General features: G+C 63.4%; 107 protein-coding genes and 1 pseudogene (1 of these 108 cut by a window edge). 44 read left to right on the top strand and 64 right to left on the bottom strand.

Features of this window, described 5'->3' with window-relative positions; all coding sequences use genetic code 11:
- Positions 1-345, bottom strand: partial view of a lactoylglutathione lyase gene (gene gloA, locus HDG39_RS00540; protein WP_018419422.1) — the 5' portion only. The gene continues 51 nt to the left of window position 1, outside the view; the window shows 345 of its 396 coding nt (coding positions 1-345); the start codon lies at positions 343-345; its stop codon lies off the left edge, out of view.
- A gap of 351 nt (positions 346-696) precedes the next feature.
- Between gloA and HDG39_RS00535 the strand changes: the two genes are divergently transcribed.
- The 5 genes from HDG39_RS00535 (at position 697) to HDG39_RS00515 (ending at position 4,566) form a co-directional block, all read left to right on the top strand.
- Positions 697-1,533, top strand: a complete 837-nt coding sequence (locus tag HDG39_RS00535) for an ABC transporter substrate-binding protein (RefSeq protein ID WP_184002395.1) — start codon at positions 697-699, stop codon at positions 1,531-1,533.
- A 51-nt stretch (positions 1,534-1,584) separates the two neighbouring features.
- Positions 1,585-2,301, top strand: coding sequence for an amino acid ABC transporter permease (locus HDG39_RS00530; protein WP_018419424.1), 717 nt, complete (start codon positions 1,585-1,587; stop codon positions 2,299-2,301).
- A 21-nt stretch (positions 2,302-2,322) separates the two neighbouring features.
- A complete protein-coding gene (locus HDG39_RS00525; protein WP_184002393.1) occupies positions 2,323-2,967 on the top strand; it encodes an amino acid ABC transporter permease in 645 nt (214 codons plus the stop codon).
- Positions 2,964-3,716, top strand: a complete 753-nt coding sequence (locus HDG39_RS00520; protein WP_311664543.1) for an amino acid ABC transporter ATP-binding protein — start codon at positions 2,964-2,966, stop codon at positions 3,714-3,716. Before HDG39_RS00525 ends, HDG39_RS00520 begins: the two co-directional genes overlap by 4 nt.
- 100 nt (positions 3,717-3,816) lie before the next feature.
- A complete protein-coding gene (locus HDG39_RS00515) occupies positions 3,817-4,566 on the top strand; it encodes an IclR family transcriptional regulator (RefSeq protein WP_184002391.1) in 750 nt (249 codons plus the stop codon).
- A gap of 9 nt (positions 4,567-4,575) precedes the next feature.
- Here the strand turns inward: HDG39_RS00515 and HDG39_RS00510 are convergent, their stop codons facing one another.
- From HDG39_RS00510 to HDG39_RS00475, 8 genes are all read right to left on the bottom strand, one after another.
- Positions 4,576-5,469, bottom strand: a complete 894-nt coding sequence (locus tag HDG39_RS00510; protein WP_184002389.1) for a M48 family metallopeptidase — start codon at positions 5,467-5,469, stop codon at positions 4,576-4,578.
- A gap of 48 nt (positions 5,470-5,517) precedes the next feature.
- Positions 5,518-6,276, bottom strand: coding sequence for a lysophospholipid acyltransferase family protein (locus HDG39_RS00505; protein ID WP_184002387.1), 759 nt, complete (start codon positions 6,274-6,276; stop codon positions 5,518-5,520).
- Between the two features lie 39 nt (positions 6,277-6,315).
- A complete protein-coding gene (gene gmhB, locus HDG39_RS00500; protein WP_018419430.1) occupies positions 6,316-6,870 on the bottom strand; it encodes a D-glycero-beta-D-manno-heptose 1,7-bisphosphate 7-phosphatase in 555 nt (184 codons plus the stop codon).
- 10 nt (positions 6,871-6,880) lie between these two features.
- The gene (gene glyS, locus HDG39_RS00495) at positions 6,881-8,980 is read right to left on the bottom strand and encodes a glycine--tRNA ligase subunit beta (RefSeq protein ID WP_184002385.1); all 2,100 of its coding nucleotides are present in this window, start codon (positions 8,978-8,980) and stop codon (positions 6,881-6,883) included.
- Positions 8,981-8,995: 15 nt separating this feature from the next.
- Entirely contained in the window at positions 8,996-10,003 is a 1,008-nt protein-coding gene (glyQ, locus tag HDG39_RS00490; RefSeq protein WP_184003179.1) for a glycine--tRNA ligase subunit alpha, read from the bottom strand.
- 181 nt (positions 10,004-10,184) lie between these two features.
- The gene (locus HDG39_RS00485) at positions 10,185-11,795 is read right to left on the bottom strand and encodes an FMN-binding glutamate synthase family protein (protein WP_184002383.1); all 1,611 of its coding nucleotides are present in this window, start codon (positions 11,793-11,795) and stop codon (positions 10,185-10,187) included.
- Between the two features lie 262 nt (positions 11,796-12,057).
- A complete protein-coding gene (gene mnmA, locus HDG39_RS00480; protein WP_184002382.1) occupies positions 12,058-13,311 on the bottom strand; it encodes a tRNA 2-thiouridine(34) synthase MnmA in 1,254 nt (417 codons plus the stop codon).
- Between the two features lie 58 nt (positions 13,312-13,369).
- The gene (locus HDG39_RS00475; protein ID WP_184002380.1) at positions 13,370-13,849 is read right to left on the bottom strand and encodes an NUDIX hydrolase; all 480 of its coding nucleotides are present in this window, start codon (positions 13,847-13,849) and stop codon (positions 13,370-13,372) included.
- Between the two features lie 285 nt (positions 13,850-14,134).
- On the opposite strand from HDG39_RS00475, the gene HDG39_RS00470 reads away from it, so the two are divergent.
- The 5 genes from HDG39_RS00470 to HDG39_RS00450 all read left to right on the top strand — a co-directional run bounded on the left by HDG39_RS00470 (position 14,135) and on the right by HDG39_RS00450 (position 17,955).
- Complete coding sequence (locus tag HDG39_RS00470; protein ID WP_184002378.1) at positions 14,135-15,277, top strand: Re/Si-specific NAD(P)(+) transhydrogenase subunit alpha; 1,143 nt, start codon at positions 14,135-14,137, stop codon at positions 15,275-15,277.
- A 13-nt stretch (positions 15,278-15,290) separates the two neighbouring features.
- A complete protein-coding gene (locus HDG39_RS00465; RefSeq protein ID WP_184002376.1) occupies positions 15,291-15,620 on the top strand; it encodes an NAD(P) transhydrogenase subunit alpha part 2 in 330 nt (109 codons plus the stop codon).
- Entirely contained in the window at positions 15,621-17,072 is a 1,452-nt protein-coding gene (locus tag HDG39_RS00460) for an NAD(P)(+) transhydrogenase (Re/Si-specific) subunit beta (RefSeq protein ID WP_018419438.1), read from the top strand.
- Between the two features lie 215 nt (positions 17,073-17,287).
- Complete coding sequence (locus HDG39_RS00455) at positions 17,288-17,539, top strand: type II toxin-antitoxin system prevent-host-death family antitoxin (protein WP_184002374.1); 252 nt, start codon at positions 17,288-17,290, stop codon at positions 17,537-17,539.
- Complete coding sequence (locus tag HDG39_RS00450; RefSeq protein ID WP_184003177.1) at positions 17,536-17,955, top strand: type II toxin-antitoxin system VapC family toxin; 420 nt, start codon at positions 17,536-17,538, stop codon at positions 17,953-17,955. Before HDG39_RS00455 ends, HDG39_RS00450 begins: the two co-directional genes overlap by 4 nt.
- Positions 17,956-18,248: 293 nt before the next feature.
- On the opposite strand, the gene HDG39_RS00445 is transcribed toward HDG39_RS00450, so the two are convergent.
- The 7 genes from HDG39_RS00445 to HDG39_RS00415 all read right to left on the bottom strand — a co-directional run bounded on the left by HDG39_RS00445 (position 18,249) and on the right by HDG39_RS00415 (position 24,988).
- The gene (locus HDG39_RS00445) at positions 18,249-18,992 is read right to left on the bottom strand and encodes a helix-turn-helix transcriptional regulator (RefSeq protein ID WP_184002372.1); all 744 of its coding nucleotides are present in this window, start codon (positions 18,990-18,992) and stop codon (positions 18,249-18,251) included.
- A gap of 40 nt (positions 18,993-19,032) precedes the next feature.
- On the bottom strand, positions 19,033-19,416 hold the full coding sequence (locus HDG39_RS00440) for a VOC family protein (RefSeq protein WP_184002370.1): 384 nt from the start codon (positions 19,414-19,416) through the stop codon (positions 19,033-19,035).
- 228 nt (positions 19,417-19,644) lie between these two features.
- Positions 19,645-20,931 carry a THUMP domain-containing class I SAM-dependent RNA methyltransferase gene (locus HDG39_RS00435; RefSeq protein ID WP_184002368.1) on the bottom strand — a complete coding sequence of 429 codons (1,287 nt, stop codon included), beginning with the start codon at positions 20,929-20,931 and terminating at the stop codon, positions 19,645-19,647.
- A 183-nt stretch (positions 20,932-21,114) separates the two neighbouring features.
- A complete protein-coding gene (locus HDG39_RS00430; RefSeq protein ID WP_184002366.1) occupies positions 21,115-21,888 on the bottom strand; it encodes a PqiC family protein in 774 nt (257 codons plus the stop codon).
- Complete coding sequence (locus HDG39_RS00425; RefSeq protein WP_184002364.1) at positions 21,885-23,546, bottom strand: PqiB family protein; 1,662 nt, start codon at positions 23,544-23,546, stop codon at positions 21,885-21,887. The genes HDG39_RS00430 and HDG39_RS00425 overlap by 4 nt, the downstream gene beginning before the upstream one ends.
- Positions 23,539-24,189: a paraquat-inducible protein A gene (locus tag HDG39_RS00420; RefSeq protein ID WP_184002362.1), complete on the bottom strand. Its 651-nt coding sequence runs from the start codon at positions 24,187-24,189 to the stop codon at positions 23,539-23,541. The genes HDG39_RS00425 and HDG39_RS00420 overlap by 8 nt, the downstream gene beginning before the upstream one ends.
- A 7-nt stretch (positions 24,190-24,196) precedes the next feature.
- Entirely contained in the window at positions 24,197-24,988 is a 792-nt protein-coding gene (locus HDG39_RS00415; protein WP_184002360.1) for a paraquat-inducible protein A, read from the bottom strand.
- A gap of 417 nt (positions 24,989-25,405) precedes the next feature.
- Here HDG39_RS00415 and HDG39_RS00410 point away from each other — a divergent pair, with 417 nt between their 5' ends.
- From HDG39_RS00410 to HDG39_RS00395, 4 genes are all read left to right on the top strand, one after another.
- Positions 25,406-25,966: a cytochrome b gene (locus HDG39_RS00410; RefSeq protein WP_184002358.1), complete on the top strand. Its 561-nt coding sequence runs from the start codon at positions 25,406-25,408 to the stop codon at positions 25,964-25,966.
- Between the two features lie 8 nt (positions 25,967-25,974).
- Complete coding sequence (locus HDG39_RS00405) at positions 25,975-26,538, top strand: YceI family protein (protein WP_018419447.1); 564 nt, start codon at positions 25,975-25,977, stop codon at positions 26,536-26,538.
- 111 nt (positions 26,539-26,649) lie between these two features.
- The gene (locus tag HDG39_RS00400) at positions 26,650-27,219 is read left to right on the top strand and encodes a YceI family protein (protein ID WP_184002356.1); all 570 of its coding nucleotides are present in this window, start codon (positions 26,650-26,652) and stop codon (positions 27,217-27,219) included.
- Positions 27,220-27,516: 297 nt separating this feature from the next.
- Positions 27,517-28,794: an MFS transporter gene (locus HDG39_RS00395; protein WP_184002354.1), complete on the top strand. Its 1,278-nt coding sequence runs from the start codon at positions 27,517-27,519 to the stop codon at positions 28,792-28,794.
- A gap of 97 nt (positions 28,795-28,891) precedes the next feature.
- Here the strand turns inward: HDG39_RS00395 and secF are convergent, their stop codons facing one another.
- From secF to queA, 5 genes are all read right to left on the bottom strand, one after another.
- Positions 28,892-29,842, bottom strand: a complete 951-nt coding sequence (gene secF / locus HDG39_RS00390) for a protein translocase subunit SecF (RefSeq protein ID WP_018419450.1) — start codon at positions 29,840-29,842, stop codon at positions 28,892-28,894.
- Between the two features lie 18 nt (positions 29,843-29,860).
- A complete protein-coding gene (gene secD, locus HDG39_RS00385) occupies positions 29,861-31,957 on the bottom strand; it encodes a protein translocase subunit SecD (RefSeq protein ID WP_184002352.1) in 2,097 nt (698 codons plus the stop codon).
- Positions 31,958-32,073: 116 nt separating this feature from the next.
- On the bottom strand, positions 32,074-32,403 hold the full coding sequence (yajC, locus tag HDG39_RS00380; protein ID WP_018419452.1) for a preprotein translocase subunit YajC: 330 nt from the start codon (positions 32,401-32,403) through the stop codon (positions 32,074-32,076).
- Positions 32,404-32,571: 168 nt separating this feature from the next.
- Positions 32,572-33,762 (bottom strand): tRNA guanosine(34) transglycosylase Tgt, encoded by a 1,191-nt coding sequence (gene tgt / locus HDG39_RS00375; RefSeq protein WP_184002350.1) that lies wholly within the window; start codon positions 33,760-33,762, stop codon positions 32,572-32,574.
- Between the two features lie 115 nt (positions 33,763-33,877).
- Entirely contained in the window at positions 33,878-34,936 is a 1,059-nt protein-coding gene (queA, locus tag HDG39_RS00370; RefSeq protein ID WP_184002348.1) for a tRNA preQ1(34) S-adenosylmethionine ribosyltransferase-isomerase QueA, read from the bottom strand.
- Positions 34,937-35,125: 189 nt separating this feature from the next.
- On the opposite strand from queA, the gene recG reads away from it, so the two are divergent.
- The 6 genes from recG to ubiA all read left to right on the top strand — a co-directional run bounded on the left by recG (position 35,126) and on the right by ubiA (position 42,370).
- Positions 35,126-37,474 carry an ATP-dependent DNA helicase RecG gene (gene recG, locus HDG39_RS00365; RefSeq protein WP_184002345.1) on the top strand — a complete coding sequence of 783 codons (2,349 nt, stop codon included), beginning with the start codon at positions 35,126-35,128 and terminating at the stop codon, positions 37,472-37,474.
- A gap of 102 nt (positions 37,475-37,576) precedes the next feature.
- Positions 37,577-38,536 carry a LysR substrate-binding domain-containing protein gene (locus HDG39_RS00360; RefSeq protein ID WP_018419456.1) on the top strand — a complete coding sequence of 320 codons (960 nt, stop codon included), beginning with the start codon at positions 37,577-37,579 and terminating at the stop codon, positions 38,534-38,536.
- 412 nt (positions 38,537-38,948) lie between these two features.
- Positions 38,949-40,403, top strand: a complete 1,455-nt coding sequence (locus tag HDG39_RS00355) for a catalase (protein WP_184002343.1) — start codon at positions 38,949-38,951, stop codon at positions 40,401-40,403.
- Positions 40,404-40,499: 96 nt separating this feature from the next.
- A complete protein-coding gene (locus HDG39_RS00350) occupies positions 40,500-40,664 on the top strand; it encodes a hypothetical protein (RefSeq protein ID WP_018419459.1) in 165 nt (54 codons plus the stop codon).
- Positions 40,665-40,817: 153 nt separating this feature from the next.
- On the top strand, positions 40,818-41,315 hold the full coding sequence (locus HDG39_RS00345) for a Dps family protein (RefSeq protein WP_018419460.1): 498 nt from the start codon (positions 40,818-40,820) through the stop codon (positions 41,313-41,315).
- Between the two features lie 191 nt (positions 41,316-41,506).
- Entirely contained in the window at positions 41,507-42,370 is an 864-nt protein-coding gene (ubiA, locus tag HDG39_RS00340) for a 4-hydroxybenzoate octaprenyltransferase (RefSeq protein WP_184002341.1), read from the top strand.
- A 131-nt stretch (positions 42,371-42,501) separates the two neighbouring features.
- Here ubiA and proC read toward each other — a convergent pair whose 3' ends face one another.
- From proC to HDG39_RS00310, 6 genes are all read right to left on the bottom strand, one after another.
- Complete coding sequence (gene proC, locus HDG39_RS00335; protein WP_184002339.1) at positions 42,502-43,317, bottom strand: pyrroline-5-carboxylate reductase; 816 nt, start codon at positions 43,315-43,317, stop codon at positions 42,502-42,504.
- Positions 43,318-43,393: 76 nt separating this feature from the next.
- Entirely contained in the window at positions 43,394-44,092 is a 699-nt protein-coding gene (locus tag HDG39_RS00330; RefSeq protein ID WP_184002338.1) for a YggS family pyridoxal phosphate-dependent enzyme, read from the bottom strand.
- A 36-nt stretch (positions 44,093-44,128) separates the two neighbouring features.
- Complete coding sequence (gene glcF, locus HDG39_RS00325; RefSeq protein WP_184002336.1) at positions 44,129-45,355, bottom strand: glycolate oxidase subunit GlcF; 1,227 nt, start codon at positions 45,353-45,355, stop codon at positions 44,129-44,131.
- Between the two features lie 8 nt (positions 45,356-45,363).
- Positions 45,364-46,452 (bottom strand): glycolate oxidase subunit GlcE, encoded by a 1,089-nt coding sequence (glcE, locus tag HDG39_RS00320; RefSeq protein WP_184002334.1) that lies wholly within the window; start codon positions 46,450-46,452, stop codon positions 45,364-45,366.
- Positions 46,453-46,631: 179 nt separating this feature from the next.
- A complete protein-coding gene (locus HDG39_RS00315) occupies positions 46,632-48,125 on the bottom strand; it encodes an FAD-linked oxidase C-terminal domain-containing protein (protein WP_184002331.1) in 1,494 nt (497 codons plus the stop codon).
- A gap of 153 nt (positions 48,126-48,278) precedes the next feature.
- Positions 48,279-49,697 carry an FAD-linked oxidase C-terminal domain-containing protein gene (locus tag HDG39_RS00310; RefSeq protein ID WP_184002329.1) on the bottom strand — a complete coding sequence of 473 codons (1,419 nt, stop codon included), beginning with the start codon at positions 49,695-49,697 and terminating at the stop codon, positions 48,279-48,281.
- A gap of 223 nt (positions 49,698-49,920) precedes the next feature.
- Here HDG39_RS00310 and HDG39_RS00305 point away from each other — a divergent pair, with 223 nt between their 5' ends.
- Positions 49,921-50,475 (top strand): cob(I)yrinic acid a,c-diamide adenosyltransferase, encoded by a 555-nt coding sequence (locus tag HDG39_RS00305; protein WP_184002327.1) that lies wholly within the window; start codon positions 49,921-49,923, stop codon positions 50,473-50,475.
- Positions 50,476-50,529: 54 nt separating this feature from the next.
- Here HDG39_RS00305 and HDG39_RS00300 read toward each other — a convergent pair whose 3' ends face one another.
- From HDG39_RS00300 to HDG39_RS00275, 6 genes are all read right to left on the bottom strand, one after another.
- Positions 50,530-50,862 carry a helix-turn-helix domain-containing protein gene (locus HDG39_RS00300; RefSeq protein WP_018419469.1) on the bottom strand — a complete coding sequence of 111 codons (333 nt, stop codon included), beginning with the start codon at positions 50,860-50,862 and terminating at the stop codon, positions 50,530-50,532.
- Complete coding sequence (locus HDG39_RS00295) at positions 50,859-51,203, bottom strand: type II toxin-antitoxin system RelE/ParE family toxin (protein WP_184002325.1); 345 nt, start codon at positions 51,201-51,203, stop codon at positions 50,859-50,861. Before HDG39_RS00295 ends, HDG39_RS00300 begins: the two co-directional genes overlap by 4 nt.
- A 202-nt stretch (positions 51,204-51,405) precedes the next feature.
- Positions 51,406-52,479: a 3-deoxy-7-phosphoheptulonate synthase AroG gene (gene aroG / locus HDG39_RS00290; RefSeq protein ID WP_184002323.1), complete on the bottom strand. Its 1,074-nt coding sequence runs from the start codon at positions 52,477-52,479 to the stop codon at positions 51,406-51,408.
- Positions 52,480-52,895: 416 nt separating this feature from the next.
- Complete coding sequence (tldD, locus tag HDG39_RS00285) at positions 52,896-54,362, bottom strand: metalloprotease TldD (protein ID WP_184002321.1); 1,467 nt, start codon at positions 54,360-54,362, stop codon at positions 52,896-52,898.
- An 87-nt stretch (positions 54,363-54,449) separates the two neighbouring features.
- Entirely contained in the window at positions 54,450-55,313 is an 864-nt protein-coding gene (locus tag HDG39_RS00280) for a carbon-nitrogen hydrolase family protein (protein WP_184002319.1), read from the bottom strand.
- 153 nt (positions 55,314-55,466) lie between these two features.
- Positions 55,467-59,729, bottom strand: a complete 4,263-nt coding sequence (locus HDG39_RS00275) for a YhdP family protein (RefSeq protein ID WP_184002317.1) — start codon at positions 59,727-59,729, stop codon at positions 55,467-55,469.
- Between the two features lie 264 nt (positions 59,730-59,993).
- Between HDG39_RS00275 and glnE the strand changes: the two genes are divergently transcribed.
- Positions 59,994-62,789, top strand: coding sequence for a bifunctional [glutamate--ammonia ligase]-adenylyl-L-tyrosine phosphorylase/[glutamate--ammonia-ligase] adenylyltransferase (gene glnE / locus HDG39_RS00270; protein WP_184002315.1), 2,796 nt, complete (start codon positions 59,994-59,996; stop codon positions 62,787-62,789).
- A gap of 105 nt (positions 62,790-62,894) precedes the next feature.
- Here the strand turns inward: glnE and recN are convergent, their stop codons facing one another.
- Together recN and HDG39_RS00260 are read right to left on the bottom strand one after the other, a co-directional pair.
- On the bottom strand, positions 62,895-64,562 hold the full coding sequence (gene recN, locus HDG39_RS00265) for a DNA repair protein RecN (RefSeq protein WP_184002313.1): 1,668 nt from the start codon (positions 64,560-64,562) through the stop codon (positions 62,895-62,897).
- Positions 64,563-64,628: 66 nt separating this feature from the next.
- Entirely contained in the window at positions 64,629-65,531 is a 903-nt protein-coding gene (locus HDG39_RS00260) for an NAD kinase (RefSeq protein WP_018419477.1), read from the bottom strand.
- A 210-nt stretch (positions 65,532-65,741) separates the two neighbouring features.
- On the opposite strand from HDG39_RS00260, the gene hrcA reads away from it, so the two are divergent.
- From hrcA to HDG39_RS00245, 3 genes are all read left to right on the top strand, one after another.
- Positions 65,742-66,761 carry a heat-inducible transcriptional repressor HrcA gene (gene hrcA / locus HDG39_RS00255; protein WP_090803113.1) on the top strand — a complete coding sequence of 340 codons (1,020 nt, stop codon included), beginning with the start codon at positions 65,742-65,744 and terminating at the stop codon, positions 66,759-66,761.
- 181 nt (positions 66,762-66,942) lie between these two features.
- Positions 66,943-68,013 (top strand): ferrochelatase, encoded by a 1,071-nt coding sequence (hemH, locus tag HDG39_RS00250; protein WP_184002311.1) that lies wholly within the window; start codon positions 66,943-66,945, stop codon positions 68,011-68,013.
- An 8-nt stretch (positions 68,014-68,021) separates the two neighbouring features.
- Positions 68,022-68,429, top strand: coding sequence for an RNA-binding S4 domain-containing protein (locus HDG39_RS00245; protein WP_018419480.1), 408 nt, complete (start codon positions 68,022-68,024; stop codon positions 68,427-68,429).
- Here HDG39_RS00245 and HDG39_RS00240 read toward each other — a convergent pair.
- Positions 68,401-68,562: a hypothetical protein gene (locus tag HDG39_RS00240; RefSeq protein WP_184002309.1), complete on the bottom strand. Its 162-nt coding sequence runs from the start codon at positions 68,560-68,562 to the stop codon at positions 68,401-68,403. The two genes, HDG39_RS00245 and HDG39_RS00240, sit on opposite strands and share 29 nt — an antisense overlap.
- A 364-nt stretch (positions 68,563-68,926) precedes the next feature.
- Here HDG39_RS00240 and grpE point away from each other — a divergent pair, with 364 nt between their 5' ends.
- The 4 genes from grpE (at position 68,927) to pabB (ending at position 75,113) form a co-directional block, all read left to right on the top strand.
- Positions 68,927-69,517, top strand: coding sequence for a nucleotide exchange factor GrpE (gene grpE, locus HDG39_RS00235; protein ID WP_184002307.1), 591 nt, complete (start codon positions 68,927-68,929; stop codon positions 69,515-69,517).
- Positions 69,518-69,849: 332 nt separating this feature from the next.
- Positions 69,850-71,799, top strand: a complete 1,950-nt coding sequence (gene dnaK, locus HDG39_RS00230) for a molecular chaperone DnaK (RefSeq protein WP_018419483.1) — start codon at positions 69,850-69,852, stop codon at positions 71,797-71,799.
- Positions 71,800-72,068: 269 nt separating this feature from the next.
- Complete coding sequence (gene dnaJ / locus HDG39_RS00225) at positions 72,069-73,208, top strand: molecular chaperone DnaJ (RefSeq protein WP_018419484.1); 1,140 nt, start codon at positions 72,069-72,071, stop codon at positions 73,206-73,208.
- Positions 73,209-73,226: 18 nt separating this feature from the next.
- A complete protein-coding gene (gene pabB / locus HDG39_RS00220; RefSeq protein WP_184002305.1) occupies positions 73,227-75,113 on the top strand; it encodes an aminodeoxychorismate synthase component I in 1,887 nt (628 codons plus the stop codon).
- Positions 75,114-75,161: 48 nt separating this feature from the next.
- On the opposite strand, the gene panB is transcribed toward pabB, so the two are convergent.
- From panB to hda, 6 genes are read right to left on the bottom strand one after another with little or no spacing between them, the layout of a single operon-like run.
- The gene (panB, locus tag HDG39_RS00215) at positions 75,162-75,977 is read right to left on the bottom strand and encodes a 3-methyl-2-oxobutanoate hydroxymethyltransferase (protein ID WP_090803121.1); all 816 of its coding nucleotides are present in this window, start codon (positions 75,975-75,977) and stop codon (positions 75,162-75,164) included.
- Between the two features lie 37 nt (positions 75,978-76,014).
- Positions 76,015-76,695 (bottom strand): deoxynucleoside kinase, encoded by a 681-nt coding sequence (locus tag HDG39_RS00210; RefSeq protein ID WP_090803123.1) that lies wholly within the window; start codon positions 76,693-76,695, stop codon positions 76,015-76,017.
- The gene (folK, locus tag HDG39_RS00205; RefSeq protein ID WP_184002303.1) at positions 76,692-77,234 is read right to left on the bottom strand and encodes a 2-amino-4-hydroxy-6-hydroxymethyldihydropteridine diphosphokinase; all 543 of its coding nucleotides are present in this window, start codon (positions 77,232-77,234) and stop codon (positions 76,692-76,694) included. Before folK ends, HDG39_RS00210 begins: the two co-directional genes overlap by 4 nt.
- Positions 77,235-77,285: 51 nt before the next feature.
- Positions 77,286-78,917 carry a polynucleotide adenylyltransferase PcnB gene (pcnB, locus tag HDG39_RS00200; protein ID WP_184002301.1) on the bottom strand — a complete coding sequence of 544 codons (1,632 nt, stop codon included), beginning with the start codon at positions 78,915-78,917 and terminating at the stop codon, positions 77,286-77,288.
- Entirely contained in the window at positions 78,914-79,600 is a 687-nt protein-coding gene (locus HDG39_RS00195) for a histidinol-phosphatase (RefSeq protein ID WP_184002293.1), read from the bottom strand. Before HDG39_RS00195 ends, pcnB begins: the two co-directional genes overlap by 4 nt.
- The gene (hda, locus tag HDG39_RS00190; RefSeq protein ID WP_184002291.1) at positions 79,593-80,345 is read right to left on the bottom strand and encodes a DnaA regulatory inactivator Hda; all 753 of its coding nucleotides are present in this window, start codon (positions 80,343-80,345) and stop codon (positions 79,593-79,595) included. Before hda ends, HDG39_RS00195 begins: the two co-directional genes overlap by 8 nt.
- Before the next feature lie 187 nt (positions 80,346-80,532).
- On the opposite strand from hda, the gene purM reads away from it, so the two are divergent.
- Positions 80,533-81,600, top strand: coding sequence for a phosphoribosylformylglycinamidine cyclo-ligase (gene purM / locus HDG39_RS00185; protein ID WP_090803131.1), 1,068 nt, complete (start codon positions 80,533-80,535; stop codon positions 81,598-81,600).
- 127 nt (positions 81,601-81,727) lie between these two features.
- Here the strand turns inward: purM and miaA are convergent, their stop codons facing one another.
- Complete coding sequence (gene miaA, locus HDG39_RS00180) at positions 81,728-82,669, bottom strand: tRNA (adenosine(37)-N6)-dimethylallyltransferase MiaA (RefSeq protein ID WP_184002289.1); 942 nt, start codon at positions 82,667-82,669, stop codon at positions 81,728-81,730.
- 47 nt (positions 82,670-82,716) lie between these two features.
- Complete coding sequence (gene mutL, locus HDG39_RS00175) at positions 82,717-84,822, bottom strand: DNA mismatch repair endonuclease MutL (protein WP_184002287.1); 2,106 nt, start codon at positions 84,820-84,822, stop codon at positions 82,717-82,719.
- A 194-nt stretch (positions 84,823-85,016) separates the two neighbouring features.
- On the opposite strand from mutL, the gene HDG39_RS00170 reads away from it, so the two are divergent.
- Positions 85,017-85,691, top strand: coding sequence for a VTT domain-containing protein (locus tag HDG39_RS00170; RefSeq protein WP_184002285.1), 675 nt, complete (start codon positions 85,017-85,019; stop codon positions 85,689-85,691).
- A gap of 120 nt (positions 85,692-85,811) precedes the next feature.
- Here the strand turns inward: HDG39_RS00170 and HDG39_RS00165 are convergent, their stop codons facing one another.
- Positions 85,812-86,630, bottom strand: a complete 819-nt coding sequence (locus tag HDG39_RS00165) for a mechanosensitive ion channel family protein (protein ID WP_184002283.1) — start codon at positions 86,628-86,630, stop codon at positions 85,812-85,814.
- Between the two features lie 290 nt (positions 86,631-86,920).
- On the opposite strand from HDG39_RS00165, the gene HDG39_RS35550 reads away from it, so the two are divergent.
- Together HDG39_RS35550 and HDG39_RS00155 are read left to right on the top strand one after the other, a co-directional pair.
- Positions 86,921-87,277, top strand: a complete 357-nt coding sequence (locus tag HDG39_RS35550; RefSeq protein WP_184002281.1) for a hypothetical protein — start codon at positions 86,921-86,923, stop codon at positions 87,275-87,277.
- An 806-nt stretch (positions 87,278-88,083) separates the two neighbouring features.
- A complete protein-coding gene (locus tag HDG39_RS00155; RefSeq protein ID WP_184002279.1) occupies positions 88,084-88,407 on the top strand; it encodes a hypothetical protein in 324 nt (107 codons plus the stop codon).
- 60 nt (positions 88,408-88,467) lie between these two features.
- Here HDG39_RS00155 and HDG39_RS00150 read toward each other — a convergent pair whose 3' ends face one another.
- From HDG39_RS00150 to HDG39_RS00140, 3 genes are all read right to left on the bottom strand, one after another.
- Entirely contained in the window at positions 88,468-89,031 is a 564-nt protein-coding gene (locus HDG39_RS00150; RefSeq protein ID WP_184002277.1) for a YncE family protein, read from the bottom strand.
- Positions 89,028-89,252, bottom strand: a complete 225-nt coding sequence (locus HDG39_RS00145; RefSeq protein ID WP_184002275.1) for a YncE family protein — start codon at positions 89,250-89,252, stop codon at positions 89,028-89,030. The genes HDG39_RS00150 and HDG39_RS00145 overlap by 4 nt, the downstream gene beginning before the upstream one ends.
- Before the next feature lie 381 nt (positions 89,253-89,633).
- A complete protein-coding gene (locus HDG39_RS00140; RefSeq protein WP_184002273.1) occupies positions 89,634-89,957 on the bottom strand; it encodes a hypothetical protein in 324 nt (107 codons plus the stop codon).
- A 1,043-nt stretch (positions 89,958-91,000) separates the two neighbouring features.
- Here HDG39_RS00140 and HDG39_RS00135 point away from each other — a divergent pair.
- Together HDG39_RS00135 and HDG39_RS00130 are read left to right on the top strand one after the other, a co-directional pair.
- On the top strand, positions 91,001-91,693 hold the full coding sequence (locus tag HDG39_RS00135) for a replication initiation protein (RefSeq protein WP_409259139.1): 693 nt from the start codon (positions 91,001-91,003) through the stop codon (positions 91,691-91,693).
- Between the two features lie 377 nt (positions 91,694-92,070).
- Complete coding sequence (locus HDG39_RS00130; protein WP_184002268.1) at positions 92,071-94,449, top strand: GAP1-N1 domain-containing protein; 2,379 nt, start codon at positions 92,071-92,073, stop codon at positions 94,447-94,449.
- Positions 94,450-95,721: 1,272 nt separating this feature from the next.
- Here the strand turns inward: HDG39_RS00130 and HDG39_RS00125 are convergent.
- The 8 genes from HDG39_RS00125 to HDG39_RS00090 all read right to left on the bottom strand — a co-directional run bounded on the left by HDG39_RS00125 (position 95,722) and on the right by HDG39_RS00090 (position 101,913).
- Positions 95,722-95,979: a hypothetical protein gene (locus HDG39_RS00125; protein WP_184002266.1), complete on the bottom strand. Its 258-nt coding sequence runs from the start codon at positions 95,977-95,979 to the stop codon at positions 95,722-95,724.
- 21 nt (positions 95,980-96,000) lie between these two features.
- Positions 96,001-96,165, bottom strand: a complete 165-nt coding sequence (locus HDG39_RS00120) for a hypothetical protein (RefSeq protein WP_184002264.1) — start codon at positions 96,163-96,165, stop codon at positions 96,001-96,003.
- 389 nt (positions 96,166-96,554) lie between these two features.
- A complete protein-coding gene (locus tag HDG39_RS00115) occupies positions 96,555-96,935 on the bottom strand; it encodes a hypothetical protein (protein WP_184002262.1) in 381 nt (126 codons plus the stop codon).
- Between the two features lie 1,203 nt (positions 96,936-98,138).
- Positions 98,139-98,450 (bottom strand): helix-turn-helix domain-containing protein, encoded by a 312-nt coding sequence (locus HDG39_RS00110; protein ID WP_184002260.1) that lies wholly within the window; start codon positions 98,448-98,450, stop codon positions 98,139-98,141.
- Positions 98,451-98,548: 98 nt separating this feature from the next.
- Complete coding sequence (gene istB, locus HDG39_RS00105) at positions 98,549-99,337, bottom strand: IS21-like element helper ATPase IstB (RefSeq protein ID WP_184002258.1); 789 nt, start codon at positions 99,335-99,337, stop codon at positions 98,549-98,551.
- A 7-nt stretch (positions 99,338-99,344) separates the two neighbouring features.
- Complete coding sequence (istA, locus tag HDG39_RS00100; RefSeq protein ID WP_221305580.1) at positions 99,345-100,862, bottom strand: IS21 family transposase; 1,518 nt, start codon at positions 100,860-100,862, stop codon at positions 99,345-99,347.
- Between the two features lie 349 nt (positions 100,863-101,211).
- Entirely contained in the window at positions 101,212-101,391 is a 180-nt protein-coding gene (locus HDG39_RS00095; RefSeq protein ID WP_184002256.1) for a hypothetical protein, read from the bottom strand.
- Positions 101,392-101,433: 42 nt separating this feature from the next.
- Positions 101,434-101,913, bottom strand: a complete 480-nt coding sequence (locus HDG39_RS00090; RefSeq protein WP_184002254.1) for a hypothetical protein — start codon at positions 101,911-101,913, stop codon at positions 101,434-101,436.
- A 379-nt stretch (positions 101,914-102,292) separates the two neighbouring features.
- Here HDG39_RS00090 and HDG39_RS00085 point away from each other — a divergent pair, with 379 nt between their 5' ends.
- Entirely contained in the window at positions 102,293-102,685 is a 393-nt protein-coding gene (locus tag HDG39_RS00085; protein ID WP_184002252.1) for an SEN1984 family lipoprotein, read from the top strand.
- A gap of 60 nt (positions 102,686-102,745) precedes the next feature.
- Positions 102,746-103,519, top strand: coding sequence for a hypothetical protein (locus HDG39_RS00080; protein ID WP_184002250.1), 774 nt, complete (start codon positions 102,746-102,748; stop codon positions 103,517-103,519).
- Positions 103,520-103,677: 158 nt separating this feature from the next.
- Here HDG39_RS00080 and HDG39_RS00075 read toward each other — a convergent pair whose 3' ends face one another.
- A complete protein-coding gene (locus HDG39_RS00075) occupies positions 103,678-104,031 on the bottom strand; it encodes a DUF7673 family protein (RefSeq protein WP_184002249.1) in 354 nt (117 codons plus the stop codon).
- Between the two features lie 181 nt (positions 104,032-104,212).
- On the opposite strand from HDG39_RS00075, the gene HDG39_RS00070 reads away from it, so the two are divergent.
- On the top strand, positions 104,213-104,350 hold the full coding sequence (locus HDG39_RS00070) for a hypothetical protein (protein WP_184002248.1): 138 nt from the start codon (positions 104,213-104,215) through the stop codon (positions 104,348-104,350).
- A gap of 15 nt (positions 104,351-104,365) precedes the next feature.
- Here the strand turns inward: HDG39_RS00070 and HDG39_RS00065 are convergent, their stop codons facing one another.
- The gene (locus tag HDG39_RS00065; protein WP_184002247.1) at positions 104,366-104,887 is read right to left on the bottom strand and encodes a hypothetical protein; all 522 of its coding nucleotides are present in this window, start codon (positions 104,885-104,887) and stop codon (positions 104,366-104,368) included.
- A 50-nt stretch (positions 104,888-104,937) separates the two neighbouring features.
- Here HDG39_RS00065 and HDG39_RS00060 point away from each other — a divergent pair, with 50 nt between their 5' ends.
- On the top strand, positions 104,938-105,189 hold the full coding sequence (locus HDG39_RS00060; RefSeq protein WP_184002246.1) for a hypothetical protein: 252 nt from the start codon (positions 104,938-104,940) through the stop codon (positions 105,187-105,189).
- A 760-nt stretch (positions 105,190-105,949) separates the two neighbouring features.
- On the opposite strand, the gene HDG39_RS00055 is transcribed toward HDG39_RS00060, so the two are convergent.
- On the bottom strand, positions 105,950-107,374 hold the full coding sequence (locus tag HDG39_RS00055; protein ID WP_184002245.1) for a DUF4062 domain-containing protein: 1,425 nt from the start codon (positions 107,372-107,374) through the stop codon (positions 105,950-105,952).
- A gap of 159 nt (positions 107,375-107,533) precedes the next feature.
- Here HDG39_RS00055 and HDG39_RS00050 point away from each other — a divergent pair, with 159 nt between their 5' ends.
- Complete coding sequence (locus HDG39_RS00050) at positions 107,534-107,881, top strand: immunity protein Imm33 domain-containing protein (protein WP_184002244.1); 348 nt, start codon at positions 107,534-107,536, stop codon at positions 107,879-107,881.
- Positions 107,882-108,104: 223 nt separating this feature from the next.
- Here HDG39_RS00050 and HDG39_RS00045 read toward each other — a convergent pair whose 3' ends face one another.
- Positions 108,105-108,659 (bottom strand): hypothetical protein, encoded by a 555-nt coding sequence (locus HDG39_RS00045; protein WP_221305563.1) that lies wholly within the window; start codon positions 108,657-108,659, stop codon positions 108,105-108,107.
- A 761-nt stretch (positions 108,660-109,420) separates the two neighbouring features.
- Between HDG39_RS00045 and HDG39_RS00040 the strand changes: the two genes are divergently transcribed.
- From HDG39_RS00040 to HDG39_RS00030, 3 genes are all read left to right on the top strand, one after another.
- Entirely contained in the window at positions 109,421-109,693 is a 273-nt protein-coding gene (locus tag HDG39_RS00040) for a hypothetical protein (protein WP_184002243.1), read from the top strand.
- Positions 109,694-109,734: 41 nt separating this feature from the next.
- The gene (locus HDG39_RS00035) at positions 109,735-110,184 is read left to right on the top strand and encodes a type II toxin-antitoxin system HicB family antitoxin (protein ID WP_184002242.1); all 450 of its coding nucleotides are present in this window, start codon (positions 109,735-109,737) and stop codon (positions 110,182-110,184) included.
- Positions 110,185-110,312: 128 nt separating this feature from the next.
- Positions 110,313-110,519, top strand: coding sequence for a hypothetical protein (locus HDG39_RS00030; protein ID WP_184002241.1), 207 nt, complete (start codon positions 110,313-110,315; stop codon positions 110,517-110,519).
- An 818-nt stretch (positions 110,520-111,337) separates the two neighbouring features.
- Here the strand turns inward: HDG39_RS00030 and HDG39_RS00025 are convergent.
- The 4 genes from HDG39_RS00025 to HDG39_RS00010 all read right to left on the bottom strand — a co-directional run bounded on the left by HDG39_RS00025 (position 111,338) and on the right by HDG39_RS00010 (position 113,187).
- Positions 111,338-111,544: a hypothetical protein gene (locus HDG39_RS00025; RefSeq protein ID WP_114163770.1), complete on the bottom strand. Its 207-nt coding sequence runs from the start codon at positions 111,542-111,544 to the stop codon at positions 111,338-111,340.
- Positions 111,545-111,600: 56 nt separating this feature from the next.
- Positions 111,601-111,756 (bottom strand): hypothetical protein, encoded by a 156-nt coding sequence (locus HDG39_RS00020; protein WP_184003237.1) that lies wholly within the window; start codon positions 111,754-111,756, stop codon positions 111,601-111,603.
- A 404-nt stretch (positions 111,757-112,160) separates the two neighbouring features.
- On the bottom strand, positions 112,161-112,397 hold the full coding sequence (locus HDG39_RS00015; protein ID WP_184002240.1) for a hypothetical protein: 237 nt from the start codon (positions 112,395-112,397) through the stop codon (positions 112,161-112,163).
- A 502-nt stretch (positions 112,398-112,899) separates the two neighbouring features.
- Positions 112,900-113,187 (bottom strand): DUF1488 family protein, encoded by a 288-nt coding sequence (locus HDG39_RS00010; protein WP_184002239.1) that lies wholly within the window; start codon positions 113,185-113,187, stop codon positions 112,900-112,902.
- 325 nt (positions 113,188-113,512) lie between these two features.
- Between HDG39_RS00010 and HDG39_RS00005 the strand changes: the two are divergent.
- Positions 113,513-113,783, top strand: a pseudogene (locus HDG39_RS00005) (cyclic nucleotide-binding domain-containing protein); the annotation flags it as partial.
- Positions 113,784-113,893 lie beyond the last annotated feature (110 nt).

Raw genomic sequence — 113,893 nt, 5'->3', positions numbered from 1 at the left:
ATCGGCGACGAAGGCGATGACGGTCGTGCCGTGTTTCATGGGCCCCGCTTCGCGTGTAACGACACCGCCGCGTTTCTTCACTTCCTCGCATGCCGCATAGGCGTCGTCGACTTCGAGGGCGATGTGACCGTAGCCGGTTCCGAGGTCGTACTTGCTCGTGTCCCAGTTGTACGTCAGTTCGATCGCCGCGCCTTCGGATTCGTCCTCGTAACCGACGAATGCGAGGGTGAACTTCCCGTCCGGGTAGTCGTTCTTTCGAAGCAGGCGCATTCCTAGAACTTCGGTGTAGAACCGGATCGATGCGTCCAGATCACCGACCCGAAGCATGGTATGCAAAATTCGCATGAGGACTCCTTTGATAGTTTGTCGATAAATGCGTCGACCTGCGGCAATTGTAAATGATTGCCGTATAGCTTGAGCCCGACGCCGCGCCGGCCGCCCGGCCCACCGCGGACTCGATGCGCCTCGTGGAATTCGATCGGACCTATTTGAACAAAAAAGTATAGGCAATAAGGGTTTGTGTGCGGTTGCCGGTTTGATATTAGCGTCCAACACTCAGCATCAATCCGGTTTGTCAGATAGTAGTCTGATATATCGGACAATCGATGCGTGACCCGGCGATTCGTTGAGCGCGCAGACAGGCGCTAAAGCCGATTCGTCCGCTCCGGACCACTCTTCTCCGCTTAGGACCCTGCCATGAAGCTTGCCAAACGAGGCGCCCAAGCCGCCTTCCTGTTCGCTGTTGCTGGATTGCTCGCAATTTCTGCCTGCACCAAGGTTGCCACGCCAGGGCAGAGCGCAGCGGCATCTCCCTCGACGCTTCAGGCCGTGCTGCAGCGAGGCACGCTGCGCGTCGGCGACTGCCTGACGTTCGCGCCGTTCGGGTTCTATAACAAGGACGGCCAACCAGACGGCTATGACGTGGACCTCGCGAAGGAACTCGCGAAGCAGATGGGCGTGAAGCTCGAGGTCGTGAATACGACGAGCGCGAACCGGATTCCGAATCTGCAGACCAGCAAAGTGGATGTCGTGTTCTGCAACTTCACGCGTAATCTGGAGCGCGCGAAAGTAATCGAATTCACGACCCCCTACGTGGTTGCCAGCGAAGCACTGCTGGTCAGAAAAAATAGTGGCGTTCAGTCGATCAAGGACATGGGCGGTCGCACGATTGCGACGGTCAAGGGCTCGACCAATGGCGACGAAGTGCGCTCGCTGAATATCCCGATCAAGATCCAGGAATACGACAGCTCGCAGGCCGCGATTCTTGCCGTCAAGCAGGGGCAGGCCGACGCGATGATCGAGGACAACAACTTTCTCGCGTATCAGGCCAAGCTCGATCCTGAACTTGCCGTCACGAACGAAGCGCTGGTCCCGCTCGAATATAACGCGTTCGGTGTCAAGGCCGGCGATCAGGAATGGCTCAACTACCTGAATCTGTTCCTCTTCAACGTCAATGCGTCGAAGCTCAACGCGCAGCTCTACAACAAGTGGTTCGGCACCGATCCGCGCTACCCGCTCAATCCGCAGTTTTGAGGAGCGGGAGATGCCGATATCCAATGAAACCCGAACGATGCGGAGGGTGAGATGAGTTACGAGTGGCTCACTCTGTGGGGCTACGTGCCCGAGTTTTTGAGCGCGAGCTGGCTAACGTTGCAAGTCACCGTGCTGGCATTCGTACTGGCGCTAGTCCTCGGCTTGTTGACCGCGCTTGCCAGCGTTTCTCCGCTCGCGCCATTTCGGTTGATTGCTCGCGGCTACGTTGAAATCATCCGCAACACGCCTGTTCTCCTGCAGATTTTCATCGTTTTCTTCGGTCTGCCGTCGGCGGGTATTTCGCTCGACGCATACTGGGCGGGCGTCATTGCGCTCGGCGTCAACGTCGGTGCTTACCTATCGGAAGTGTTCCGCGCCGGCATACAGTCGGTGCCGCGCGGACAACTCGAGGCCGCCGGCATTCTCGGTCTCGAACGCGCGCAGATCTTCGTCGAGGTCGTGCTACCGCAGGCGACGCGCGCGGTCTATCCGGCCATCGTCAACTACCTGATCCAGTTGCTGCTCGGTACGTCGCTGCTGTCCGCCATTGCGTTGCCGGAGTTGACCGGCACTGCGACCGTGATCAACTCGCGGACGCTTCTCTACCTTCAGACGTTCAGCGTGACGCTCGTCGCGTATCTCGTGCTCAGTAACGTACTGTCCTGGCTTGCGGGCCAGCTCGGAGCGCGGATCTTTCATCCTCCCCTCGTCATGCCGGCGCGCACCGGTTTCGGAACCGGCTTCATGCGCCGGACGAAACGGGCCTGATTCCCGGATTGGAGTTGGATCATGTCAGTCGAATTGCTGAAAACCAGTTTCTCCATCCTGCTGCAGGGTCTGGTGACGACGCTGTTGCTTTCCATTGCGTCCATCGCGGGCAGCACGCTGATCGGTCTTTTCGCCGCGGTCTTGCGGTCGTTCGGACCGTGGGGCACAGCCCGCCTTGCCAGACTCTATACGGAGCTGTTTCGCGGCACGCCGGTACTCATCACGCTGATGTTCATCTATTTCGGCGTGTCGTACTTCGGTTACGCGATCGACGTCTTCGCAGCCGGCGTCATCGGCTTGAGCATCTATCAGGGCGCCTACATCGCCGAAATCTTCCGCGCAGGGATCGAGGCGGTACCCAAAGGTCAATGGGAGGTATCTCAGATCCTCGGCCTCACGCGGGCTCAGTCGTTCTCGTTCGTCGTGCTGCCTCAGACGGGAAAGATCGTGTTGCCGCCTCTCGTCGGTCAGTATCTGTCGCTCATCAAGGATACGTCGATCGTCAGCATGATCGGAATGTCCGAGTTGATGCATGGTGGCCAGGCCATCGTCGACCGGGTCGGAAAGCCCGTGGAAATCTACGGACTCGTCGCACTCATTTACTTCGCCGTGTGCTTCCCGCTCTCGCAATGGGTGCGCCACCATGACCGCAGGAGATTGTCGTGAGTAACCAAAGCCAAATCAGACCCATCATTTCACTGACGGGCGTCAGCAAAGCATTCGGTTCGACTCGGGTGTTGAACGAAATCAATCTCGAGGTTCGCTCTGGCGAGGTGCTGGTGCTCATCGGCGCGTCCGGCTCGGGTAAGAGCACCGTCTTGCGAATCATGGCGGGATTGGAGACCACCGATTCCGGCGAGGTCTGGGTCAACGATGTGCCCATGCATGATCCGCGCCGAGCGCGAGAGATTCGTGGCCATGTCGGCATGGTCTTCCAGCAGTTCAATCTGTTTCCTCACAAGACCGCGCTCGGCAATGTCACGCTCGCGCTTATCAAGGCACGCCGCATGAGTCCGGACGACGCGCGCAAGCGCGCCATGGAGACACTCGACCGTGTCGGGCTCGCGGACCGCGCGGAACACTATCCAAGCCAGTTGTCGGGCGGTCAGCAGCAACGCGTGGCGATTGCGCGAGCGCTCGCGGTCGAGCCCGGCATCATGTTCTTCGACGAGGCGACGTCCGCGCTGGATCCGGAGCTGGTCGGCGAGGTCACCGAGGTGATGCGTGGGCTCGCGCGCGACGGCATGACGATGGTCGTCGTCACGCATGAAATGGGCTTTGCCCGCAAGACCGCCGACCGCGTCGTCTTCATGGACAAGGGCGTCATCGCGGAGCAGGGCGATCCGGAACAGATCTTCGTCAATCCCGCGAACGAACGTACGCGGCAATTTCTGCACAGAGTCCTCGACCATTGACCTGTCGCGGCCTGAAAGTCGCTTTCGCGGGTCAGCCGCACGATAAACTCACGTCGCTTGAAAGACAACCGGTCGGATGAACGCTTTACGGAGTGAACGCATGGCTGTAACAGAATCGTCTCGGGCGAGAGGCGTGGATCGCGTCATCGCGATGTTCCGGCAATTGCACGTCGCCCAACGCCCGCTGACCATGCGCGAATTAATCGAGGCGACCGGTGCGCCGCGTTCGAGCATTTACGAGCTGGTCGCGATTCTCGCGGAAGTGGGCTGGCTCGAGACGGCCGCGGATGGGAGCGTGTTCTTCGGGCGCGAGATGCACTACTACGGGTCCGACTATGCAACGCACAACGATCTGATTAGCCGCGCGCATCAATCCATTCTGGCATTGGTACGGAAGTACGACGAGACCACGCAGCTGTGCATGCTGGAAGGCAACAAGTACACGGTCGTGTTATCCGAGAACAGTGCCCGGCCATTCAACATCAGTTCGGACATCGGCGTGAGAGTGCCGATTCCGTGGACCGCCACGGGACGTCTGCTGCTAGGTCACCTGAATGCCGACGAGATTCGCGCGCTCATTCCAGCCGAAGATTTCATCCTCGACAATGGGGTGAATATCGAATTCGACGAATTCCTGAACGACGTGCGGGCCGCAAAAGAACGAGGCTACTGCTGCACCGAAGGACTCTCGAATGCGTTCAGGCTTTGTATGGCAGCGCCGATTCGCGACCGTGCGGGACTGCCTATTGCGGCGCTGTGTTTCATGACCGGCCGCGACACGAGCCCGGACAGGCGCGGCGTGATGCTGGCCGATCTGTTGCAGTCCGCGAAAGCGCTCTCGCATAGATAGCGCTCGGCCTCAAAGCGTCGGCAACAGCTCCGGCGGATGCGACTTCAGTGTCTGTCGCGCCTCGCGGAATTCCGGAAAAATCGATTCGACCGTCTGCCAGAAGCGCGGACTGTGATTCATCTCGCGCAGATGCGACAGCTCGTGCGCGACGACGTAGTCGATGATCGACAGCGGAAAGTGGATGAGCCGCCAGTTCAGGCGGATTTTGCCGTCGCTCGAACAACTGCCCCAGCGCGTCGCCGCCGAAGACAACGCATACGCGCGATAGTTGACGCCGAGCTTCTGCTCGTAGATCGCCAGACGCTCGCCGAACAGCCGCTTCGCCTCTCCTTGCAGCCAGCCCTGCACGCGATCCTTGATCTGCTGCGGGTCGGCTTGCAACGGCAGCGGCAATCGCAGCGACCCATATTCGGCGCTGAACGCGAGCACGCCTTGCGGCGCGCCGAGCGTCACGCGCACCGGCTGACCGAGGTAGGGCACTTCGGTGCCGTCTTTCCAGTCGATCTTCGGCAATGCACGCTGCTCGACGCGCGTTTGCCATTCGATCAGCTTCGTAAAAATCCAGCGTTGTTTTTCGGTGATCGCGGTTTCGATATCGGCGAGCGTGACCCAGCGCGGCGCGGTGATCGTGAGGCCGGTGCTGTCGATCGCAAAGCCGATCGAGCGGCGCGCGGAACGCTTGAGCGCGTAATGCAGCGTGCGTGAGCCGATGGTGAGACGACGTAGCTTGCTGCCGTCCGGCGCGAGCGGTGCGGCGGGCGGCAGGGCCGGCGCTGAGCCCAATGAACCCGGCGCGGAAGGTGAAGGAGACGACGACGTCGACCCCGGCTCGGCGAAGAGCGGGAGATCGAGCTGCCGGTTTTCGAGCGCCGCGGCGGGCTGCGGCGTGGGAGACTTCTGCATCGGCTTCGCTTCGCGCAATACGCCTTCGGACTTCGAGGGCGTGGCGCGTCAGATGGGAGCGGCGGCGGAATCGTTAGCCGCCGCGCTGTAGGCAGTCGGATCGATGCGGCGCATCTCGGCTTCGATCCACTGCTCGACGCGCGTGTTCACTTCGTCGGGCGTGAGCCCCGTCGTGTCGATCGGCTTGCCAATCGACACCGTGACTATACCCGGATATTTGAGAAACGAGTTGCGCGGCCACACGCGGCCCGCGTTGTGCGCGATCGGCACGACGGGGGCACCGGTCGCGATCGCGAAGCGCGCGCCGCCGGTCTTGTACTTGCCCTTCTTGCCGGTCGGCGTGCGCGTGCCTTCCGGAAACATGATGACCCATGCGCCTTCGGCCATGCGGGCCTTGCCCTGGTTCGTGACCGAAACGAACGCGTATTTGCCTTCCTTGCGGTTGATGTGAACCATCTTCAGCATGCCGAGCGCCCAGCCGAAGAACGGCACATACAAGAGCTCGCGCTTGAACACGTAGCAAAGCGGGCGCGGCATGATCGCCGGAAACGCGAGCGTTTCCCACGCCGACTGATGCTTCGACAGCAGCACGGCCGGCCCCTTGGGCAGGTTCTCGAAACCTTCGATACGGTAGCGGATGCCGTTCAGGTAGCGCACCGTCCACAGCGTCAGACGACACCAGCCGGCCGCCATCCAGTAGCGGTTTTCCGCGGGCAGGAACGGAAACGCGATGAAGCATGCGGTCGCGTACGGCACCGTGACCACAATGAAATAAATCAGCAGCAGCAGGGAACGGATAAAGCGCATCGGCGTGGTCGGTGAGGGTTGGGAGCGCGCGGTGCGCGTTTACTCCTGAGCGTCGGCGAGAAAGTCGAGCGCGAACGCGCGCAGGTCGTCGTGCACGATCGTGCCTTCGGGCAAGCCGCCCGCGGCGAGGGTCTTGCGGCCCTTGCCGGTGAGCACCAGATGCACCGGGTGACCGAGCGCCGCGCCCGCCTGCAGATCGCGCAGAGAATCGCCGACTGTCGGCGTATGCGCCGGATCGATTTCGAATCGCTCGGTGATCATCTTCAGCATGCCGGGCTTCGGCTTGCGGCAATCGCAGTGATCTTCCGCCGTGTGCGGGCAGAAGAACACCGCTTCGATGCGCGCGCCGACCGCTGCCGCCATCCGGTGCATCTTCAGATGCATCGCGTTCAACGCATCCATGTCGAACAGACCGCGGCCGATGCCCGACTGGTTCGTCGCGATCACGACGCGATAGCCCGCCTGGTTCAGGCGTGCGATCGCTTCCAGCGAGCCGGGCAGCGCGACCCATTCGTCCGGCGACTTGATGAACGCGTCGGAGTCGACGTTGATCACACCGTCGCGGTCGAGGATCACCACTTTCTTGATCGGCATGGCGCGGTGCTCAGGCGGCGAGTCGGGAAATATCGGCGACGCAGTTCATCTGCTGATGCAGCGCGCCGAGCAGAGCCAGACGGTTCGCGCGCAACGCGGGGTCTTCGGCGTTGACCATCACGTCGTTGAAGAACGTGTCCACCGGTTCGCGCAGCGCGGCCAGCGCCGTCAGCGCGCCGGTGTAGTCGCGCACGGCCAGTTGCGATTGCACGCGCGGCGTGACCTGTTCGAGCTGCGCGTTGAGCGCCTTCTCCGCTGCCTCGGTGAGCAAGCCGGGCTGCACGCCGCCATTCGTCACGCCTTCCGACTTCTTCAGGATATTCGAGATACGCTTGTTGGCCGCCGCGAGCGACGCCGCTTCGGCGAGCGACGCGAATTCGCGCACCGCGTCGAGGCGCGCGACGAGGTCGTCGAGCCGCGTCGGGTTCAGCGCGAGCACCGCGTCGATTTCGCCGGCCGCGTAGCCGCGTTCGCGCAGCAGGCCGCGCAGGCGGTCCATGCTGAATTCGTAGATCGCGTCGGTCGAATCGGCAACGTTCGGCACGCCGGCGAATTGCGCATAAGCGATGCGCAGCAGCTCGACGAAGTCGACGTTCAGCTGCTTCTCGACCAGAATGCGCAGCACGCCGAGCGCATGACGGCGCAGCGCGAACGGGTCTTTCTCGCCGGTGGGCTGCAGGCCGATGCCCCAGATGCCGACCAGCGTTTCGAGCTTGTCGGCGAGCGCGACGACGGTGCCGGTCGCGGTGGTGGGCAAGGCGTCGCCCGAGAAGCGCGGCTGGTAGTGTTCCGAGCATGCGAGCGCGACCTCTTCCGGCTCGCCGTCGTGGCGCGCGTAGTACGTGCCCATCGTGCCTTGCAGCTCGGGGAATTCGCCGACCATGTCGGTGATCAGGTCGGCCTTCGCGAGGCGCGCGGCGCGCGTCGCGAGCGCGACGTTGGCGCCGGTCAGTGCGGCGATCGCGCCGGCCAACCCTTCGAGCCGCTCCACCCGTTGCAGCGCCGAGCCGAGCTTGTTGTGATAAACGACGTTCGCGAGCAGTGGCACGCGATCCGCGAGCGGCTTCTTCTTGTCTTGCGTGAAGAAGAACTTCGCATCGGCGAGACGCGGACGCACCACTCGCTCGTTGCCTTCGACGATCTCGACCGGCGTCGCCGTCTCGATGTTCGACACGATCAGGAAGCGCGAGCGCAGCTTGCCGTTCGCATCGGTTAGCGCGAAGTACTTCTGGTTCGTCTGCATCGTCAGGATCAGGCATTCCTGCGGCACTTGCAGGAATTCGTCCTCGAAGCGGCACTCATAGACGACCGGCCATTCGACCAGCGACGTCACTTCGTCGAGCAGCGCTTCGGGCATCACGACCTTGTCGTCACCGGCTTGTGCGAGCAGTTGCGAGCGGATCGATTCCTTGCGCTTCGCGAAGCTCGCGATCACGCGGCCTCTGTGTTCGAGCGTTTCGGCATATGACTGCGCGTGCTGGATCTGCACGAAGCCTTCGGACAGGAAGCGGTGGCCGAGCGTGGTGTCGTCGGCGTCGATGCCGAGCGCGCTGACCGGCACGATTTCCTCGCCGTGCAGCGCGGTCAGACGATGCACCGGGCGCACGAATTTCACGCTCGAACCGTCGGGGCGCTGATACGTCATCGGATTCGGAATCGGCAGCTTCGCGAGTGTTTCGTCGAGCGCGCCCTGCAAGCCGTCGGTGAGCGTCGCGCCCGGCGCCGCGTAGCGCAGGAAGAACGCTTCGGCTTTACCGTCCTGGGCGCGTTCGAGGTCGTTCACCGTGAAGTCGGGGAAGCCGAGCGCGGCGAGTTTCTTAGCGAGCGGCGCGGTGGGCTGGCCGTCTTTATCGAGCGCGACGGAAACCGGCAGCACTTTTTCGCGCACGTGTTTTTCCGGCGCGACCGCGCGCACGTTGTGAATCGTCACCGCGAGACGACGCGGCGTAGCAAAGCGTTCGAACGACGGCTCGCCTTCGATCAGGTCGCGCGCCGCGAGGCGCTGCGCAATACCTTCGGCGAAGGCATCGCCGAGACGGGCGAGCGCCTTCGGCGGCAGTTCTTCGGTCAGCAGCTCGACGAGCAGGGTAGCGTGTTGAGATTGAGTCATTGGTTGAAGTTCTCGTCAGTCCTGGTCGATCTTGCGTTCGACTTTCAGCGGCGGCGCCCACGCGGGCATCGCGGCTTCCTGCTCGTCGGTTGTGAGGCCGGGCACGCCGTGCACCGGATTGCCGAGCATCGGGAAGCCGAGCTTTTCGCGCGAGTCGTAGTAGGCCTGCGCGACCTGACGCGACAGCGCGCGAATCCGGCCGATGTACGCCGCGCGTTCCGTGACCGAAATTGCGCCGCGCGCGTCGAGCAGGTTGAACGTGTGGCCGGCCTTCAGCACGAGCTCATAGGCGGGCAGCGCGATCTGCGCATCGATCATGCGCCTCGCTTCCGCTTCGTAGCTGTTGAAGAACGTGAACAGCAGATCGACGTTCGCGTGCTCGAAGTTGTAGGTGGACTGCTCGACCTCGTTCTGGTGATACACGTCGCCGTAGGTCAGGCGGCGCAGCTCGGGGCCGTTTGGGCCTTGTTCTTCCCACTCGGTCCAGACGAGGTCGTAGACGTTCTCGACCTTCTGCAGATACATCGCGAGGCGCTCCAGTCCGTAGGTGATTTCGCCGAGCACCGGCTTGCAGTCGAGACCGCCGACCTGCTGGAAATACGTGAACTGCGTGACTTCCATGCCGTTCAGCCACACTTCCCAGCCGAGACCCCACGCGCCGAGCGTCGGGTTTTCCCAGTCGTCCTCGACGAAACGCACGTCGTTCTGCTTCAGGTCGAAGCCGAGCGCTTCGAGCGAGCCGAGGTACAGGTCGAGAATGTTTTCCGGCGCGGGCTTGAGCACCACCTGATACTGGTAGTAGTGCTGCAGACGGTTCGGGTTCTCGCCGTAGCGGCCATCTTTCGGGCGGCGCGACGGCTGCACGTAGGCGGCGCGCCACGGCTCGGGGCCGATCGCGCGCAGGAACGTATGGACGTGGGACGTGCCCGCGCCGACTTCCATGTCGATCGGCTGGAGCAACGCGCAGCCCTGCTTGTCCCAGTAGGACTGCAAGGTCAGGATGATTTGCTGAAACGTGAGCATGAAGTGCCTTTCGGGCATGGGGCCATTCCGCGTGCGCCTAAGCGCGCGACGGGGCCGTGGAGCGAAGTGCTAAACCCGAGATTTTAACGGAAAGGAAGGGGGGCGGCCCGTTTTGCGGGGTCGGACGGGCCGCGATGCGATTTTTGGGCGACAGGCGACGCGGCAAGGGCCGCGCGCACGTTCAGCTCGCCGCCAGCTCCGCCTTCGGCGAGAACGAATCGCTTTGCGCGATCGGCCAGTACGTCTCGAACAGGGTATAGCGATAGTTGCCGTTGAGTAGATCGTTCGGTTCGAGATATTTGAGCAGATCCGACATCAGCCGCACCTCATGCGAGGACACGCGCCGCACGATGTGATGCGCGCGCAGCTCCGCCGGATGCCGGAGCCCGGCCGCCTGGATGATTTCCTGCAACGCGTGCAGCGTGTTGTGGTGGAAGTTGAACACGCGATCGGCCTTGTCCGGCACCACCAGCGCGCGCTGGCGCACCGGATCCTGGGTCGCGACGCCGGTCGGACAGCGGCCGGTATGGCAGGTCTGCGCCTGGATGCAGCCGACCGCGAACATGAAGCCGCGCGCCGCGTTGACCCAGTCCGCGCCGATCGCGAGCGTCTTCGCGATATCGAACGCGGTGATCATCTTGCCGCTCGCGCCGATGCGGATGCGTTGCCGCAGACCGATGCCGACCAGCGTGTTGTGCACGAGCAGCAGCCCCTCTTGCAACGGCACGCCGACGTGATCGGTGAACTCGAGCGGTGCCGCGCCGGTGCCGCCTTCCGCGCCGTCCACGACGATGAAGTCCGGCAGAATGCCCGTTTCCAGCATCGCCTTGGCGATACCGAAGAATTCCCACGGATGCCCGATGCACAGCTTGAAGCCGGTCGGCTTGCCGCCCGACAGCGTGCGCAGCCGTTCGACGAATTCGAGCAGCTCGCGCGGCGTCGAGAACTCGGAGTGCGTCGCCGGCGAGATGCAGTCGCGGCCCATCGGCACGCCGCGCGTCTCGGCGATTTCGGGCGTGATCTTCGCGGCCGGCAGCACGCCGCCGTGACCGGGCTTCGCGCCTTGCGACAGCTTCACCTCGATCATCTTCACCTGCGGTTCGGCGGCCTGCTTCGCGAACTTCTCGGCGTTGAAGGTGCCGTCGTCGTTGCGGCATCCGAAATAGCCGGACGCGATTTCCCAGATGATGTCGCCGCCATGTTCGCGATGATATTTCGACATCGAACCTTCGCCGGTGTCGTGCGCGAAGTTGCCCTTCTTCGCGCCGAGGTTCAGCGCCATGATCGCATTGGCCGATAGGGAGCCGAAGCTCATCGCCGACACGTTGAAGATCGACATCGAATACGGCCGCGCGCGATCGGGGCCGACGACGATGCGAAAGTCGTGACCGTCGAGCGTGGTCGGCGCGAGCGAGTGGCTGATCCATTCGTGCGCGACCGCCTTCACGTCGATCCGCGTGCCGTACGGGCGACTGTCGACATCGTTCTTCGCGCGCTGGTAGACGATGCTGCGTTGCGCGCGCGAGAACGGCTTCTCGTCGGTATCGTCTTCGACGAAATACTGACGGATCTCCGGGCGGATGAATTCGAAAATGAAACGCAGGTGGCCCCACAGCGGGTAATTGCGCAGGATTGCATGGCGCTGTTGGCTCAGGTCGAACACGCCGAGCGCGACGAGCGCGGCCGGCCCGAGGATCCAGAACCACGACAGGCGATGCGTCGCGGCGAGCGCGGCACATGCCGCGGTGAGCGCGATTGCGCACCACATGGCCAGATAGCGTCGAGAAAACATGGGGACTCCAGTGCAGTGAAGATCATTGCGGCGGGATCGTCCGCACGGGGGCGCGGGCGGTACCGGTCGCGAAGGAAAACTGGCGGTTGCGGGTCACGGTGCGGCGCGGACCGGCGAAGCCCGAAGATAAGGCCTGCGAATGGAAGCCAGGCGTCGCACGCGAAGGTGAAGCGTATGTGAATGCGCCAGGCGGGGGAAACATGGTGAACGGCGCGAACCTGCCGGAGTGGTATGACCCGCCGCGCCCGCCGTTATGCATCGCTCAACGCGCGCCGAGCAGAGCCGCTCTTTGCCGCGGGGTTTGCGGCTCGTCCTGCGCCTGGCCTTGCGGCTGCTTTGGCTTGTGCGCCTGCTTGCGACGCTGCGCGCGGGTTTGCTTCGGCGCCTGATCCTGCGGCAGTTCGGCCGGTTGCCCGGTCATCGCGCGTTCAATGATGCCGCCGCCGAGGCACACGTCGCCGTCATACAGCACCGCCGATTGGCCCGGCGTGACGGCCCATTGCGCGGCGTCGAAGGTCAGTTCGAAGAGGCCTTCGCCCGAACCGCCTGCCGCCGAGGCGTTGAACGTGCACGCCGCGTCGGCCTGCCGGTAGCGCGTCTTCGCGCCGCACGCGAAGCCGTCGGCCGGCGGCTCGCCCGCGACCCAGCTTGTGTTGCCCGCCGACAGCGTATGGCACAGCAGCCACGGATGGTCGTGTCCCTGCGCGACGTACAGCGTATTCGTCGGAATATCCTTGCCGGCGGCGAACCAGGGCTCGCCGCTGCCGTCCTTGCTGCCGCCGAGACCGATGCCCTTGCGCTGGCCGAACGTGTAGAACGCGAGGCCGATGTGCTCGCCGACGATCTTGCCGTCGGTGGTCTTCATCGGGCCGGGCCTGGTCGGCAGATAGCGGTTCAGGAAGTCGCGGAACGGCCGCTCGCCGATGAAGCAGATGCCGGTCGAATCCTTCTTCTTCGCGTTCGGCAGGCCGATCTGCGCGGCGATCTCGCGAACCTTCGTCTTGGGAATCTCGCCGAGCGGGAACAGTGTTTTCGACAACTGCGCCTGGTTCAGCCGATGCAGGAAGTACGACTGGTCCTTCGTATGGTCGAGCGCCTTCAGCAGCTCGAAGCGGCCATCGTTCTCGCGCACGCGCGCATAGTGGCCGGTCGCGATCGTTTCCGCGCCGAGCGACATCGCGTGATCGAGGAAGGCCTTGAACTTGATCTCGGCGTTGCACAGCACGTCCGGGTTCGGCGTGCGGCCGGCCGAATATTCGCGCAGGAATTCGGCGAACACGCGGTCCTTGTACTCGGCCGCGAAGTTGACCGCCTCGACGTCGATGCCGATCAGGTCCGCCACCGACACCACATCGATCCAGTCCTGGCGCGTCGAGCAGTATTCGCTGTCGTCGTCGTCTTCCCAGTTCTTCATGAACAGGCCGACCACGTCGTAGCCCTGTTCCTTCAGCAGCCACGCGGTGACCGACGAATCGACGCCGCCCGACATGCCTACTACGACTTTACGCTTGCTCATAAGGTACTCACTGGGTGCTGCATGACTGCACGGATCTATGGGGCCGCTCGTGACGGCCTTATTGCTTCGGCCCAACCGAATGCGTATGGACGAAGTCGAGCGGGAAACGCCGGCCGGCCAGGTAATCGTCGATACACTGCATCACGAGCGGCGTGCGATGCCGCTCGGGGCACGCGCGCAACTCATCGGCGCTCATCCACAGCGCGCGGACGATGTCGGGATCGAGCGAACTCGCCGCGTCCGGCTCGCCGCCCGCGCCGCAATAGGTGAAGCGCAGGTACGTGGTGCCCGCGCGTTCCGGCCGCTCGAAGTGGGTCATGTACATGCCGACGAGCGCCTGGGGCACGAACGGATGCGCGGTTTCCTCGAAGGTTTCGCGGACCACCGCTTCCAGCAGCGTTTCGCCCGCCTCGAGGTGGCCGGCGGGCTGGTTCAGGCGCAGGCCGGCGGGAGTGTGTTCCTCGACTAGCAGGAAGCGCCCGTCGCGCTCGACGATCGCCGCGACGGTCACATGCGGCAGCCAGGTTTCCGGTTTCATGGGTGCGCATTTTACCGGTTATGCGCGCCGACTGCCGGGCGGCGGGCGGGGCGCTGGGCCGGGCTACGGCCGGTGACCGCTGGCAGCCGGTTCGCAGCGTGTTCGAGGTGGGATCGCGACCGATCCGTACCAGTTTGGCGGTCTGCCGCGCATTCGCGTCGACCCCGATATTTGTGATGTGGCGGTTTCCGGTTAAAGTGGGGCCTGCGTTAGCCGTTGCATGTGCAAGCCGGCGAGCCTCGTCGGCAGATCTGTCGTCAAACAGGAAGTCGAGGAGGAACAACGATGCACATCGGAGTGCCAGCCGAGACGCGCGCGCATGAAACCCGCGTTGCCGCGACGCCCGAGACGGTCAAGAAATACGTGGCGCAAGGCCACCGGGTCACGCTCCAGAGCGGCGCCGGCGCCGGCGCGGGCTTTCCCGATGACGCCTATACGGCCGTGGGCGCGGAAATCGTCGATGCCGCCACTGCATTCGGCGCAGATCTCGTCCTCAAAGTCCAATCTCCCACCGATTCCGAACTGCCGCTACTCAAGCGCGGCGCGACGCTCGTCGGCATGCTCGATCCGTTCAACGCCGACAACGCGGGCAAGCTCGCCGCGGCCGGCGTCACCGCGTTCGCGCTCGAAGCCGCGCCGCGCACCACGCGGGCGCAAAGCCTCGACGTGCTGTCGTCGCAGGCGAACATCGCCGGCTACAAGGCGGTGCTGCTCGCGGCGACGCTATATCCACGCTTCATGCCGATGCTGATGACCGCGGCCGGCACCGTGAAGGCCGCGCGCGTGTTGATTCTCGGCGCGGGCGTGGCTGGCCTGCAGGCGATCGCCACCGCGAAGCGCCTCGGCGCCGTGCTGGAAGCGTCCGACGTGCGCCCGGCGGTCAAGGAGCAGATCGAGTCGCTCGGCGCGAAGTTCCTCGACGTGCCCTACGAGACCGACGAGGAGCGCGAGGCCGCGCAAGGCGTGGGCGGCTATGCACGGCCGATGCCGCCGTCGTGGCTCGCGCGCCAGTCGGCGCTCGTGCACGAGCGCGCGAGGCAGGCCGACGTGGTGATCTCGACCGCATTGATTCCAGGCCGCCCCGCGCCGACGCTGCTGTCGGTCGAAACCGTGCAGGCGATGAAACCGGGCTCGGTGCTCGTCGACCTCGCGGCCGGCCGCGGCGCGGAAGTCGACGGCCGGCGCGGCGGCAATTGTCCGCTGACCGAGGCGGACCAGGTGGTGGTGCGCTATGGCGTGCAGATCGTCGGCTATACGAATCTCGCCGCGATGGTGCCCGCCGACGCGTCGTCGCTGTACGCGCGCAACGTGCTCGACTTCCTGAAGCTGATTATCGACAAGGAATGCACGCTGAACATCGATCTCGCGGACGACATCGTCGCGGCCACGCTGCTGGCTCGCGATGGCCAGGTCACGCGCAACGCATAGGGGGAAGCCGAAGATGGAAGTCATCAATCACACGGTGATCAATCTGATCATCTTCGTGCTGGCGATCTACGTCGGCTATCACGTGGTCTGGAACGTCACGCCAGCGTTGCATACGCCGCTGATGGCGGTGACCAATGCGATCTCGGCGATCGTGATCGTCGGCGCCATGCTCGCGGCGGGTCTCACGGTCGGCAGCGCCGGGAAGTTCTTCGGCACGATCGCGGTGGCGCTCGCGGCCGTCAACGTGTTCGGCGGATTTCTCGTCACACGGCGAATGCTGGAGATGTTCAAGAAGAAGGAACCCAGGAAACTACCGGCTGGCGGCGGCAAGGAGGGTACGTAAATGAGCCTGAACGTCGTCACGCTGCTGTATCTGGTCGCGTCGGTCTGCTTCATTCAGGCGCTCAAGGGGCTGTCGAATCCGAAGACCGCGCGCGTCGGCAATACCTTCGGCATGGTCGGCATGGCGATCGCGATTCTGACGACCATCGCGCTGATCTCGCGGCAGGCCGAAGCACTTGGCTCCAATCTCGGTCTCGGTCTCGGCCTGCTGCTGTTCGGGCTCGTGATCGGCGGCGCGATCGGAGCGTTCGTCGCCGCGCGCGTCGAGATGACCAGGATGCCTGAACTGGTCGCGGCGATGCACTCGCTGATCGGTCTCGCGGCCGTGTGCATAGCGTATGGGGTGGTGTCGGAGCCGGCCGCGTTCGGCCTCGTCGATCCGGACGTGCCGATCGAGGGCTTCCTGCCGTACGGCAATCGCATCGAACTGTTCATCGGCACTTTCGTCGGCGCGATTACTTTTAGCGGCTCGGTGATCGCGTTCGGCAAGCTGTCGGGCAAGTACAAGTTCCGGTTGTTTCAGGGTGCGCCGGTCGTCTACGGCGGCCAGCATCTGATCAACCTGATGCTCGCGCTCGCGATGCTCGGCTTCGGCGTCCTCTTCTTCCTCACGCAGTCGTGGCTGCCGTTCATCATCATGACGATCATCGCGTTCGTGCTCGGCGTACTGATCATCATTCCGATCGGCGGTGCGGACATGCCGGTGGTCGTGTCGATGCTGAACTCGTATTCGGGCTGGGCGGCGGCGGGCATCGGCTTTTCGCTGAACAATCCGATGCTGATCATCGCTGGGTCGCTGGTGGGGTCGTCGGGTGCGATCCTGTCGTACATCATGTGCCGCGCGATGAACCGCTCGTTCTTCAACGTGATCCTCGGCGGTTTCGGCAACGAGCCGGGCGCGGCCGCGGGCGGCTCAGCGGAGCAGCGTCCGGTGAAATCGGGTTCGGCCGATGACGCGTCGTTCATGATGGGCAACGCGGAAACGGTCGTGATCGTGCCGGGCTACGGGCTGGCCGTCGCGCGCGCGCAGCACGCGTTGAAGGAGCTGACCGACAAGCTGGTCGAGAAGGGCATCGAGGTGAAGTACGCCATTCACCCGGTGGCCGGCCGCATGCCGGGTCACATGAACGTGCTGCTCGCCGAGGCCGAAGTGCCGTACGACATGGTGTACGAGATGGAGGACATCAACGGCGAGTTCGGCCAGGTCGACGTGGTGCTGGTGCTCGGCGCGAACGACGTGGTGAATCCGGCCGCGAAGAACGATCCGAAGTCGCCGATCGCGGGCATGCCGATCATCGAGGCGTACAAGGCGCGCACCGTGATCGTCAACAAGCGCTCGATGGCGGCGGGCTACGCCGGGCTCGACAACGACCTGTTCTACATGGACAAGACGATGATGGTGTTCGGCGACGCGAAGAAGGTGATCGAGGATATGGTGAAGGCGGTCGACTAGATCGCTAGCGGTGAATCGGCCTCAGGATCGCGGTGGGTCACCGCGATCCTTTTCATCTGTTCGGCTTCGCGTTCAGATGCCGCAGCAGATCCGCGAGCCGCCGTCGGCGGATTTTTCGCGGACGCGAAAATTTCTCTTTCGGAACTCACAACGTAGTGACTTGTCTACATTCCTGACATGTAGTAACGTTACTACGTTAGATGGCGGGAGGGAATATGACGATTACGACCTTATCCAGCAGGGAACTCAATCAGGACGTGACCCGGGCGAAAAAGGCGACCAAGGACGGCCCTGTATTCATCACCGATCGCGGCAGGCCCGCCCATGTTTTGCTGAGCATCGAGGAATACTGGCTTCTCGCCAGACAGCGTCGCAACATCGTGGACGCCTTGGCCATGCCCGAGGTTGCTGACATTGAATTCGATCCGCCGCGCGTGGATATATCTATCCGGCCGGCTGAACTCTGATGTTTGTTATCGATACGAATGTCGTTTCAGAACTCCGTAAGGGGCGCAGGGCGGATGCCAACCTCGTCGCCTGGGCAAAGAGCGTCGATGCTTCGGCGCTCTTTGTCTCTGCAATCACGATCATGGAGCTGGCAACGGGCGTTTTGCTGAAGGAGCGCAGCGACCCGAGCCAAGGCGCGTTGCTGCGCGCATGGCTCGATGAGCACGTCTTAACTGAATTTGCGGATCGCGTGCTGCCTGTCGATACGGGCGTTGCCTTACGCTGCGCGCGCTTGCATGTACCGGATCGGCGCTCGGAGCGTGATGCGCTTATCGCCGCTACGGCGATCGTTCATGGTATGACCGTGGTGACGCGAAATGTCGCTGATTTCGTAGCAACGGGCGTCTCCCTTGTGAACCCTTGGCAGGCCGCGTGATTTTTCGCGGACGCGAAAAATTTCGCGTCGGGTCAATGCCGGTAACTGGACTTACCGGAATGCGTTTTACCTGCGATAACCGCCTGAATCGCCAGGCACCCCGGCCGTAAGCCTGATGCGGCGCGCTTTCATAGGGAGCTTGACCCAATGACCATCAACGCATCTACATGGACAAGACGATGATGGTGTTCGGCGACGCGAAGAAGGTGATCGAGGATATGGTGAAGTCGGTCGAGTAGCTCGTTAGCGGTAAACAGTCCCTGAGATCGCGGTGCGTCGCGCCGCGATCCTTTTCATATTTTCGGCCTCGCGTTTACGTGCCGCAGCAGATCCGCGAGCCGCCTGCCTTCCTGATCCGGATACGTCTCGAGCACTTCGAGATCGCGCATCTTCTCCAGTCCGAAGTTGCGGAAATCAGCACGCAGCTCGCACCATGCGCCGAGCGTCCAGCGCGCGCCCCAGTACGCGAGCGCGAGCGGCCAGACGCGGCGCTCGGTGTCGGCGCCGTTCGCGTCGGTGTATGCGAAGCGCACCACCTGGCGCGCATCGATTGCGCGATGCAGCGTGTCGAGCTGCCTCGAAAAATCCCCCTTGATGTGAAACGACGGCGCGAAGATCGCGAGCCGTTCGAGCGTCGCGCGCTTGTCGGCGGGCATCGCCGATGCGATCTTGGCCAGCGCGCCCCGCGCGCCGCTCGCGAAGCCCGCGCCACCCCATGATTCGAGCATGCGCGCGCCGGCGGCGAGCGCGGCGAGTTCGTCGGCGGTGAAGGTCAGCGGCGGCAGACTTGCCGAGCGCGACAGCCGATAACCGATGCCCGCTTCGCCTTCGATCGGCACCCCTGACAATTGCAGATCGCGCACGTCGCGATAGACCGTGCGCGGCGAGATGTTCAGCCAGTCGGCTAGTTGCTGCGCGGTGGTCAGGCGCCGGCCGCGCAGCAGCTCGGCGATCTGGAACAGGCGGTCGGCGCGGCGCGTCATCGTGGGCGTCGGGTAGAGGAGGAAGGGGACGGTCCCGCGATGATAGCGCCGCATGGCGGCCTTCGGTCGGGGCGCGGCGGCTTCCGGTGCGCGCTTAGCCGTTGGTGCGCGAATGCAGGCCGACGCGATTGCCTTCGGTATCGGTGAAGAACGCGATATAGCCGATGTCCTGCGGCAGCTTGATCACCGGGCCGTCGGTCTTGCCGCCCGCCCGTTCGATGCGCGCAAGCGCCGCGTCGACGGTGGGCAGCGCGTTCAGGTAGACGGTGACGCCGTCGACGCCGGGTGTCATCGACGGATTGTGGACGACCGCGCCGCCGCTCGCGGGCTCCTCGTAGCCGAACACGGCGATCGGCTGGCCGCCGATCTCCTGTCGATTCAACGGGGCGTCGAGCGCGGCTTCGTAAAAGCGCACCGCGCGATCGAAATCGACGGACGGGATTTCGAACCAGGCAACGACTTTGGGCAATGCGGACATGACACTCTCCTTCGGTTGGCAGTAGGCCGTTCAAGCGCCGGATGGCGTGAGAAGGAGTGTGCGGGGGTGCTGCTGACAGCATGGTGGCAGTAGGGTGCGAAGACGCGCCCGCTTCACCCCACCAGCAACTGAAACACGCCGACCACATCGCTCATGCGCGTGGCCTGCTTTTCGAGCGACGCGATGACGACAGGGCGACGACAGCGCGCCGCCCCGCTAGAAACAGCCTCAAGCCGCCGGCGTATCGCCCTGCGGACGCTGCCGCACGCTGCCCGCGATCAGATCGAAGCGGAACAGCCGACATTCGAGCGCGCCGTTGAACAGCGGCGTCTTCGTCGATTCGCGCAGCCGCAGTTGCCCCGGAAGCTTGCGATCCGACGTCAGGATGAACGCATGCCATCCGGCAAAGCGCTGCTTCAACGCATTGCCGAGCAACTGGAAAAACTCGCTGTCCGGCGCTTCTTCCTGAATGCGGCGGAAGCCGTCGTCGTCGCGATTGCCGCGGCCTTCGCGAAGCTCGCCGCGCGCATTGCGGCCGCGCACTTCGATCCGCTCGCCATACGGCGGATTCGCGACGAGGATGCCCGGCGCCGAGCCAGGCGGCGTCATGTCGCGCGCATCGAGCTGCTTGAGCGAAATGGGCGGCAAGCCGGCGCGCTCGAAGTTCGCGCGCGCTTTTTCGAGCATGTCGCCGGAGATGTCGCTGCCGAAAATCTGCAGATCCGCGCCGCGCGAGCCGCGCGCCGCGTCTTTCGCTTCGAGCGCGGCGCCCTTCAGCGCTTGCCAGCTCCGCGCGTCGAACTGTTTGAGCTTCTCGAAGCCGAAGCGCCGCTCGACGCCCGGCGCGATGTTCAACGCGACCTGCGCCGCTTCCGCGAGGAACGTGCCGCTGCCGCACATCGGATCGTAGAGCGGCGTGCCGGCCTGCCAGCCAGTCAGACGCAGAATGCCAGCCGCGAGGTTTTCGCGCAGCGGCGCCGCGCCCTTGTCGAGACGCCAGCCGCGCTTGAACAGCGGATCGCCGGAAGTGTCGAGGTACAGCGTGCAGTCGGTCGCGGTCAGGAACGCGAACACGCGCACGTCGGGCATCGCGGTGTCGATGCTCGGCCGCGCGCCGCTTTTTTCGCGCAGACGATCGCAGATCGCGTCCTTCACGCGCAGCGTCGTGAACTCGAGACTGCGCAGCGGCGACTTGATCGCGGTGACGTCGACGCGCAGCGTATCGTGCGCGGAGAACCACTGTTCCCAGCGCTGCTCGAGCGCGAGCGCGTAGATGTCCTGCTCGCTGCGATAGGGCCGCTGCGCGATTTTCAGCAGCACGCGGCTCGCGAGACGCGAGTGCAGATTGGCAGCCATGCCGGCGGCCCAGCCGCCGCGAAAATGCACGCCGCCCGGTACCTGGGCGCCGTCCGTGAAGGCGGCGCCGTTCAGATGTTTGGCGGCAATTTCGGCGAGTTCGGCCGCGAGCGGAGCTTCGAGCCCGCGCGGGCAAGGAAGGAAGAAATCGAAGGACATTGAGGTTGCCGCAAGGCGTTGGATAAGGCGCTATTGTACGCGGTCGAGATCGGCGGGCCGGCGCGATTGGCGCGCCGGGCCGTCGTCGTCTGTCGTCGCGTCATCTCGCCTCGCGTCCCGCTTTGGCCGGCGACGCCTGCCGGCATCCGGACACCGTTGAGCTCGCCGCGCCAGCCGGGCCTGTCAGGCGCCGGCTCCCGCGGCCGTTCCCGCCGAAGGACAGGGCGGCACGGCCGGCGCCGCGGCCGGTCTGGCCGGAGACGAAGGCCGGCCCGTCGTGTTCGTGGAAGCGACGGCCGTTGCCGCCATCGCGCGCACGCCCATCGCGATCTGTGTCGACACTTCCGCGAGCGCGCGCCGATGTCCATCGACGAGCGCGTCGTACCCGTCGCCAACCGTCTCGCTGACCACGCTGCGACACGTCATCACCGCATTGCTGCGCACGGCCCGCACGCTCCACACCGCATCGATCAACGCATGCGAGCCGGGCCAGGACTCGAAGCGCTGCACGTTCATGGCGATCCGGTAGACGGCCGCGTCGTCGGGGTGCGCGGTGCCGAACGTATCGATGGTGCCGAGCTGCTGCGTCAGATTCGTCGACAGCGCGCGGCGGATTTCATCGCCGGGCAGCGACGCCCAACGTTCCTGTTCGAGCAACTGCACCTGAGTCGGCCCGGTCTGCACGACCAGCTGATTTCTCGCCACCTGCGGCGGCACGTTGACCGGCGCGACTTCGATCAGCCAGGCAGGCGCGGCGCTCGTGCGCGCGACGGCCGGCGCGGCGCCATTCGCGGCGGTGCTTGCGCTATCCGCGCCACCCAGCGTATAGAAACGGCTCGACGGCGACGAGCACGCCGCGATGGCGAGAGCCGCAGCCAGCGCGGTGCCATACGCGACGCCGCGTACGGCAGCGCGCACGAGCGCGCGCGGCGGACGGGGGAGCCGGGCAAACATCATGGTTTATCTCCTGATTTACCGCGCAACAGCGATTCGGGATGACGCTCGAGGTAGTCCGATAGCGCGTTCAGCGACTGCAACGTGCGCGTCAGTTCCTGCAACGCCTGATGAACGTCGGACTGCATCGGCGAATCCTGCTGCAAGGTCGCCTGGGCCGAATTGAAGGTCTGCTTCGCGGCCGTCAGCGTGTCGCGCGCCTGCGGCACGACTTCCTTGTCGAGACGCGAGAACAGCTGGTCGGCGTTCTTCAGCGCGGTGTTCAGATTCGCGCCGATCTGGTCGAACGGCACCTTGTCGAGCTTCTTCGCGATGTCGGCGACCTGCAGTTGCAGTTCGTCGAGCGTGTTCGGAATGGTCGGCAGCTCGAGCGGATCGGTCGTCACGTCGACCTTTGCCGGCGGCGCTTTCGGGAAGATATCGAGGGCCACGTACAGCTGGCTCGTGATCAGGTTGCCGGTGCGCAACTGGCCGCGCAGACCGTGCCTGACGAGTTCCTGCAGCAGGTTCTCGCCGGCGAACGTGCCCGGCTGCGGCGAGCTCTCGCGGAAGCGCTTGCCGAGACGGTCCGGGTACAGGTTCATCGTGACCGGCATCGTGAAGCTCTGCGTCTTCGGATCGTAGTCGATGCCGATATTGGTCACCTGGCCGAGCACGATGCCGCGGAAATCGACCGGCGCGCCGATCGACAGCCCGCGCAGCGACTGGTTGAAGTTCATCACGACGCGCAAGGGCACGCCGTCCGGTTCGCGCATCGCGTCCGCTTCGTCCGAGCCGAGGCGGAACGTCTGGTTGTTCGGCGCCTGCGGGCCCATGTTCTGGCCAGGCGGCGACTGGAAAGACAGACCGCCGACGATCACCGTCGCGAGCGACTGCGTGTTCAGCTTGAAGCCGCTCGAATCGAGCCGCAGATCGACGCCGCTCGCATGCCACCAGCGCGTGTTGGTGCCGACGTACTGGTCGAACGGCGCCGACACGAACACCCGCATCGTCACGCCGGTGCCGTCCCTGTCGAGCGAGAAGCCGACCACCTGGCCAACCTGCACGCGCCGGTAGAAGATCGGCGAGCCGATGTCGATCGAACCGAGCGAATCGCCGTGCAGCGTGTACTGATGGCCCTTCTGGTCGCCGGTGATGGGCGGGGGCGTTTCGAGGCCGACGAAGTTGCTCTCGCTATCGGACGAACGGCCCGCGTCGGCGCCGATGTACGAGCCCGACAGCAGCGTCGTCAGACCCGACACGCCGCTTGCGCCGACGCGCGGACGCACCACCCAGAAGCGCGAGTCCTTGACCGCGAACTTTCCGCCTTCCTTGGTGAGCTGCACCTGCACGAGCACGTGCGACAGATCCGGCGACAGCGTGATCGTCTTCACCGCACCGACATCGACGTCCTTGTACTTGACCTTGGTCTTGCCCGGCTCGAGCCCTTCCGCGCTGATGAAGCTGATCGTGATCACGGGGCCGCGCTCGGTCACCGACCTGATCACGAGCGCGATGCCGATCAGCGCGGCGATCAGCGGAATCACCCAGACGAGCGACGGCAGCCAGCGGCTGCGTGGCTCGATCTCGGGGTCGGGCAGTTGGGGCGGCAGTCTGGGTCCGTTCGAATCGTTGCGCGGCGCGTCATCGGAAGCGGGCGTCGGTCCTTGCGGGCTAGTCATGGTCGAGATCCTGAGGTGTTGGGGTACTGCTTTCCACGGGGTCCCAGATGAGTCGTGGATCGAATTGCATGGAGGCCAGCATCGTCAGTATCACGACCGAGCCGAACGCGATCGCGCCCGGCCCGGCCGTGATCTCGGCCAGCGATTTGAAACGCACGAGCGCCACGGTGAGCGTGACGACGAACACGTCGAGCATCGACCAGCGGCCGATCCGCTCGACCATCCGGTACAGCGTCGTGCGCTGTTGCGGACGCCAGCGCGAGCGGCGCTGCGCGGTGACGGTGAGCAGAACGAGCACCGAGAGCTTCAGCATCGGCACCAGGATGCTGGCGATGAACACGATCATCGCGAGCGGCCAGTCGCCGGAGGTCCAGAAATAGACGACGCCGCTCATGATGGTGTCGTCCTCGGAGCCGAGCAGCGACGACGTGTGCATCACCGGCAGCAGGTTCGCCGGAATATACAGCAGCGCCGCGGCGATCAGCAGTGCCCATGTGCGCATCAGGCTGTCGGGGTTGCGCGAGTGCAGATGCGCGCCGCAGCGGCCGCAGTGCTGCGGCGTGACCGAGCGGATGCGCGGTTCGACGCGCCCGCACGAATGGCAGGACAGCAGGCCCGCGCGTTTCGCGGTGACGTATTTCATCGCGGGCTCATCCTTCGCGCGGCGTGGGCGGCAAGCCGGGCGGGGTGCCCTCCGCCGTGCTGTTGGTTGGGCCACCAGCGCTGCCGCTGGTCGAGCCCGCGACGCGCGCGGACGGCGCCGGCGGACCGGCGAGCGAGCCGACCGCGACCGCCGCGCTGTCGGCCGACGTGCGCGGCAACGGCCGATCGCCGCTCGCGTCGATCTCGTCGGCGACATCCCACAGCACGCGCGGGTCGAATGTGACGACGACCGCGAACATCAGCGTCAGCGCGCCGAACGCGAACAGCGCCGCCTCGGGAATCACGCGCGCGAGGCTCACCATCTTCACGATCGTGATCAGCACGCCGAGCATGAACACTTCGATCATGCCCCACGGCCGCACGAACTGGATTGCGCGCAGCACGCGATTGAAGTGCGCGGGCACGTAGCCGGCGCGTAGCGGCACCAGCACGTACAGCAGCGCGACGAGTTCGGTGAACGGAAAGAGGATCGTCGAGCAGAACACCATCACGGCGACGATCTCCATGTCCTCGCCCCACAGCGCGACGAGCGCGCCGAACAGCGTAGTCTGTGACGTGATGCCGTTGGTTTCGAGTTCGACGATCGGAAAGCCCTGCGCGATCACGAACGTGATCAGCGCGGCGAGCGTCAGTGCGCAGATCGCGTCGAGCTTGCGCGAGACGCCGCGATAGAGCGATGCGCCGCAGCGCGGACAACGCGCGGCGACGCGCCCGACAAGCCGTGGCTTGCGGAACAGCGTGTCGCATTCATGGCACGCGATCAGGTTGTCATGTTCCATGCGGCAGATGGGCTAACGAGGTAATGGCGGCGTGCAAGGCCTGCTCATTACGAGGGGTCGGGCGGCGGTGAGCAGCAATAGTACCAAACGCGGTCTCGCGACCGAGGCGAGCCGCGCGCTGGTCCGGGCCTGAGATGGCGTCGCTTCGGGGCTTTCCGTCCCCGAATCGTTCAACGCAAGGGCGGTGGCGCGACGCCTTGGGGCCATTGCGCCGCAAAATTCGGGCCCGTTCCGCCGACGCGCTCCAGCCAGCTTTTCGCGCTTGGGGTAGCATGGCGCCCGTGGCATGCCCGGCGGCCTTTCGCGGCGATGATATCCGCCGCATCGGCCGCGCGCGCAGCGCCGATGCGCGGCGGTGATCGCGGAATAGCTGGCCGCGGCGCGCCGTTAACTTCTAACAGCCTGCGTTGAACTGTCATGACACTCAATCCATCGTTCGGTACCCGGGAGTCGTACACGCGGACCGCCATCGCTTTTCACTGGCTGATCGCTCTGCTGATCGTCTGCGGCTTTGCGCTCGGCTGGGTGATGACCGACATCCCGGGCTTCACGCCCACTAAGCTGCGCTATTTCTCGTGGCACAAATGGATCGGCGTGACCGTGTTCGCGCTCGCGATCGTGCGCGTCCTGTGGCGCGCGACCCACGCCGCGCCGCCGATGCCGCGCCGCATGCCCACCTGGCAGCGTGGCGCCGCGCATGGCACACATCTGTTGCTGTACGTGCTGATGATCGTGATTCCCGTGTCCGGCTATCTGTATAGCTCGGCGGCGAACGTGCCGGTCGTCTACCTCGGGCTGATTCCGCTGCCGCGAATCATCGCGCCCGATCCGCACCTGAAGGAAGTGCTGAAGAACCTGCACATCGCGTTGAATTACACGCTGCTCGTGCTGGTCGCGCTACACACCGCGGCGGCGCTCAAGCATCAATGGCTCGATCGCGACGGCCTGCTGTCTCGCATGCTCCCCTTCCTCAAATAAGGACAACCATGAAGGTTTCGTTTTATCGCTACATGCTGGCCGCGTTCGCGGCGGCGTCGCTGAGCGCCGCGGGCGCGGCGCTCGCGCAGGTCGACGTCGCGAAGAGTTCGGTGACGGCTACCTCGAAGCAGATGAACGTGCCGGTCGAAGGCAAGTTCAATAAGTTCACGGCGCAGGTCAGCTTCGATCCGGCCAAACCGACGGCCGGCAGCGCGCAGCTCAACATCGACGTCGCCAGCTACGATCTCGGCGACGAGAGCTACAACGAGCAGGTGCGCGGCAAGGAATGGTTCGACGCGAAGACCTTTCCGAGCGCGACGTTCGTGTCGAGCGCGATCGCGCCGGCCGGCGGCAACCAGTTCAAGGTGACCGGTAAGCTGACCATCAAGGGCAAGTCGGAGACGGTCGTGGTGCCGGTCACGGTCGGCCAGCAGGGCGCGATGCAGACTTTCGACGGCGCGCTGCCGATCAAGCGCTCGCAATTCGACATCGGCACCGGCGAATGGAAGGACACATCGGTCGTCGCCGACGAGGTCGTGATCAAGTTTCATATCGTCGCCGCGCGCACGTAACGCGCACGGCGATCGCGAGGTCCGCCGCGCCACGTGGGGCGCGGCCGCTTTCCCATCGCAGGTTGCACCGCGATTTTCAACGCAAAACAGGAGCACGAATTGAAAACGTCCATGTTGATCGCTGTTGGCGCGCTGGCTTCGTCGTTGTCGCTCGGCGCCTTCGCCGCCGATACCTATCTGCTTGATCCGATGCATACGTTTCCGAGCTTCGAGGCCGACCACTTCGGCGGTCTGTCGATCTGGCGCGGCAAATTCACGAAGACCACGGGAACGGTGACGCTCGATCGCGCGGCCAAGACCGGCACCATCGACGTCACCGTCGATCCCGCTTCGGTGCAGACCGGCAACCCGAAGCTCGACGATCACCTGAGGGCCGCCGAGTTCTTCGACGTCGAGAAGTATCCGACCGTGACCTACAAGGGCACTGAGATCAAGTTCGACGGCGACAAGCCCGTCGAGGTGATCGGCACGCTGACGATTCGCGGCATCACGAAGCCGGTGAATCTGAAGATCGATTCGTTCAAGTGCATGCAGCACCCGGTCCTCAAGCGCGAAGTATGCGGCGTCGAGGCGAGCACCGAATTCAATCGCGCCGATTACGGCATGGAGTTCGGCGCGAAGTACGGCTTCAGCATGCAGACGCGCCTGCATATCCAGTCGGAAGGTATCAAGCAGCAGTAAGCGCGACGGCAGCTTCGCGGCCGGCGCCGCGCGCGGGCCGCTGTTGCGATTCGATCCGCGCTGCGCCGCAATACGAAAACCGCTTCGATCGTTCACCGACGAAGCGGTTTTTTGTCGCCCGTAGCGAACGCCTCGGCCAAGGTGGCGCGCATCGGCCATTTGTCGCTCGCATCACTTTTATTTTTTCAGTTAAATAGAGCGCAAGCAGTCATGCCGGTGCTGCGCATTGCCGGGATGGCCTGGGCGGACGTTATGCGTTCGTGTCGATAAATATTTCGCGCAGTACAGGAGATCTGGATGAATGCAACGACAGCAGCAAGCGTCGCGGGAAGCCGGCAGAATTCGTGGCGCGCGGTGGCGGCCGCCTCGATCGGCAACGCGCTCGAATGGTTCGACCTCGTGGTGTACGGCTTTTTCGCCGTGACCATCTCCAAGCTGTTTTTTCCGGCCGGCAACGAGACCGTATCGCTGCTGCTCACGCTCGGCACGTTCGGCGTGTCATTCTTCATGCGGCCGCTCGGCGCGATCGTGATCGGCGCGTACTCGGACCGCGTCGGGCGCAAGGCGGCGCTCACGCTTTCCATCCTGCTGATGATGAGCGGCACGCTGATCATCGCGATTTTGCCGACCTACCAGAGCATCGGTCTCGCCGCGCCGCTGATCCTCGTGCTCGCGCGGCTGATCCAAGGCTTCTCGGCCGGCGGCGAATTCGGCAGCGCGACTGCGTTTCTAGCCGAGCACGTGCCGGGCCGGCGCGGCTTCTACGCGAGCTGGCAGATGGCGAGCCAGGGTCTGACGACGCTGCTCGCGGCCGGTTTCGGCGCGTTGCTGACCGGCCAGCTGTCGCCGGAACAGATGGCATCGTGGGGCTGGCGGGTGCCGTTCTTCTTCGGTCTGCTGATCGGGCCCGTTGCGTTCTACATCCGCACCAGGCTCGACGAGACGCCCGAATTCCTCGCCGCCGAAACGACGCAGACGCCGCTGCGCGATACGTTCGCGACGCAGAAGCTGCGGCTCGTGATCGCGATGGGCGTGGTGATCCTCGGGACCGTGTCCGCGTATCTGATGCTGTTCATGCCGACCTATGGCGTGCGGCAACTGGGGCTCGCGCCGTCGGTCGCGTTCTCGGCGATCGCGGTGACGGGTCTGATCCAGATGGTGTTCTCGCCGGTGGCCGGGCATTGGTCGGACCTGCATGGACGCACACGCATCATGCTGGGCGCGGCCGTGCTGCTGTTCGTTCTCGTCTATCCGGCGTTCGCGCTCCTGATCGCGCATCCGAGCTTCGGCACGCTGATCGTGTGGCAGATCGTGTTCGGTTTTCTCGTCAGCGGCTACTTCGGCGCGACGCCGGGACTGCTGTCGGAGATATTCCCGGTGCAGACGCGCACGACCGGCATGTCGCTCGCGTATAACATCGCGGTGACGATCTTCGGCGGCTTCGGGCCGTTCATCATCGCGTGGCTGATCAGCGCGACCGGTTCGAAGGCAGCGCCGAGCTACTACGTGATGTTTGCCGCGCTGCTGAGCATCGCGGCGCTGATCGGCGCGCGGCGCAAGCTGGGGTTCCGCTAGGAATGACGCGGTAACGACGGCGTACGTAAACGCGAAAGGCCGGTTCGACAGAACCGGCCTTTTTTTGTTCGCGCAATCCTCAGCGGTTACGCGCGCATCAAACCTGGGCGCCCGCGTTCGGATCGTCCGGATCGACGCGTTCCTTCTTGTCCTTGATCAGGTCTTCGCGCTTGACGCCGAACCACATGGCAAGAGCCGCGGCGACGAACACCGACGAATAGATACCGAACAGAATACCGACCGTCAGCGCGAGCGCGAAGTAGTGCAGCGTCGGGCCGCCGAACAGGAACATCGAGAGCACCATCATCTGCGTACAGCCGTGCGTGATGACGGTTCGCGACATCGTGCTGGTGATTGCGTGGTTGATCACTTCGATCACGGTCATCTTGCGTTCGCGGCGGAAGGTTTCGCGAATCCGGTCGAAGATAACGACCGACTCGTTGACCGAATAGCCGAGCACCGCGAGCACCGCGGCCAGCACCGACAGCGAGAACTCCCACTGGAAGAACGCGAAGAAGCCGAGAATGATGACGACGTCGTGCAGGTTGGCGATCACGCCGGCGACCGCGTACTTCCATTCGAAGCGGAACGACAGGTAGATCACGATGCCGGCCACCACGCAGGCGAGCGCCAGCAGACCGTCGGTGGCGAGCTCCTTGCCGACCTGCGGACCGACGAACTCGACGCGCTGCAACTGCACTTCCGGCGTGTCGGCTTTCAGCGCGCCCATCACCTGTTCGCTCTGCTGCGCGGACGTGTAGCCCGTCTTCAGCGGCAGACGGATCAGCACGTCGCGCGAGGAGCCGAAGTTCTGCACCTGCGCGTCGGCATAGCCGAGCTTGCCGAGCGTGTTGCGCACCGGGTCGAGCGGCACCGCGCCCGGATACTGCACCTCGATTACGGTGCCGCCGGTGAATTCCACCGACAGATGCAGCCCGCGATGCACGAGGAAGAACACGGCGGCGAGGAAGGTGATCAGCGAGATCGCGTTGAAGATCAACGCGCGCTGCATGAACGGAATGTCTTTACGGAAACGGAAAAATTCCATGGTCTTGTTCTCCGGGACTCAGCGGGATGAACCCGGTTTCTGCCGCGTCGAGTCATTCGACGTCGGTGTGCCCGGCGCATTGCGGCGGCGCACGGACGGCTTCGCGCGACCCTGCGAGCCGGCCGCGGCCGGTGCCTTCGAGCTTGCCTTCGCGCTTGCCTTCGCCGTGGCGATGGCCTGCGCGGTGTCGGTCGCGGCGTCGCTGCTGCCGAGGCTGTTGCCGCCAGCGTAAGCAGCCGATCCTGCGGCCGCCGCTTGCGGACGCCACACCTGGCCGATGGACAGCGACTTCAGCTTCTTCTTGCCGCCGTACCAGAAGTTGACCAGGCCGCGCGAGAAGAACACCGCCGAGAACATCGACGTCAGTATGCCGATACAGTGGACGATCGCGAAGCCGCGCACCGGACCGGAGCCGAAAGCGAGCAGCGCGAGGCCGGCGATCAGCGTGGTCACGTTGGAGTCGAGAATCGTCGCCCACGCATGCGCGTAGCCGTTCTGGATGGCCAGTTGCGGCGGCGCGCCGTGGCGCAGTTCTTCGCGCACGCGCTCGTTGATCAGCACGTTCGCGTCGATCGCCATACCGAGCGCGAGCGCGATAGCGGCGATACCCGGCAGCGTGAGCGTGGCCTGCAGCATCGACAGCACCGCGACCAGCAGCAGCAGGTTCACGGACAGGCCGATCATCGAGATCACGCCGAACAGCATGTAGTACGCGATCATGAACACGGCGATCGCCGCGAAGCCCCACACGACCGAGTGGAAGCCCTTCTTGATATTGTCGGCGCCGAGGCTCGGGCCGATCGTGCGTTCCTCGATGATTTCCATCGGCGCGGCGAGCGAACCGGCGCGCAGCAGCAGCGCGAGGTCGGCGGCCGCTTGCGGGGTCGGCTGGCCGGTGATCTGGAAGCGGTCGCCCAGTTCCGACTGAATGGTCGCGACCGTCAGCACTTCGCCCTTGCCGCGTTCGAACAGCACCATCGCCATCGGTTTGCCGATGTTGTCGCGCGACACTGCGCGCACCGCGCGGCCGCCTGCCGAATCGAGACGGATGTTGACCGACGGACGCTGATGCTCGTCGAAGCCCGCCGATGCGTCGATGATGCGGTCGCCGGTGAAGATCACCTGCTTGCGCAGCAGCACCGGCGCCTGGTTGCCTTGCGTGAAGAGTTCATCGCCCGGCGGCACCGGGTCGTTCGGGTTCGGATGCGTGTTGACCGGGTCGGCGAGGCGCGCTTCGAGCGTCGCCGTGCGGCCGATGATGTCCTTCGCCTTCGCGGTGTCCTGCACGCCCGGCAGCTCGACCACGATGCGGTCCGCGCCCTGTTGCTGGATCACCGGCTCGGCCACGCCGAGTTCGTTCACGCGGTTATGCAGCGTCGTGATGTTCTGCTTGAGCGCGGCGTCCTGCACCGCGCGCTGCACGGCCGGCGTGAAGGTGCCGACGAGCTGCACACCGCCGTCCGCGCCGGTGGTCGGCTGCGACGCCCACTGCAATTCGCTGACGCTGCGGCCGAGCAGCTTGAGCGCCGCGTCCGCCGTGGCCTGGTCGGCCAGATTCACTACCACCGACTGGTTCACGCGATTCACGCCGCCGTCGCGCACGTTGTTGTCGCGCAGGAGCGTGCGCACGTCCGAGGCGTCCGAATCGAGCTTCTTGTTCAGCGCGCCGGCCATGTCGACCTGCAGCAGGAAGTGCACACCGCCGCGCAGGTCGAGACCGAGGTACATCGGCAGTGCGCGCAGCGCGGTCATCCAGGTCGGCGACGCGCTTTGCAGGTTCAGTGCGACGACGTACTGCGGATCGTTCGGGTCGCTATTGAGCGACTTCTGCAGCAGGTCTTTCACGCGCAGCTGCGTGTCCGTGTCCGTCAGGCGCACGCGGATGTTCGCGTTGTTCTGCGAGTTGTCGAACGTGATTGCGGTCGGCTTGATCTGATTGCCCGCGAGCGCGGCTTCGACCGACGCGAGCGTGGTGGCGTCGAGCCTGACCGTGGCCTTGCCGCTCGACACCTGCACCGCCGGCGCTTCACCGTACAGATTGGGCAGCGTGTACACGAGGCCGATGACCAGAGCCACCAGCATCACGGCGTATTTCCAGAGGGGGTAGCGATTCATGAGTGGTCCAACGGGAAGGTTGGCTTGGATGCAATGCGTCCGGCGATGAGCGCGGGCGGTTCAGCGAAGTGCCTGAACCGCCGGCGAGGCCGCACCGGACGCGGGGAGTGCAGGCCTTACAGCGACTTGATCGTGCCCTTCGGGAGAATTGTCGTGACCGACGCCTTTTGCACGGTGATTTCCGTGCCTTCCGAGATTTCGATGCCGACGTAGGCTTCGCCCACCTTCGTCACCTTGCCGACGATGCCGCCGTTCGTCACGACTTCGTCGCCCCTGGCCATCGCTGCGAGCATGTTGCGATGTTCCTTCTGACGCTTCATTTGCGGGCGAATCATGATGAAGTACAGCACGCCGAACATCAGGATCAGCGGCAGGAAGCTCATCAGGTTCGATTCGATACCACCTGCTGCTGCGCCTTGCGCGAAGGCATTGGAAATGAACGACACGTTGGTCTCTCCGTTATCAGTCAAACGATCAAAAAAATCAGCCGGTTATTCTACCACCGGCCACACGCGCACCGGCGCGGCGAATCGGCTTTGGGATCAACCGTTTAAAGGTCCGATTCGGGGCAAATTCAGCCCCGGGGCGAAAGTAAATTGTAAGCTATCGCGCCATCAGGACGACGGTTCGACGCCGCGCGCGCGATCTTCGTGGAAGCGCTTGCGGAACGCGTCGAACAGTTTCGCCTCGATCGCATCGCGCATTTCCTGCATCAGTTCCAGGTAGTAATGCAGGTTGTGGATCGTGTTCAACTGCGCGCCGAGAATTTCGCCGACGCGATGCAGGTGGTGCAGATAGCCGCGCGTGAAGTTGCGACAGGTGTAGCAGCCGCATTGATCGTCGAGCGGGCGCAGCGAGTTCCTGTGCGTCGCGTTGCGGATCTTGATGTCGCCGAAACGCGTGAAGAGCCAGCCGTTGCGCGCGTTGCGCGTGGGCATCACGCAGTCGAACATGTCGACGCCGGCCGCGACGCCGGCCACCAGGTCTTCCGGCGTGCCGACGCCCATCAGGTAGTGCGGCTTGTCGGCCGGCAGCTTCGGGCCGATGTGGTTCAGGACCCGCATCATGTCTTCCTTCGGCTCGCCGACCGACAGACCGCCGATCGCGAGGCCGTGGAAGTTCTTCTCCGCGAGGCCGGCGAGCGACTCGTCGCGCAGATCCTCGAACATGCCGCCCTGCACGATGCCGAACAGTGCATTCGGATTGCCGAGGCGCTGGAACTCGTCGATCGAGCGTTGCGCCCAGCGCATCGACATGCGCATCGATTCGGCGGCTTCCTTGTGCGAGGTCGGGATGTTGTTGGTCGCGTACGGCGTGCATTCGTCGAACTGCATCACGATATCCGAGTTCAGCACCTTCTGGATCTGCATCGACACTTCCGGCGACAGGAACAGCCGGTCGCCGTTGATCGGCGATGCGAATGTGACGCCGTCCTCGGTGATCTTGCGCAGATCGCCGAGCGAGAACACCTGGAAGCCGCCCGAGTCGGTCAGGATCGGCTTCTTCCAGCCCATGAAGCCGTGCAGGCCGCCGTGCGCCTCGATGGTTTCGAGGCCGGGTCGCAGCCACAGGTGAAACGTGTTGCCGAGGATGATCTGCGCGTGCATTTCGTCGAGCTCGCGCGGCTGCACCGCCTTCACGGTGCCGTAGGTGCCGACCGGCATGAAGATCGGCGTCTCCATCACGCCGTGATTGAGCGTGACGCGGCCGCGGCGCGCCTGACCGTCGGTGCCGAGCAGTTCGAATTTGAGGCCGTTCTCGGGGCGCTCGTGGGCAGGTTGTTGCGAGGGATGACCGAGGGTCATGGGGATCACTCCGGTGCTACCGGAAAACAGTCCGGCGCAATCAATGAAAAACCGCCACGAGGGATCGCGGCGGCCAGGAAAACTGCCGATACGCTGAAGCAGTGCTCGAACCGGCTCATGCATCGCGCCGCGTGAGCAGCATCGCGTCACCGTAGCTGAAAAAGCGATAGCGCTCGTCGATCGCATGACGGTACGCGGCGCGAATCGTCTCGACGCCCGCGAACGCCGACACCAGCATCAGCAGCGTCGATTTCGGCAAATGGAAGTTCGTGACCAGCCGGTCGACCACGCGGAACCGGTAGCCTGGCGTGATGAAGATGTCGGTTTCCGCGCTCGCCGCGGCGAGCGGATGGCCGGCCGCTTCGGCGTCGCGCGCGGCGGCTTCGAGCGCGCGCATCGAGGTCGTGCCGACCGCGATCACGCGGTTGCCGCGCGCTTTCGTCGCGGCGATCTTGTCCGCGAGCGATTGCGGCAGGTGATACCACTCGCTGTGCATCTTGTGCTCGGCGATTTTTTCGACCCGCACCGGCTGGAACGTGCCCGCGCCGACGTGCAGCGTCAGCGTTGCGCGTTCGACGCCGTGGGCGTCGAGCCTCGCGAGCAGCGCGTCGTCGAAGTGCAGGCCGGCGGTCGGCGCGGCGACCGCGCCCGGGTTCTGCGCGAATACGGTTTGATAGCGGGTTTCGTCGGTCGCATCGGGGTCGTGCTCGATGTACGGCGGCAGCGGCAGACGGCCGTACTGCTCGATCAGCGTCAGGCAGTCGTCGGGGAAATGCAGCGTGTAGAACTGATCGACGCGCTCGCCGACGGTGACGTCGAACGCATCCGCGAGACGGATCGTCGTGCCTGCCTGCGGGCTCTTGCTCGCCCGGATCTGCGCTAGCGCGCTGCGCTCGCCAGTCAGGCGCTCGACCAGCACTTCGATCTTGCCGCCGCTCGACTTCTGGCCGAAGAAGCGCGCCTTCAGCACTTTGGTATCGTTGAAGACGAGCAGATCGCCCGACGCGAGGCACTCGGGCAGTTCGGTGAAGCGGCGGTCGATCAGGCGCGCGGCGCCATCGGCGGCGCCTGCGGCGTCTACGTCGAGCAGACGGCTTGCGCTGCGCTCGGGCAGCGCGACTTGCGCGATCAGCTCGGGCGGCAGATCGAAATCGAAATCGGAAAGCGTAAACATGCGAACGACTGGAAGCGGGTTGGGACGGATTTGGGACTGAATTGAGCCGAAGCCGGAGCCGGGCGGCTATGATGGCGGGACGCCGAAGCGGCCCGCGCGCTTTGTGCCGCATCCTGCCTACGCTGGACGCGCGAAGGGCGGCACGACTTCTTTTCGACAACAGCCGATATTGTACTTGCGAAGCAGCCCATGCCTTTGTCCGACCGCCGATCGTCCGTTGCCACCCTCGAAGCGGGCGCCGAACCGAGGCGCCGCGGTGCGCGGGCGGAGACGGGGGAGCGGGATGCGGCGGAAGGTGGCGCGCAAGGTGGCATGATGGCCGCCGGCCACGATGCCGGGCGCGACGGCGGCCATGCCGGCGCCGCCGCGGGCGACCCTCCCGATGAATTCGCGGCCGGCTCTGCGAACGGCGACAAACCCGCCGCTAAAACCAAGGCTACGACGAAGGCCGCCGCCAAACCTGCAGCCAAAGCTCCCGTCAAAACCGCCGACAAGCTCGCCAAACTCGGCCTCACACGCGACATCGACCTCGTGCTGCATCTGCCGATGCGCTACGAAGACGAAACCTCGCTGACGCCGATCGCTCACCTGCTGCCCGGCGGCATCGCGCAAACCGAAGGCGTGGTGTTCGACAATGAGATCGCCTATCGCCCGCGCCGGCAGCTGCTCGTGAAGCTGCGCGACGCCGACGGCGACGAGCTCGTGCTGCGCTTTCTGAATTTCTACGGCTCGCAGGTCAAGCAGATGGCGCCCGGCGCGCGCCTACGCGTGCGCGGCGACGTGCGGGGCGGCTTCTTCGGCATGGAGATGGTGCATCCGACCGTGCGCGTCGTCGATGAAGACACGCCGCTGCCGCAGGCGCTGACGCCGGTCTATCCGAGCACCGCGGGCGTCTCGCAGGCGTATCTGCGCAAGGCGATCGACAACGCGCTCGCGCGCACGTCGCTGCCGGAGTTGCTGCCCGCGCCGGTCGCGCGCGCGTTTCTCGACCCGCTCGGGGTGCCGGCGCTGATGGACGCGGTGCGCACGCTGCATCATCCGGGCCCGCAGTCGGACGAAACGGCGCTGATCGATGGCACGCATCCGGCCTGGGTGCGCATCAAGTTCGAGGAACTGCTCGCGCAGCAGATGTCGCTGAAGCGCGCGCACGACGAGCGGCGCACGCGCGCCGCGCCGGCCATGCCGCGCCGCAAGCTCGGCGACGAATCGGCGCTGGTCGCGCGGCTGCTGAAGGCGCTGCCGTTTTCGCTGACGGCCGCGCAGCAGCGCGTCGGCGGCGAGATCGCGCTCGATCTGACGCAGCCGCATCCGATGCAGCGGCTGTTGCAAGGCGACGTCGGCAGCGGCAAGACGATCGTCGCGGCGCTCGCCGCTGCGCAGGCGATCGACGCCGGCTACCAGGCCGCGCTGATGGCGCCGACCGAAATTCTCGCCGAGCAGCACGCGCGCAAATTGCGCGGCTGGCTCGAGCCGCTCGGCGTGAATGTCGCGTGGCTCGCGGGCAGTCTGAAGACCAAGGAGAAGCGCGCCGCGATCGAAGCGGCCGCGCTCGGCACCGCGCAGCTCGTGATCGGCACGCACGCGATCATCCAGGACGCGGTCGAGTTCGCGCGCCTCGGGCTCGTGATAGTCGATGAACAGCATCGCTTCGGCGTCGCGCAACGGCTCGCGTTGCGCGCGAAGGCGCAGGGCGCCGCCGACGGCGCGGCCGACTTCCAGCCGCATCAACTCATGATGTCGGCGACGCCGATTCCGCGCACGCTCGCCATGACCTACTACGCGGACCTCGACGTCTCCACGATCGACGAACTGCCGCCCGGCCGCACCCCGATCCTCACGAAGCTCGTGTCCGACGCGCGCCGCGAAGAGGTGATCGGCCGCGTGCGCGAGGCGGCGTTGACGGGGCGCCAGGTGTACTGGGTGTGTCCGCTGATCGAGGAAAGCGAGACCCTGCAGCTGCAAACCGCGGTCGAGACCTACGAGACGCTGGTGGCCGCGCTGCCCGAGCTGAAGGTCGGGCTGGTGCACGGGCGCCTCGCGCCCGCCGAAAAGGCCACGGTGATGGACGCGTTCTCGCGCAACGAGATCCAGCTGCTGGTCGCGACCACGGTGATCGAAGTCGGCGTCGACGTGCCGAACGCATCGTTGATGGTGATCGAGCATGCGGAGCGCTTCGGTCTCGCGCAGCTGCATCAGTTGCGCGGACGCGTGGGGCGCGGCAGCGCCGCGTCGGTCTGCGTGCTGCTCTACACCGGACCGCTGTCGATGACCGCCCGGGCGCGCCTGCAAACGATGCGCGAAACCACAGACGGCTTCGAGATCGCCCGCCGCGACCTCGAAATCCGCGGGCCCGGCGAGTTCCTCGGCGCGCGGCAGTCAGGCGCCGCGATGCTGCGTTTCGCGGACCTGCAGAACGATCAGCACCTGATCGAGCCGGCGCGTGAAGCCGCCGCGACGCTGCTCGACCAATATCCGGACGTGGTCATTCAGCATCTGGCGCGCTGGCTCGGCGCGCGCGAGCAGTATCTGAAAGCCTGACCACCGTCCCCGCCGCAAGCACAACGGCTAAAAAGTTGGCGAACCGACCCTATAGGTGTATAACTAGAACCTATCGAATCCATCGGACTGATTGATCCCCGAATGACGCTCACCGAATTGAAATACATCGTGGCGGTGGCCCGCGAGCGGCACTTCGGCCGGGCCGCCGAAGCGTGTTTCGTCAGCCAGCCCACGCTGTCCGTCGCCATCAAGAAGCTCGAAGACGAGCTGAACGTGCAGATTTTCGAGCGCGGCACCAGCGAGGTCAGCGTGACGCCGATCGGCGAACAGATCGTCACGCAGGCGCAACGCGTGCTCGAGCAGACGCTCGCGATCAAGGAAATCGCCAAGCAGGGCAAGGACCCGTTGGTCGGTCCGCTGCGCCTCGGCGTCATCTACACGATCGGGCCGTACCTGCTGCCGACGCTCGTCAAGCAGATGATCCAGCGCGTCCCGCAGATGCCGCTGATGCTGCAGGAAAATTTCACGCTGAAGCTGATCGAACTGCTCAAGCAGGGCGAAATCGACGTGGCGATCATGGCGCTGCCGTTTCCCGAAACCGGGCTGATGCTGCGTCCGCTGTACGACGAGCCGTTCGTCGTCGCGCTGCCGTCCGGCCACGCATGGGAAAGCCGCCCGAAGATTGACCCCGACGACCTGAAGCAGGAAACCATGCTGCTGCTCGGCAGCGGCCACTGCTTCCGCGATCACGTGCTGGGCGTATGCCCCGAGCTGATGCGCTTTTCGCAGAACGCCGACGGCATCCAGAAGACCTTCGAGGGCTCGTCGCTCGAAACGATTCGTCATATGGTCGCAAGCGGCGTCGGCATTACCGTGCTGCCGCGCATGTCGGTGCACGAGGTCAAGCCACATGCGGGCGGTATCGACGCGGGCCTGCTCAGCTATGTCGCGTTCGACGAGCCGGTGCCCGATCGCCGCGTCGTGCTGGCGTGGCGCAAGAGCTTCACGCGCATGCCCGCGATCGACGCGATCTGCGAAGCAATCGCCGCGTGCGACCTGCCGGGCGTCAGAAAGCTCGATCTGCCCGCCGCCGTCAACTGACTCGCCATCATCCGCAGCCGCGCCGGATACCGGTGCGGCCTGCCGAAAAAAAGGGCGCAAGCCCTATCGAATAGATTAATTTAATCAAATACGAATATTCGATAGATATTGCTATAGTTTCCTCCACGGATCGCCCGATCCCCTTATTCGATAAGGCTCAGCGCCCAGACTCCGAGTCGGGGCGCGAGACAACTCAGGAGGAAAACACCATGCAAGCGGTTTCACTGCCCATCCACGCTTTTCCCGCGCCACAGGCCACGACGGTCGCCGCGCCGAGTATCCGTTCGGTCGCCGTGTCGTTGCTGGCCGACCGGGTGCTGGCCGCCTGACGTGCCTACCCGTGACGGCGTCCGTCGCGCACGGATGCCGCATGCTTTTCCCCCGATTCGATAGAAACCACGCAGGAGTGCCCATGTCCGAACGTAAGCTCACCAATGCCGCCGGCGCGCCCGTCGCCGATAACCAGAACTCGATGACCGCCGGCCCGCGTGGCCCCGTGGTGCTGCAGGACGTCTGGCTGCTCGAAAAGCTCGCGCACTTCGATCGCGAAGTGATTCCCGAGCGGCGCGTTCACGCGAAGGGTTCGGGCGCGTTCGGCACGCTGACGGTCACGCACGACATTTCGCGCTACACGAAGGCGAAGGTATTCGCGCGGGTCGGCCAGGAAACGCCGCTTTTCATGCGTTTTTCGACGGTGGCCGGCGAGCGTGGCGCGGCCGACGCCGAGCGCGACGTGCGCGGCTTCTCGATCAAGTTCTACACGGAGGAAGGCAACTGGGACGTGGTCGGCAACAACACGCCGGTGTTCTTCATTCGCGATCCGCTCAAGTTTCCGGACTTCATTCATACGCAGAAGCGTGATCCGTACACGAATCTGCGCAGCAACGTCGCCGCGTGGGACTTCTGGTCGAGTCATCCGGAGTCGCTGCATCAGGTGACGATTCTGATGAGCGATCGCGGCATTCCGAAGAACTACCGGCAGATGCACGGCTTCGGCTCGCACACGTACTCGTTCATCAACGCGAACAACGAGCGTTTCTGGGTCAAGTTCCACTTCAAGTCGCTGCAGGGCATCGAAAATTTCAGCGACGCCGAAGCCGCGCAGGTGGTCGCCAATGACCGCGAAAGCGCGCAGCGCGATCTCGTGAGCAGCATCGACGCGGGCAACTTCCCGAAGTGGCGCTTCGCAATTCAGGTGATGCCGGAAGCGGATGCGGCGAACTACCGCTTCAATCCGTTCGACATCACGAAGGTGTGGTCGCAGAAGGACTATCCGTTGATCGACGTCGGCACGCTCGAACTGAATCGCAACGCGGCGAACTATTTCGCGGACGTCGAGCAGGCGGCGTTCACGCCGGCGAACGTGGTGCCGGGCATCGGATTTTCGCCGGACCGTCTGTTGCAGGGGCGGCTGTTCTCGTACGGCGATACGCAGCGTTACCGGCTCGGCATCAATCATCACCAGATCCCGGTGAATGCGCCGCGCGTGCCGAACCCGCATTCGTTTCATCGCGATGGCGCGATGCGCACCGACGGCAATAGCGGCGGCAACCTGAATTACGAGCCGAATCGCTTCGGCGACTTCGTGCAGGACGAGAACGCGTCCGAGCCGCCGCTCGCGGCGGGCGCAGTCGCGCGTTACGAGCATCGCGAGGACGACGACTACTACACGCAGCCGCGCATGTTGTTCGCGCTGTTCGACGACGCGCAACGTGAGCGTCTGTTCGGCAATATCGCGCGACATATCGACGGCGTGCCGCAGCAAATCGTCGCGCGTCAGATCGAGCATTTCCGCCGCGCCGATCCGGCTTACGCGGAAGGTGTGATCGCGGCGCTCGCCGCGTTGCGGGAAGGCAGGAACCGCTAGGCGTCATATACGCGGCGGATGGCAAAGCAGTGGCAAAGTAATCGATGGCGCGGCGCATTGCTGCGGTCCGTGACGAGACGAACCCGGAGTACGATCATGATTCGGATGATGATGGCGAGCATCGGCGGTCCGGCCGCCGCGCCGAGCAAGCAGGCGCAATGGCAGGCGTTGATGTTTCGCAAGGCACTGGGCTTTGCGATCGTCGCGAGCGGCTTTGCGGTAATCGCCGCGCAGGCGTTGCAACACGCGCTGGGAGGCTGAGCGCAGTACCGCCAGAATGGCTGCGCAGCAAGGCTCTCGGGCACGTGTTGCGCAATCCTTGCGGCATTCACGCTACACTGTCGAACGTTTTATTCGTGTTTCCGCAGACCGTCATCTGCCGACCGGTTCGTATCACTCTTCAAAGGAGTCGTCATGGCCAAGAAAGAAGCCGCAACAGCAGTACAGCACGTCAACATCGGGATCAGCGACAAGGATCGCAAGAAGATCGCCGAAGGGCTGTCGCGTCTGCTCGCCGACACCTACACGCTGTACCTCAAGACCCACAACTTCCACTGGAACGTCACGGGTCCGATGTTCAATACGCTGCACCTGATGTTCGAAACACAGTACAACGAACTCGCGCTCGCGGTCGACTCGATCGCCGAACGCATCCGTGCATTGGGCGTGCATGCGCCGGGCAGCTACAAGGATTTCGCCAAGCTGTCGTCGATCCCCGAAGCGGACGGCGTGCCGGCCGCGGAAGACATGATCCGTCAGCTGGTCGAAGGTCAGGAAGCGGTGGTGCGCACCGCGCGCGCGATTTTCCCGTCGACGGAAGCCGCCAACGACGAGCCGACCGCCGACCTGCTCACGCAACGCATGCAGACACACGAAAAGACCGCATGGATGCTGCGCTCGCTGCTCGCCTGATTTGGCGCAGTTGAGCCGTGCTAAAAACGCACAAGCCTCCCTGCACGGGGGGCTTTGTTTTTTGCGCCGCTGCCGCGTAACGCACTGATGCGAGCGCGTGGCACTTCGATACGCGGCCGTGCGAATCCTGGGCCGCCGTGCGCTTCCCGTAAAATGGGCGCACCGTGTTCGCACTTCACCGAATTCGTCCCATGTTCGCCCGATTTCCCCTGTATCTGCGCCTCGTGCGCATGGACAAGCCGATCGGCAGCCTGCTGCTGCTGTGGCCGACGCTCAACGCACTGTGGATCGCGTCCGGCGGTCATCCGTCGTGGCAATTGCTGGTGATCTTCACGCTCGGCACGGTGCTGATGCGCTCGGCCGGCTGCGCGATCAACGACTACGCGGACCGCGATTTCGACCGTCACGTGAAGCGCACCGAGAACCGGCCGATTACGTCCGGCAAGATCAATGCGTGGGAAGCGGTCGTGCTGGCAACCGTGCTGTCGCTGATCGCGTTTCTGCTGATTCAACCGCTCAATGCATTGACCAAGGAGTTGTCGGTGGTCGCGCTGTTCGTCGCCGGCACGTATCCGTTCATGAAGCGCTTCTTCGCGATTCCGCAGGCGTATCTTGGCATCGCGTTCGGCTTCGGTATTCCGATGGCGTTCGCCGCGGTGCAGGATCACGTGCCGCTGCTCGCGTGGGTGATGCTGGTCGCGAATATCTTCTGGGCCGTTGCGTACGACACCGAATACGCGATGGTCGATCGCGACGACGACATCAAGATCGGCATCCGTACGTCGGCGCTGACGTTCGGCCGTTTCGACGTGGCCGCGGTCATGCTGTGCTATGCAGTGACGCTCGGGATTTACGTCGGCATCGGCGTGACGCTCGGGTTTGGTCCGCTGTACTGGCTCGGCTGGGCAGTCGCGGTGGGTTGCGCGATCTATCACTACACGCTGATCCGCCATCGCGAGCGCATGCCGTGCTTTGCCGCGTTCCGTCACAACAACTGGCTCGGCGGCGCATTGTTCGCGGGGATCGCCGCGCATTACGTGGTGGCTTCGCTTTAATTCACGTCAGCGCTTTTCTGGCTTCAGACCGCTGCGTTTCTACACGCCGTAGGCGCCTGCCCTGATTAGAAGAAGGACAGTCGCGCTGCGGCGTGTCTGTTTCCGCTGTTTCCTTTCGACGCCGGTTCGCGTTACTGCTTGCCGAATTCGTCGCCCATCTCGCGCGCCCGCGCGTCCGCGGCCAGTGCGCCGCGCACGATCGCATCCTTGATGCCGCTCGCTTCGAACGAGGCGAGCGCTGCCGCGGTCGTGCCGCCTTTGGATGTCACGCGCTCGCGCAGCACGCTCGGCGGCTCGTCGGAATTGGCCGCGAGTTGCGCGGCGCCCGTGAAGGTCGCGACCGCCAGCGCGCGGCCCTGCGCTTCGTCCATACCGAGCTGGCGCGCGGCTTCCTGCAGCGCTTCGATGAAATAGAACACGTAGGCCGGCCCGCTGCCCGAGATCGCGGTGACCGCGTCGATCTTCGCTTCGTCGTCGAACCAGACGGTTTCGCCGACCGCGCCGAGCACCTGTGACGCGAGCGCGCGGCCCGCTTCGTCGACGCTGCCGCTGGCGACGAGACCCGTGACGCCCCTGCCGATCAGCGCCGGCGTATTCGGCATCACGCGCACGATGCGGTTGTGGCCAGCGAGCCAGCGCGACATGTCGTCGATGCGAATGCCCGCGACGATGCTGACGACGAGTTGCGACGCGCGCAGATGCGGCGCCAGCGTCCCGGCTACGCTCTTCAGGATCTGCGGTTTCACCGCGAGCACGACCGCGTCGTAGTCGGCGAGCGTGACGTCGGCGGCCGCGCCGGTGCGGATACCGAATTGCTGCTCGTTGCGCTGGCGCGCGTCTTCGTTCGGATCGATCGCGTACAGGTCCGCGGGCGCGACGCCCCGCTTGATGAGGCCGCCGATCAACGCGGCGGCCATGTTGCCGCCGCCGATAAACGCAATTTTCATGATGGTCCGGATAGGTTCAGATGAGATGCGGTGAGGGCTTCGCGCAGCCAGGTTCGCGCAAGGCCCGTGGAAAAGCTCAGCGGGAATAATCGCGTGCGCCGAAGATCGCGGTGCCGACGCGCACGATCGTCGCGCCTTCGAGCACGGCTGCTTCGAGATCGGCCGACATGCCCATCGACAGCGTATCGAGCGCGAGCCCCTCGCTACACAAGCGCTCGAACAGCTCGCGCAATTGGCGATGCGGCGCGCGTTGTTCTGCGAGATCGCCGCCAGGTTCGGGAATCGACATCAGGCCGCGCAGCTTCAGCTTCGGCAGCGCGGCGACCTGTTGCGCGATAGCGGCCGCCTCGGCGATGGCGACGCCACTCTTCGACGCTTCACCGCTCACGTTGACTTGCAGGCACACGTTGAGCGGCGGCAGGTTGTCCGGGCGCTGCTCCGACAGCCGCTGCGCGATCTTTAGCCGATCGACCGAATGTACCCAGTCGAAATGCTCGGCGACGGGCCGCGTCTTGTTCGATTGCAGCGGCCCGATGAAATGCCATTCGAGCGACGCGCGCAGATCGGCAAGTGTCTGGATCTTGTCGAGCGCTTCCTGCACGTAGTTCTCGCCGAATGCGCGCTGACCGACCGCATGAGCGGCGCGCACGGCATCGGCGGGAAACGTCTTGGAGACCGCGAGCAGCGTCACGGACTGCGCGTCGCGGTGGGCCGCTTGCGCGGCCCTGGCGATGCGCTCGTGAACGTCGGCGAGATTGTGAGGCAGATCGGACATGGAACGAACCGGTGTTCAGCGAAGACGATGCCCCGATTATACGGACAGCATGTGCTCGACCAATTCGATCCAGTGCGCGACCGGCGTCGACGTACCGCTTTGCAGATGCGCGATGCAACCGACGTTCGCCGACACGATCACCTGCGGCTCCTGCGCCTGCAAACGCTCGAGCTTCTGGTCGCGCAGCGCGTACGACAGGCGCGGCTGCAGCAGCGAGTAGGTGCCGGCCGAGCCGCAGCACAGATGGCTGTCGGCGGGCAGGCGCACTTCGACGCCGAGCGCGCTGAGCAGTTGCTCGACCTTGCCGCGGATCTGCTGGCCATGCTGCAGCGTGCAGGGTGGATGAAACGCGACCGTGTGTACCGAGCGGCGGCGCGTGATGGCGACGAGCTTTTCTTCGAACTCGGGCAGGATCTCGGAGACGTCGCGCGTCAATTCGACGATGCGGCGCGCCTTCTCGGCATAGTTCGGATCGAGGCGCAGCAGGTGCGCGTATTCCTTGACCGTCGCGCCGCAGCCCGACGCGTTCATCACGATCGCTTCAATGCCCTGTTCGACGTAGGGCCACCATGCGTCGATGTTCGTGCGCAGGTCGTCGAGCGCTTCGTCGTGGTAGCCGAGATGCAGGCGGATCGCGCCGCAGCAGCCGGCGTCGGGCGCGATCAGCGTTTCGATGCCGAGCGCATCGAACACGCGCGCGGTCGCGATGTTGACGTTCGGCATCATCGACGGTTGCACGCAGCCCGCCAGCATCAGCACCTTGCGTTCGTGTTTTGCGCTCGGCCATGCGAGCGGGCGTTGGCGCGCGGGCACCTTGTCGCGCAGCTTCTTCGGCAGCAGGCCGCGCACGTGCTGACCCAGACGCATCGCCGGCGTGAAGATCGCGCTGTTCGGCAGCACGCTCGCGAGCAGGCGCCGCATCAGCCGCTGATTGAGCGGACGCTTGACTTTCTCTTCAGTGAGCTTGCGGCCGATTTCGACGAGCCGCCCATATTGCACGCCCGACGGGCAGGTCGACTCGCAATTGCGGCAGGTCAGGCAGCGGTCGAGGTGAACCTGCGTGCTGCGCGTGACCGGCGCGCCTTCGACCATCTGCTTGATCAGGTAGATGCGCCCGCGCGGGCCGTCGAGCTCGTCGCCAAGCAGTTGGTAGGTCGGGCAGGTGGCCGTGCAGAAACCGCAATGCACGCATTTGTGCAGGATGGCGTCCGCTTCGTTGCCATCGGGCGTATTGCGAATGAAGTCCGCGAGGTTGGTTTGCATCGCGTCGCTCAGAAGTCGGAGTAGAGACGGCCGCGGTTGAAGATGCGGGCCGGGTCGAATGCATGTTTGAGGCCGCGATGGATTTTCATCAGCGGCGCGGGCAGCGGTGTGAATACGCCGGCGCTGCGGTCGTAGCCGTGGCCGCCGCGGAAGATGGTCGCGTGGCCGCCGGCCTGTTTCGCGCTGATGCGCACGGTTTGCGCGTCGGTGTCGGTGATCCACCAGCGCTGGCCGCCGCCCCATTCCATCAGTTGCGCGCCGGGCAGCTGCAGCGGCTCGGTGATCGACGGTAGCGCGAGACGCCACAGCGCGGCCTTCGGCGGAATGCCCGCGAAAAACGAATCGGTCTGTTCGCGCAGGCCGGCCCAGAAGCGTTCAGCTTCGACCGCATCGACGACTTCGCCGCCGAGCCCGGTGCGGGCTGCCTTGACCGCGGCTTCCGCGCCGCCAAGGCGCACCGCGAGCGTGCCGTTGCGCCATGCGCTCGCGGTGATCGGCAGCGGCCGGCCGCCCCATTCGTTGAGCTTGCGTACCGCGTCGGTGCCGTTCATGTCGAACTTCAGCGTGGCTTCGACTTGCGGCCGCGGCAGCACTTTGACCGACAGCTCGAGGATCAGCCCGAGCGTGCCGAGCGAGCCCGCGAGCAGCCGCGACACGTCGTAACCCGCGACGTTCTTGACGACCTGGCCGCCGAAGTGCAGCACCTGCCCCTGGCCGTTCATCACGACGGCGCCGAGCACGAAGTCGCGCGCGGCGCCGACGGCCGGCCTGCGCGGCCCCGAAATGCCAGCGGCGATGCAGCCGCCGAAGGTGGCCTGCGGCCCGAAGTGCGGCGGCTCGAACGGCAGCATCTGGTCGTGCTCGGCGAGCGCGGCTTCGATTTCCAGCAGCGGTGTTCCCGCGCGCGCGGTGATCACGAGCTCGGCCGGATCGTACGCAATGATGCCGCGATAAGCGCGCGTGTCGAGGATCTCACCTTCCAGCGTCTGGCCATACCAGTCTTTGGTGCCGCCGCCGCGGATGCGCAGCGCGCGTCCCTCGGCGCTGGCCGACCGCACGCGTTCGGACCATACGGCGACGATGTCGTCCTCTTCCATGGTGTCCTGCTCGTCGTGTTTCGTTTGATTGTACCGGGCGGCGGCTCGCTGGCAAGCCGGAGCGCACCCGCATGACGGGGCGCAGCGTCGGTCTGGAGGGGCGGGCGCAAAGCGCCGCGCAGGCCGCGCGAGCATCAGCGCGGGCGCGGCGAGCGGATGCGCGCTGCAAACGCCAGCCGCTAGAAGCGCGGCAGCTCCGGATGAGGCAGCAGCCCGCCGCGCACGTGCATCTTGCCGTATTCGGCACAGCGCGCCCGCGTCGGGATGCCCTTGTCGGGGTTCAACAGGCCGGGCGCGTCGAATGCCCGCTTGACCGCGTGGAACGTGTCGCGCTCTTCGGGCGAGAACTGCACGCACATCGAATTGATCTTCTCGATGCCGACGCCATGCTCGCCCGTCACCGTGCCGCCCAGCTCGACGCAAGCTTCGAGGATGTCGCAACCGAACAACTCGGCGCGATGCCACTCGTCCTGGTTGTTGCCGTTGAACAGGATCAGCGGGTGCATGTTGCCGTCGCCGGCATGGAACACGTTGATGCAGCGCAACTGGTAGGTCTTCTCCATCTCCTCGATGCGCGCGAGCAGCGGCCCGATACTGCGGCGCGGCACGGTGCCGTCCATGCAGTAGTAGTCCGGCGAAATGCGGCCGGCGGCCGGAAACGCGTTCTTGCGCCCGGACCAGAAGCGCAGGCGCTCGGCTTCCGTGCGTGAAATCTGGATACGGGTCGCGCCGTGCTCGCGCAGCACCGCGGTCATGCGCACGATCTCGGCCGCGACTTCCTCGGGCGTGCCGTCCGATTCGCACAGCAGGATCGCCGCCGCGTCGAGGTCGTAGCCCGCGTTGACGAACTCCTCGACCGCGTGCGTGGCGGGCTTGTCCATCATCTCGAGGCCGGCCGGAATGATGCCCGCCGCGATGATGCCCGCAACGGCGTCGCCGCCTTTGACGACGTCGTCGAAGCTGGCCATGATGACCTGCGCCGTTTGCGGCTTCGGGATCAGCTTGACGGTGACCTCGGTGACGATCGCGAACATGCCCTCGCTGCCGATCAGCACCGCGAGCAGATCGAGCCCCGGCGCGTCAGGCGCGAGCGAGCCGAATTCGACGATCTCGCCTTCCATCGTGACCGCGCGCACGCGCAGCACGTTGTGCACGGTGAGGCCGTACTTCAGACAATGCACGCCGCCCGAATTCTCTGACACGTTGCCACCGATCGTGCAGGCGATCTGCGACGACGGATCCGGCGCATAGTAAAGACCATACGGCGCCGCGGCTTCGGAGATCGCCAGATTGCGCACGCCCGGCTGCACGGTCGCGATGCGCGCGTACGAGTCGACTTCGACGATCTTGCGAAAGCGCGCGAGCGATACCACCACGCCGTGCCGAATCGGCATCGCGCCGCCGGACAGGCCGGTGCCCGCGCCGCGCGGCACGATGGGTACCTCGAGGCGATGGCAGATCTGCACGATGCGCTGCACCTGGGACTCGGTTTCCGGCAACACGACCGCGAGCGGCAGACGCCGGTACGCGGCGAGTCCGTCGCATTCGTACGCGACGGTGTCTTCTTCGCGATACAGCAGACAGTGGGTCGGCAACACGGCCATCAGCGCCTGCACGACTTCGCGCTGACGCCGCGCGAGGACTTCGGCCGACAGTTCAGCGGGTGCGTTCATGTGAGTTGTCTCCTCGTGGCTTGCGCCGGTCCGGCTTGCTGGTTCGAGCCGGCTGTTTCGTGCTGCCTGCTTCGCATCACTTGCGTGTTCAGCTTGGCGCGGTTGCCGCTGGGCGTGTCAGCGGTTTGCCGCGGTCGCCATGCGCAGTGTCGATCAGGCCGCCGCCCAGGTGAAAATCTTGCCCGGGTTCATCAGATTGCGAGGGTCTAGCGCGTGCTTGATGGAGCGCATCGTGTCGACCGCGACGGCGCCGTGCTCCTCGAGCAGAAAGCCCATCTTGTGCAGGCCGATGCCATGCTCGCCGGTGCAGGTGCCGTCCATCCGCAGCGCGCGCTGCACGATGCGATGGTTCAGGCGCTCGGCTTCCTCGAGCTCTTCGGGCTTGTCCGGGTCGATCAGGATCGCGACGTGAAAGTTTCCGTCGCCGACATGGCCGACGATCGGGCAGGGCAGCGGCGACGCCAACAGATCCTGCTCCGTTTCGATCACACACTCCGCGAGACGCGAGATCGGCACACAGACGTCGGTGGTCACCGCGCGCGAGCCGGGCTTCAGTTGCAGCATCGCGAAATAGGCGCTGTGACGCGCGTTCCACAGACGGCTGCGGTCTTCGGGGCGCGTCGCCCATTCGAAGCCTTCACCGGCATTCTGTGCGGCGATTTCCTGCACGAGTTCGGCCTGTTCCTTGACGCCGGCCTCGGTGCCGTGAAATTCGAAGAACAATGTGGGCGCTTCGCGCAGTGTCAGATTCGAATGGCGATTGATCGAGCGGATCGCAAGCGAATCGACGAACTCGACACGCGCGATCGGCACGCCGATCTGGATCGTCTCGATGACCGCGCGCACCGCATCGCCCATCGACGGGAACGTGCACACCGCGGCCGACACCGCCTCCGGCTGCGGATAGAGGCGCAGCGTGATTTCCGTTATCACGCCGAGTGTGCCTTCCGAGCCGACGAACAGGCGCGTGAGGTCGTACCCCGCCGACGATTTGCGCGCGCGCGAGCCGGTCTTGATCACGCGGCCATCGGCGAGCACGACCGTCAGGCCGAGCACGTTCTCGCGCATCGTGCCGTAGCGCACGGCGTTGGTACCCGACGCGCGGGTTGCCGACATCCCGCCGATGCTCGCGTCCGCGCCGGGGTCGATCGGGAAGAACAGGCCGGTGTCGCGCAGCGCTTCGTTCAGTTGCTTGCGCGAGATGCCGGGCTCGACGGTGACGGTCAGGTCTTCGGCGTTGATCGACAACACCCGGTTCATTTCCGACAGATCGATCGACACGCCGCCTTGCACGGCAAGCAGATGTCCTTCGAGCGACGAGCCATTGCCGTACGGAATGATCGGCACGTCGTACTGGCCGCACAGCTTGACGGCGGTTTGCACGTCTTCGGTTGTACGCGCGAACACGACGGCGTCAGGCAGTTGCGGATCGAACGGTGATTCGTCGCGGCCGTGGTGCGCACGCACGGCTTCGGCAACGGAGACTCGATCGCCGAAAGCGGCTTTGAGCTGATTCAGCAATGCGGCGGGAAACGGCCGGCGTAGCGGCGCCGGCGGCACGGGATGGTTCACGCATGTCTCCTGTGTCGACCGGAGTTAGCGCTACAGCGCTTACTCCGGTCCCATGAAAGTTTCTTTAGATAACGGTCTGTTTGCAGCAACTGTTTCATTTTACGCCGTTCGCCCACCAGGCGGCGCTGGGCCGGCTTCCGCTCATATAATGGCGGCGATTTCGCGATGCGTGCAATATGGACAAACCAGCTGGCAGCATCGTCACTAATGCATGGGAGACGTCATGGGCAATCGCCTCAGCAAGATCACCACTCGCACCGGCGACGACGGCACCACCGGTCTCGGCGACGGCCGCCGCGTGCGCAAGGACAGCGCGCGTATCGCCGCGATTGGCGACGTCGACGAACTCAATTCGAATCTCGGCGTGCTGTTGTGCGAGAAGCTGCCCGAGAACGTGCGCGCGGCGCTGGTCGCAATCCAGCACGACCTGTTCGATCTGGGCGGCGAGCTGTGCATTCCCGGTCACACGATGATTACCGAACAGCATCTCGCGCAGCTCGACGGTTGGCTCGCCGACTACAACGCCACGCTGCCGCCGCTGAAGGAATTCATTCTGCCGGGCGGTTCGCGCGCGGCCGCGCTCGCGCATGTGTGCCGTACCGTTTGCCGCCGCGCGGAGCGGGCGATCGTCGCGCTTGGCGAACACGAGGCGCTGAACGCGGCGCCACGTCAGTACGTGAACCGGCTGTCCGATCTGCTGTTCGTGCTGGCGCGCGTGCTCAATCGCGCGGACGGCGGCACCGACGTGCTCTGGCAGCACGATCGCGGCGCGCCTTGAATGGCGACGCACATGTGCGCATGGACCCGCACGGTGCTTCGCACGAGCCGACGCTCAACCGACGGCGAGCGTGACCGGCTTGCCGATGCGGCTCAGCATTTCCACGAGCGTGTCGATCGTGAACTTGTTGGTTTTCTTGTTGACGACGTCGGACACGCGCGGGCGCGACACCATCAGAATTTCGGCCGCCTCGGCCTGCTTCAGATGATGCTGTTCGATCCACGTGGACAGCTCGGTCATCAGCTGTTCCTTGAGCAGCCGCGTGTCGTTGATCTGCTTTTGCGACGCATCGTGAAGGCGCTTCGCTTCCTCGGCGGAAAAACCGAGTTCGAGGAACACGTTCGCGCCGGCTCGCGTTACGTGACGAATGTTGGTGTCGATCGTCATGGCTGGGTGGTCCTGTAATGGGTGATGGCGCGGTAGCGCATTTCGGCAATTTTTCTGTCGCGCGGTCTGAGCCTCTGCGTTTTCTTCTGAAAGCAATGCAGCACGTACAGCGCTTCGGCGTATTTGGTCACGTACATCACGCGAAAAATGCCGTCCTGGTCTCTGATGCGAATTTCGCGCGTTCCCGCGCCGATAGACTCGAACGGTTTCCAGTCGTCAGGGTCGAGTCCTGACTGAATCTTGTGAAGCTGAAACCCTGCGAGACGACGTGCTTCGTCGGGAAAAACGAGCAAATCACGGTAGCTGGAGCCTAACCAGCGAATTTCTTTTTCCTGCTCCATCGCCACCTCGTGTATAAAATCTTATACGCACTCTCCAGCCTGGTCAAGCGTGTAAGCGACCAGGCAACGAGCTATGACGATATCGAGGCGGCAGGCTGACTACCATTCGTCCGAAGGGCCAATAAAAAACCCGGTTCGATATTGAACCGGATTTCTTCCACGGACTGCCGACAAGCCCCCGCAGTGGCCGCGGGGCAGGTGTTCAGTTGCCGCTGCCGCGTGCGACACGGCGCTGCCTGACCGCTTCGGCAAGGCCTTCGAGCACGGCGACGCTCTCATCCCAGCCGATGCACGCATCGGTAATGCTCTGCCCGTACGTGAGCTCGCGGCCTTCTTGTAGATCCTGGCGGCCCGCGACGAGATGCGACTCCACCATCACGCCGACGATCCGCTCGTCACCCGTGGCAATCTGACGGCCGATGTCCGCGCACACAGGAATCTGGTTCTCGTGCTTCTTCGAGCTGTTGGCGTGGCTCGCATCGATCATCAGACGCGCGGCGAGGCCCGCCTTACCGATGTCCGCGCAGGCCGCGTTGACGCTGTCGGCGTCGTAGTTCGGCGTTTTGCCGCCGCGCAGAATCACGTGGCAGTCCTCGTTGCCCGCGGTCGATACGATCGCCGAGTGGCCGCCCTTCGTGACCGACAGGAAATGGTGCGGCTGCGAGGCGGCCTTGATCGCGTCGACGGCGATCTTCACGTTGCCGTCCGTGCCGTTCTTGAAGCCGACCGGGCACGACAGTCCCGAAGCCAGCTCGCGGTGCACCTGCGATTCGGTCGTGCGCGCGCCGATGGCACCCCACGAGATCAGATCCGCGATGTACTGCGGGCTGATCATGTCGAGGTACTCGGTGCCGGCCGGCAGGCCGAGTTCGTTGATGCGCAGAAGCAGCTCGCGCGCGGTGCGCAGCCCTTCGTTGATCTTGAAGCTGTTGTCCATATGCGGGTCGTTGATGAGACCCTTCCAGCCCACCGTCGTACGCGGCTTTTCGAAGTACACGCGCATCACGACTTCGAGTTCGCCGGCCAAGCGCTTGCGCTGCTCGATCAGACGCCCCGCGTATTCGATCGCGGCCTTCGGATCGTGAATCGAGCACGGGCCGATCACGACGATCAGACGATCGTCCATGCCGTGCAGAATGCGATGCATCGCGGTGCGCGAGTCGTAGATCACGTTGGAAACCTTCTCGTCGCAGGCAAATTCGCGGATCAGGTGAGCGGGCGGCGTGAGTTCCTTCAATTCGCGGATGCGGACATCATCGGTATTGTGCGGGGGCATGTTGTTCTCCTGAATCGGTTCGTAGCGTGTTCGCGCGGGCAACGGAGGCGATCAGTCAGCGATCAAACAGCGAGGCCAGAGCGGACGACGATCAAAAAATGGTCAACGACAAAATGTCAGTCAGGTATCGAAAAACGTGAGACGAAAAAAAACCGCCAGGCTAGCTGGCGGTTTTTCGGGAATTCTCGGTGTCCTGCGTGCACTAACACCCCTCTCGATCCGCCAGCGGTCTGAGATACCAAAAAAAGTAAAAATAAAATTTGGCGGACATGGCGAAGTGAATGCGTCGCTGGTCAAAAAGGGTGAGTGACTTTATAACCCGGTACAGGCTCGGCTGACAAGCTGGGGCGTCGAAAAATGCGGAAAACCCGCACGCTTCGCGCCTTGCGTGCGCGAAGCGTGCATCCGCGACGAAATCAGGCGGTGCCGCCGACGGTCATCCGCTCGATGCGCAGCGTCGGTTGACCGACGCCCACCGGCACGCTCTGGCCTTCCTTGCCGCACACGCCCACGCCCGAATCGAGCTTCATGTCGTTGCCGATCATCGTGACGTACTTCAGCGATTCCGGTCCGCTGCCGATCAGCGTCGCGCCCTTGACCGGATACGTGATCTTGCCGTCCTCGATCATGTACGCCTCGGAGGCCGAGAACACGAATTTGCCGTTCGTGATGTCGACCTGACCGCCGCCGAAGTTCACCGCATAGAGGCCGTTCTTCACGGACGCGAGGATTTCTTGCGGGTCCTTGTCGCCGTTCAGCATGTAGGTGTTGGTCATGCGCGGCATCGGCAGCGCCGCGTACGATTCGCGCCGTGCGTTGCCGGTGACCGGCATCTTCATCAGACGCGCGTTCAGCGTGTCCTGGATGTAGCCCTTCAGGATGCCGTCCTCGATCAGCGTCGTGCACTGGGTCGGATTGCCTTCGTCGTCGATATTGAGCGAGCCGCGACGATTCGGCAGCGTGCCGTCGTCGACCACGGTGACGCCCTTCGCGGCGACCTGCTCGCCGATGCGTCCCGCGAATGCCGACGACCCTTTGCGGTTGAAGTCGCCCTCGAGCCCGTGGCCGATCGCCTCGTGCAGCAGCACGCCGGGCCAGCCCGGCCCGAGCACGACGGTCATCGCGCCGGCCGGCGCCGGACGCGCGTCGAGATTGACGAGAGCGGCGTGCACCGCATCGTCGACATAGCGCGACAACACTTCATCGGTGAAATAGCCGTAGTCGAAACGGCCGCCGCCGCCGCCGCTGCCGATTTCGCGGCGGCCGTTCTGCTCGGCGATCACTGTCACCGAGACACGCACGAGCGGCCGGATGTCGGCCGCGAAGCCGCCGTCGCTGCGCGCGACCAGCACCACGTCGTATTCGCCGGCGAGGCCCGCCATCACCTGCTGGATGCGCGGGTCGCGGCCGCGTGCCATCTGCTCGATGCGCTCGAGCAGTTTGACCTTGGCGGTGGCGTCGAGCGAATGCAGCGGGTCGGACGGCAGGTACAGATCGCGCCCGGCGATGCCGGTCAGCGACGACGCCACCTTGATCTTCTGCTTGCCGCCGCCTGCCTTGGCGATCGCGCGTGTGGCGATGGCCGCCTGTCGGATCGCTTCGGGCGACAGGTCGTCCGAGTAGGCGAACGCGGTGCGGTCGCCCGACACGGCGCGCACGCCGACGCCCTGATCGATGCTGAAGCTGCCCGACTTCACGATGCCTTCCTCGAGACTCCACGCTTCGCTGCGGGTGGTCTGGAAGTACAGGTCCGCGTAGTCGACGCGGTGCGTGAAGATTTCGGCGAGCGTGCGCGTGAGCAGCGATTCGTCGAGACCATAGGGCGTGAGGAGGATGTCCTTGGCGGCGGCGAGATTACGGATACCGGGTTCGATGATGTTCATGCGAAGTATGTTCTGCTCGATACGAAGGGGTCGGGGAGCGCCTGCGTCGCTATATGCGTGGCAGGCGCCGCAGTTTCAATGTCGGTTTCAGGTCAGCACGCGATGACGCCATGCCGGCAGGCTCTGCCGCACTTCGTCGATGCGCGCGCGTTCGAGGTTGCCCGCGACCACGCCGGCGCCCTCGTCGCGCACCGCGACGATCTCGCCCCACGGGTCGATCAGCATGCTGTGTCCCCAGGTGCGGCGGCCGTTTTCATGTTTGCCGCCTTGCGCCGCGGCGAGCACGTAGCACTGGTTTTCGATCGCGCGAGTGCGCAGCAGCAGCTCCCAATGCGCGCGGCCGGTCGTGTAGGTAAACGCGGACGGCACCACGATCAGCGCGCAGTCGCCCATGCGCCGGTACAGCTCGGGAAAGCGCAGATCGTAGCAGACCGACAGGCCGACCCGGCCGAATGGCGCCTCGAAGCTTTGCACCGAGGTGCCGGGTCGAATCGTGCGCGCTTCGTCGAACGACTCTTCGCCCTTTGCGAAGTTGAACAGGTGGATCTTGTCGTAGCGCGCGGCCTCGTTGCCGTTCGGGTCGAACACCAGCGTCGTGTTCAGTACGCGCGACGGCTCCGGTGCGTTCAGCGGCAGGGTGCCGCCGATCACCCAGATCTGGTGGCGGCGCGCGGCGTCGGCGAGAAAGCGTTGGATCGGGCCGTCCTGATGCGGCTCGCGCACGGCGAGCTTGTCGGTGTCCTTGAAGCCCATGAAACAGAAATACTCGGGGAGCAGCACGAGTTGCGCGCCGTCGGCGGCGGCTTCGGTGATCAGGCGCTCTGCGTCGGCGAGATTGCGATCGCGATCCGGCGAGCTGACCATCTGCAGCGCGGCGACCCGGAAGGGGCTGGCTACAAGGCCGCTGGACGTTGCGTCGGATGCGGATGAAGTGACGTGTGTTTCGCTCATGAGCGTGTCGAAAGACTCCCGGCGGGCGGCGGTGTGAAGCGCGGGCGCCGCATGCATGGTTCTGGGCTGGCTCGGCCCCATTGGCGCATTGAGTCGATAGAGCGGCACGAGCGGCCGCGTGGTTCGAGACGGCGGCGCCAGGCAAGCCGGAGCTCAGTGCGCTTCCACGGCCGAAGCCGGAGCGTCAATCTTACCCCGTTCGCCCGTCACCCGCTCGACGTGCGGTTTCGACCACGAGCCGGTGATCGCGTAGTCGCGCGCGAATACGTGCGACACCCCATGTGTGAACGCGATATCGGCGATCAGCGCGCCGAGGCCGATCAGCGGATTGATGACCGTCGCGGCGATCACCGCGGAGCCGGCACTGACGGTCGGCACCACGTGCAGATGCAGGTCCTGGGTCTTCTGCGCGATGTCGACCGAGCCCACCATCTCGGCGCGGGCCGGCGCGGTCACCATCCTGAAGTTGTCGGTGCGGGCGATGCCGTCATGAATCTGCGCGGTACCCGTCACGCTCGAAAACGGCAGGCCCTCGCCGATCACATCGCGGAAATTGAGTGTGGCGATGCGCGCGAGGCTCTGTAGGCTCAGCACGCCGAGCAGCGTCGCGACGCCCGGATCGACCTTCAGGATCTGACCGTGGTGTAGATCAAGCGCGAGGTTGCCGTTCAGCGTCGAATAGTCGATCGTGGTCGGGCCGCCCTGCCACACGGCCTTGCCCTGAATCGAGCCGGTGCCGCCCCTGAGCGTCCTCGGCAGACCGAAGCGCTCGAGCATCGCGCCGGCATCCTTGATGTCGAGCTTGAAATCGAACACGGTGCGGCGCGGCATGGCTTCGTCGGCCGAGGTGGGCAGTTCGGTCGAGGTGCGCCAGTTCGCGGTCGCGGTCAGCGTCGCGGTGGGGTTCGTCACGTCGAGCTTGTCGAGCTGCCAGACCGGCACGCCGTTTTCTTCGAAGTTGTGCGCGTCGACCTCGAGCCGGCCGACGTTGCGATCGTGCACGATCAGTTCGTTTACGACCAGATCGATCGACGGCATGTTCAGCGCGGGCGCCGACATCGCCGGACCGAGCAGGTCCTTGTCCGCGACCGACGGAATCACGACGCGCGCGAAGCGCGCCTGCAGTTCGCCCGGCGATTCGCGGGTCGCTCCCGGCAGCCACGACACGTGGCCTGACACCTGATTCGACGCGATGTTCGCCTGCCAGGTGCGGTCCGCGTGCGACGCGCCGACGATCACGTTGTCCCAGTGACGCTTGAGCAGCGTAAGCATGTCGATGTGCAGCGCGAAGCGGTTCGGCAGGAACTGCGTGAGCATGGGATTCGGCACGGCCGTAGGCGCGGCGGCGGGTGTGGCCGCGCTGCTGGCGATATTGCCGCCGTTCGCACCGCCGTTCACGCCATTCGCCCCGTCCGCGCTCACGCCCGCGCGCAGCTGCGCGGCGAGCACGCGCCAGGCGTCGGCGTTGAACTCCTTGATGTCCACCGCGGCGACCACGCCCTCGGACGGCAGGTCGACCGGCCGGTTCACGCCGATCGCGCCGCGCACGACGGTCGGTGACGTACGCGGCTGCGCGTTGGGCCGATAGCGCAGCAGATACGCGGCGGCGACCGGCCCCAACGTCAGGTCGGCGCGTTCGAGGCCGGCTTCGCCCGGCACCGTCGACGGATTGACCGAGAAGTGCAGCGGCATCGGCGTGCCGGCAGTCTTTTTGAACGGCGCTGGAAAATCGAGGCCGAGGCCGCTCAGATCAGAGTTGGCGCTGACCTCGGGCAGGCGGCCCTTCGCGCCGGTGACGCGCAATGCATAAGGCGCGCTGCCGCTCATATGCGTGAGCACCTGTGCGGCCGGGCCATGCAGATGCAGTTCGCGCGCGGCATCGACGGCGATGTGGCCATTGAGCGCGAGCGCGTACGTGCCGTCTTGCCGCAAGCCGCCGTTCGCATGCACGTCACCGCCGAGGAACTGGCCGGAGAGCCGCTCGACCTCGGCCGTGCGTTCGGTGAAGCGCACCCGGCCGTTCAGCTGCGACAGCGACGGCGCATTGCTCACGCTCAGGCGATTGTTCTGGAAGCCGAGCGCGCCTTCCACGCCGATATGCGGCTTCGGCGTACGCGGGATCGTCAGCTTCAGCGCGAGCGACGCGGGCCCTTCCGCGCGAATCTTTTCGGTCTGGTGCCGCGCCATGATGCCGAGCGAGCTGCCGTTCACGTAGTCGAGCATATCGGCGAGCGGGCCGCGGCCGTTGCCCTCTATGGTGAGGTTCGAGCCTTTGGTGCCGAGGTCGTCGATGCGGCCGTTCACGCCGGTTAGCGCGACGCGCTTGTAACGGCCGCGGTCGATGTCGAAGCGCAGCACGTTCTGCTTGAGCTCGAACACGCCGTCGATGCCGTCGAGCGGCGGCCAAACGTTTGGCGTGCCGTTGCGCATGTTGCGCGGCGGGAACGGCGTCGGATCGAACTTGCCGCCGGTGAACGGCGCGACGATGCGGAAGATGCCGGCGTCGGGGTCGCGCGCGTAGGGGAACTTGGTCAGGTCGCCGTGCACTTCGATCGTGCCGCCACGCGACACGCCAGCCTGCAAGCCGTGGCCGAGGTAAATGCGCAGCTTTTCGCTGACCGCGGTCGGCAGATAGCGGGCGATGTGCGTCACCTGCGCGCGCTGGAAGTCGGCTTTCAGGTCGAGCGAGCCGCGGCCGTGGCCGGGATTGCTGTAGCTCGCAGTCGCGCTCGCCTCGACGTCAGGGTTCGATACGCTGAAATCGTTGAGCTTGACCGCGAACGCGGGACGCGTGTCGCCCGGTGCCTTCGTGCCCATCGTCCAGTCGGCGCGGCCGTGCAGACGCGCAAGCGTGAGACGCGGATCGTCGAACACGCCCGGCAGCGTGATCGCCACGTTGGTCGTATCGAGGTTCGCGTGACCGCCTTTTTCATCGGCGTCGACGTTGCCCCACAGGTTTTCGATGCCGGGAACGCCGGCGCGCGGGTGGCCCCGCGGCGTCAGGCCCGGCCCCGGCTCCTGGGCGGCAAAGCTGATGCCCTGCAAATCGCCCTTGAAGCGATAACGCTCGATCGGTTCAACACCCGTGGGCCGATGGTCGCTGCCCACTTCTCCGGATTCCGGCTTGCCGCGCTCGAGCTCGATCACGTAGTTCGCGACGCGCCCGCGCGGATTGATGCGCACGAGTTCATTGAGAAAGTGCCGCGGCAGCGGCAGCGCGCGGCTGAATTCGGCGAGGATGCCGAGATCGACGCGATCGCCGCTGACGCTCAAAAGCTGCCCATGCTGCTGCGACGCCATCCGGTAGCGGCTGTCGAGGGTCCGGAAGCGCAGGATGCGCGTGAGCGGCGTGCCGTCTTCGAGCGGCGGCTGGCCGAGCTCGGCACGCAGGTCCGACAGCTGCAGCCGGTACTCGCCTTCGTTCGCCTCGACACGCCACAGAAAGTGCGCGACTGGCACGAGCAGCCTTGGCTGGGTCGGGCGCACGCGCATCGCGACGTCGTTGCCGTTCAACTGGCCGGTCGCCTGGGTCATGCGGCCTTCGCTGAAGTCGATCCAGATTGCATTGTCGATGCGGCCGGCGAACGTCTCGATCGGGAACTGGATGTAGCGCGCGAGCGTCGGCAGATCGACCGGGCCCGTCGACATGTACACCTGCCCGCTCCAGTTGATCGGCTTGCCGATCGCGGAGAGCGGCGCGTGGCGGAAGTACGTGCGGAAGTCGAGCGGGCCTTTCAGCACCTGGCCGTCGGGTGGCGCCTGCAGCGCCATGCGGTGGTCGCGGCCGTCATTGAGGATCGCGAGGCGGATGTCGCGCAGCGCCAGTTCGGATTCGTTGCGCGTCGCATCGCGCCAGCGCAGCACGCCGCCGCGCACGACGATCGCCTGCTGACGCAACAACCAGGTGGACAGCGCGTCGTTGCCGCTGTGGCGCGTCGGCACCGGCACGCCCGCGACCGACAGCACGCCGTCCTCGCTGCGCGACACCAGCACGTCCGGCTGATCGACGATCAGGCTCGAGAGCGCCAGATGAAACTCCCACAACGAGCGCCAGGACACCGACGCGGTGGCGTGCGGAATCGTCAGCGCGGGTAGGCCGTCGTGATCGCGGATGACGAGGTTCGTGACATCGAGCCCTGGCTGGAAGCCGCTCCAGTGCGGCGCGAGCCGGCCGATCGTGAATTGGGTGCGCAGCTTGTCGGAGACCGCGGCTTCGATGCGCGGCCGGAACGTGTCGACGCGCGGCAGCACCACGTAGCGCAAACCCAGAAACAGTCCGCCCGCGATGAAATAGAGGACGAGCGCGAGCGTGGCGAGCACGCGCAACGTCCGACGCAGCACGATGTGGTCGCTTCCGCTCACATGCCGGACCTGCGGGGGGGCTTGCGGGTCGGCGGATTCGTTTCGCTCGGACATGCTGCGGCGGCTGGGCGTATGGTAGTTTTGCGTGTTAACGACGAAATGTATCACACGGGAAAGCGTCGGCGGACCTCCTGCAAACCCTGTCCGACGGCCCGTGACGCGGATTGGCGAGGCCATCCGGCACGGCGTCCGGCACGCTTGTCGCCGCGTGCCGATGGCACGACGCAACGTCACGACAACGACCCCGGAACGATACCCGGACACCGTCGGAATACCGCCGGACAAATTCGATCAAGCAACGAGCGAGCCAGATTTTTGATGACCGACGCCACCCTCCTGAGTTCCAGCTATTCGCACTATGCCGCGCGCGCCGCCGCGGCCCGCCCGCAACTGGTCGCGCATGTCGGCGCGCTGGCCGACGAACCGCTGACGCGCGAGCGCATCGACGCGCGTCTCGACGAACTGTGCGCCGAGGCGGCGGGCCCAGCCGGTGCACCGGTCAACGAAGATGCGCTGAAGCGCGCGCTGCGCCAGCTGCGCACCGAAGTATTCTGCGCGGTGATGGAGCGCGACCTGGCCGGCGAAGCCGATATCGCCGAAGTCACCGGCGCGATGACCGATCTCGCGGAAACGACGATCCAGCGCGCGCTGACGGTGCTGAGCGCCGAGCTCGAAGCGCTGTACGGCGAGCCGCGCGACCAGCAGGGCGAACGGCTCACGCTCGGCGTGGTCGGTATGGGCAAGCTCGGCGGGCGCGAGCTGAACGTGTCGTCGGATATCGACCTGATCTTCGTCTATGAGGACGACGGCGAGACCGCCGGCGGCCAGCGCTCGCCGCTCGCGACCCAGGAGTTCTTCACGCGGCTCGGCAAGCGGCTGATCGGCGCGCTCGCCGAAGTCACCGCCGACGGCTACGTGTTTCGCGTCGATATGCGTCTGCGGCCGAACGGCGATTCGGGGCCGCTCGTATGCAGCCTCGGCATGCTCGAAGAGTATTTCTATGTGCAGGGCCGCGAGTGGGAGCGCTACGCGTGGATCAAGGGCCGGCTCGTGTCCGAGGGCGCGAGCGCCTCGGCGCAGCGGCTGCAGAAGCAGCTCGGGGCGATCGTCACGCCGTTCGTCTATCGACGCTATCTGGATTTCGGCGTGATCAGCGCGATTCGCGCGCTGCATCTGCAGATCCGCCAGGAGGCGCAGCGCCGCGCGTCGATGCGCCCCGACAAGGCCGACGACATCAAGCTCGGCCGTGGCGGCATCCGTGAAATCGAATTCAGCGCGCAGGTGTTCCAGCTGATCCGCGGCGGCCAGGACGCCGGCTTTCGCGTGCGGCCGACGCTCGCCGTGCTGCGCCACGCGGCCACGCATGGGTTAATGGACCCGTCGGTGTGCGTGAAGCTGTCGCAGGCGTATCGCTTTCTGCGGGAGCTCGAGCATCGTTTGCAATATCGCAACGACGCGCAGACCCACGCAATGCCCATCGATGCCGAAGACCGCATGGCGCTCGCGCGCGCGATGGGCTGCGACGACTACCCGCAATTGATGACGAAGCTCGACGCGCATCGCGAGTTCGTCGAACAGCAGTTCGACCAGATTTTCGCCGACAAGGTGGGCGGCCGCGACGGTTGCGGCGCGCCCGAGGACGGCGCGGCCGCGTGGGTATGGAGCAGCGCGCTCGCCGACGATAGCGCCGACGACGCACTGCGCGCGCGCCTCGTCGAACTGGGGGTGGCCGAGCCCGGTGAGCTGCTCGCCCGGCTGCAGGCGGTGTGGCGCTCGTCGCGCTACGCGGGCCTGAACGAGCGCAGCCGGCAGCGTTTCGACATCGTCGCGCAGCGCGCGCTCGAAGCCGCGCGCACGCTGGAGCCGGCCGGGCGGCGCGGCGATACGGTCGCGCGCCTGTTCGATCTGCTCGAAGCGGTGAGCCGGCGCGGCGCGTATCTGGCGCTTCTGACCGAGTATCCGCAGGCGCTGCACCAGGTGCTGTCGGTGCTGGGCGGCTCGCGCTGGGCGGCCGGCTATCTGATCCGCCATCCGCAACTGCTCGACGAGCTGCTCGACGTCGAGGCGATCAACAGTCCGTTCGACTGGGCTGAATTCAAGCGTACGTTGCGTTTGCGGCTCGGCGCCGCCGATGGCGTCGAGCAGCAGATGGATCTGTTGCGTCACGCGCATCAGGCCGAGGTGTTCCGCATTCTGCTGATCGATCTTGCCGGCAAGCTGTCCGTCGAGCACGTCAGCGACCGGCTGTCCGAGCTCGCCGACGCAGTGCTCGACGTGACGATCGAAGCCGTGTGGAAGCAGTTGGCCAAACGTCATCGCGACGTGCCGCGCTTCGCGGTGATCGCCTACGGCAAGCTCGGCGGCAAGGAGCTCGGCTACGCGTCGGACCTCGACCTGATCTTCCTGTACGACGATCCCGACGATGCCGCCGCCGACGTCTACGCAACCTACACACGGCGCCTGATCACATGGCTGACCACCGCGACCGGCGCCGGCACATTGTTCGACATCGACCTGCGGCTGCGACCCAACGGCGAGTCGGGCCTGCTCGTCACCGACCTCGATGCGTTCCGCCGCTACCAGCTGCGCGAGGGCGACGCGGCGAATACCGCGTGGGTGTGGGAGCATCAGGCGCTGACGCGTGCGCGCTACTGCGCGGGCGATCCGGAGATCGGCGCGAAGTTCGAGGCGATCCGCGAACAGGTGCTGACGACGCCGCGCGAAGCGGCGCCGCTCGCGAAAGAGATCGTCGAGATGCGCGCGCGTGTCGAGGCGGGACATCCGAACCATACGCCGGCGCTGTTCGACCTGAAGCACGACCGCGGCGGCATGGTCGATATCGAGTTCACCGTGCAGTACTGGGTGCTGCTGCATGCGGCGCGCGATCCCGAGCTGATCCGCAATACCGGCAATATCGCGCTGCTGCGTGAGGTGTCGCGTTTCGGGCTGATGAGCGAAGCGGAAGCGGAGACGGTCGGCGCCGCCTATCGGCGCTATCGCAAGCTGCAGCACACGCTGCGGCTCGATGGGATGGAGAAGGCGCGGGTCGATCCGGCGCTGGTCTCGGCCGAGCGCGAGGCGGTGCTGGCGTTGTTGAAGAGGGTGTTTGGGTAATGGCGCTCACGCACTTCGCGTAGCGCATCATGCGCGGCCGGGATCGGTGTGACGTCCCGGCCAAGCCGACTCAGCCGTGTGCGGCCGCCTATGCGCGGCGCAATGTCAGGCGGCCAGCATTTCCTTCGCGTGCTTGCGCGTGGTCGCCGTGATTTCGAGGCCGCCGAGCATGCGCGCGACTTCCTCGATGCGGCTCGCCTTGTCGAGCGAGCTCACGCTGCTGAGCGTGCCGCCGGTGCCGTTGCTCGTCTTTGCGACCTGGAAATGATGATCGCCGCGCGCGGCGACCTGCGGCAGATGGGTCACGCACAGCACCTGGCGCGCCTCGCCGAGCTGATGCAATAGCCGTCCGACCACTTCGGCCACGCCGCCGCCGATGCCCGTATCCACTTCGTCGAAGATCAGGGTCGGTGTCGGGCTGGCCGCGCTCGCGATCACTGCGAGCGCGAGACTGATACGCGCGAGTTCGCCGCCTGACGCAACCTTCGCGAGCGGCCGCAGCGGCACGCCGGCATGAGCGGCGACGCGAAACTCGATCTGCTCGAGCCCGTGCGCGCCGCCTTCGGGCAGCGGCACCAGCGCGACCTCGAAGCTGCCGCCTTTCATCGACAGTTCCTGCATGCCGGTCGTGACCGCCTCGCCGAGCGCCTTGCCTGCTTTCGCGCGTGCCTTCGACAGCTTTTTCGCCTCGGCGACGAACACTTCCTTCGCTTGCGCCTCGGCGGCGCGCAGGCCGTCGAGGTCGGCGGCGGCGTCGAGCGCGGCCAACTGCTTGCGCCGCTCTGCGTGTTCTTCCGGCAGCGTCTCAGGCCGCAGGCGAAACTTGCGCGCAGCCGAGTGCAGGGCGTCGAGGCGCTTTTCGACCTGCGCGAGCCGCTCCGGATCGAGCTCGAGCTTCTGCGCGTAGTGGCTCAGCGAATACGCGGCTTCCTGCAACTGGATTTCGGCCGGTTCGAGCGCAGCGAGCACGTCGTTCAGCGCTGGGTCGATCTCCGCGAGGTCGCGCACCTTCGACACGATCGAGCCGAGATGCGTGATCATCGCGTCGTCCGATTCGGACAGCGCGCCGAGCGCTCCCTGCACGCCGTCGATCAGATTCGCGGAATGCGACAGCCGCCGATGCTCGGTGTTGACTTCTTCCCATTCGCCCGGCTGTGGCGCGAGCTTGTCGAGTTCGGTGAGTTGCCACGCGAGTCGCTCGCGTTCGAGTTGCAGCTCGCGATCGCGCGTTTGCGCCTGCTCGACGGCCTGCGCCTTGTCGCGCCACGTGCGCCACGCGCGCGTGACGGCGGCGGCCAGGTCGGACAGACCCGCGTGCGTGTCGAACAGCTCGCGCTGCGCGTCCGGGCGCATCAGCAACTGGTGCGCGTGCTGGCCGTGAATATCGACGAGCATCTCGCCGACCTCGCGCAGCTGCGCGAGCGTGGCCGCCGTACCGTTGATGAACGCGCGCGAGCGGCCGTTCGCATCGACCACCCGCCGCAGCATCACGGTGCCGCCGTGCTGGCCGTCGTCGGCCGCGCCGAGCGCCTGCGTGTCGAGCCATTGATCGACCTGTGCGTGCGTCTCGAACTCCGCGGTGATGTCGGCGCGGCTCTCGCCGGTGCGCACGACGCTCGCCTCGGCGCGCGCGCCTAGTGCCAGCGCGAGCGCGTCGATCAGGATCGATTTGCCGGCGCCGGTTTCGCCCGAGAAAACGGTAAAGCCGCTGTCGAATTCGAGGTCGAGCGCGGCGACGATGACGAAGTCGCGTATCGAGAGGTGGCGAAGCATGGAGGTCGTCGGGTGAGCTTGGGATTCGGGTGGCGGCCGCGGCGGCGTGCGAAATCAAAGTGCCGCTTACGGCCGCGGGTCTTCTTCGTGCGACGGGTACTCGTGCCAGTGCAGCTTCTTGCGTAGCGTCGCGTAGTAGCTGTAGCCGACCGGATGCAGCATCGGCACCGTGTGGCGCGAACGGCGCACCTCGATCGTGTCACCGAGCTCCAGCGACGTGAACGACTGCATGTCGAAATTGACGTTCACTTCGCGCCCGGAAACGATCTGGATGCCGACCTTCGATTCGTCCGGCAGCACGATCGGCCGGTTCGACAGCGCGTGCGGCGCGATCGGCACGAGCACGATGCCCTGTAGTTGCGGATGCAGGATCGGCCCCTGCGAGGACAGCGCGTACGCGGTCGAGCCGGTCGGCGTCGCGACGATCAGGCCGTCCGAGCGCTGGTTGTACATGAAGCGTCCGTCGACCGACACGCGCAACTCCGCCATGCCCGAGAAGCCGCTGCGGTTGACCACTACGTCGTTGAACGCGAGCGCGTGGTAGATCGGCGTGCCGTCGCGCACGATGCGCGCTTCGAGCAGCACGCGCTCCTCGCGCTCGAAATTGCCGGACAGCATCTGCGGCACGATCTCGCGCATGTCGGAGATCGGAATGTCCGTGATGAAGCCGAGGCGCCCGTGGTTGATGCCGATCAAGGGCGTGCGATACGGCGCGAGCTGGCGGCCGATGCCGAGCATCGTGCCGTCGCCGCCGAGCACCACGGCGACGTCGGCGCGCGCGCCGATCTCGGCGAGACGCAGCGCCGGATAGTCGGTCACGCCGATTTCGGCGGCGGTGTCGGCTTCGAACACGACTTCGAGGCCGAGCTTTGCGATGCACGCGGCGAGCGCGGTCAGCGGCTCGCCGATGCCTGGCGTATTGCTGCGCCCGACGAGCGCGACGGTCTTGAACTGGCTGGTCACTTGCATGCCGGCATTACACCATAGGTAGGGCCTGAAAAGAACCGCCGACCAACCCGGTTGTGGGGCGGCGCACGCAGGGCGTCTGCGTATGTCGCGATTATCGTTAGAATGGTGAAGACCTGATGACGTGCGAGCCTGCTGACGGCGGCGCATTCGCCGGGAGCGGGCGCCGCGGGCGCTCGCGGCTGCGGTGCCATTGAGCTAAAATTTTTCGTCATGCTAGATCCTCGCGCACAAACCCTCCTCAAAACGCTGATTGAGCGCTACATCGCCGAAGGTCAGCCGGTCGGCTCGCGCACGCTGTCACGCTATTCGGGCCTCGAACTGAGTCCGGCCACGATCCGCAACGTGATGTCGGACCTCGAGGATCTGGGGCTCGTGATCAGTCCGCATACGTCGGCAGGGCGCATTCCGACGCCACGCGGCTACCGCCTGTTCGTCGACACGATGCTGACGGTCGAATCCGCCGCCGACGAGGAGGCGGTGACGCGCACCGTCAAGACCACGCTGCAGGTGGGCGAGCCGCAGAAGATCGTCGCCGCGGCGGCGAGCGTGCTGTCAAATCTGTCGCAGTTCGCCGGCGTCGTGCTCACGCCGCGTCGCAGCCACGTGTTCAAGCAGATCGAATTCATGCGCCTGTCCGATCAGCGCATTCTGCTGATCATCGTGACGCCCGAAGGCGACGTGCAAAACCGCATCCTCGCCACCCAGCGCGACTTTTCGCCTTCGCAGCTGGTGGAAGCCTCCAATTACATCAACGCGCACTTCGCGGGCCTCTCGTTCGACGAGGTGCGCCGGCGCCTGCGCGAGGAAATCGACGAGCTGCGTGGCGACATGACCTCGCTGATGCACGCGGCCGTCACCGCGAGCACCGACGAATCCGACACCGGCGAGACCGTGTTGATCTCGGGCGAGCGCAATCTGCTCGAAGTCGCCGATCTTTCGTCGGACATGGCGCGCCTGCGCAAGCTGTTCGATGTGTTCGACCAGAAGACCAGCCTCCTTCAGTTGCTCGACGTGTCGAGTCACGCGGCGGGCGTGCAAATATTCATTGGCGGCGAATCGAATCTGGTACCGATCGAGGAAATGAGCGTCGTCACCGCGCCGTACGAGGTGAACGGCAAGATCGTCGGCACGCTCGGTGTGATCGGACCGACCCGCATGGCCTACAACCGCGTGATTCCGATCGTGGACATAACCGCGCGGCTGTTGTCCATGACGCTCAGCCAGCAGTAGTCCTCGGGCTCCGCGGAACTGGCGTCATCGCAGTCCGTGGCGACCATGATGCGCGAACGCGCGGCGTCTGCCAATCGTCCGAATGGCCAGGGGTCTCTGGCGGCGCCGGGCAGAACCCGCGCCGCTATAATGAATCTCCATTGAATCGACTCGCCGCATGATGCGGTGATTTCTGCTACCTATGCGCTTCGACCTCGAGCGGCCTTCGCAGAACGCCACGTCGCATCGCGTCGCCGTGTTGCTGATCAATCTCGGCACGCCCGACGCGCCGACACCGCGCGCGGTGCGCCGTTACCTCGCGCAGTTCCTGTCCGATCCTCGCGTGGTCGAAATTCCGGCGCTGCTGTGGCAGCTCATTCTGCGTCTGCTGATTCTGCCGTTTCGCGGCCGCAGCTCTGCGAAAAAGTATGCGGCGGTGTGGATGCCCGAGGGCTCACCGCTGCGCGTCCACACCGAAAAGCAGGTCGAAGGCCTGCGCCATCTGCTGCAACTGAACGACTACACGGTGCTGGTCGACTACGCGATGCGCTACGGCACGCCCGGCATTCCGGCGATGCTGAACCAGCTGAAGCTCGCGGGCGCCGAGCGGGTGTTGCTGATGCCGATGTATCCGCAGTATTCGGCGTCGACCACTGCGACCGCGTTCGACGAAGCCTTTTCCGCGCTCAAGCGCATGCGCAACCAGCCGGAAATCCGCACCGTGCGCCAGTACGCCGATCACCCGGCGTACATCGCGGCGCTCGCCGCACAGGTGCACCACTACTGGCATCTGCACGGCCGCCCCGATTTCGCGGCGGGCGACAAGCTCGTGCTCAGTTTCCACGGCGTGCCCAAGCGCACGCTCGACCTCGGCGACCCGTACCACGAGCAATGCCAGCAGACCGGCGCGCTGCTGATGCAGGCGCTCGATTTGACGCCGGTCGAATGCCGCATCACGTTCCAGTCGCGCTTCGGCAAGGCCGAATGGCTGCAGCCCTACACGGCGCCAACGTTGAAGGAGCTCGGCGCGGCAGGCGTGCGGCGTGCTGACGTGTTTTGCCCGGGTTTCACCGCCGACTGCCTCGAAACGATCGAGGAAATCGGCATGGAAGTGCGCGACGAATTTCTGCAGGCGGGTGGCAAGGAGTTTCACCGGATCGCCTGTCTGAACGCGTCGCACCCGTGGGTTGCCGCGCTTGGCGAAATCATTGCGCAGCATCTGCAGGGCTGGCCCGTGCAGGCGGTGCCGGTGCCGCACACGACAGGAGCTTGAATACGCAGATGAACTACCGCATTTCAACCGAACCGGGCGCGAAACTGCGCATCGACAAATGGCTGTGGGCCGCGCGCTTCTTCAAGACGCGTTCGCTGGCCGCGGAGGCGGTCGACAAGGGGCGGGTGCGTATCGGCGGCGTGGCCGTGAAGCCGGCGAAGGACGTGCGTGTCGGCGATCTGGTCGAAATCGAGATCGAGCGCTACGTGTGGCAGGTGGAAGTGCTGGGCGTATGCGACGTACGCGGTCCGGCGAGCGTCGCGCAGACGCTTTATGTGGAAACCGCGCAGAGCAAGGCGAAGCGGCAGGTCGAGCAGGAGCGGCGCAAGGTGTACCACGAGCCGGCCGCCGCGCTGCACGGCCGACCGACCAAACGCGACCGGCGCACTATCGACAGATTTTCAGGTGGGGATTGAAAAACTGTTCCACGGTGGCGTGTGCGCCGCCGTACTCGGTGGTGTGGTCGTTGACCGCACCGGACATGCAGATGGTCGTGGTGCCCGCGATCAGTACCAGTGCGACCACCCCGATTGCAAAGGTCAGTTTCACGGTACTCCCCTTGATGGGCTGAAACAGGCTTTCGGAACGACTGTCAGGTGTCGGTAAGGCTTACGTCAGATTAGGGTTAACGTGGCTTGCCGCTCCATGACTGGAGAATAGGTCAGTTGCGGGCCGCACTCAATCTCTATCTGATTGCGCCACGTTGAGGCTTGTTACGGCGCATTTCGCCTGCACGTCGGTGGTGCGAAAAATCCCTCGGACCGCTTGAAACGGCTTTTTGAGGCCCCATCTGGAGTCCGGTCTGGCGGATCGTCGCGAAGACGCGTGTCGCGATTTTGCAAAGCATGAATCGTACTGTGTCGGAACGGCTTGCACCGCCTTTGGCTTTTACTTTTTAACGACTTTCAGCGACATGGAAAACACGCAAGAGAACCCGACGAGCCAGAATCCCCCGCCCGCCGACGAAGCCGCGCGCCAGGCCGCCGAGGCGGCCGAGGCCGCTGCTCAACAGCCGGACACCGGCGCCCCCGCGGAACCGGCCCAGGGTGCCGCCGCCGAGCAGGCGCTGGCCGACGCTCAGGCGAAGATCGCCGAGTTGCAGGAAAGCTTCCTGCGCGCGAAGGCCGAAACCGAAAACGTGCGCCGTCGCGCTCAGGAAGACGTCGCCAGGGCGCACAAGTTTGCGATCGAGAGCTTCGCCGAGCATCTGCTACCAGTGGTCGACAGTCTCGAGGCGGCCGTCGCCCATTCGTCCGACGACTTGCAGAAGGTCCGCGAAGGCGTCGAGCTCACGCTGCGGCAGTTGAGCGGCGCGCTCGAGAAGGGTCGCGTCGTGGCGATCAATCCGGTCGGCGAAAAGTTCGACCCGCATCGCCATCAGGCCATTTCGATGGTGCCGGCCGACCAGGAGCCGAATACCGTCGTCGCGGTGCTGCAAAAGGGTTTCGTGATCGCGGATCGCGTGCTGCGTCCCGCGCTCGTGACCGTCGCGGCGCCGAAGTAATCACGTCGACACTCGCTCCGGGCGTGTGCGCCGGTGGCGTCTGCTGCGTCGCTTCGCATCGCTACGTGCCGCAAAGGTCCCATCGATTCAGGCACTTCCGGCGAACCACGCCGGGGGCGCCGCGCAGACTGACGGAGCGGGCTCGCAGCGAAGATTCGGGCGCCTAGCCCCATGATTGAAAAAAATTAAAGACCGCATCGCAAAAGAGGTCTTGAAAACGATGTGGCCGCACTTATTTTGAGTGCAGGTATGAATTGAGAGCGGATCGTCCCGCCGCCAGATGGGCCAACCGGGCGCTTCCCGCAGCGATCAAAGTCAGGAGATTTGTAAAAATGGGCAAAATCATCGGTATCGACCTCGGCACGACCAACTCGTGCGTGGCGATCATGGAAGGCAACTCGGTCAAGGTCATCGAGAACTCGGAAGGCGCGCGCACCACGCCGTCGATCATCGCTTACATGGATGACAGCGAGATCCTGGTCGGCGCGCCGGCCAAGCGTCAGTCGGTCACGAACCCGAAGAACACGCTGTTCGCGGTCAAGCGCCTGATCGGCCGCCGCTTCGAAGAGAAGGAAGTGCAGAAGGACATCGGCCTGATGCCCTACAAGATCATCAAGGCCGACAACGGTGACGCATGGGTCGAAGTGCGCGACCAGAAGCTCGCGCCGCCGCAAATCTCCGCCGAAGTCCTGCGCAAGATGAAGAAGACCGCTGAGGACTACCTTGGCGAGACCGTCACGGAAGCCGTGATCACGGTGCCGGCGTACTTCAACGACAGCCAGCGTCAGGCAACCAAGGACGCCGGCCGCATCGCCGGTCTCGAAGTCAAGCGGATCATCAACGAACCGACCGCCGCGGCTCTCGCGTTCGGTCTGGACAAGGCCGAAAAGGGCGATCGCAAGATCGCGGTGTACGACCTGGGCGGCGGCACGTTCGACGTGTCGATCATCGAAATCGCGGACGTCGACGGTGAAATGCAGTTCGAAGTGCTGTCCACGAACGGCGATACGTTCCTCGGCGGCGAAGACTTCGACCAGCGCATCATCGACTACATCATCGGCGAGTTCAAGAAGGAGCAGGGCGTCGATCTGTCGAAAGACGTGCTCGCGCTGCAGCGCCTGAAGGAATCGGCTGAAAAGGCCAAGATCGAACTGTCGTCGAGCCAGCAGACCGAAATCAACCTGCCGTACATCACGGCGGACGCATCGGGTCCGAAGCACCTGAACCTGAAGATCACGCGCGCCAAGCTGGAAGCGCTGGTCGAAGACCTGATCGAACGCACCATCGAGCCGTGCCGTGTCGCGATCAAGGATGCGGGCGTGAAGGTCGGCGAAGTCGACGACGTGATCCTGGTCGGCGGTATGACCCGTATGCCGAAGGTGCAGGAAAAGGTGAAGGAGTTCTTCGGCAAGGATCCGCGCCGTGACGTGAACCCGGACGAAGCCGTGGCCGTTGGTGCCGCGATCCAGGGCCAGGTTCTGTCGGGCGACCGCAAGGACGTTCTGCTGCTCGACGTGACCCCGTTGTCGCTCGGCATCGAAACGCTCGGCGGCGTGATGACTAAGATGATCAACAAGAACACCACGATCCCGACCAAGCACGCGCAGGTCTACTCGACGGCTGATGATAATCAAGGCGCCGTGACGATCAAGGTGTTCCAGGGCGAACGCGAAATGGCAGCTGGCAACAAGCTGCTCGGCGAGTTCAACCTTGAAGGCATTCCGCCGGCACCGCGCGGCGTGCCGCAGATCGAAGTGAGTTTCGACATCGACGCGAACGGCATTCTGCACGTCGGCGCGAAGGACAAGGCGACCGGCAAGGAGAACCGCATCACGATCAAGGCGAACTCGGGTCTGTCCGAAGCCGAAATCGAGAAGATGGTGAAGGACGCCGAAGCGAATGCGGAAGAAGATCACAAGCTGCGTGAGCTGGCCGACGCCCGCAACCAGGGTGACGCGCTCGTCCACAGCACGAAGAAGGCGCTGACCGAGTACGGCGACAAGCTCGAAGCTGGCGAGAAGGACAAGATCGAAGCTGCGTTGAAGGACCTCGAAGACACGCTGAAGAGCAACTCGAGCGACAAAGCCGCGATCGAAGCGAAGATCGAAGCGGTGGCCACGGCCTCGCAGAAGATGGGCGAGAAGATGTACGCCGACATGCAGGCTGCGCAAGGTGCCGAAGCGGCGGCGGGTGCGGCGGGCGGTGCCGGTGCATCGGCGGGTGCGAGCCAGCAGGCCGACGATGTGGTCGACGCTGACTTCAAGGAAGTGAAGAAAGACTAAAGCCAGGTCGGCATCCGACCGTAAAGCCGTGCACAGCGATGTGCACGGCCCGGCTGCACAAGATTGGCGCCCATGGGGCGCCTCGAGTGCAAGAGCGGTTTTCGCGCCTGGCGAGCCTTTTTGGGGCTCTCCGGGCACGTTTGTTTTATGGAGGGCGTTGTTTTGAACCGTGCCCTGGCGCGGCGCAGACAGCGGCCGGACGAGTCGTGAGACTCCACAGCATTCACAAGGAGCTACCGCGTCGCTTTGCGCGGCGGCGTTGAACCGATATGGCGAAACGGGATTACTACGAGGTTCTGGGCGTCGCAAAGAACGCGAGCGACGACGAAATCAAGAAGGCTTATCGCAAGCTCGCGATGAAGCACCACCCCGACCGCAATCCGGGCCACAAGGATGCGGAAGAGCATTTCAAGGAGGTGAAGGAAGCCTATGAAATGCTGTCGGATTCGCAAAAGCGCGCCGCGTACGATCAGTACGGTCACGCGGGCGTCGATCCGAACATGGGTGGGGCCGGCGCGCAAGGTTTCGGCGGCTTTGCCGATGCATTCGGCGACATCTTCGGCGACATCTTCGGCCAGGCGGCCGGCGGCGGCGCACGCGGAGGCGGCCGCGCGGGCCCGCAGGTGTATCGCGGCGCCGATCTGCGCTACAGCATGGAAATCACGCTCGAACAGGCCGCGCACGGCTACGACACGCAGATTCGCGTGCCGAGCTGGGTTTCGTGCGAAGTCTGCCATGGCTCGGGCGCGAAGCCGGGCACCAAGCCGGAAACCTGCCCGACCTGTAGCGGCTCGGGTTCGGTGCGCATGTCGCAGGGCTTCTTCAGCATCCAGCAGACTTGCCCGAAGTGCCACGGCACCGGCACCTACATCCCTGAGCCGTGCAATCACTGCCACGGCGCGGGTAAGGTGAAGGAAACCAAGACGCTCGAAGTGAAGATCCCGGCCGGTATCGACGACGGCATGCGCATCCGCTCGGCCGGCAACGGCGAGCCGGGCATCAACGGCGGTCCGTCGGGCGATCTGTACGTCGAGATTCATATCAAGCAGCACTCGGTGTTCGAGCGTGACGGCGACGATCTGCATTGCCAGATGCCGATCCCGTTCACTACCGCGGCGCTCGGCGGCGATATCGAGGTGCCGACGCTCGCCGGTCGCGCCAGCTTCACGGTGCCGGAAGGCACGCAGTCCGGCAAGACGTTCCGTTTGCGCGGCAAGGGCATCAAGGGGTTGCGTTCGAGCATCGCCGGCGATCTGTACGTACACGTGCAGGTCGAAACGCCGGTCAAGCTCACCGAAGCGCAGCGCGATCTGCTCAAGCAGTTCGAAAAGGCGCTCGTGGAAGGCGGTTCGCGGCATAGTCCGCAAAGCAAGAGCTGGTTCGATCGCGTAAAGAGCTTTTTCGATTGATTTGATTCGGCGGTCAGTATGACGGTGGACAGTCGCGGCGCGGCGTTCGCGCTGCTCGACGATTGCGGTGCAACGGCGGCGCTTCCGTCCAGCCGCTTGTACACGGGTTTCGTGCGCGAGCGGGTCTGCACGGAGGCGGCGCAGCTCGAAGGCGTGTGCGAAAGCGTCGCGGCGGATACCCGGAGCGGTTTGCACGCTGTCGTGCTCGCCGATTATGAATTTGGCCGCGCGCTGATGGGTTTCGATGCGCGCCGGTCTTCTGAAACGCAGCGTGGCAATGCCACGCTGCGTTTTTTATTGTTCGAACGCTGTGCGAAGCTTTCGCGCGACGAGGTCGACGCGTGGCTGATGACGCGCGACAACGGCGCTCTGGAGCCGTCGGTCGCGGGCGCGGCGAACGTGCGCGAGAGCGTCGATCGCGCCGAGTTCGACGCGGCGATCGACGCGATTCACGCCGCCCTCCGCGCGGGCGATTCCTATCAGGTCAACTACACGTACCGCCTCGGCTTCGACGTGTTCGGCTCGCCGCTCGCGTTCTATCGGCGGTTGCGCGCGCGCCAGCCCGTGTCGTTCGGCGCGCTGATCGCGTTGCCGGACGATGCGTGGGTGCTGTCGTGTTCGCCCGAACTGTTCGTCGAAAAGCACGGCCCGACGTTGCGCGCGCGGCCGATGAAGGGCACGGCGCCGCGCTCACAAGATCCTGCCGTCGACCGGGGTAACGCCGAGTTCCTCGCCACTGATCCGAAGAACCGCGCCGAGAACGTCATGATCGTCGATCTGTTGCGCAACGATCTGTCGCGAGTCGCGCGGATCGGCTCGGTCAGCGTGCCGGCGTTGTTTTCGGTCGAGCCGTATGCGTCGGTGTGGCAGATGACGTCGACGGTCGAGGCGATGTTGCTCGACGGCACCTCGTTCGCGACGATCCTGCGCGCGCTGTTCCCGTGCGGCTCGATTACCGGTGCGCCGAAGCATCGCACGATGCAGTTGATCGACGAACTGGAAAGCACGCCGCGCGGGCTCTATACCGGCGCGATCGGCTGGCTCGATGCGCCGGGCGATGATCACGATTGCGGCGACTTCTGCATGTCGGTCGCGATTCGCACGTTGACATTGACCGCGTCATCGGCGTCAGACGGTGGCACGAACGGTCTGCGCGGCAGCCTGGGCATCGGCGCGGGCATCGTGCTCGACAGCGTGGCCGCCGACGAGCACGAGGAGTGTCGATTGAAAGCACGTTTTCTGACGGGCGCCGAGCCGGGTTTCGAACTGTTCGAAACGATGTACGCCACGCGGGAAGACGGCGTGCGGCACGTAGAACGACATCTGCGGCGCTTGTCGTCGAGCGCTGCGACGCTTGGCTTCGGGTTCGACGAAGCGCGCATTCGTGAGGAGATTTCAGCGCGGTGCGCCACGCTCCCGGCGCAGATGCCGCATCGTATGCGGCTTGCTTTGAGCAAGAGCGGGGTGACCCAGATCTCGGCCGCTATACTTGCGCCGTTGGCGGATGCGATCGTTGGTGTTGTGCTCGGTCCCGAAGCGCAGTTCGCGCCGACCCACGCCGCCGATCCGCTGCTGCGCCACAAGACCACGCGCCGAGCAGACTACGACCGCGGCTGGCGCGAAGCCGAAGCGAAGGGCGCCTTCGATACGCTGTTTTTCAACGAACGGGGCGAACTGACCGAAGGCGGCAGGTCGAACGTGTTCGTGAAGCTCGCGGGACAATGGTGGACGCCGCCGCTCGCGTCAGGCGTGCTGCCAGGGGTAATGCGAAGCGTGTTGCTCGACGACGCGTCGGGCTTGCGGGCAGGTGAAAAAGTGCTGACGCGGGCGGATGTGCTGAACGCCGAAGCGCTGCTCGTGTGCAACGCGTTGCGCGGCGCGGTGCCGGCACGGCTAGTTGGTTAGAGCACTGAAAAATACGGGAATGCCGCGCGCTCGCGCGGCAATGAGGCATCAGAACGTGTGCTCGGCGCCGGGAAACGTGCCGTCCTTTACCGCCCGCACATACGCCTCGACGGCCGCCTGAATATTCGGCTGCCCCTGCATGAAATCCTTTACGAAGCGCGGTCGCTTGCCAGGAAAAATCCCGAGCATGTCGTGCAGCACCAGCACCTGACCCGAGCAGCCGAGGCCCGCGCCGATACCAATCGTCGGAATGCGCAGCTGCTGCGTGACCTCGCCAGCGAGTTGCGACGGGATCGCTTCCATCACGATCAATTGCGCGCCGGCTTCCTGCACGGCGAGCGAATCGCGCAGCAACTGGCTCGCGCCCGCTTCGGTCCTGGCCTGCACCTTGAAGCCGCCGAACGCATGCACCGACTGCGGCGTGAGACCCACATGCGCGCACACCGGAATCGAGCGCTCGACCAGAAACCGCACCGTGTCGGCGAGCCATTCGCCGCCTTCGAGCTTGACCATCTGCGCGCCCGCGCGCATTAGTTCGACCGAGCTCCTGAATGCGTCTTCGCGCGTGCCGTAGGTGCCGAACGGCAGGTCCGCGACGATCAGCGCCGACGGCCGCGCGCGCGCGACGCTTGCCGTGTGATACGCGATGTCGGCAAGCGACACCGGCAGCGTGGTCGCCTGGCCTTGCAGCACGTTGCCGAGGGAGTCGCCGATCAGCAGCACGTCGACGCCCGCGCGATCGAGCAGCGCGGCGAAGCTCGCGTCGTAACAGGTGAGCATGGCGATCTTTTCGCCAGCGTCGCGCATTGCCTGCAGTTTCGGCACGGTGATCGCGCTCCGGCTCGCTTCCTGCAAATAAGTCATGGTCAATCCAGTGCAAAAAATGAACTAGCCGCGCCGCTTACAGCGACGTGGCTTTAACGAAGAATTCCTTGCGGCCGCGCATCGTCTCGATGCGTTCGGCGAGCAGCGCAAGGTCCGCGTCGGAGTCGAGCGGATTCAGGTGTTCGGCGTTGACCGTCAGCACGGGCGTGCGGTCGTAGTGGTAGAAGAACTCGTTGTACGCGTCGCACAGCGCTCGCAGATAGGCATCGGAAATCTGCAGCTCCATCGGCACCGCGCGCTTCTGGATGCGCGCGAACAGCACCTCTGGGCTCGCCTGCAGATAGACGACGAAGTCCGGCTCCGGCGCGCTGACGTCGAGCCGCACGGCAAGCGCGCGGTACAACTGCCACTCGTCTTCCTGCAAGGTCAGACGCGCGAAGATGTCGTTCCGCTGCGTGATGAAGTCGGCGATCAGCGGCGTGCCGCTCGCCTGCGCGGCGCTGACTTCCTGCGCCTGCTGCGCGCGTTGCAGCGCGAAGTGCAACTGCACCGGTAGCGCATACCGCGTGGTGTCGCGATAGAAGCGTTCAAGAAACGGATTGTCTTGCGAGCGTTCGAACAGTTCGTGCATCGACCAGCGTTGCGCGAGGCGCCGCGCAAGTGAGGTTTTGCCGACGCCGATCGGCCCTTCGATCGCGATATAGCCGAACGGCGGGCGCAGCTGCGGCGCGGTGACCGTGAGCGGCGGCGAACTCATTCGCAACCGCCTTTTTCGGCGGAATTGCCGGTCAGCGCATTGAGCATCGGGCATAGGCAGGGCGACTTCACCTTCTCGATGCGCTGATCGCTGACGCTGTCGAGCAGCGCGGCGGCCCGGCCATGCAGCGGAATGACGATCGCCGCGTCGATCTCGACGAGCGGCACCAGCGCAAACGCGCGCTCGACGAGGCGTGGGTGCGGCACGATCAGATCGGCTTCGTCGATCGATTGATCGCCATACAGCAGGATGTCGAGATCGAGCGTGCGCGGCGCATTGCGGAACGGCCGCTCACGGCCGAACTGATGCTCGATCTTGTGGCACAGCGCGAGCAGATGCCGCACGGGGAGCGTCGTTTCCAGCTTCACGACGCAGTTGAAAAAGTCGTCGCCGCCCGCGTCGATCGGGGCAGTGCGATACAGGCTCGATTTGGCGAGCACGGTGATGGTGTGCTGTTGTGCGAGGCACACCACCGCGTCTTTCAGGGTCTGGCGCGCGTCCCCGAGATTCGCGCCGAGGCCAAGATAAGCAACCGTCATGGCATATCTTCCTGCAACTATCGTTTTGACGGCTTTTCCGCGAACGCCGCGTCAGTCTTCGTGCGAGCCTTCGCGGCCCGCGTCGTTGTCCGTGCGTTCGGCGGACGAGCCGCCCTCCACCCCGTCACCTGATTTGCGGCTTCCGGCGCCACCGCGCCGCCGTCGTTTTCTGGGGCTCCGGTCCTTCCCGCCTTGCGTGAGCAATGCCTCGCGCGCGGCGGCGTCTCCTTCGATGAACTCCGTCCACCACGCACCGACCGACTCGTCGAGTTCGCCCGATGCACAGCGCAACAGGAGGAAATCATACCCCGCTCTAAATCTTTGGTGTTCCAGCAGCTTCAGCGCGCTGCGGCCCGAGCGCTTTTCGAGGCGCAGCTGCAGGCCCCAGATCTCGCGCATGTCGGCCGAGAAGCGCTTGTGGATCGCGAGCTTTTCGGTCTGCATGTCGAGCACTTCGTCCATCGAGCGATGCAGCGCGGGCACCGGATACTCGCCTTCGGCCTCGAACTTCTGCCAGCGCTGCTGCACGTCGTGCCACAACAGCGTCGCGAACAGGAAGCCCGGCGACACCGGCTTGCCGGCGAGCACGCGTGCATCTGTGTTAGAGAGTGCCAGAGAAATGAATTTTTCGCCGGTCGGTTGCTCGAGCACGACGTCGATCAGCGGCAACAGCCCGTGATGCAGGCCTTCCTGGCGCAGTCGCTTCAGGCACGCGAGCGCGTGACCCGACAGCATCAGCTTCAGCATTTCGTCGAACAGACGCGCGGCGGGCACGTTGTTGATCAGATCGGCCATCTTCTCGATCGGCGCGCGCGTGGCGTCGTCGATGTCGAAGTCGAGCTTGGCGGCGAAGCGCACGACACGCAGCATGCGCACCGGATCCTCGCGATAGCGCGTGGCCGGGTCGCCGATCATGCGCAACAGGCGCGCGCGCATGTCGGCCATGCCGTTGTGGTAGTCCAGCACGGTTTGCGTGGCCGGATCGTAGTACATCGCGTTGATCGTGAAGTCGCGGCGCGTGGCGTCCTCGTGCTGCTCGCCCCACACGTTGTCGCGCAGCACGCGGCCGCTCGCATCGACCGCGTGGGTGCGGCGGTCGAGCTCGTCGCGCTTCAGACGCTTCGGCGGCGGCGCGTCGGCCGCGGGCGAATCGACCAGCGCGCGGAACGTCGAGGTCTCGATGATTTCCTGGCCGAATTGCACGTGCACGATCTGGAAGCGCCTGCCGATGATGCGTGCGCGGCGGAACAGCTTCTGCACCTGTTCGGGGGTCGCGTCGGTCGCGACGTCGAAGTCTTTCGGCTTGACGCCGAGCAGCAGGTCGCGCACCGCGCCGCCGACGATGAACGCACGGAAGCCCCCCTGTTGCAGGCCCTCGGTCACGCGGATCGCATTGCGCGAGATCAGCGTGGGGTCGATGCCGTGCACGTCGTGCGGAATGATGACGGGTACGTCCGGCTCGCGCGGCGCTTTCGCGGCAGCAGCGGCTCCTGCGGACTTGCGGCGCGGCCGCGCGGCCGTGCCGGAAGCGGTCGTGCCGGAAGCGGTCGTGCCGGATACGGACTTGCCGCGCGCCGGCGGCTTGCCATTGGCATTGCCGTCGACGCTGGCGGCGGGGGAGAGCGTGTCGTCAGCGGTCGCCGTGTCCTGGCCGAATAGCTTGCGGATGAGTTTCTTGATCACGAGGGTTGGAAGAGTTCGAGGATGCGCCAGCCTTTGGCCTGCGCATGGGCGCGCAACGTGTCGTCCGGATTGGTCGCGATGGGATCGGTGACTTTTTCGAGCAGCGGGATGTCGTTGTGCGAATCGCTATAGAAATAGCTGTGCTCGAAGTCGCTCCAGCTCTTGCCGAGCGATGCGAGCCACATTTCGGTGCGCACGATCTTGCCTTCCTTGTAGCTCGGCGTGCCGGTCGGGCGACCGGTGTAGGCGCCGTGCGGCTCGCCGCCGACGGTCTCCGCCTCGCACGCGATCAGAGTGTCGACGCCGAACGCCTGCGCGATCGGCCGCGTGATGAACTCGTTGGTCGCGGTGACGACGCAGCACAGGTCGCCCGCTTCACGATGCTGTTTCACGAGTTCGAGCGCCACCGGCTGCATGGCCGGCGTGATGACCTCGTGCATGTACTGCGCGTGAAAGTCGGCGAGCTGCGCGCGTGTGTACTTCGCGAGCGGCGTCAGCATGGCGATGAGATAAGCGTGAATGTCGAGCTTGCCGGCCTTGTAGTCGGCGTAAAAGCGATCGTTTTCACGGGCGAAATTTTCGGCGTCGACCATGCCTTTTTTCACCATGAAGCGGCCCCATTCGTGGTCGCTGTCGGTGGGAATGAGCGTGTGGTCGAGATCGAAGAGTGCAAGGTTAGCCATGGGGGCCTATTTTACTTGAAGCGGGAAGAGCGGCGTGTGAACCCGGCGCGGCGGCGGGGTCGGGCGACGCGAGCATCGTGCGCAACAGCGGCAGCGTGACCGCGCGTTTCTGTTCGAGCGAGAAGCGGTCGAGCGCGTCGAGCAGCGCCATCAGGCTCGGCATGTCGCGGCGAAAGTGCGTGAGCAGGTAGGCCGGCACGTCGTCGGCGAGCATGATGCCGCGCTCGCGCGCCGCGCGTTTCAATACCGCGGCCTTCGCGTCGTCGGGCAACGGCGCAAGGTGAAACACCAGTCCCCAGCCGAGGCGCGTGCGCAAATCTTCGCGCACCGTCATGCCGATCGGCGCCGCGTTGCCCGCGGCGACAAGCGCGCTGGTCGGATGCGCGCGCACTTCGTTGAACAGGTTGAACACGGCGATCTGCTGCGCGGCCGACAGCGCATCGCAGTCGTCGATCGCATAGAGCGCGACGCGCGGATCGAAGCCGAAGGCGGTGAGGCTGCTTTGCGGGCCGGCGAAGCGCGCATGTCCCGGCGGCGCTTCGTGCACGAGCGCCTGCAGCAGGTGCGTGCGGCCGCTGCCGGCTTCGCCCCAGATGTAGAAGGTGCGATCGGCGACCGGTCCGGAGGCGAGCGCGTCGTCGAGTTCACGCAGGCGCGTGACCAGCTCGGCGTTCGCGCCGGCGAAGAAATTGTCGAATGTCGATGGCGGCGGGGTGCCGAGATCGAGCGTCAGTTGACGAAGCACAGTAGGTTAATGCCGAAAATGAGGCTCAGGCCGCGAGTGGCCCGGACCTCGGGGCCTGGAACGTTGCCAGGCGCTCAGTTGTCGTGAAGCGTGCTCGCCGGGTCGTGAGGCCGCGCGTCGCGTGAATTCCAGCCAGGGGGCCAGCATCGGGTAAAATCGCATTTTACCGACCTTCGAGCTTTTCCCCATGAATCAACCGAAATCCGCCGAGCATTCAACCGATTCGGCCCAAGGTTTGTCGTATCGCGACGCCGGTGTGGACATCGATGCGGGTGACGCCCTCGTCGACGCCATCAAGCCCTTTGCCAAGAAAACCCTGCGCGACGGCGTGCTGGGCGGCATCGGTGGATTCGGCGCGTTGTTCGAAGTGCCGAAGAAGTACAAGGAACCGGTGCTAGTGTCCGGCACCGACGGCGTCGGCACCAAGCTGCGTCTCGCGTTCCAGCTGAACAAGCACGACACGGTCGGCCAGGATCTGGTCGCGATGAGCGTCAACGACATCCTCGTGCAGGGCGCCGAGCCGCTCTTCTTCCTCGACTATTTCGCCTGCGGCAAGCTCGACGTCGGCACGGCGGCGACCGTCGTGAAGGGCATTGCGCACGGCTGCGAGCTGTCGGGCTGCGCGCTGATCGGCGGCGAAACCGCGGAAATGCCGGGCATGTACCCGGACGGCGAATACGATCTGGCTGGTTTCGCGGTCGGCGCGGTCGAAAAGAGCAAGATCATCGACGGCAGCAAGATCGCGTCGGGCGACGTGGTGCTCGGGCTCGCGTCGAGCGGCATCCATTCGAACGGCTTTTCGCTCGTGCGCAAGATCATCGAGCGTGCCAATCCCGATCTGAACGCGGACTTCGACGGTCGCACGCTCGCCGACGCGCTGATGGCGCCGACGCGCATCTACGTGAAGCCGCTGCTCGCGCTGATGCAGCAGATCGAGGTCAAGGGTATGGCGCACATCACGGGCGGCGGCCTGGTCGAGAACATTCCGCGCGTGCTGCGCGAAGGCCTGACGGCCGAGCTCGACCATCGCGCGTGGCCGCTGCCGCCGCTGTTCTCGTGGCTGCAGAAGCATGGCGGCGTCGCCGATGCGGAGATGCATCGCGTGTTCAACTGCGGTATCGGTATGGCGGTGATCGTGTCCGCGGCAGATGCCGAAGCGGCAATCGGTCTGCTGTCCGCGGCGGGCGAGCAGGTCTGGAAGATCGGCACGGTCCGTGAGAGCGCAGCGGGTGAAGCGCAGACAGTCGTGGTCTAAAGGTTGACGAGGCCTCGCGTGGCGTGCCGCAATGGTGCGCCGCGCGGGCTTCGAATCCTTTGCTTCACATTTCCCGCTTCAAATTCCCGCTTTACGTCCCTCCGATTCCCTCACGTTGATCGGCGCCTCAAACCAGCGTTTCGATCAACTCCACCACCCGCGCCGTCGCGTGCGGATCGCAGCAATCCACCACCTGTCTTTCCGGCATGCTGCGCAGCCACGTGAGCTGCCGCTTGCAGAGTTGCCGCGTCGCGAAGACGCCCTTGTCGCGCATGGTCCGATAGTCGACCGCGCCATCGAGGTATTGCCACACCTGCCGATATCCGACGCAGCGCATCGACGGCATCTCGGGCAGCAGATCGCCGCGCGCGCGCAGCTTCACCACTTCATCGACGAAACCGTGCGCGAGCATCGAATCGAAGCGCTGCTCGATGCGCGCGTGCAGCACGCCACGCTCGGACGGCTCCAGCGCGACCGGCACGAAGCGTGCCGATGCGGCGTCGTCGGTGCGCGCGGGCGCGGCGAGCAGCGTCGACATCGGCTGGCCGCTCAGCATGAACACTTCCAGCGCGCGCTGGATGCGCTGCGAATCGTTCGGCGCGAGACGCGCGGCCGTGACCGGATCGAGCGCGGCGAGCCGCGCGTGAAGCGCCGGCCAGCCGTCGCGGGCGGCGTTGGCGTCGAGCCTCGCGCGTACTTCGGCATCGGCGGCGGGCAGGTCGTTGAGCCCCTGGGTGAGCGCCTTGTAGTACAGCATCGTGCCGCCGACCAACAGCGGCAGCCGCCCGCGCGCATGAATTTCTCCGACGAGCCGCAGCGTATCGGCGCGAAACTGCGCGGCCGAGTACGAGTCGGCTGGATCGACGATATCGATCAAATGATGCGGCGCGACCGCGCGTTCTTCCGCGGTCGGCTTCGCGGTGCCGATGTCCATCTCGCGATAGACGAGCGCCGAGTCGACGCTGATGATTTCGACCGGCCGCCGCGCGGCGAGCGCGAGCGCGGCGGCGGTCTTGCCGGACGCGGTCGGGCCGAGCAGGCACGGGATGGGGGTAGGGCGTGACGTCATGGGCAAGCGGGCGCGCGGCGCAACGGTGTGATCGAAACGCAGCGGCGTTACTGCCCGCGCATGAACAGCCGATCGAGATCGGCCAGCGTCAGCTGATACCAGGTCGGACGCCCGTGGTTGCACTGATCGGCGCGCTCGGTCGCTTCCATCTGGCGCAACAGCGCGTTCATTTCGTCGAGCGTCAGACGCCGGTTCGCGCGCACCGCGTGATGGCACGCGAGCGTGCCGAGCAGTTCGTGCTGACGCTCGGTCAGCACGCGCGAGCCGCCGAATGCATGCAGGTCGGACAGCACCGCGCGCGCCAGCGCTTGCAGGTCGGCGTCCTTCAGCAACGCGGGGACCGCGCGGATCGCGAGCGTGGTCGGCGACAGCACCGCGAGGTCGAAGCCGAGCGCATCGAGCGTATCGCGCTCTTCCTCGACCGTGCCGATTTCGACTGGATCGGCCTGCATCGTCTGCGGGATCAGCAGCGGCTGCACGGCGATTGCGCGGTCGGCGAGCGCGCTCTTGAACTGCTCGTACAGGATGCGCTCGTGTGCCGCATGCATGTCGACGATCACGAGCCCTTGGCGGTTCTGCGCGAGCACGTAGATGCCGTGGATCTGGCCGAGCGCGAAGCCGAGCGGCTGGTCGTCGGTGGCGTCGAATGCGGGGGAAGCGGGGCGCGACGCGAACGGCGCTGCGTCGTATGGCGACGTCGTCTCGGTTGCGGAGTCGCGCGCTTCGAACAGCGACGCGCCTTCGACCCGGCCGGCAAGCGGATCCTTGCGGCCGAACAGCGCGTCGTAACCGGCGAGCGGTTGCGCGACCGGCAGCGTACCTTGCGTCATGCGTGCCTGGCGCATCCACGTGTTGCCAGGCTGCGAGGCGCCCGGGGCGCCGAAGCTGCTGAAGCCGCTGCCGCCGCCAAGGCCGCCGCGGCTTCCCGCGCCGAAGCCCGCGCCGCTCGAAAGACCGGCGCCCGCGCCAATGCCGTCGGCTACGCCGCTTGTGACACCCGGCGGCGTCGAACCGGATGAAGCCGGTCCACCGGCCGACGGTTCCAGGTGCGCCGCATGCCCGCCCGCCGTCGTTTCAGGCGACGCGCCCGCGTGCCGAGCGAGCGCGCGCTGCACCGCATGGAACACGAACTGGTGGATCGAGCGCGAATCGCGGAAACGCACCTCGATTTTCGACGGATGTACGTTCACGTCGACGCCTTCTGGCGGCAAATCGAGGAACAGCACGTACGACGGATAACGCTCACCGTGCAGCACGTCCTCATACGCGGCGCGCACCGCGTGCGTGAGCAGCTTGTCCCGCACGAAGCGGCCGTTGACGAAGAAATACTGTTGATCGGCGCGACCGCGGCTCGCGGTCGGCAGACCGGCGCAACCGTAGATCGCAAGCGGACCGGCGGATTCGTCGAGCGGCAGATGGGCGGTCGCGAACGTCTCGCCGAGAATCTTCGCAACCCGCGCGGGCGGCTCGCTCGCGTTCCAGTGCTCGACGGCCTTGCCGTTGTGCAGCACCGAGATCGCGACGTCCGGCCGCGCGAGCGCGGCGCGGCGGATCTGTTCAAGACAGTGGCCGAGTTCGGTCTGTTCGCTTTTCAGGAATTTGCGGCGTGCCGGGGTATTGAAGTACAGCTCGCGGACTTCGATCGTCGTGCCCTGGGTGCCGGCGGCGGGACTCAGCACGCCGGTTTCCGCGTCGATGCGCACTGCGTGCGGCACTTCGGCAGTGCGGCTCGTGATGCTCATCTGCGCGACCGACGCGATCGACGCCAGCGCTTCGCCGCGGAACCCGAGCGTCGCGACCGCTTCGAGCTCGGCGAGCGAGCGGATCTTGCTGGTCGCATGGCGCGTCAGGGCGAGCACGAGTTCGTTCTCGGGGATGCCGCAGCCGTCGTCGGTGATCGAGATGCGTTTGACGCCGCCTTCGTCGAGCAGGATGCGCAGCGTCTGCGCGCCCGCGTCGAGCGCATTCTCGAGCAGCTCCTTGACTACCGACGCCGGCCGCTCGACCACTTCGCCGGCGGCGATCTGGCTGATCAATTGATCGGGGAGCGGCTGGATGGCGCGCAACGGACGCGGCGCGGGCGCCGCACGAGAGGCGTCGGAAGGTGCGGCCGCGGCCGCGGTGCCCGCAGGCGTTTCGGAGAATTCGGACATGGCGAAATTATAGCGACTTGGCGCATGCCGCCCGCGCAGACGCCCAACCAGCAGATTTTCATTCGACCCGAGGCACTTTCGGTATCATGTCGCGGTCAATTCGCAGCGGTCGGCCCGCCGCTTGCTGCCCCTGTTGCTGGGTCGCGCGGCGGCCGTTTTCCCTCTACGCACATACCGGTTTAAAAGGACGCCCCTTGGATACGCTGCTACATTTCGCCAACCTTGTCCTGCACATCGACAAGTTTCTCGGGGACTTCATTCAGGTCTACGGCGCGTGGGTCTACGCGGTGCTGTTCGCGATCGTGTTCGCCGAAACGGGGCTCGTGGTGCTGCCGTTTCTGCCGGGCGATTCGCTGCTGTTCATCGGCGGTGCGTTCTGCGCGACCGGGCAGATGCATCTCGGACTGCTGATCCTGTTGCTGCTGGTGGCGGCAGTCTCGGGCAATACGACCAACTATCTGATCGGCCGCGCGATCGGACCGCGCGTGTTCAATACGCACATTCCGGTACTCGAGCGTTTTCTCGATCGCGCCGCGCTGCAGAAGACTCACAACTTCTATGAAAAACACGGCGGCAAGACGATCGTGCTCGCGCGTTTCATCCCGGTCGTGCGGACGTTTGCGCCATTCGTCGCGGGCGCGTCGTCGATGACGTGGAGCCGCTTCCAGATGTTCAACGTCGTCGGCGCGCTGTTGTGGGTGCTGCTGCTGACACTGCTCGGCTATTTCTTCGGCAACATCCCGTTCATCCGTCAGTATCTGAACGTGATCGTGCTGGTCGGTATCGGCGCGGCGATCGTACCGATCGTGCTCGGCGCGCTGTGGAAGATGCTGCGCAAGAATGGCGCGAACGCGAGTACGCGTGGATGACGAGTTGTTTGCGGTATTTCGGGCCTTGAGAACACGAAAGGCGTCGCGAATCTCGCGACGCCTTTTTTCATGCCGCCATGCGGACGACCCGGGTCGGGTGCGCGCGGAGATTCGATCAGATCAATCGCGCGTGATCGCGCGCGGTGCGAGTGGCGTTTCCGGCGTCGGATAGCCGGCTTCCTTGAAGGTCTGAACGATCGCGCGATTGGTGTCGAAGTAGACCTGCCAGTAGTTCTGGTTGGACGAGTAAGGGCGCACGCACAGCAGCGGTCCTTCTGGCGTGAAGCTCAAGACCTCGATATCCGGCGCGGGGTTTTCGGCCACGTTCGGAATCTTCGCGACGGCGGCTTTCAAACGCGCGATCGCATCGGTCGGATCGACGCCATTGGCGATCTTCGCGGTCAGCTCGACGCGCCGGAACGGCAGCACGCTGTAGTTCGAGATCGTGTCGGAGAAGATCTTGTTGTTGCCGATGATGGTCGTCACGTTGTCCGGCGTCACGATCGTGGTGCCGAACAGGCCCAACTCCGTGACGGTGCCGGTGACGCCCGCGGCCATGACGAAATCGCCGACCTTGAACGGCCGCAGCACCTGCATGAACACGCCGGCCGCGAAGTGCGCGAGCAGGCCGCCCCACGCAGTACCGATCGCGAGGCCGAGGCCGGCGAGCAACGCGGCGAACGACGTCGTCTGCACACCGAAGATTTCCAGGATCGCCAGGACGAGCAGCAGGTTCAGCAACCCGGCGAGAATCGACGCGAGGTAGTGGGCGAGTGTCGGGTCGACCCGGCCGTTGCGTGCGAGCAGCTTGCGCGACAGGTTGGAGATCAGCCCGATGATCCAGCGGCCGACTAGCCACAGCACGATTGCGCCGACGACCTTGGTGCCGATGTCGATGCCACGGGTCATGATGAATGCACGTACGGTTTCGATATCCAAGATGTTTCCTCGTTACAGGTTGCCCATCAACGGATTGAACGACGGTGGTGCCATGACCCACAACGCGCGGTCTTCGGGAGTTATAGCCGACGGCGCCCGCATGCGCAAGGACCGTTCCTGCCCTGCTCGCGGCGGCAATGCAGAGATGAAACATGGCGGGGCGTGCGTGAAAAGCCGGTCGGGGCGTGCCGGGTTCACATGCGCAGCCGCGATTCGGAGTACGGTGACGTCTGGATGACAACCGCGTTGTCCGGGGCGTTTTTCACGGCGCACCGGCGCCTCGACATCCGATGCCACGAGAACGCGATCACGATCGCGAGCGCATACGCGCCGGCACGCAGAAGAAACGACATCGGCAGGGCAAATTGTCCATAGCGGTTCTGCGCGTCGGCGAAAACGACAAACGTCAACAAGCCGTCGAGCACGCGCGCGGCCAGCGCGAGCACGATGAAAATCGCAGGGCCGCCAACGCGGCACCCGACCCGATCCGGTTATACAGTCGACAGGCCGTCGATACGATGGCGAACAAGGCGAGGTTCGACAGCAGATCGAACAGAAAGGTGGTCACTATCGGTTCAATGAAAAAGCAATGCGCCGTGGGGTTGCCGGAATGTATGCTCGCGCAAGGTTCAGACATGCTCCGCTGATTCGGCGGCGATCATTGCATATCTTTTCATCTCGACAAATAACCAGAAAAAGCGAAGGTCGTATCGCTCTTTCTCTCGTTTGTTTCTATATGCAGTCGGGATGTGAAAAGTCCTTTGCAAATTTATAGTACTGCGACGGTTTCCGTGCGCTGCGCCTCAGAAGCGATAAGAAATGCCGATCTGCAACGTCGGATATTCATCGATAAGGCGAAAATCAATGGGGTCGGAGTGCGCGACGATGTCGCCGCGTCGCCATTCAGTTCGAGCGACGGCAGATGTCAATCGCGGGGCCTTGGCGAGGAGCGCCGCCTCGCTTTGGGTGTGGCCGGTCGGTAAGGAAGCTTAGGGAACTGCGCATCGCCGATGACGCTTGCCCACGCCTTCATCCAGCAAGTGGCGAGCGTCTTTTCAGCTTCTGACTCAGCGCGCATAAGGCGGCTCGTGGCAAGAAGCAAACGAGCCAACGCATATTCCTTGCGTGTGGATTCCCGACGCAAAAGCGAATGATTCCCCTGCATGGCCGGCCACCGAAAAGTCAGCGAGAAGCGTGGCAAAGTTAAATCGGGCCGCATTGCATCGTACCCGACGAACGACCGCGCGGCGCAAGCGACGGACTGCTGTCGAGTAAGGATTCGCTCCAGATCGGTGCGTCGTCGATCAATGGGGCGTTGCGTCGCAACACCTGCCACTGTCGCGAAAACGCCAAATCGACGTTGTTTAATTTTGACAAGTCGCGCCGTGCGTTTATCCGTGCGAGGATGAAATCGTCAATGTTCCTGACGTGAAGATCCAGTTACGGGGGCTCCATGAGTAGCATTCCGCTTATCTGGGCAGCGGTGCCGCATAATAGCGACGGTGTTGTCTTTCAGATCCGGCTTGGCCGCGGACTTCAGCGTTTTCATGTGTCGCGGCGCGTGCTCGAGGATGTGTTCGAGCTCCAACGAAAAGCGTCCGACGCGCGCCAACTCGAATTCTTCTATGTGCACGAGCAACGCATCCTCGCGCGCGCCAGCGCAAAGCGTGCGACGGCCTGCTCGGCCACCGTTTCACTACGGGCCGCCGATTTCGGCGTGTCGAACGACAGCGAGCGCTGGGCGACGCCGAGCGGCGTCGCGCACGGCCTCATCTAGGCGAACCGATGTCTGATGCGCCGCCGCGATCAACGGGCGGCCGTGCGCCGATGCCGCGCGTCAGCGTGCCTTGAGCTGCGCCTCGAGCACTTCGAACGTACCGGGGATGACCGTCGCGAGCGGATGAGGATGGGCAGCCGTGGCCGGGTCGGCCGCGTCGAACTTCGACGACACCAGATAGATCCGGTGCTGCTGTTCATCGAGCGCCATCGTTTTCGCGCCTTCCAGCGTTGGCATGTTCTGCGCGACCGTGTAATGGTCCGCATCGTCTTCATGCGCGATCGTCAGCGTGCCGTCCGCGCCGTTCGAACTGAACGCGAGCTTCAAGGCCGGATCGAAAGCCGCCGCGTCGGGGTGACCCCCGATCAGCACCTCGGCCACGCGACGGCCCGACGTCGCATCGACGATCATCATGCGGTGATTGGCGCAAACCGAAAACAGGCGCTCGCTCGCCGTATCGATCGCGAGTCCGGTCGGCGACTCGCTCCGCGCGAGTGGCCAATGCGCCGGCACCGTCGCGGACCAACCGTCCATCTCGACGATCTCGGCGCGATCCTCCACATTGACGAACACGTGCCCGTGGCTGTCCGCCGCGAGCGCCTCCGGCTTGCCGCCCACGCTCATCGTGGCGACCACCTTGCGCGTCGCGAGACGTCGATTGCGCTGACGCTGCCGTCGTGGCCATTGCTCACGAAGATGCGCCGCAAGGCCGGCACGTAGAGGATGCCGTCCGGGTCGGGGCCCGCGGCCTTGATGCTGTCGACGACCTTGAGTGTGTCGAGATCGACGACGCTCACCGTATTGGCGCGGCCGTTGGTGACGAAGCCGAGCTTGAGGTCCTCCACGAACGCGAAGCCGTGCACGCCGTCGGTGTTGGCGATCCGCCGACCGGTTTGCCGGTGCGCGTATCGATCACCTGCACGTGCGTGTCGCGGCTGATGAAGAGGTGCTGGCGAACAGCGTCGTACGCCACGTAATCCCAACGCTCTCCGCCTTCGAGGCCATAGCGTTTCGCGATTTCGAATTGATCGGCGTTGGCGCCCGTCGCCGCATGGACGTTCGACAGCGCGAGCAGGGAAGCGACGCTGCCGGCGATCAGTGTGGACAGGATTTGTTTCGGTTTCACGTCGAGTGGATTCAGACTAGTACTGCGTATAGATTGGGAGCACGGACGCCATTCCGTTGAGCGAATGACGTCCCGGGTACGGTGGGGCGTTAGCGGATCATCATTCGTGGTCGTCGAGTTTGAAGTCGACCCACAACTGCTCAGACAGCGTTTCGGTCACGGGGGCTGCATTGGTGCTCGTGGGCGTCGCGTTATAAGGCAGTGTGCCGCTCAGAGCGAACGCCGGGTCATAGGCTGTGCGCGAGACCTGCAGGTTGCCAGCCGTGTAGTTGCTGGCGGAAGTCGAGGGCGTCGTCGTCGTGGCCGGGGTGCCGCTCGTGGTGCCTTGCGGCACCGTTGTGCTCGTGTTTTGGGTGCTGCCGCCGCAGCCGTAGATGGCGGAGATCAGAACCGCGATCGGAAGCGCCTTCAGGGCGGTTTGCATTCTGTGTTGCAGCCGGTATTGCAAGTCGCGAGGCTACAAACGACCCGTGGCACAAACATGAATCGAAAATTACTAAAAAGATAAGAATGCGTTGGCGCGTTGGCGCGTTGGCCGATGTCGTTGCGCGATGCCGGGTGTTTTTGGCGGCGTTGGAGGGCGGAGGGCAGTGCCTGAACGGTAGGCTACATTGAGGCGGGCGGGAAGAGGCGGCTCGCTTACCGCGCGCGTACCTGTTTGCACACGCGGGCAAAGGAAAAAGAAAAGGGCCGACATGCTTTCGCATGTCAGCCCTCGAATCTTTTGGTAGGCCGTACGGGATTCGAACCTGTGACCAACGGATTAAAAGCCAGAACCAAGCCCCCGTACGATACAGGCAATCCATTGATTTTTCAAGAGATTGATCTCTGCGGATCACTCTATATCTCGCTGTATTACTCTCCGTTTCCGACAAAATTCCGGCAGGATTTGGCCCGAACATAAACGTTCCACAGTGCGCACGACACGCAAATTCGTCTCCGCGGTTTGATGGCAAAAACTGGTAAGTGAGGTTTTGGGGGCGCGAGTCTAGGATTGCCTATGACAAAACTACGGGTCACAGGTGATCTCCTTGACGAAGGTCGACGCAAATTTCCGGCAGGCATTTTCCCGGATGGCGCCCCAAGCGCTTATTAACCGGGACGAGTTGGCTTCTCTCTTGGTAACAACCAGTGGAGCGATATCGCAGATGGCTTATCGCGGCGAACTGCCGCCTAAGGCATTTCCAGAGAAGCGGCGCGCATGCTGGTTTGTCGCAGACATTCGGGCATGGCTGGATGATGCCGCAGCCAAACGACGTCATAACATTCATCAGGTAATGGCTTCGCGTTCCCCGTCTGAGCCGGAGCCACCGTGCAGATCTTCGGAGGAAATCTCGGGTCAGCCGCGTATTGGCCGACCGAGAAAGAACGCCAAAATTCACTGACAAGGTGCGTATCTCGATGCCGAGAAAAACACTGACGTCAAAGCCGTACAGTCAAACGAGTATATCGGAGAGGCAAGTGACGATGGCGAACGTTATGACGCGATCGGCACACGGTCTGACGCTTACCGAAAAACGCTTCATAGCCGCCGCGTTAGCGAAAACAGACAGCACTGATACGCGTGGCCTGATGGACGAGCGCATACAGACCGTGAGGTTGTCCGCGTTGGAATACGCGGACACATACTCGGTGTCGCTCGACACAGCTTATGAGCAATTACAGGCCGGTGCAAAATCCCTGCAACAACCGAAGGTTATTATCGAGAGGCAGACGCACCTCGGGCCGGTGCGCCAGGTGTGCAGCTGGGTCATTACCAGTAAGTACGCGAAAGGAGAAGGCACAGTGGAGGTTCGCTGGCATCCCGATCTGGTGCCGTTCCTATTCGGGCTGCGTCGTGGGTTTACCACATACAAGTTGAAGCATGCAGCCGCGTTCCGCTCGATCTATTCGTGGCGGTTGTTCGAGTGTCTGAAGTCATGGCAGGGAGCCGGCCGGTGGATGCCGACGATCAGCGAATTCCACGACGCGACGGAAGCCACCCCGACCGCTCGGGCGAACTTTAAAGAGTTGCGCTTGCGTGTGATTGAGCCAGCTGTAGAAGATCTACGGGAAAAAAATGGTCTGGTTGTGCAGTGGACCACAGTAAAGGCGGGGCGGAAGGTCGTCGGTTTGCGGTTCGCGTTCGCGCCCGACCCGCAAGGCTCCCTTGCATTTTGAACCGGGCCGTTACACCAATAGCACGGCACCTTCTACCTGTGGATAAAACCGGGTTGTTACACCATAGACCAGGTCATTACACCAATTAACCGGGTTATAACACCAACGGACCGGGCAGATCCACCAATAGCACCTTGAAAAGCTATACCTGGCAAGGCTTCGATCTCACCTAAAACGATTTAAAACGGGAAAACGTATATAAAACGAGTCTTGCCGCGCGTCCTGCTGTGCGGGGATTCCGCAATCCAGCACTTGATTTTCTCCGAGCAATCAAACAGTGGTGCACGAAGCCAGCCTGTGAATGCCTTGGTCCATCCGAACGGTGGAAATCAGGACTCCGATCTGACCCAGCCGCTGGGCTGGCTAAGCGAGACAAAATGACAGGGCCATTTCGTGCGCGCTACGGCGCGGCGGACAATAAGCATGCCCTTCTCAATTTTGACGGAGAGGGTGAGCCGCCACGCGCATTACTGGGGTTAACGGACAAGCCTGCGGGATCCTACCGGCCGGGTGACGTCTGGTGGCCCTCGATCGGTTTCGGCCCGGTTGGCGAGTGGTGGGTTCTCTGGTGTACCCGTCCCGATAACGAGGCGGTTCGGGCTGGCATGGTGACCAGTCAAGCCCTGCTTTGGCCGATGGCTGAAATCAGAGGCGTGGTAGACCTGACATCGTACATTGAGGAAGTATTGGGCGTGGCGCCCAACATGCCGACGGTGCAGATAGCGCAAGCTGCTGCGCAGGCAATCATCGCCGATGACGACCGCGCACCTGTGGTCGTCGGACTAAAGGACTGGCCTGGTCTGATCGCGACGTTCTGGAAGCGGCTTCCGGATATGGAGAAGGAGGCGTTTTCAGGTCGCGTGATGCTGAGTCCACCGCAACATGGCAGTGACGACCAGTGTACGCTTCTGTGTACCCCTGACGACCGTGCGGCACAGTGGGCTAGCGGCAGACTTGTACACGAGATGTTCCCGGAGTCAATTTCGCGTGCGGCCCGATGGCTGGCTGGGAGCGACGACAGCGGAATTGCACAGATCACCCAGGCCCTTTCGAGCCAGACAACGCTCGGGAGGCTCGGCACGATCGCGCGAGCAGCTGAGCGGCTTGACGCCATACGCAGCAGCCAGTCGCCAGAGGATGCGATCTTGCTACTTCGATCGCTCGTCCTGATTGCACCGGATCGCGAAACGCTTACGGAACTGAAACTGGAAGCGATTGCAGTCATCGTGGCCGGTATTGAGGGCGTCGATGCCAGCGTTATCAAATTGATGGCTAACATTGAAGACGACGCCTTGCCGGACCTTGCTCTCGCGAAGGAGGGCATGACCCGGTGGATTGGGCATAACATGCCGAAACAGGAATCGGGTGATGTCGCATCCATTGTTCAGGCACTCGCACCGGGCCGCTCACGCGACTGGTGGAAGCAAACAGTGCAATCCGCTATCGCGGATCATCTGTATTCCGCACCGTGGAGCCAAGCGTTGTTGCACTGGCTGTCATTCGCCGGTTGCAGGCTTGCCTTGTCCGCCATTTGGAGTTTCGACAAGCTCGAAACGAGCATGATCGCCGTAGCTGAGAAGTCCGGCGTAATGGCGTCGCAGGACACGTCGGGAATGCTTGAGGCATGCGTGGCGTTCGGCTGGTCAACGCTTCATGCGCAGGTATGCGGCCGAACTCTATCGGTGCGCAGTGCGCTGGAACGGCAGTTGACGTTTCCAGGCAACCCGGTACCAGGGCTTGAGTGGCTGGTCTGGCACACGGATGGACGGCAGCTCGTAGCAGCAACGGTTGCACTCGGCAATGACGTACTCACCAGTCTCGTTGCGGTCCGAACGGCCAGTGAGCCAGGGCTTCTGTCGCAGATGATTGCCGAGCCCAAATGGCTCTCGCTCTGGACGCAACATATCATTCACGGTGGTTCCCCGTGGCCTGTGTCGGTAGACAGAGCCGCAATGTGTACTCTGCTGCTGCAGGGATTCGACAGCGTTGACGTTTCGTGGGTGCTCATTCGAGCGATCAATGGCGATCTTGCTGCACACATCTTCGAGTGGCCTCGAAGGGGCGAACTCTGGTCGCGTCTTCCTGACGATTTCGTTGAGCGCGTGGCGAATGTCGCTCTCGAGAAGGCGAACGCCGGTGCAGAATTTCCGCTGCCGGAGGAGCCGCTTGGCAGTCGCATCGTCCAAAAAGCGCGGCGTACCCGGCCTACCGCAGCCGGACTTATGCTTTTATTGCAGTGGCCCGCTGCGATATCGGAACGCGACGTGTTGACGTGGATTGCCTTGGTGCAGTTCGATCACCGTGCAGCGGATATAGGAAAGCGGATCGGAGAATTGGGTTGGAGCCGGGTCGCGGAAGAGCTGTATCGTCAATCAGCTTATGATTCGCGCGCAGTGCCGGCTGCCTTGGCATGTAAGGCGCTTCTATCGAGCTGGCAGCGATTTATCCTTGAATATCGGGGAAATCGGGCTACGGGAGCAAGTCAACAAGACCTCCACACGATCGAGGATCGGGTCGTCTCCATCGGCGCTAGTTACGCGGAGGAACGACTGAAAGATATGTGGATTCGTGCAGGCGGAGACGTTTCAAGGCTTTCGTTGAGCACATATCCTCGCGATCGCTGGCGTGATGCTGCACGCGCTGCTCGCAGCGGTGCACTGCGGGGTGGCCTGTTGGCTCTAGTTCAGCAACTACTCGACGAGTTCCCGAATAACGAGGAACTCAAGGATATTCGGGCGATTCTCGCGAACGCCTGAGTGAGGCCATCAGCCTGTCCTGCGAAGTCTGCATCGTGATGCTCCCGCATTGAATTCCGATGAGAGCTGCGTTCTCGCACGCGAGAAACGGCCCGATTCCGGAGGGGAAATGAAAATGGTCTTCCAGAGCGTGACGGCAACTTTGCCGGCGACGTCGGGCGAATGCGCCGATCCAGCGCTCGCTGGCCCAGTCCGAAGATCCGCTGAGCAGCGACCGCCATCGTCAGGCGGTGCCGAAAATCCTCCAGCTGCTGGAAACTGTCTTACCCGTTGTTTCCCGTGGGTATATCGCCCGGGGGCCAAGTGCCTCGGTTTATCATCCCCGCTGCTTCACGGGAGAATTGGGTAAATCGCTCCAAAAAAAGCGGGTCAATGGATCGAGTCGCGGCCCGCGAGACGGTCTTGCCTATGGCATACAATGTAGGCCTATTTATGCGACCTTGGCTGTGGTCAACTGCGCTAGCGACTTTGGCCGCCAAACAGAGTGACTCGGATATGGTCGAGGAGAGATCGTCCAGCATAATCTCCACAAACTGCTCCGCTGTCACCCCCATAGGAACTAGAAAGTCGCGATCCTGCCATTCACGCATTCCATCGGGGAGTGGATACTTTCCGGGGCGCCTCCAGAGCACCCCCCATTGATGAGCGAACTCCTGTATCGGCTCTGGTTGATCACACCACGGTGCTGACGCGTTAAATCCTCCAGAGCTGCTCAATCTCCCGTAATGGGGCCAAGAGTCGCCGTACACAAGTTCAAAGTCGTGTTCTTCGGCGAATGGCAGGTCTCGATCCCGACGCCACTTGATTTCAGTAGTGTCGCTGACGCGCAGATCGACCCAATAGGGCCAGCCGGGTCCGTATAACACTCTATTATGCGTGCATTCGATCACCACGGGGTGGGCTGGGCGCTCAAGGAAGCTGGCAACCCTGTTTTCCAATCTTTGCGCCATGTGAAGCGGCGCGCGGGCCTTGCTAATGGGCTCGCAAATTGCATATCGGAAGAGTGCGGTAACCTCCAGACGCAGTGCTTCAGCTAGTACTTCATAGCTGACACCGGAAATGTCTCTGGCTTCACGGACCAACATCGACAAAAATCGGCTTGTCGCAAGTCGCAGTCGTCGCCCCTTGTTCGATTTTTTACCTTCCATAGGTCTTCACCGGAAAATTCTAGCCCGAGGGCGAGATTCATCGAGGTACTACCGAGTGCTCGGATTAGTTGATGGGCACCAGTTTAATCGGTTGGTCACCGTGTTTATATTAGGTATCCAAACGTTAATTCCGTTCGAGACTGGGTGTCCAGTGATCGATTGCCATCTCGACTTCATCATTGATGACATTCGGACTGAGCATTTTTGCACGCCACGCGGCCGCGACTTCTGCGACCCATGCCGGATCGGCCATCTTCTTCTCAAACTCGGTTTTTCCCGAGTCGGAATCGTCGGCCCCCGTGCAATTGCATGAGATCAAAATCAAGGCTGCGGTAGGCGTCAGGAAGCACTGCTGCCATGCCACCGATAACTGCAGGCCCATAGTGATTGGTCCACCATGCGTTCACGTGATGACTCCAGTGGCCTCCTCCCATTCATGCGAGAAGAAGGCTGCGCCGACCTCGGGGAAATACGCAATCCCGGCGTTGCCCGCGGCGAGCTGAATGACCTGGAGATCGGACAGGCTACCGACCAACTCGCAATAGGACGTGGAGAAGACCTTCTTCATGTTCTTGTTGACGTTTCGTTTAATGCTTTGTACTCCTGATAAACAGATAGTCAGGCGTGGTTAAAAGTTCGTGGGGTTTGTGCCCATGATCCCGTAGTGTGCCGTCGCGGCACCAATACCACCCGTGCTCTACGGGGAACGCCAGGTCGACACATGCGACGAACAGGATTGACTCCCGTACGCGTTGAGGAGGTGACCTGTCGTGAGGAGATTGTAGCGCCATCTGGCGTACTTGTGCAAAGAATGTTTCTTGTAACTCTATGATTTCAGTGATATTTTTGGACAAATGGTTGTCCGCCGGGATAAAAATCTCACAGGAATTTTTGGCTTGTCGGATAGGGGGCGATGAAGTCAAAACAGGAGGGCAATTTGCCCTCCTGCGTCCTTCGTTAAAATGGGAACCCGTTGTTTTCATCTTCCAGCGGAAGATGAGCGGTTGGCTCATGGCTGGGCACGACACCTATTGCTGTAGCGGTGAAGTCGCCGGTTTTTATGCAACGCCAGGTCCAGCTTGATGGGGTGTCCAACTCGGGCACCCTGCGCCAGCTGCCTGATCGATACGGGCGAAACTGCCACCGGTCGCCATGCTGCGTGTGGAACAACGCCAGGCGCCCGAATTCGCCAACCTGCGCTTCACTATTGTCCAGCCGGACAACCCGAACTTGTTCACCAAAATCGAACACCGCCTCATCACGCACGATACAAAGCAGTTCAACATCAAGAAAGAAATCGCACGCGATGTGTTTTGCGGATTGTGGAATGTTTTCCATTGAACATCTCCTGTTATGCCGGGCCACGATGGGATTGGTGTTTGGCCTGACAGCAGGTGATGACGAACGCGAAGTGATAAACAGAATCGACACGCGTATGCGTACCTGTTACCTTGACGATCGATGAATACCCCTATAACAGGCGCGCGTATAGTGATTTTCAGGATTACTGATAGGATGACTATGCGATCTGTGAAAGGGTCGGCAGTCCACACACTCTCCTGAATGTGCCGGGGCTGCCAACCCCAGACACGTTCGTACACTTCAGTTCCAGTCGACCGCCAACCAACTGGAATTGACCGCTGAAGCGTGGTGCCTGTAGTCAGGCTCGCCATGCTACGCAGGGCGCTGGGGGCTGTAATGCCCTCTTCGACCCAATCCTGTTTTGCGGAGTGGGAAGTCGGGCGACACGGAAACGGGCCTCCAGGCGACTGGAGTAACCCTGCCACGTGCGAATGGGTGGAAATCCCGACAACGGGCGGCTCGAAAGGGTCGGACGGTGTCCCGGGCGGTGGGCTGCTGAGGCGTCGGTAACGGCGCAGGGGTGTGAGGGGAAACCTGGATCACTTGGTACTCACTGGCGCAAGCCGGTGAGATCGCTGGATAGCTCAAGCCGTTCATTGCGCCCGAAGAGGGCGCATCCGGGTAAGTTGTGACAAGCCGCTGGCTGGTTTGCCGGGAGGTGAATCAGCTAGTCAGGGCGCGATGAAGCGTCAATGCAGTAGGGGAGGTGCTCTGGAACCTCGACCCCCTGAAACCCGCCGCAAGGCGGGGTAGGCCCCTAGGGCTAATCGTTGATAGCAGAGCGCGGCGGCGTGTCACGGCAACGCACATGGCTAACGTGGGAATCACCAACGGCCGATTGAACCCGGGTGGCACCGGGCAAGGTACGGGTGAGGGAGACTGGCTCAGTAGCGATGAGGCAAGGGCAGACCTGACGGTTGTCCGCGTGGAGCGAAAGGCCGGAGCGGTATTTTGACGTGTACGAGTGTGTTTTGAATCATGGCAGGGCCTGGCCGCCCTGCTCATTTTCACGGAGAAACGACGAAGTAAAAACATCAGACCAACGGCCATAGGGCCAAAGTCGTCACTTGATGTGGCGCACAACCGCTGCCGGGGTAGTTCGACCCGGCAGTTTTCTTTTGCGCGGTCGGTGCCATTTGTGCGTCGACGTGTGCCCGGCAGTAGCGATGTTCCGGGTACCTATATCTCGCGCGCCGCTGCCAGCAACCGGCTCCGCGTCCGCTTTGACGCCTGCCCGTAAAGCAGGATCAATTCGGCAAGGTCATCGTCTTCGGTAAAGAAATAGGCCGTCGGGACCGAAAGCTCGGTAGCCAACTGGCAGGCAAACGGGTAATCCACCTTGTGGATGCCCAGCTCGTAACGGTTAATACGGGTGCTGGCGACGGAAGGGTCGAGGCCTGCGGCAATGCCCAGCGACTTCTGCGACAGGCCGGCACGAAGGCGGGCTTCCTTCAGCCGCCCACCAAATACGGTATTGCCTGTTGCGGACATTGCGTAACCCTGTTGTCACGGATCGGCGTAATGACGCCGGGGATGATCGCCGTAATGGCGCCAGTTGGAAGTGGAGTAAAACGCGGATTCGAACGGGCTCAAGGATGCGTTTTTTTAGCCGATTTCGCAAGACGCTTGTGGTCGGCTTCGGGCATTGGTTTGGGTGTGCGGAAGCTGTCGCCGTCGAGCACGATGCGGTAGGCGCCGTGACGTAGACGGTCGAGCGTCGCGGCGCCGAGGATGCGGTTGCCGGCGAATGCCTCGCCCCATTCGCTGAAGTCCAGGTTGCTGGTGAGAATGGTCGCGGCGGCCTCATAGCGCTCTGCAATCAGATCGTGGAAGTCTTCATCTTGCGGCGAGCGCAGCGGCTTGAGGGCAAAGTCATCGACGATCAGCACCGGTACCGTTGCAAGCTGCTTGAGCTTGCGCTCGTAGGTGCCGGTCGCACGCGCTGCCTGCAGACTGTTCAGCAATCTGGTCTGCGTGGCAAACACGACATCATGCCCCTGTCGGGCGGCGCAATTGCCGAGTGCCTGAGCCAGGTGCGACTTGCCGGTGCCGGTTGGCCCGGCAATCAGGATCGCGACCTTCTCGTCGATATAGCGGCCGGTGGCCAGATCGTGGATGTGTGTGCGGTTCAGGTTAGGCAGGCGGTCGAAGTCAAACGTCTCCAGTGTCTTGCCCATTGCGAAGCCGGCACGTGCGAGCCGGGTGCCGAGCTTCTTCTGGTCGCGGCGCGCGACTTCGTCGTGCAGCAGCATGGCGAGGAACTCGGTGTACGCGAGCTGGCCGTCGATGGCCTGCCGGTTGCGCTGCTCGAGCGAGTCGAGCACGCCGGACAGGCGCAGTTGCTTGAGGGTCGTGTTCAGTTCAGGACTGGGATTCATGGGCGGTTTAGTGGATCAGAAGAGATTGAAGATCGCGACCGAAGCGGCCGCCGTTGACGTAGGTGTCGGTGAGCGTTGGCGAGGACTGGGGCGCGGGCTGGCTCTCCAGGCCTTTGTCCAGGATGGTCTTGACGGTTCGCCACCTGGGACTGGAATGCGCCATCGCGCGTTCACACGCGGCCTCGAGCCTTGCATCGCCGACCTTGCTGCGCAGCCGCACGATGCCTTGCGCGCCTCGCAGATTGACGAGCACCTGATCGTTGAACAGCGCCAGAATCAGCGCATGGCAGGACGGACCGATCTCTTTGGCCTGAGCCAGACACCATTGAGGATCGTGTCCCAGCCAGGCCTGTGCCGCCGGCGGCTGGTGATCGCGTACGGTGGAGCGCGCGCCGGGCTTGCGCAGCCGGGGATGGGTGGCGACGAGTTCGTGCTGATGGAACAGCTGCACGACCGTGTCGGTCGCCTTCAGCCACAGCGTCTTGCCAACCAGGGCGAACGGCACCGAGTACAGGGCCTTGTGATGCTGGATGTGCGCGTCACGATGAACGGCGACCGTGGACCACGCGGCAAGCACCGGCGGCACATCGGGCAGCGCCGTCAACAACGGCTTCTCGATGGCGAAACGCACGAGCGGCTGTTCGCGTGTCGTGCCGTGTTCACGGACGCTGGCTTCCTGCATGATCCACTCGCGCAACTGCCGGTTGGCGTCCGCCAGATCGCGAAACGTGCGCAGCGGCACGAACGATTTCTTGACGTATTTGACGCCCGACTCAACGACGCCTTTCTTCTGCGGGTCGTGCGGCGGACAGGCATCGATCCTGAAACCGTACCCCTCAGCCAGGCCCGCGTAGGAGCGCTGAACCTCGGGGTCATACGTGCAGGCCCTGACGATCGCGCACTTCGCGTTGTCGATAATGATCCGACCCGGGCAGCCGCCGAACCACTCGAAGGCGCGGCGGTGGCACGCCAGCCACGTCTCGACCGTCTGGTCGAACACCAGCTCGAAGTACTGATGACGCGACCAGCACAGTGTCATGACGAAGAACCATGTCTTGAGCGCCTGTCCGGACTCGTGCGCAAGCGCCGGGCCGGCGCCGAAGTCGACCTGGGCAGCATCGGCCGGCGGGAAGTCCAGGATCGTTGTGGCGTCGACGCTGCGTCCGGCGCTCAGATGCGTCAGGAAGCGGCGCACCGCGGAGTAGCTGCCGGTATAGGCGTGGTTGCGTTTGAGGGCGCTGTGAATCGTCGTGCCCTGGACGTCGGATTCGAACCAGCGGGTAATCTGCTCGCGAAAGGGTTCGAGCGTCGACACACAGGTGCTGGGCAGGTGTGGCGTGCGGCCGAAGCGTCCGGCGATCACGGTGTCTTCCGGCAGCGGCTGTGCCGGATCGAGCCAGCCGAGCTCCAGGGCGACGCGCCTCACGGCGGTGAGCTTCTTGCGGCCCATCAGCCCGACGCGCGCGATGTCGCGGTCGGAATCGCCTTGCCGCATGCGGACAAGGACTTGGCGGTACTCAAACAATTCGAACCTCCGGTTGGCCATGGGCGCTCCGCTCAGAAAAGAGCGAAGCGTACCCAGTTGGGAAAGTTCGAACCGCGTTCTGCTACATGGCGCAGGTGGCGCCTATACGCCGATCATCGACTGGCTCCATTACGCCGATCCTGTGCTGGCGCCTATGCGCCGATCATCAAATGGCTCCTATACGGCGATCCGTGACACCTGTATTTTCAGAGTTACGAATATCGTAGTTAAACGGCCTTCCGGATACTACGAAGATCGTAGTGTCGGCTGGCGACTACCGGGATGCCGATGTTCGCGTGATCAGACCCGGTAGCCGGGAAGGAGCCCGTCCGCGCCCGCAGATCCCCGGTCAGCGCTGATCCTGGGCGTCGGTATGGGACTTGGGACTATCTGGCTTGTCCGGATGCCGATCGTATCGACGGTGCCCCATCTCCCGACGAACAGCTTCTATTGCCGCCGTGAGTGGCAGGAAGAATAGCCGTGGGGCCTCTCTGGCCGCCTTGATGAATTCGCGCATGAAAGCATTCATTTGAGATGCTCCTTCGATACGTGTGAAATCTGTCCGTAACAGTCAATCCATATGGTTCCACGACTGATGTGGATCGTCGCAGTAAATGTTTCCGGAAAACCATGAGTAGCTGGGATCGGTGTGCCAGTCGGCTCCCGAGTCAGGACGTCCCGACCAATCCCGTGAGTCGTCGTGAAGGCTTTGGAAATCGAAGTCGTCATGACTCAGGGCATGGGAAGTAACTTCGTTTCCCCGATCGAACGGATCAGCGCAGTCAAATCGCAGCACGTTGCCCGACGGCATTCCATGAAACAGGGGGGCGAGGAAAGAAAACATGGGGGCAATCAGTGTGACGACGATCGGAGCGAACGCCGTCTGCACAATGAGGTCGGCGACAAACTGGTTGATGTGGAAATGGGCCCAGACGATATCCAGCAGATCCTTGATCTCGATGAGTGCCGCCAGTGCCAACAGGCCGACGGGTGCGCGCATCCAGGACGGTACCCTGTTAAAACGGCGGCAGGACAGGATCAGCGGTTTCATTTCAGCCCCCCTTTGCATTGCATTTCGGCGTTGTTCTACTGAATATCCACTTCACATGTACATCGTCCAGCCGGGCAACCTCTTCCGGTGGATACCTCGCTGTGAGTTGACATGCTACGAATATCGTAGCAATCTATCGCCCAGATAGCTACGAATATCGTAGTCAACTGGTGGAAACGCAAACCGGAAAACAAGCACTGGACCTCGGGGCCTGAGAAATTGAAAAGCCGGAATCGAAATACCTCGCCGTGACGCACGGCTCACGCGCCTGACCTGACTCGCTGCGTCAGGTTTCTGGCCGCCCATCTGTTTTCATCCGTGCCGCGGACGGGATGCTGTCCGCCGCTGCGCGTCACTTTTTCCAATTCGGGGATTCACAATGAAGAAGATTCTGGCTGCCGTATCGATCACGGCTTCGGCTGTGCTGGCTGGTTGCGCCGTGAGCGCGGGCAATGAGGCGCTGAAGGACCAGAGTCAGACTTCGGTCGGCAGCTCGATCGTAGAGGGCAAATCGACCAGGGCTGATGTGCAGGCGGCGTTCGGTTCGGCGAACAAGGTGTCATTTACCGATACCGGCCTGGAAATCTGGAACTACGAATTCGACCACGCCACGCCCCAGGCCATCAACTATGTGCCTGTCCTGAATCTTCTGGCGCATGGCGCGAACGTGGAGAAGAAGACGCTGACGGTGCTATTCGACGAAAAGGGCATCGTCAAGAAATACACGTTCGCTGAAAGCAACAACGTGGTACGTGGCGGCATCGCCCAGTAAGGCTTCCGGCTACCCGGGAGGGCGGCCTCACATCCAGTCATCCGGCAGGGCGATATCGATATGAAGAAACTGCTTCTGGTCTGCGCGCTGATCACCTCGATCTGCGGCTGCGCAGTCAATACGGGCCCCCTCACGCAGGAACAGGTTGCCGCGAAGGTTGCGGTCAAGGTGGGTTACGCTGGTTGTAACGGCTGCAACATGGTCAGGACGTACGTCGCACCGCATCTGTACTGGAAGCAGTTCGTCAACGATCCGGATTTCCATGGCTGGCTGGATCTGAACTTGCAGCTGGCCTCCACAAACTACAACACCGCTGGCCACGCCCAGGCGTACCGGATTGTCGCGGGAGTGATCGCAAACGGCGGCTTTCAGAATGCCTGGATGACGCACGTTCCGGGCGATCCGCAAGACCGCTGCCCCAGTGATGCCGAGGTTGTGCACGGCTATCACGGATTCCATACGGGCAACGGCATCGAGTTCTGGCTTGTGAAGGACGACGGCACCTACGTGCCGCTGGGCCACGTGGCCGACAGCAATGGCGAGACGATCAGGGATCTGGAATGCTTCAGCAATGTCGGCAGCGGGGCATCGTGGACCCAGATGATCGATCTTCCTGCAAAGGTGGTGGAAGATGCCCGGCGCCAGAATCGCGCCATCCGGATTTTTGCCGGCCGTGCGTTGACGAAATACGAGTCGACGAGCGATGGATACAAGCCGGTCGCGGTCGCGCATACGGTTCGCAAGGGTGTGCTGATGGAATTCAGTCCCGACTACGTGGGCGGCTTCGCCGACGGCCTGAAGCGGCTCAGAGCCGCAATGCCTGCGGCAAGCTAAGGCGGATGCGTGATCGACCGGCAGCCATTGACGACGGCTTGAACACAATCGGGCCGTTTTAATGCCAGTTCGACGCCAGCTCGGAATGGGGCGCACCTTGCCCTCCAAAAGATTCCCCCGTGACAGCGCCACGGGGGAGCGGTTTCAATCTGCACTGGTCATTCGCCGAAGTCCCAGAATTTCGCCAGATGTTCGAAGATCTTTTCACCACCCCAAAAGTAGTGGTGAATGTTGGCTGAGCCAGCCAGCAAATCCATTCTCAGGACGCGCAGCACATCGTCAATGAGCGTCCGGTCCAGCATGCGCAGTTCCTGGACCGGAAGCGGAAAGCGCGTTGCATCGTAGAGACCAAGCAGGACCATGGCGATAACGCAGCTTTCCCCTGTGTCGCCCAGTGCGAACTCGTAGAGCCTGCGCAGGGCGACTCTCCCTTCGTCGATGAGACTCTGGTTGTGCGGGTAGCCGCGAAGGACCTTGTTCATGAACGCAGCAAACGGGTCGTGTGTCGACATTCGATTTCTCCATCAGGTTGCCGTAACAGCCCGGTATGTCGAACAACGATACATACGCTATGGATTCGAATTCTTTGGCCGGGCGTTGAAGAGGAGAAGACGAGATGCTCCGGCGCGAAGGCTGCCAGATACCGGGCTTGGCCCAAGTTAGAGAGTGGAGGGCTGGATAATGGACAGAAGCATGATTGCCATCGCACGTCGTCTGTTCCCTCGCGCACATGGCAAGGAAGCCATCGTCGCTTTGTCGGCTGTGGTCGCGGGCACGATCGGGGCGATCGCGACCCTGGTAACCCTCGTCATGCTGATCTTGGGGCGCTGAAGTGCTGGCGTCTGGTCAGTCAGGATCGGAAATGGTTGCGTTCGCGATCTGTTCAGGAAATACACTCAGGAAGGCCTCGCGTCGTTCTGCGTGTGTCAGGCCGTTAATGACGGGCTGATTGCGCAGAAACCGGACGTATGCGAGAAAAGAGCGTTCCGACAGTTGCGGTCCACTGGCTGGCCGCAGCCGCTTCCAGTCGCGCCGCAGTTCAGCGACAAGCTTGCCGACCTGACGGCGGACCAGGCGGAAACCCGGTTCAGCGTACAGCCGGTCGAGGAGGATTTCGGCGTCGGCATCCCGCAAGGCGCCATCGATTTCAATCTGCCGGCGCCGATCAGGGGACAATGAAACGATGCGGTGAATTCGATCGAGATATTGGTTGTAGCTGCGGTGGGTCAGCCGCCATGACCAGGTCTTGCCGTCGTGCACCAGTTCGTGCCGTTGATCTGGCGATTTCAGCCGCGAATGTGGATCGCGCAGATCCTGGAGCTGCTCGCGGTGAGTGACGAGACCAAGGCCCGCACTGACCAGCAACACCAGTCGACAACCCGCTGGCCATTCTCGTTTCGGGCAGTCAGTCGTACGCCATGAAGGCAGCTGCTGGCCTCACCGGCCAGCCGGTGTTTGTGCTTTGTCTGGCGACTGAGTTCTGTGCCATAGGCATCGGCGAATTTTTTCGTCAGCCGGTCGAAACCCGGGAGATCGGTCTGGCCCGCAGCGTAGAAGACATGCTGATGGACGGCGGCCTGCTGGAGGCGCTGCATGAAACGGATCTTGTCAGGATGGAGCATGATGCTACGCCGGAGACGATTTACATGATTATAAATTCGTATAACTAAAAACGTGACATATTAATTTACTTTTACAATTACCAATACGTGTTATGGACGATATGCGATACCGCGTGAGCCGAAGCTTCGCTGCGCGAATGTGCAATGCGATGCGTGCACTGCGCACTGCGATATGTACAGTGTGCAATGTACATACACTGGGTGAGAGACCGGTAAATCTGAGGTCAACGAGGACAGCATAAAGAGACATCATATGCGTCACGAGGGTTTGTGGTCGTAAAAATGGGTCGCCGAAGGCGACGTAATTAATAGAGGTTCCGATTTTTGAATTTATGCGCGAAAAAACGGCAGAAAACATGCTCAGATTTGTGCCTTTTTAGGTCGGAGGATTCTCGAAAATTCAATTCTAAAGCCATGCGGACTGGCGATCTTCGAGCGGGCCGAGGCCCTCGGCGGAGCATGCGAAAGTCGCGTCATGGATGTCAGCGCGAGTGCAAACCACTGACAGCTTTATTGCATAGCCCAGAGTTTGTCGCCCTTCCACGCCGCAAGTGCGCGTTGAGGTTATTACTCGAAGGCGACGACGGAGCCAACAAGGCGGTCGCGCTGCAGTTCACTGGGGTGGAATCCTACAAGTGCACTTTTCTGACCTTCCGTACTGCGGACATGTTCAACCTCGCGTACGCTTTCCGTTCAATCAGGAAAGCAGCCATGAGCGACGACACCGTAACGCCGACGGCAAAATCTATGCCCGCAACGTTGCGATCAAAGTGCTTGATGAATTTTCTGATGGCTGGGCAAGTCAATTTCAATATTTGCCTACGAAGGCAGTAATTTCGGCGTCAGAGGGATTTTCTTCATCAAGTGCTTCTTGCATCCCTTGAATCGGTGTTTGGGGGCGAAGATCGAGCTTGGGGAAGGGCTGACTATCGAGGTATTTGATGAGCGCTACTGAAAGATCCAAAATATTCACCCACCTGTCAAACAGTCCCAGAAGGTCAATTAGCTCCATCGTATCTACTTCGATAGTCTGGGCGTTTATGGCGCGCTTGCCCTTTGTGTTGTCAGAGATGACCTTTCGCTTGCTTGGCGTGTTCGCGGCGTTGAAGTTTGCAATTTCCTCTTGCAGCAATAGCAACGCATCATAGGCAGGTGTTTGGCAAAACGTATTTGACTCAAGATCGAACTCAAGAAACGTAGAGCGTGTCAGCGCCTGAGGGAGCACCACCGGGCGAAACTGACGACCAAACATTGCCACTGCGAGCATACTGATTCTGTCCCATAGAGCTACGCTCACTTGGGTAAGCGGCTCATCCCAGGAGTCAAGAGTGATGGGATGCGAATGATGGAATACGTCAATACTGGGTCTGGCGGAATAGGACGCACTAGGGCCAATCTTGACCATACATTGGCTCACAAACTGACGTAGCTCTTGGCGTAGCAGAGTGTGCGTTGTCATGTCCTCCAACGGAATGGACGAGAACAGTTGCCCATTTAGCGCATCCACGACATCCCTAAACGTGCTGAACTGATGAATCCAGTTCCCAGATGGCGCAGCACCTTGCCCGCTGACAGCACGCTTGGTTTCCGAATTTTTGCCAACTTCTGAGATAAATTTGCAGATGAACTCAGGGTCATCCATAAACTTACTCTCATGATTTTCAATGCCCTTTTTCGTTTCCTCATCCAACTTTGGCTTTCTAAGGCCGATGAAAGAGAGAAAGTCCCACTTTCGTATTTGCTCTTTCGCGCTTGCCGCTTTGAGGTGATTGTGTAGCTCACGCCGTGCCTCTTTCGCTTGCCACACTTCCGAGCGCACGAAGGTGAGGATTTTGAGTTTGCCCGCTTTGTGCAATTCGTAAGCCACCCGGTATTCCTGCTGCGTGATGGAAATCCGGTTCGGTTCGTCATACCATCCACCAACGCGAGAGCCGATGAGCAAAATGAAGTAGTCGGCCGAGCGCACCGCTTCCAGGCAGGCTTCGTAGGAGTGAGTATCCAACGGCTTTTTGAAGTCGTTGTATTCTGAGGCGAGCACCGTGAAGCCTTGCTCTTCAAGGTAAAACTTCAACGATGAGCGCAGGTCGTGAAAGTCGTAGATGGTGGAGGAAATGAAAACGGTAGGGCGTTGCATCTGGTCTTGGGTCTGATTGTTGTTTGCTGTGAGCGCTGTGCGGCCTCGGTGGCGCTCCAAATGATACGAGGCCGCAAAGATGTCGACTGCTAAGGTCACCGTCTCTCTTGGGTCGCTTTATGCCCTTTGCATGGAAGGCCGCGCCCGCGGCGATCGCCACGCTTGGTCGTCGGGCGCTAGCCGGCCCAATTTGAGACATCCGACACACCCCGCAGAATCGGCGACAATCACGACAAGCTAAGCATATTCCACACGATCATGTCCAATGACCAAAGAAACGTTTGCCAGCGATTCGGTGCAGAATACAGGCCGCCCGAGGCGAGCCAAAAGGTAGGAATTTCGCTTGCGTCCCTTGAAAATGTGCCGCTTCACGCGGTTCGGCTATCCCCGGAAAACGGTATATGCGGTTGGTATATTTATGGTGGCGAATACTCAACGGATGCGGACTTCTATCAGCCGCTTCATGTCGCCCACTTGGTCGAGCGCTGTCCGAACATCGTCCCTTACTTGGCACTGCCGCCGGGATGGCGTGTATTGCTTGCGCCGGACTATGAGGATGTCTGGTTCGATGGTGAACTGCTGAAGGATGTCACTGACAGCCTGTAACGGCCACCTAGCGACGTTCGACTAATGCAGCTGAATTGATGACAATCGACGATTGGGTGGCTCGGTCGAGGTCCGCCGATGGTCAGCAGACAGAAGCAGACTGCGCGAGAGCCACACCGACGGGCGGCTGTGAGCCCGGCGATCGACGTGTATTGGGCGGATTCAACCGGAAGGCGGAGAGCAAATGCTCGGCTTCTCCGCCATCTAATGTCGAGAGGCGAACCTACGACTTCTTCACATCCTTTGCCGCCGGCTTTGCCGCAGGGGCAGGCTTGCTCTGAACAGCGGCATGCGCAAGCGGCACAGCACCGGGCATCGAATGGTTCTGTGCAACACCCGGGTGGGCCGGCCCACCAGGATGTTCGATCGGCCCGTGCGCCGCTATCGCATGGTCGGGCAAGTGGCCGCCGTGATTCATCATGACCCTGTGAAGTTCGTCCCTACGATGGAAGACGTCTTCCCGATGATCGCCATGGGCGTAGAAGCGCCGGTGACGCACTCCGTCCGGGCCGACCACCCAGATATACGTATTGCCGCCGAATATCACCACATCGCGGTCGACAACGGTAGAGATGTAGATGTCAGTTGGCATCGGCTGATAAACCTCTTCGACCACCACGGGCGGCGGCGTTGGGGGCGGCGGAGTCAGTGCGCCCGCCAATACTTCGTTCACCTTGTTCGGATCGATAACGAGTTGGCCCTGCTCGTTGGTCGCACATCCCGCAAGGAACGTCGCGCAAGCGAACGACGCTAAGGAAATTCTCAATGTTGTTTTCAAATATATCCCCGGTTACTGGCATTTTTAAATGCTCTTTTATATAACGGCTGCTCAGCTACCGTCCTTGACGGTCCGGGAGGGATATTTATCTGATGAATATTACTCGCCGTTACGCGCTCGCGAATGTCCGCTACCTAGAAAATTGACTGGCTCTTGTGGGTCGTGTTATGCCTATTGCATCGCGCACGCGCCGGACGCGATCGCCGCGCTCGATCGTCGGGCGGTACGCGGCCATTTTGAGACCTTCAACTTGCTTCCGTGAACGGCCGCTGACCGTCGATTAACGGCCCTCCCAAAATCCGGCGACGGGGCGTTTGACCCGCGCAGTAACGCAGCTGTGACAGATACAGGCGGAGACCTGCATAACCAATAGAACGCGACAGCCCCCCTTTTTCGCGCGGACGCTACCTTTAACGCGATGCGCTCGGCAATCGGCTGGGTGATGCGGGCTCAGGGCATGAAGCAGGAAGCCGTCAAGCTCGCGCCGGCACTCGGACGCCGGGTACCGCGGTACCCGACATTGCGTAGGTGATAGCGATGCGCGGCTCGCGTGCAAGCACGAAAACGATGCCCTGCATGAGCAGGTCGTCTCGGCGATGCCGGCACGACGCAAGCTTTCCCTTTCACTACGTCAAGATTTAGTTTGCTTTTCGACGGCCTTGAGCGCATGGTAAAAAGATCCAGATGTACCTGACCGCCCTTTTCGCATCCGGACAGGCATCGGTTCATGACGGTCAGTATCGCTTAAGGAGCGCGCCATCATGACAATCCCCACTATCGAATACAGCGGGTACGAGCTACGTGCGTACTCTCACCAGATATTCCCCCTGCATCGTGATCCGTATGCCAAAGGACCGAGGCAGTTCTCATCGTTCGTACGGATCGACACCATTCCGTCCAGCGAAGTCAAGGCTCGGCGCTATGCAACGTTGTTCGACGCGGTAAGTCCCGCCACCGCGGGCGCCGCCATCGACCTCGCGATGCAATACGGCAAAGACATCGTCGATGGCAAGGTTGAGGCAACCGAACTATGACATACCGAATGCGAGTCAGCCGCAGCTGAGGGGAGCAGGTCATGCAATATCCGCTTTATGTGCACCGCGACGGCGATACCGGCTTTCGCGCCAGTTTTCCCGATCTTCCCCGAGCAGTTGCGTGTGGCCATTCGTTCGATGAACTGAAACGCAACGCGCAGGAGGTTGTCGAACTGATGTATGACCGCAGCGAGCAACTCATCCCCGCTCCCACCTGCAGTACTTCGGAATTGCAATCGCTCGACATGGACGATGGGCGTGGGATCTGGATGTTCATCGAGATCAATCTGGCACGGGTTACCTCGAAAGCCGTGAGCGTTCAATTCAGTCTGCCCGAGAGTCTGCGGCAGCGAGTCGATGCTGCAGCAAAAGAACGTCACTTGACGCGCTCCATGTTCATTGCGCTAGCTGCCGTACACGAACTTGAGAACCGATACGAAGGGCAATTGTCCTGTACGCCGGTTTCCCGGTGGGTGTTCGTGGACGGATGACACCGCTCGCGCTACGACGGGCGTCAGGAATCAAACCCGAACTTACGATGTGTCGCGTCGTCCCCACTATCGAGGCCGGCGCCAACCGCCTGTTGGCGAACCAGTTTTTTCCATAGTAGGAGTGCATCATGATCGATGACCAGGTAAATGCCGAAGAACTGGCAGAAAGCAAGAGACAGAGAGAGGCCGCGGCGAATGCGACGGATGATGGCATGCCGGTGGCCCCCGAAGATGAAAAGTGGGTCGTCGATGGGACTCAATACAGAGGGCCGAAGCAATGGGTCAGGCACGCAAGGAAATTGCTGGGTGCTGGAAGCGGCTTTATGCGACCTTGAACGTCGGTGATTCATAAGAAGATATTGTTCCGCCCTGAGCGGCGGAAGCGGAAGAACCGGCGAAGCGTTGGTTTTTTTGCGGTGGCGCGGCATCGTCCCGGAACGAGGGCCATAACGGGGGCTCTAACGTCAGATCTGCTGGCGCAGGTATGACAAGAACGGGTACGGTACCATACCGCGATCCAGGCGAGGCAGCATAGATTTCGACGTGAAGCCCGCGCGCGCCAAGCCATCCACGGCTCGTGTGACAGGTTCGGGTCGCCCCACACCCTGTGCGGTAGCGCGGAGACATGTCAGCCCGGCCGATACAGACTTGATCCGTGATACCGAATCACCTTTGCAAGGATCCTGATATCGCGCTACCAATTCGAAGGAGACCTGACGCATCTCGAACGGATCATTCCGTTACTTGTGCACAGAAATCCCCTCGCGCTATCGTACTGGCGGCGTCGCGTTTCGTCGCTATCGCCGCAGCAGGGTCTGCTTCCCGATGGAACCAGGCGCGTAACCAGACTGCTTAACGTATTCGATGCAGTCGAGCGCGCATTGATATCAGGCAAGGCCACCGCCCGACGGTCACCGGGATGAACCGCGACGCGATTACGTCTCGGTCACAGCGTCTTCAAATCCGGCAACAGGCGCTCGACTTCCCGCTTCATCACGGTGCAGCACTCGCAGACATGCCTGATGTAGCGGGAGGCTGCGGTGACGCCTCTCAAGACCGCGTAGACGGGTTCCGGAGTAGCGGAACGGGGCCTGCTCACGATGGCGGGCGAAGTGAATTTCCGCCCGCATCGCATCAGATCACCGAGACCATATCACTCCTTCCCCCCACCGTTGATCCCGCTTCCACTTCGCCATACCTGCTTTCCCCGCTCGGAGAGCTCGCCGCAACTATGCTCCGCGTCGGCCTCCGTCCCTTCTATCGCCATTTCGCCGCCGGCCTGTTCCTGTGCCTTTTGCTTCTGCCTGTGCCGCGCTGCCATGGCTTCATCATGCGACCTGCCTGCGTAATTCATGGTCATTTCGCCAGCTCCTCCAAAAAGTAGTCTTTGCAACCTGCCAATCTGCCCAGCGCGCGTCATTTCTGGAGCGACAATCCCAATTCCTTGCGTAGCCTGTCCAATACATGGTGTTCATCCATCCAACGGATCTCCCGCTTGCGCAGAAGACTGCGCCTGTATCGCCGCAGCGACACGCCGAACATCAGCGCCAGCCCGACCGAGATGCCCCACATTGCGTACGTCATATCATCCTTTTCAATCTGTTCTCGCTTTACATCAGGCGACAGACCGCACGATAGAGAAATAGCTCGCGCGCGCCCCAGCGTTTCCAAAAATCATGTTGAATCACTCAGTGCTTATGGCGCAACCAGTCCTTGGTCGGATGCGCGTCTAGCCAACGGGTAACCGGCTCGTCCTTGTGTTCTCGCCTGTACCGTGCCGCTGCGAATATCGCGACGCATAGCAGCACCACGATTCCCACTACAAACTGATCATTGACTGGCTCATGGCAGCCCCCATTGCGGTCAGACGCATGCTTATATTTTAGGTGACCAGAGAAATAGCAGGAGCCATCTTCATTCAACGCTCCTTGTTTCGTGCGAACCTCGCAGCTGCATAGTGCGAGACAGGTGCGACGCTACTCAGCGGGTCCAAGGATGACGTCCACAGCGGCCTGGCCGGCGATCTCCGAAACAAAGTAGGCCCAGCGGCGCGAAAACGGACCGCCTCGTATCTTGATGCGCTCGCCGAGCGCCACCACCCCAAGGGGCCTGATGGGTCCTTCAATGCGAAACCAGGCATCGAACATGTCCGCCGACGTGGGCAGCAGATCCACGTGAATCTCGAATCCGCGATATTTAACGGTTCGTTGCATGCAGATCTCCGGTTCCAGCACTGTCGTAAGACGGGCAAATCAATGGTCAGGATGTCTTTCTTGACCAGCGCCGTCAGACGCACATCGCCCGCATCTCTTGCGGCGGCCGCTGGCGCGAGATCCACGTCAGAAACAATCTGGAGGCGTGGCGAGCCGGCACATGCCTGGGCGCTGGGCACACCATCCGGGCCAGCACGGATCGTCCGTACGAGTCTTATTGCAGGCGGGACGTTGCCCAACTACGGCGTCGAATCCATGCTCGCTTCGCAATCCCGCCGGAACGGTGGCACGAATGACCGCTGCACCTCGGACGCTGCTGTTGAGGTGGCGCCTGGACGAGCAGCCGATTCAGGCTACCTTGCTCTAAATGCAGCACAGGCGATGGTGGCACCCCTGATCGCCGTCAGAAGCCAAGCGGCGTCGCTCCCATAAAGGCGTATAGGGCGCTCTAGGAAGCTGGGAATTGGCAGATCCGGAAGCATTCTCGCGACAGGTCCGTAGCTCATGAAATCGGATATCGATTCTGCGGACCGCCGACATACAGCTTCTTTGCGATTTCGATAACCTTTTCGCGAAACTCGTCAAAAGCACCAAGCACCGACCGCTCGTCGGATCCAACGCCAGGCTGCAGATTTCTGAGCATGGCGTCGTCGACCATGAAGGTGATTTCGCGCGACTTGTCGTACCCCCAGAAACATACGCAATGTCGGGAGGCATCGTAGCTACGGCTGGGGTTGGGAAATTGAAGCACCGCGATCAGCTTTTCGCGCACACGGCCGAGTAGCGCCACTTACTGGCATTGGGGTCGATCGTGGCGTAACTGACGCGTCTTTTCTCTGCTCTCAGAGCATCCGCTGTGTCAAGTATATGAGCACGCGTCCTGCATTCGATGGCGTACTCGCTCTCGCTGCCAATTGCAGCCGAAGCAGGTTTGAGTTGCGATCGCATGATGGAACCCCGAAGCTGGAGGTCGCTCATGGGCGACCGGTTTCCCCACTGTATACCCTTTGGCTGGCACCGACGTCATTATTTACCTGAAATCCTTGGAGTTCAGTTTTCCGAAACGTTATACAAGTCGACCTCGAAGAATTCGCTCGGACGGCGACCGCCGATCGCTTGTCCAGCGCCTTTTGCTCCGCCATACGCAGGCGCTGATCACCCAGATGGCGACGACACCGCCGTGTGTAGCCGATACGATTCGATTGACCAGCAGTTGAGCTGGTGGCGGCTGCTCAGCATCGATCGCCTCTCATCAAACGAAATGAAAACGACCCAGGAACTGATCGCCCATATGCTGGGCGTGTGCCGGTCCGGTGGAACCGGGGCCGCACTGAAACTGCAGATGCTGGGCTGATCCGCTACAGCCATGGCCACATCGAGATATTAGGGTCTGTTTACATTTGACGAAATGTGTTTACATCTTGTTTTTTGCAATTGCAAGACGGGATGATTCGCACGTTACTAAGCGACAAGGTATGGAAAAAAGATCGAACCCA

Source organism: Paraburkholderia lebeckiae (assembly GCF_014201005.1).
Taxonomy (GTDB): domain Bacteria; phylum Pseudomonadota; class Gammaproteobacteria; order Burkholderiales; family Burkholderiaceae; genus Paraburkholderia; species Paraburkholderia tuberum.
The sequence above is the reverse complement of the archived record's forward strand: the minus strand, read 5'-3'. Positions and strand labels throughout refer to the sequence as shown.

Bases quoted from the DNA above. Each gene is read 5' to 3' on its own strand.
- HDG39_RS00535 (WP_184002395.1), top strand. From the start codon at position 697: ATGAAGCTTGCCAAACGAGGCGCCCAAGCCGCCTTCCTGTTCGCTGTT.
- HDG39_RS00530 (WP_018419424.1), top strand. From the start codon at position 1,585: ATGAGTTACGAGTGGCTCACTCTGTGGGGCTACGTGCCCGAGTTTTTG.
- HDG39_RS00525 (WP_184002393.1), top strand. From the start codon at position 2,323: ATGTCAGTCGAATTGCTGAAAACCAGTTTCTCCATCCTGCTGCAGGGT.
- HDG39_RS00515 (WP_184002391.1), top strand. From the start codon at position 3,817: ATGGCTGTAACAGAATCGTCTCGGGCGAGAGGCGTGGATCGCGTCATC.
- HDG39_RS00510 (WP_184002389.1), bottom strand. From the start codon at position 5,469: ATGCAGAAGTCTCCCACGCCGCAGCCCGCCGCGGCGCTCGAAAACCGG.
- HDG39_RS00505 (WP_184002387.1), bottom strand. From the start codon at position 6,276: ATGCGCTTTATCCGTTCCCTGCTGCTGCTGATTTATTTCATTGTGGTC.
- gmhB (WP_018419430.1), bottom strand. From the start codon at position 6,870: ATGCCGATCAAGAAAGTGGTGATCCTCGACCGCGACGGTGTGATCAAC.
- glyS (WP_184002385.1), bottom strand. From the start codon at position 8,980: ATGACTCAATCTCAACACGCTACCCTGCTCGTCGAGCTGCTGACCGAA.
- glyQ (WP_184003179.1), bottom strand. From the start codon at position 10,003: ATGCTCACGTTTCAGCAAATCATCCTGACCTTGCAGTCCTACTGGGAC.
- HDG39_RS00485 (WP_184002383.1), bottom strand. From the start codon at position 11,795: ATGTTTTCTCGACGCTATCTGGCCATGTGGTGCGCAATCGCGCTCACC.
- mnmA (WP_184002382.1), bottom strand. From the start codon at position 13,311: ATGAGCAAGCGTAAAGTCGTAGTAGGCATGTCGGGCGGCGTCGATTCG.
- HDG39_RS00475 (WP_184002380.1), bottom strand. From the start codon at position 13,849: ATGAAACCGGAAACCTGGCTGCCGCATGTGACCGTCGCGGCGATCGTC.
- HDG39_RS00470 (WP_184002378.1), top strand. From the start codon at position 14,135: ATGCACATCGGAGTGCCAGCCGAGACGCGCGCGCATGAAACCCGCGTT.
- HDG39_RS00465 (WP_184002376.1), top strand. From the start codon at position 15,291: ATGGAAGTCATCAATCACACGGTGATCAATCTGATCATCTTCGTGCTG.
- HDG39_RS00460 (WP_018419438.1), top strand. From the start codon at position 15,621: ATGAGCCTGAACGTCGTCACGCTGCTGTATCTGGTCGCGTCGGTCTGC.
- HDG39_RS00455 (WP_184002374.1), top strand. From the start codon at position 17,288: ATGACGATTACGACCTTATCCAGCAGGGAACTCAATCAGGACGTGACC.
- HDG39_RS00445 (WP_184002372.1), bottom strand. From the start codon at position 18,992: ATGCGGCGCTATCATCGCGGGACCGTCCCCTTCCTCCTCTACCCGACG.
- HDG39_RS00440 (WP_184002370.1), bottom strand. From the start codon at position 19,416: ATGTCCGCATTGCCCAAAGTCGTTGCCTGGTTCGAAATCCCGTCCGTC.
- HDG39_RS00435 (WP_184002368.1), bottom strand. From the start codon at position 20,931: ATGTCCTTCGATTTCTTCCTTCCTTGCCCGCGCGGGCTCGAAGCTCCG.
- HDG39_RS00430 (WP_184002366.1), bottom strand. From the start codon at position 21,888: ATGATGTTTGCCCGGCTCCCCCGTCCGCCGCGCGCGCTCGTGCGCGCT.
- HDG39_RS00425 (WP_184002364.1), bottom strand. From the start codon at position 23,546: ATGACTAGCCCGCAAGGACCGACGCCCGCTTCCGATGACGCGCCGCGC.
- HDG39_RS00420 (WP_184002362.1), bottom strand. From the start codon at position 24,189: ATGAAATACGTCACCGCGAAACGCGCGGGCCTGCTGTCCTGCCATTCG.
- HDG39_RS00415 (WP_184002360.1), bottom strand. From the start codon at position 24,988: ATGGAACATGACAACCTGATCGCGTGCCATGAATGCGACACGCTGTTC.
- HDG39_RS00410 (WP_184002358.1), top strand. From the start codon at position 25,406: ATGACACTCAATCCATCGTTCGGTACCCGGGAGTCGTACACGCGGACC.
- HDG39_RS00405 (WP_018419447.1), top strand. From the start codon at position 25,975: ATGAAGGTTTCGTTTTATCGCTACATGCTGGCCGCGTTCGCGGCGGCG.
- HDG39_RS00400 (WP_184002356.1), top strand. From the start codon at position 26,650: ATGTTGATCGCTGTTGGCGCGCTGGCTTCGTCGTTGTCGCTCGGCGCC.
- HDG39_RS00395 (WP_184002354.1), top strand. From the start codon at position 27,517: ATGAATGCAACGACAGCAGCAAGCGTCGCGGGAAGCCGGCAGAATTCG.
- secF (WP_018419450.1), bottom strand. From the start codon at position 29,842: ATGGAATTTTTCCGTTTCCGTAAAGACATTCCGTTCATGCAGCGCGCG.
- secD (WP_184002352.1), bottom strand. From the start codon at position 31,957: ATGAATCGCTACCCCCTCTGGAAATACGCCGTGATGCTGGTGGCTCTG.
- tgt (WP_184002350.1), bottom strand. From the start codon at position 33,762: ATGACCCTCGGTCATCCCTCGCAACAACCTGCCCACGAGCGCCCCGAG.
- queA (WP_184002348.1), bottom strand. From the start codon at position 34,936: ATGTTTACGCTTTCCGATTTCGATTTCGATCTGCCGCCCGAGCTGATC.
- recG (WP_184002345.1), top strand. From the start codon at position 35,126: ATGCCTTTGTCCGACCGCCGATCGTCCGTTGCCACCCTCGAAGCGGGC.
- HDG39_RS00360 (WP_018419456.1), top strand. From the start codon at position 37,577: ATGACGCTCACCGAATTGAAATACATCGTGGCGGTGGCCCGCGAGCGG.
- HDG39_RS00355 (WP_184002343.1), top strand. From the start codon at position 38,949: ATGTCCGAACGTAAGCTCACCAATGCCGCCGGCGCGCCCGTCGCCGAT.
- HDG39_RS00350 (WP_018419459.1), top strand. From the start codon at position 40,500: ATGATTCGGATGATGATGGCGAGCATCGGCGGTCCGGCCGCCGCGCCG.
- HDG39_RS00345 (WP_018419460.1), top strand. From the start codon at position 40,818: ATGGCCAAGAAAGAAGCCGCAACAGCAGTACAGCACGTCAACATCGGG.
- ubiA (WP_184002341.1), top strand. From the start codon at position 41,507: ATGTTCGCCCGATTTCCCCTGTATCTGCGCCTCGTGCGCATGGACAAG.
- proC (WP_184002339.1), bottom strand. From the start codon at position 43,317: ATGAAAATTGCGTTTATCGGCGGCGGCAACATGGCCGCCGCGTTGATC.
- HDG39_RS00330 (WP_184002338.1), bottom strand. From the start codon at position 44,092: ATGTCCGATCTGCCTCACAATCTCGCCGACGTTCACGAGCGCATCGCC.
- glcF (WP_184002336.1), bottom strand. From the start codon at position 45,355: ATGCAAACCAACCTCGCGGACTTCATTCGCAATACGCCCGATGGCAAC.
- glcE (WP_184002334.1), bottom strand. From the start codon at position 46,452: ATGGAAGAGGACGACATCGTCGCCGTATGGTCCGAACGCGTGCGGTCG.
- HDG39_RS00315 (WP_184002331.1), bottom strand. From the start codon at position 48,125: ATGAACGCACCCGCTGAACTGTCGGCCGAAGTCCTCGCGCGGCGTCAG.
- HDG39_RS00305 (WP_184002327.1), top strand. From the start codon at position 49,921: ATGGGCAATCGCCTCAGCAAGATCACCACTCGCACCGGCGACGACGGC.
- HDG39_RS00300 (WP_018419469.1), bottom strand. From the start codon at position 50,862: ATGACGATCGACACCAACATTCGTCACGTAACGCGAGCCGGCGCGAAC.
- HDG39_RS00295 (WP_184002325.1), bottom strand. From the start codon at position 51,203: ATGGAGCAGGAAAAAGAAATTCGCTGGTTAGGCTCCAGCTACCGTGAT.
- aroG (WP_184002323.1), bottom strand. From the start codon at position 52,479: ATGCCCCCGCACAATACCGATGATGTCCGCATCCGCGAATTGAAGGAA.
- tldD (WP_184002321.1), bottom strand. From the start codon at position 54,362: ATGAACATCATCGAACCCGGTATCCGTAATCTCGCCGCCGCCAAGGAC.
- HDG39_RS00280 (WP_184002319.1), bottom strand. From the start codon at position 55,313: ATGAGCGAAACACACGTCACTTCATCCGCATCCGACGCAACGTCCAGC.
- HDG39_RS00275 (WP_184002317.1), bottom strand. From the start codon at position 59,729: ATGTCCGAGCGAAACGAATCCGCCGACCCGCAAGCCCCCCCGCAGGTC.
- glnE (WP_184002315.1), top strand. From the start codon at position 59,994: ATGACCGACGCCACCCTCCTGAGTTCCAGCTATTCGCACTATGCCGCG.
- recN (WP_184002313.1), bottom strand. From the start codon at position 64,562: ATGCTTCGCCACCTCTCGATACGCGACTTCGTCATCGTCGCCGCGCTC.
- HDG39_RS00260 (WP_018419477.1), bottom strand. From the start codon at position 65,531: ATGCAAGTGACCAGCCAGTTCAAGACCGTCGCGCTCGTCGGGCGCAGC.
- hrcA (WP_090803113.1), top strand. From the start codon at position 65,742: ATGCTAGATCCTCGCGCACAAACCCTCCTCAAAACGCTGATTGAGCGC.
- hemH (WP_184002311.1), top strand. From the start codon at position 66,943: ATGCGCTTCGACCTCGAGCGGCCTTCGCAGAACGCCACGTCGCATCGC.
- HDG39_RS00245 (WP_018419480.1), top strand. From the start codon at position 68,022: ATGAACTACCGCATTTCAACCGAACCGGGCGCGAAACTGCGCATCGAC.
- grpE (WP_184002307.1), top strand. From the start codon at position 68,927: ATGGAAAACACGCAAGAGAACCCGACGAGCCAGAATCCCCCGCCCGCC.
- dnaK (WP_018419483.1), top strand. From the start codon at position 69,850: ATGGGCAAAATCATCGGTATCGACCTCGGCACGACCAACTCGTGCGTG.
- dnaJ (WP_018419484.1), top strand. From the start codon at position 72,069: ATGGCGAAACGGGATTACTACGAGGTTCTGGGCGTCGCAAAGAACGCG.
- pabB (WP_184002305.1), top strand. From the start codon at position 73,227: ATGACGGTGGACAGTCGCGGCGCGGCGTTCGCGCTGCTCGACGATTGC.
- panB (WP_090803121.1), bottom strand. From the start codon at position 75,977: ATGACTTATTTGCAGGAAGCGAGCCGGAGCGCGATCACCGTGCCGAAA.
- HDG39_RS00210 (WP_090803123.1), bottom strand. From the start codon at position 76,695: ATGAGTTCGCCGCCGCTCACGGTCACCGCGCCGCAGCTGCGCCCGCCG.
- folK (WP_184002303.1), bottom strand. From the start codon at position 77,234: ATGACGGTTGCTTATCTTGGCCTCGGCGCGAATCTCGGGGACGCGCGC.
- HDG39_RS00195 (WP_184002293.1), bottom strand. From the start codon at position 79,600: ATGGCTAACCTTGCACTCTTCGATCTCGACCACACGCTCATTCCCACC.
- purM (WP_090803131.1), top strand. From the start codon at position 80,533: ATGAATCAACCGAAATCCGCCGAGCATTCAACCGATTCGGCCCAAGGT.
- miaA (WP_184002289.1), bottom strand. From the start codon at position 82,669: ATGACGTCACGCCCTACCCCCATCCCGTGCCTGCTCGGCCCGACCGCG.
- mutL (WP_184002287.1), bottom strand. From the start codon at position 84,822: ATGTCCGAATTCTCCGAAACGCCTGCGGGCACCGCGGCCGCGGCCGCA.
- HDG39_RS35550 (WP_184002281.1), top strand. From the start codon at position 86,921: ATGCCACGAGAACGCGATCACGATCGCGAGCGCATACGCGCCGGCACG.
- HDG39_RS00155 (WP_184002279.1), top strand. From the start codon at position 88,084: ATGAGTAGCATTCCGCTTATCTGGGCAGCGGTGCCGCATAATAGCGAC.
- HDG39_RS00150 (WP_184002277.1), bottom strand. From the start codon at position 89,031: ATGAGCGTGGGCGGCAAGCCGGAGGCGCTCGCGGCGGACAGCCACGGG.
- HDG39_RS00140 (WP_184002273.1), bottom strand. From the start codon at position 89,957: ATGCAAACCGCCCTGAAGGCGCTTCCGATCGCGGTTCTGATCTCCGCC.
- HDG39_RS00135 (WP_409259139.1), top strand. From the start codon at position 91,001: ATGGCGAACGTTATGACGCGATCGGCACACGGTCTGACGCTTACCGAA.
- HDG39_RS00130 (WP_184002268.1), top strand. From the start codon at position 92,071: ATGACAGGGCCATTTCGTGCGCGCTACGGCGCGGCGGACAATAAGCAT.
- HDG39_RS00125 (WP_184002266.1), bottom strand. From the start codon at position 95,979: ATGGGCCTGCAGTTATCGGTGGCATGGCAGCAGTGCTTCCTGACGCCT.
- HDG39_RS00120 (WP_184002264.1), bottom strand. From the start codon at position 96,165: ATGAAGAAGGTCTTCTCCACGTCCTATTGCGAGTTGGTCGGTAGCCTG.
- HDG39_RS00115 (WP_184002262.1), bottom strand. From the start codon at position 96,935: ATGGAAAACATTCCACAATCCGCAAAACACATCGCGTGCGATTTCTTT.
- HDG39_RS00110 (WP_184002260.1), bottom strand. From the start codon at position 98,450: ATGTCCGCAACAGGCAATACCGTATTTGGTGGGCGGCTGAAGGAAGCC.
- istB (WP_184002258.1), bottom strand. From the start codon at position 99,337: ATGAATCCCAGTCCTGAACTGAACACGACCCTCAAGCAACTGCGCCTG.
- HDG39_RS00095 (WP_184002256.1), bottom strand. From the start codon at position 101,391: ATGAATGCTTTCATGCGCGAATTCATCAAGGCGGCCAGAGAGGCCCCA.
- HDG39_RS00090 (WP_184002254.1), bottom strand. From the start codon at position 101,913: ATGAAACCGCTGATCCTGTCCTGCCGCCGTTTTAACAGGGTACCGTCC.
- HDG39_RS00085 (WP_184002252.1), top strand. From the start codon at position 102,293: ATGAAGAAGATTCTGGCTGCCGTATCGATCACGGCTTCGGCTGTGCTG.
- HDG39_RS00080 (WP_184002250.1), top strand. From the start codon at position 102,746: ATGAAGAAACTGCTTCTGGTCTGCGCGCTGATCACCTCGATCTGCGGC.
- HDG39_RS00075 (WP_184002249.1), bottom strand. From the start codon at position 104,031: ATGTCGACACACGACCCGTTTGCTGCGTTCATGAACAAGGTCCTTCGC.
- HDG39_RS00070 (WP_184002248.1), top strand. From the start codon at position 104,213: ATGATTGCCATCGCACGTCGTCTGTTCCCTCGCGCACATGGCAAGGAA.
- HDG39_RS00060 (WP_184002246.1), top strand. From the start codon at position 104,938: ATGAAGGCAGCTGCTGGCCTCACCGGCCAGCCGGTGTTTGTGCTTTGT.
- HDG39_RS00050 (WP_184002244.1), top strand. From the start codon at position 107,534: ATGTCCAATGACCAAAGAAACGTTTGCCAGCGATTCGGTGCAGAATAC.
- HDG39_RS00040 (WP_184002243.1), top strand. From the start codon at position 109,421: ATGACAATCCCCACTATCGAATACAGCGGGTACGAGCTACGTGCGTAC.
- HDG39_RS00035 (WP_184002242.1), top strand. From the start codon at position 109,735: ATGCAATATCCGCTTTATGTGCACCGCGACGGCGATACCGGCTTTCGC.
- HDG39_RS00030 (WP_184002241.1), top strand. From the start codon at position 110,313: ATGATCGATGACCAGGTAAATGCCGAAGAACTGGCAGAAAGCAAGAGA.
- HDG39_RS00025 (WP_114163770.1), bottom strand. From the start codon at position 111,544: ATGACCATGAATTACGCAGGCAGGTCGCATGATGAAGCCATGGCAGCG.
- HDG39_RS00020 (WP_184003237.1), bottom strand. From the start codon at position 111,756: ATGTGGGGCATCTCGGTCGGGCTGGCGCTGATGTTCGGCGTGTCGCTG.
- HDG39_RS00015 (WP_184002240.1), bottom strand. From the start codon at position 112,397: ATGCAACGAACCGTTAAATATCGCGGATTCGAGATTCACGTGGATCTG.